Origin of the sequence: Aquimarina gracilis (genome assembly GCF_035285365.1) — a bacterium.
Taxonomy (GTDB): Bacteria; Bacteroidota; Bacteroidia; order Flavobacteriales; family Flavobacteriaceae; genus Aquimarina; species Aquimarina gracilis.
Genome location: NZ_JAYKLX010000001.1, coordinates 1 through 115,343, shown reverse-complemented (window position 1 = coordinate 115,343; position 115,343 = coordinate 1). Strand labels below are relative to the sequence as shown.

87 protein-coding genes (1 of these 87 running past the window's edge) are annotated in these 115,343 nt (G+C 35.0%); 42 read left to right on the top strand and 45 right to left on the bottom strand.

Going from position 1 to position 115,343, the window contains the following annotated elements; all coding sequences use genetic code 11:
* Together U6A24_RS00430 and U6A24_RS00425 are read right to left on the bottom strand one after the other, a co-directional pair.
* A protein-coding gene (locus U6A24_RS00430) for a TonB-dependent receptor (protein WP_324177955.1) crosses the window boundary here: on the bottom strand, positions 1-2,139 show its 5' portion. Its footprint begins 996 nt before the window's first position; 2,139 of the gene's 3,135 nt are visible here — the first part of the coding sequence; its start codon is at positions 2,137-2,139; its stop codon lies off the left edge, out of view.
* A gap of 107 nt (positions 2,140-2,246) precedes the next feature.
* On the bottom strand, positions 2,247-2,936 hold the full coding sequence (locus U6A24_RS00425; protein ID WP_324177954.1) for a TIGR04282 family arsenosugar biosynthesis glycosyltransferase: 690 nt from the start codon (positions 2,934-2,936) through the stop codon (positions 2,247-2,249).
* Positions 2,937-3,146: 210 nt separating this feature from the next.
* Between U6A24_RS00425 and U6A24_RS00420 the strand changes: the two genes are divergently transcribed.
* The 7 genes from U6A24_RS00420 (at position 3,147) to U6A24_RS00390 (ending at position 12,170) form a co-directional block, all read left to right on the top strand.
* The gene (locus U6A24_RS00420) at positions 3,147-3,629 is read left to right on the top strand and encodes a DinB family protein (protein ID WP_324177953.1); all 483 of its coding nucleotides are present in this window, start codon (positions 3,147-3,149) and stop codon (positions 3,627-3,629) included.
* A gap of 137 nt (positions 3,630-3,766) precedes the next feature.
* Positions 3,767-5,272, top strand: coding sequence for a pyridoxal phosphate-dependent decarboxylase family protein (locus U6A24_RS00415; protein ID WP_324177952.1), 1,506 nt, complete (start codon positions 3,767-3,769; stop codon positions 5,270-5,272).
* Complete coding sequence (locus tag U6A24_RS00410; protein ID WP_324177951.1) at positions 5,273-6,622, top strand: lysine N(6)-hydroxylase/L-ornithine N(5)-oxygenase family protein; 1,350 nt, start codon at positions 5,273-5,275, stop codon at positions 6,620-6,622.
* Positions 6,619-7,788: an MFS transporter gene (locus U6A24_RS00405; RefSeq protein WP_324177950.1), complete on the top strand. Its 1,170-nt coding sequence runs from the start codon at positions 6,619-6,621 to the stop codon at positions 7,786-7,788. The genes U6A24_RS00410 and U6A24_RS00405 overlap by 4 nt, the downstream gene beginning before the upstream one ends.
* A 2-nt stretch (positions 7,789-7,790) precedes the next feature.
* Complete coding sequence (locus tag U6A24_RS00400) at positions 7,791-10,226, top strand: GNAT family N-acetyltransferase (RefSeq protein WP_324177949.1); 2,436 nt, start codon at positions 7,791-7,793, stop codon at positions 10,224-10,226.
* Entirely contained in the window at positions 10,223-11,335 is a 1,113-nt protein-coding gene (locus tag U6A24_RS00395; RefSeq protein WP_324177948.1) for a heparan-alpha-glucosaminide N-acetyltransferase domain-containing protein, read from the top strand. Before U6A24_RS00400 ends, U6A24_RS00395 begins: the two co-directional genes overlap by 4 nt.
* A 4-nt stretch (positions 11,336-11,339) precedes the next feature.
* Positions 11,340-12,170 (top strand): crotonase/enoyl-CoA hydratase family protein, encoded by an 831-nt coding sequence (locus tag U6A24_RS00390; RefSeq protein WP_324177947.1) that lies wholly within the window; start codon positions 11,340-11,342, stop codon positions 12,168-12,170.
* A gap of 4 nt (positions 12,171-12,174) precedes the next feature.
* On the opposite strand, the gene U6A24_RS00385 is transcribed toward U6A24_RS00390, so the two are convergent.
* Complete coding sequence (locus U6A24_RS00385; protein WP_324177946.1) at positions 12,175-13,185, bottom strand: helix-turn-helix transcriptional regulator; 1,011 nt, start codon at positions 13,183-13,185, stop codon at positions 12,175-12,177.
* A 189-nt stretch (positions 13,186-13,374) separates the two neighbouring features.
* Between U6A24_RS00385 and U6A24_RS00380 the strand changes: the two genes are divergently transcribed.
* From U6A24_RS00380 to U6A24_RS00370, 3 genes are all read left to right on the top strand, one after another.
* The gene (locus tag U6A24_RS00380) at positions 13,375-15,660 is read left to right on the top strand and encodes a TonB-dependent receptor (protein ID WP_324177945.1); all 2,286 of its coding nucleotides are present in this window, start codon (positions 13,375-13,377) and stop codon (positions 15,658-15,660) included.
* 25 nt (positions 15,661-15,685) lie between these two features.
* The gene (locus U6A24_RS00375) at positions 15,686-17,020 is read left to right on the top strand and encodes a DUF4374 domain-containing protein (protein WP_324177944.1); all 1,335 of its coding nucleotides are present in this window, start codon (positions 15,686-15,688) and stop codon (positions 17,018-17,020) included.
* 81 nt (positions 17,021-17,101) lie between these two features.
* Positions 17,102-18,271 carry a PepSY-associated TM helix domain-containing protein gene (locus U6A24_RS00370; RefSeq protein ID WP_324177943.1) on the top strand — a complete coding sequence of 390 codons (1,170 nt, stop codon included), beginning with the start codon at positions 17,102-17,104 and terminating at the stop codon, positions 18,269-18,271.
* Between the two features lie 70 nt (positions 18,272-18,341).
* Here the strand turns inward: U6A24_RS00370 and U6A24_RS00365 are convergent, their stop codons facing one another.
* Positions 18,342-19,979, bottom strand: a complete 1,638-nt coding sequence (locus tag U6A24_RS00365; RefSeq protein ID WP_324177942.1) for a helix-turn-helix domain-containing protein — start codon at positions 19,977-19,979, stop codon at positions 18,342-18,344.
* Between the two features lie 272 nt (positions 19,980-20,251).
* On the opposite strand from U6A24_RS00365, the gene U6A24_RS00360 reads away from it, so the two are divergent.
* Positions 20,252-21,850: a collagen-like triple helix repeat-containing protein gene (locus U6A24_RS00360; RefSeq protein ID WP_324177941.1), complete on the top strand. Its 1,599-nt coding sequence runs from the start codon at positions 20,252-20,254 to the stop codon at positions 21,848-21,850.
* A 147-nt stretch (positions 21,851-21,997) separates the two neighbouring features.
* Here U6A24_RS00360 and U6A24_RS00355 read toward each other — a convergent pair whose 3' ends face one another.
* The gene (locus U6A24_RS00355; RefSeq protein ID WP_324177940.1) at positions 21,998-22,831 is read right to left on the bottom strand and encodes a hypothetical protein; all 834 of its coding nucleotides are present in this window, start codon (positions 22,829-22,831) and stop codon (positions 21,998-22,000) included.
* A 251-nt stretch (positions 22,832-23,082) separates the two neighbouring features.
* Between U6A24_RS00355 and U6A24_RS00350 the strand changes: the two genes are divergently transcribed.
* Positions 23,083-23,286 carry a hypothetical protein gene (locus U6A24_RS00350; protein WP_324177939.1) on the top strand — a complete coding sequence of 68 codons (204 nt, stop codon included), beginning with the start codon at positions 23,083-23,085 and terminating at the stop codon, positions 23,284-23,286.
* Positions 23,287-23,478: 192 nt separating this feature from the next.
* Here U6A24_RS00350 and U6A24_RS00345 read toward each other — a convergent pair whose 3' ends face one another.
* From U6A24_RS00345 to galK, 4 genes are all read right to left on the bottom strand, one after another.
* Positions 23,479-25,668 carry a TonB-dependent receptor gene (locus U6A24_RS00345; RefSeq protein ID WP_324177938.1) on the bottom strand — a complete coding sequence of 730 codons (2,190 nt, stop codon included), beginning with the start codon at positions 25,666-25,668 and terminating at the stop codon, positions 23,479-23,481.
* A 51-nt stretch (positions 25,669-25,719) separates the two neighbouring features.
* Positions 25,720-26,049, bottom strand: a complete 330-nt coding sequence (locus U6A24_RS23185) for a DUF6660 family protein (RefSeq protein WP_407653983.1) — start codon at positions 26,047-26,049, stop codon at positions 25,720-25,722.
* 116 nt (positions 26,050-26,165) lie between these two features.
* Positions 26,166-27,206 (bottom strand): UDP-glucose--hexose-1-phosphate uridylyltransferase, encoded by a 1,041-nt coding sequence (locus tag U6A24_RS00340; protein ID WP_324177937.1) that lies wholly within the window; start codon positions 27,204-27,206, stop codon positions 26,166-26,168.
* A 2-nt stretch (positions 27,207-27,208) separates the two neighbouring features.
* Positions 27,209-28,354: a galactokinase gene (gene galK, locus U6A24_RS00335; RefSeq protein WP_324177936.1), complete on the bottom strand. Its 1,146-nt coding sequence runs from the start codon at positions 28,352-28,354 to the stop codon at positions 27,209-27,211.
* Positions 28,355-28,492: 138 nt separating this feature from the next.
* Between galK and U6A24_RS00330 the strand changes: the two genes are divergently transcribed.
* From U6A24_RS00330 to U6A24_RS00320, 3 genes are all read left to right on the top strand, one after another.
* Entirely contained in the window at positions 28,493-29,179 is a 687-nt protein-coding gene (locus tag U6A24_RS00330) for an NUDIX hydrolase (protein ID WP_324177935.1), read from the top strand.
* 93 nt (positions 29,180-29,272) lie between these two features.
* On the top strand, positions 29,273-30,649 hold the full coding sequence (locus U6A24_RS00325) for a sulfatase (RefSeq protein WP_324177934.1): 1,377 nt from the start codon (positions 29,273-29,275) through the stop codon (positions 30,647-30,649).
* A 93-nt stretch (positions 30,650-30,742) separates the two neighbouring features.
* Positions 30,743-32,086, top strand: coding sequence for a sulfatase family protein (locus U6A24_RS00320; protein ID WP_324177933.1), 1,344 nt, complete (start codon positions 30,743-30,745; stop codon positions 32,084-32,086).
* 10 nt (positions 32,087-32,096) lie between these two features.
* Here the strand turns inward: U6A24_RS00320 and U6A24_RS00315 are convergent, their stop codons facing one another.
* Positions 32,097-36,203: a hybrid sensor histidine kinase/response regulator transcription factor gene (locus U6A24_RS00315; protein WP_324177932.1), complete on the bottom strand. Its 4,107-nt coding sequence runs from the start codon at positions 36,201-36,203 to the stop codon at positions 32,097-32,099.
* 170 nt (positions 36,204-36,373) lie between these two features.
* On the opposite strand from U6A24_RS00315, the gene U6A24_RS00310 reads away from it, so the two are divergent.
* The 9 genes from U6A24_RS00310 (at position 36,374) to U6A24_RS00270 (ending at position 53,583) form a co-directional block, all read left to right on the top strand.
* A complete protein-coding gene (locus tag U6A24_RS00310) occupies positions 36,374-39,013 on the top strand; it encodes a glycoside hydrolase family 2 TIM barrel-domain containing protein (protein WP_324177931.1) in 2,640 nt (879 codons plus the stop codon).
* A gap of 261 nt (positions 39,014-39,274) precedes the next feature.
* Positions 39,275-42,133 (top strand): TonB-dependent receptor, encoded by a 2,859-nt coding sequence (locus U6A24_RS00305; protein ID WP_324177930.1) that lies wholly within the window; start codon positions 39,275-39,277, stop codon positions 42,131-42,133.
* 24 nt (positions 42,134-42,157) lie between these two features.
* Entirely contained in the window at positions 42,158-43,774 is a 1,617-nt protein-coding gene (locus U6A24_RS00300) for a hypothetical protein (protein WP_324177929.1), read from the top strand.
* 37 nt (positions 43,775-43,811) lie between these two features.
* The gene (locus tag U6A24_RS00295) at positions 43,812-45,419 is read left to right on the top strand and encodes a hypothetical protein (RefSeq protein WP_324177928.1); all 1,608 of its coding nucleotides are present in this window, start codon (positions 43,812-43,814) and stop codon (positions 45,417-45,419) included.
* 161 nt (positions 45,420-45,580) lie between these two features.
* Positions 45,581-46,882 carry a metallophosphoesterase family protein gene (locus tag U6A24_RS00290; protein WP_324177927.1) on the top strand — a complete coding sequence of 434 codons (1,302 nt, stop codon included), beginning with the start codon at positions 45,581-45,583 and terminating at the stop codon, positions 46,880-46,882.
* A gap of 8 nt (positions 46,883-46,890) precedes the next feature.
* Positions 46,891-48,960, top strand: a complete 2,070-nt coding sequence (locus U6A24_RS00285; RefSeq protein ID WP_324177926.1) for an alpha-galactosidase — start codon at positions 46,891-46,893, stop codon at positions 48,958-48,960.
* Between the two features lie 41 nt (positions 48,961-49,001).
* Complete coding sequence (locus U6A24_RS00280; RefSeq protein ID WP_324177925.1) at positions 49,002-51,779, top strand: MGH1-like glycoside hydrolase domain-containing protein; 2,778 nt, start codon at positions 49,002-49,004, stop codon at positions 51,777-51,779.
* A 158-nt stretch (positions 51,780-51,937) separates the two neighbouring features.
* On the top strand, positions 51,938-52,804 hold the full coding sequence (locus tag U6A24_RS00275; protein ID WP_324177924.1) for a zinc-dependent peptidase: 867 nt from the start codon (positions 51,938-51,940) through the stop codon (positions 52,802-52,804).
* Positions 52,805-52,872: 68 nt separating this feature from the next.
* Positions 52,873-53,583 carry a Bax inhibitor-1/YccA family protein gene (locus tag U6A24_RS00270; RefSeq protein ID WP_324177923.1) on the top strand — a complete coding sequence of 237 codons (711 nt, stop codon included), beginning with the start codon at positions 52,873-52,875 and terminating at the stop codon, positions 53,581-53,583.
* Positions 53,584-53,644: 61 nt separating this feature from the next.
* On the opposite strand, the gene U6A24_RS00265 is transcribed toward U6A24_RS00270, so the two are convergent.
* The 8 genes from U6A24_RS00265 to rpsO form a co-directional block, all read right to left on the bottom strand.
* Entirely contained in the window at positions 53,645-54,607 is a 963-nt protein-coding gene (locus tag U6A24_RS00265; protein ID WP_324177922.1) for a YpdA family putative bacillithiol disulfide reductase, read from the bottom strand.
* 149 nt (positions 54,608-54,756) lie between these two features.
* Positions 54,757-56,517, bottom strand: coding sequence for an FG-GAP-like repeat-containing protein (locus U6A24_RS00260; protein ID WP_324177921.1), 1,761 nt, complete (start codon positions 56,515-56,517; stop codon positions 54,757-54,759).
* A gap of 132 nt (positions 56,518-56,649) precedes the next feature.
* Positions 56,650-57,780 (bottom strand): helix-turn-helix domain-containing protein, encoded by a 1,131-nt coding sequence (locus U6A24_RS00255; protein ID WP_324177920.1) that lies wholly within the window; start codon positions 57,778-57,780, stop codon positions 56,650-56,652.
* A gap of 7 nt (positions 57,781-57,787) precedes the next feature.
* Positions 57,788-58,450, bottom strand: coding sequence for a ribulose-phosphate 3-epimerase (rpe, locus tag U6A24_RS00250; protein ID WP_324177919.1), 663 nt, complete (start codon positions 58,448-58,450; stop codon positions 57,788-57,790).
* Between the two features lie 49 nt (positions 58,451-58,499).
* Positions 58,500-58,907 carry a BLUF domain-containing protein gene (locus U6A24_RS00245; protein ID WP_324177918.1) on the bottom strand — a complete coding sequence of 136 codons (408 nt, stop codon included), beginning with the start codon at positions 58,905-58,907 and terminating at the stop codon, positions 58,500-58,502.
* A 176-nt stretch (positions 58,908-59,083) separates the two neighbouring features.
* A complete protein-coding gene (locus U6A24_RS00240) occupies positions 59,084-59,947 on the bottom strand; it encodes a sigma-70 family RNA polymerase sigma factor (RefSeq protein WP_027395748.1) in 864 nt (287 codons plus the stop codon).
* A 243-nt stretch (positions 59,948-60,190) separates the two neighbouring features.
* The gene (locus U6A24_RS00235) at positions 60,191-62,365 is read right to left on the bottom strand and encodes a polyribonucleotide nucleotidyltransferase (RefSeq protein ID WP_324177917.1); all 2,175 of its coding nucleotides are present in this window, start codon (positions 62,363-62,365) and stop codon (positions 60,191-60,193) included.
* A gap of 213 nt (positions 62,366-62,578) precedes the next feature.
* Positions 62,579-62,848 (bottom strand): 30S ribosomal protein S15, encoded by a 270-nt coding sequence (gene rpsO, locus U6A24_RS00230; protein ID WP_324177916.1) that lies wholly within the window; start codon positions 62,846-62,848, stop codon positions 62,579-62,581.
* A gap of 166 nt (positions 62,849-63,014) precedes the next feature.
* Between rpsO and U6A24_RS00225 the strand changes: the two genes are divergently transcribed.
* Entirely contained in the window at positions 63,015-63,839 is an 825-nt protein-coding gene (locus U6A24_RS00225; protein ID WP_324177915.1) for a hypothetical protein, read from the top strand.
* Positions 63,840-63,905: 66 nt separating this feature from the next.
* Here U6A24_RS00225 and accD read toward each other — a convergent pair whose 3' ends face one another.
* The 3 genes from accD to tamL all read right to left on the bottom strand — a co-directional run bounded on the left by accD (position 63,906) and on the right by tamL (position 68,597).
* On the bottom strand, positions 63,906-64,763 hold the full coding sequence (gene accD / locus U6A24_RS00220; RefSeq protein WP_324177914.1) for an acetyl-CoA carboxylase, carboxyltransferase subunit beta: 858 nt from the start codon (positions 64,761-64,763) through the stop codon (positions 63,906-63,908).
* 62 nt (positions 64,764-64,825) lie between these two features.
* Positions 64,826-65,893, bottom strand: a complete 1,068-nt coding sequence (gene fbaA, locus U6A24_RS00215) for a class II fructose-bisphosphate aldolase (RefSeq protein ID WP_324177913.1) — start codon at positions 65,891-65,893, stop codon at positions 64,826-64,828.
* 124 nt (positions 65,894-66,017) lie between these two features.
* Entirely contained in the window at positions 66,018-68,597 is a 2,580-nt protein-coding gene (gene tamL / locus U6A24_RS00210; RefSeq protein ID WP_324177912.1) for a translocation and assembly module lipoprotein TamL, read from the bottom strand.
* A gap of 37 nt (positions 68,598-68,634) precedes the next feature.
* Between tamL and U6A24_RS00205 the strand changes: the two genes are divergently transcribed.
* Positions 68,635-69,366: a TrmH family RNA methyltransferase gene (locus U6A24_RS00205; RefSeq protein WP_324177911.1), complete on the top strand. Its 732-nt coding sequence runs from the start codon at positions 68,635-68,637 to the stop codon at positions 69,364-69,366.
* A 7-nt stretch (positions 69,367-69,373) separates the two neighbouring features.
* On the opposite strand, the gene porT is transcribed toward U6A24_RS00205, so the two are convergent.
* Together porT and ubiE are read right to left on the bottom strand one after the other, a co-directional pair.
* Entirely contained in the window at positions 69,374-70,081 is a 708-nt protein-coding gene (gene porT, locus U6A24_RS00200) for a type IX secretion/gliding motility protein PorT/SprT (protein WP_324177910.1), read from the bottom strand.
* 86 nt (positions 70,082-70,167) lie between these two features.
* A complete protein-coding gene (gene ubiE / locus U6A24_RS00195) occupies positions 70,168-70,896 on the bottom strand; it encodes a bifunctional demethylmenaquinone methyltransferase/2-methoxy-6-polyprenyl-1,4-benzoquinol methylase UbiE (RefSeq protein ID WP_324177909.1) in 729 nt (242 codons plus the stop codon).
* 209 nt (positions 70,897-71,105) lie between these two features.
* Between ubiE and trkA the strand changes: the two genes are divergently transcribed.
* Together trkA and U6A24_RS00185 are read left to right on the top strand one after the other, a co-directional pair.
* A complete protein-coding gene (gene trkA / locus U6A24_RS00190; protein ID WP_324177908.1) occupies positions 71,106-72,455 on the top strand; it encodes a Trk system potassium transporter TrkA in 1,350 nt (449 codons plus the stop codon).
* Positions 72,456-73,955, top strand: a complete 1,500-nt coding sequence (locus tag U6A24_RS00185) for a TrkH family potassium uptake protein (protein WP_324177907.1) — start codon at positions 72,456-72,458, stop codon at positions 73,953-73,955.
* Positions 73,956-73,970: 15 nt separating this feature from the next.
* On the opposite strand, the gene U6A24_RS00180 is transcribed toward U6A24_RS00185, so the two are convergent.
* The 3 genes from U6A24_RS00180 to U6A24_RS00170 form a co-directional block, all read right to left on the bottom strand.
* Positions 73,971-74,237 carry a hypothetical protein gene (locus tag U6A24_RS00180; protein WP_324177906.1) on the bottom strand — a complete coding sequence of 89 codons (267 nt, stop codon included), beginning with the start codon at positions 74,235-74,237 and terminating at the stop codon, positions 73,971-73,973.
* Between the two features lie 201 nt (positions 74,238-74,438).
* Positions 74,439-75,629 carry a pyridoxal phosphate-dependent aminotransferase gene (locus tag U6A24_RS00175; RefSeq protein WP_324178440.1) on the bottom strand — a complete coding sequence of 397 codons (1,191 nt, stop codon included), beginning with the start codon at positions 75,627-75,629 and terminating at the stop codon, positions 74,439-74,441.
* A 44-nt stretch (positions 75,630-75,673) separates the two neighbouring features.
* Complete coding sequence (locus U6A24_RS00170; RefSeq protein ID WP_324178439.1) at positions 75,674-76,774, bottom strand: fatty acid desaturase family protein; 1,101 nt, start codon at positions 76,772-76,774, stop codon at positions 75,674-75,676.
* Positions 76,775-76,944: 170 nt separating this feature from the next.
* On the opposite strand from U6A24_RS00170, the gene rsmG reads away from it, so the two are divergent.
* Positions 76,945-77,574, top strand: a complete 630-nt coding sequence (rsmG, locus tag U6A24_RS00165; protein ID WP_324177905.1) for a 16S rRNA (guanine(527)-N(7))-methyltransferase RsmG — start codon at positions 76,945-76,947, stop codon at positions 77,572-77,574.
* Between the two features lie 829 nt (positions 77,575-78,403).
* Here the strand turns inward: rsmG and U6A24_RS00160 are convergent.
* Together U6A24_RS00160 and pruA are read right to left on the bottom strand one after the other, a co-directional pair.
* Positions 78,404-78,865, bottom strand: a complete 462-nt coding sequence (locus U6A24_RS00160) for a GNAT family N-acetyltransferase (RefSeq protein ID WP_324177904.1) — start codon at positions 78,863-78,865, stop codon at positions 78,404-78,406.
* 62 nt (positions 78,866-78,927) lie between these two features.
* Positions 78,928-80,556: an L-glutamate gamma-semialdehyde dehydrogenase gene (gene pruA, locus U6A24_RS00155; protein ID WP_324177903.1), complete on the bottom strand. Its 1,629-nt coding sequence runs from the start codon at positions 80,554-80,556 to the stop codon at positions 78,928-78,930.
* Between the two features lie 172 nt (positions 80,557-80,728).
* On the opposite strand from pruA, the gene U6A24_RS00150 reads away from it, so the two are divergent.
* Positions 80,729-81,445: an NRDE family protein gene (locus tag U6A24_RS00150; protein WP_324177902.1), complete on the top strand. Its 717-nt coding sequence runs from the start codon at positions 80,729-80,731 to the stop codon at positions 81,443-81,445.
* A gap of 2 nt (positions 81,446-81,447) precedes the next feature.
* Positions 81,448-82,434 (top strand): DUF6695 family protein, encoded by a 987-nt coding sequence (locus U6A24_RS00145; protein ID WP_324177901.1) that lies wholly within the window; start codon positions 81,448-81,450, stop codon positions 82,432-82,434.
* Here U6A24_RS00145 and apaG read toward each other — a convergent pair.
* From apaG to U6A24_RS00130, 3 genes are all read right to left on the bottom strand, one after another.
* Positions 82,427-82,813 (bottom strand): Co2+/Mg2+ efflux protein ApaG, encoded by a 387-nt coding sequence (apaG, locus tag U6A24_RS00140; RefSeq protein ID WP_324177900.1) that lies wholly within the window; start codon positions 82,811-82,813, stop codon positions 82,427-82,429. The two genes, U6A24_RS00145 and apaG, sit on opposite strands and share 8 nt — an antisense overlap.
* Before the next feature lie 4 nt (positions 82,814-82,817).
* The gene (locus U6A24_RS00135; RefSeq protein ID WP_324177899.1) at positions 82,818-83,972 is read right to left on the bottom strand and encodes a DUF3667 domain-containing protein; all 1,155 of its coding nucleotides are present in this window, start codon (positions 83,970-83,972) and stop codon (positions 82,818-82,820) included.
* A gap of 76 nt (positions 83,973-84,048) precedes the next feature.
* Positions 84,049-85,317 carry a type IX secretion system plug protein gene (locus U6A24_RS00130; RefSeq protein ID WP_324177898.1) on the bottom strand — a complete coding sequence of 423 codons (1,269 nt, stop codon included), beginning with the start codon at positions 85,315-85,317 and terminating at the stop codon, positions 84,049-84,051.
* A gap of 190 nt (positions 85,318-85,507) precedes the next feature.
* On the opposite strand from U6A24_RS00130, the gene U6A24_RS00125 reads away from it, so the two are divergent.
* The 6 genes from U6A24_RS00125 to nqrF are packed head-to-tail and all read left to right on the top strand — an operon-like array spanning position 85,508 to position 91,606.
* Positions 85,508-86,863 (top strand): Na(+)-translocating NADH-quinone reductase subunit A, encoded by a 1,356-nt coding sequence (locus U6A24_RS00125; protein ID WP_324177897.1) that lies wholly within the window; start codon positions 85,508-85,510, stop codon positions 86,861-86,863.
* A 4-nt stretch (positions 86,864-86,867) separates the two neighbouring features.
* Complete coding sequence (locus tag U6A24_RS00120) at positions 86,868-88,109, top strand: NADH:ubiquinone reductase (Na(+)-transporting) subunit B (RefSeq protein ID WP_324177896.1); 1,242 nt, start codon at positions 86,868-86,870, stop codon at positions 88,107-88,109.
* 2 nt (positions 88,110-88,111) lie between these two features.
* A complete protein-coding gene (locus U6A24_RS00115) occupies positions 88,112-88,867 on the top strand; it encodes a Na(+)-translocating NADH-quinone reductase subunit C (RefSeq protein ID WP_324177895.1) in 756 nt (251 codons plus the stop codon).
* Positions 88,868-88,873: 6 nt separating this feature from the next.
* Entirely contained in the window at positions 88,874-89,566 is a 693-nt protein-coding gene (locus tag U6A24_RS00110) for an NADH:ubiquinone reductase (Na(+)-transporting) subunit D (protein ID WP_324177894.1), read from the top strand.
* Between the two features lie 11 nt (positions 89,567-89,577).
* Positions 89,578-90,294, top strand: coding sequence for an NADH:ubiquinone reductase (Na(+)-transporting) subunit E (gene nqrE, locus U6A24_RS00105; RefSeq protein WP_324177893.1), 717 nt, complete (start codon positions 89,578-89,580; stop codon positions 90,292-90,294).
* Position 90,295: 1 nt separating this feature from the next.
* Entirely contained in the window at positions 90,296-91,606 is a 1,311-nt protein-coding gene (gene nqrF / locus U6A24_RS00100; protein WP_324177892.1) for an NADH:ubiquinone reductase (Na(+)-transporting) subunit F, read from the top strand.
* Positions 91,607-91,670: 64 nt separating this feature from the next.
* On the opposite strand, the gene U6A24_RS00095 is transcribed toward nqrF, so the two are convergent.
* Positions 91,671-92,321: an outer membrane beta-barrel protein gene (locus tag U6A24_RS00095; protein WP_324177891.1), complete on the bottom strand. Its 651-nt coding sequence runs from the start codon at positions 92,319-92,321 to the stop codon at positions 91,671-91,673.
* Positions 92,322-92,484: 163 nt separating this feature from the next.
* Between U6A24_RS00095 and U6A24_RS00090 the strand changes: the two genes are divergently transcribed.
* The 3 genes from U6A24_RS00090 to U6A24_RS00080 are packed head-to-tail and all read left to right on the top strand — an operon-like array spanning position 92,485 to position 94,779.
* Positions 92,485-93,363 carry a DUF4846 domain-containing protein gene (locus tag U6A24_RS00090; RefSeq protein ID WP_324177890.1) on the top strand — a complete coding sequence of 293 codons (879 nt, stop codon included), beginning with the start codon at positions 92,485-92,487 and terminating at the stop codon, positions 93,361-93,363.
* Positions 93,364-93,402: 39 nt separating this feature from the next.
* Entirely contained in the window at positions 93,403-93,780 is a 378-nt protein-coding gene (locus tag U6A24_RS00085; RefSeq protein WP_324177889.1) for a Na(+)-translocating NADH-quinone reductase subunit F, read from the top strand.
* A gap of 3 nt (positions 93,781-93,783) precedes the next feature.
* Complete coding sequence (locus tag U6A24_RS00080; protein WP_324177888.1) at positions 93,784-94,779, top strand: FAD:protein FMN transferase; 996 nt, start codon at positions 93,784-93,786, stop codon at positions 94,777-94,779.
* Here the strand turns inward: U6A24_RS00080 and U6A24_RS00075 are convergent.
* The 3 genes from U6A24_RS00075 to gpmI all read right to left on the bottom strand — a co-directional run bounded on the left by U6A24_RS00075 (position 94,776) and on the right by gpmI (position 98,036).
* Complete coding sequence (locus tag U6A24_RS00075) at positions 94,776-95,543, bottom strand: methyltransferase domain-containing protein (protein ID WP_324177887.1); 768 nt, start codon at positions 95,541-95,543, stop codon at positions 94,776-94,778. The genes U6A24_RS00080 and U6A24_RS00075 overlap by 4 nt on opposite strands.
* Positions 95,544-95,590: 47 nt before the next feature.
* The gene (gene map / locus U6A24_RS00070) at positions 95,591-96,409 is read right to left on the bottom strand and encodes a type I methionyl aminopeptidase (protein ID WP_324177886.1); all 819 of its coding nucleotides are present in this window, start codon (positions 96,407-96,409) and stop codon (positions 95,591-95,593) included.
* A 109-nt stretch (positions 96,410-96,518) separates the two neighbouring features.
* The gene (gene gpmI / locus U6A24_RS00065; RefSeq protein WP_324177885.1) at positions 96,519-98,036 is read right to left on the bottom strand and encodes a 2,3-bisphosphoglycerate-independent phosphoglycerate mutase; all 1,518 of its coding nucleotides are present in this window, start codon (positions 98,034-98,036) and stop codon (positions 96,519-96,521) included.
* A 309-nt stretch (positions 98,037-98,345) separates the two neighbouring features.
* Between gpmI and U6A24_RS00060 the strand changes: the two genes are divergently transcribed.
* Both U6A24_RS00060 and U6A24_RS00055 read left to right on the top strand, forming a co-directional pair.
* A complete protein-coding gene (locus U6A24_RS00060; RefSeq protein ID WP_324177884.1) occupies positions 98,346-98,729 on the top strand; it encodes an ankyrin repeat domain-containing protein in 384 nt (127 codons plus the stop codon).
* A 503-nt stretch (positions 98,730-99,232) separates the two neighbouring features.
* On the top strand, positions 99,233-99,619 hold the full coding sequence (locus U6A24_RS00055) for an ankyrin repeat domain-containing protein (protein ID WP_324177883.1): 387 nt from the start codon (positions 99,233-99,235) through the stop codon (positions 99,617-99,619).
* A gap of 73 nt (positions 99,620-99,692) precedes the next feature.
* Here U6A24_RS00055 and U6A24_RS00050 read toward each other — a convergent pair whose 3' ends face one another.
* The 10 genes from U6A24_RS00050 to U6A24_RS00005 form a co-directional block, all read right to left on the bottom strand.
* The gene (locus tag U6A24_RS00050; protein ID WP_324177882.1) at positions 99,693-100,460 is read right to left on the bottom strand and encodes a M48 family metalloprotease; all 768 of its coding nucleotides are present in this window, start codon (positions 100,458-100,460) and stop codon (positions 99,693-99,695) included.
* Between the two features lie 162 nt (positions 100,461-100,622).
* Complete coding sequence (locus U6A24_RS00045) at positions 100,623-101,090, bottom strand: CAP domain-containing protein (RefSeq protein ID WP_324177881.1); 468 nt, start codon at positions 101,088-101,090, stop codon at positions 100,623-100,625.
* 51 nt (positions 101,091-101,141) lie between these two features.
* The gene (locus U6A24_RS00040; RefSeq protein WP_324177880.1) at positions 101,142-101,867 is read right to left on the bottom strand and encodes a M15 family metallopeptidase; all 726 of its coding nucleotides are present in this window, start codon (positions 101,865-101,867) and stop codon (positions 101,142-101,144) included.
* 6 nt (positions 101,868-101,873) lie between these two features.
* Complete coding sequence (locus tag U6A24_RS00035; RefSeq protein WP_324177879.1) at positions 101,874-102,422, bottom strand: ClpP family protease; 549 nt, start codon at positions 102,420-102,422, stop codon at positions 101,874-101,876.
* Between the two features lie 156 nt (positions 102,423-102,578).
* A complete protein-coding gene (locus U6A24_RS00030) occupies positions 102,579-103,709 on the bottom strand; it encodes an immunoglobulin domain-containing protein (protein WP_324177878.1) in 1,131 nt (376 codons plus the stop codon).
* A gap of 423 nt (positions 103,710-104,132) precedes the next feature.
* Positions 104,133-107,237 carry a beta strand repeat-containing protein gene (locus U6A24_RS00025; protein WP_324177877.1) on the bottom strand — a complete coding sequence of 1,035 codons (3,105 nt, stop codon included), beginning with the start codon at positions 107,235-107,237 and terminating at the stop codon, positions 104,133-104,135.
* A 441-nt stretch (positions 107,238-107,678) separates the two neighbouring features.
* Positions 107,679-108,842 (bottom strand): gliding motility-associated C-terminal domain-containing protein, encoded by a 1,164-nt coding sequence (locus tag U6A24_RS00020; RefSeq protein ID WP_324177876.1) that lies wholly within the window; start codon positions 108,840-108,842, stop codon positions 107,679-107,681.
* A gap of 1 nt (position 108,843) precedes the next feature.
* Positions 108,844-112,674 (bottom strand): beta strand repeat-containing protein, encoded by a 3,831-nt coding sequence (locus tag U6A24_RS00015; RefSeq protein ID WP_324177875.1) that lies wholly within the window; start codon positions 112,672-112,674, stop codon positions 108,844-108,846.
* A 16-nt stretch (positions 112,675-112,690) separates the two neighbouring features.
* The gene (locus U6A24_RS00010) at positions 112,691-113,395 is read right to left on the bottom strand and encodes a hypothetical protein (RefSeq protein WP_324177874.1); all 705 of its coding nucleotides are present in this window, start codon (positions 113,393-113,395) and stop codon (positions 112,691-112,693) included.
* Positions 113,396-113,428: 33 nt separating this feature from the next.
* Positions 113,429-115,343, bottom strand: a 1,915-nt coding sequence (locus U6A24_RS00005) for a beta strand repeat-containing protein (RefSeq protein ID WP_324177873.1), incomplete at its 5' end; no start/stop codon positions are given.

Sequence of the window (115,343 nt, the reverse complement as noted above, 5' to 3'; positions counted from 1 at the left end):
AATAGTCCACCTATTAGGTAGTTTGGCTTTGATAGCAATATTCGTTTTCCAATCTCTTGGTAAGCTAAAATTGGGATCTAATACATTGATCTCTGTTAGATTGGGTTGTACACTACGAAGATCTTCTAGATTTTCGGTTAATGCAATGGCATTGTCTGGCCTTATATCAATATTAAAATAATCGGTACCCGAAATGTATTCGGCATAGGCAAACCACAAATACGGAATACGACCAGAAAAAAGTCCCGTTCCACCTCGCATGGTGTATTTTCCATTTGTATCTATTTTATAATTAAATCCAATTCTAGGGTTGAGTTGAGGAGCTCTAGATATGGTGTTATCAAATCTAGAAAATTCGGGGGTATTGCGTACGGCTTCGCTTATGGGTAACTTTTGTGTTAAATACTGCCCATCAAGTCGTATTCCAGCAGTTATTTCGAATTTTTCGTTAATGCGAAAGTTATCTTGAAAGAAGGCTGCAGTTTCAAAAACGCCAATAGTAGCTGAAGGACGATTACTTACAAAGCCAAAATCATTATTATTTACATTATAAACCCCTCGTATTCTAGCAGGTCGGTCATTTAAAAAATCATCAACAGATCGGTATTCCCAACGACCATTCCAGGCAGAAAGGAAACCATAATCTACATTATGTAGCTGCCCAAAAATTCCTGCAGTAAAATGATGTTTATCAATATCAAAAGTATAGGTGTCTGCTATCTGTAGCGTAGAGAAATCTGTATTGTACACTGAGGCTTCTCTATAGGTCCCTGCAAATATACGACTGGCAGACGAGGTTGCGATCTGAATATGTGGAAACACTCGTCCATCAAAGTCTCTATCTTCTTTTACAATATTATACCCAATTGAAAGTTTATTAGTGGCTCCATTTTTAAAGTTTGATTTCACTTCTAATGCCAGACTATTGGCTAGACTATTGTGTCGGTATCCTTGATTTCCGAAATTGAAGAAAGTACTGTTCCACTCTAAGTTATCGGCAAAACTATGTACATAATTATTGCGAAGGGTAAGTTTGTGTGTTTCAGAAAGGTTGTAATCTAAACGGGTAAATAATTTGGTACTTGCTGTTTTCAAATCAGCACTTTCAAATGTTCCCGGATCATAGTTATAAACATCAAGTAATCGATTTCGAATAGCCAAAACATCATCAAGAGAAATGTTTGAAGATTCACTTCCTGGTGCATTTAATACCGGAGTATTAGATAATGCTTGTTCAAAATTTACATAATAAAACAATTTGTCTTTTATGATTGCGCCACCAATACCACCACCAAATTGTACATCATAAAAAGGCTGTACATCTTGTTCTGCACCAGAGGCATACTGGCCTATTAAGTTTTGGTTATTACCATAGCCATACACTTCAGCTTTTGTAGTATTTGTACCGTTTTTAGTAACCAAATTGATACTCGCACCATTAAAGTTTCCGATACTAACATCAAAGGGAGATAGTTTAACACTAACTTGTTTTACGGCACCAAGCCCGATAGGTTGACTTCTCGAAAGGCTACCAGGAGTTCCGTTGGCCGATGAGCCCGAGGCACCACTTGCAGGTTCTTGGAATCCTATGATATCATTATTGGCAATTCCGTCTATATTTAGATTATTAAATCGATTACTTGTTCCTGCAAATGAGTTTAGATTATTTTCAGGTAAATTTTTAGTAAGATCCTGGATACTTCTGTTAATTGTGGGCGTAGCTTTGATTGCTTTACGATCGAGTAACGTTTCATTACCATTTTTTTTGGGCGTGGATTCTGCAAGTACCACTACCTCTTGTAATGAGGTACTTTCTTCTAGAAGTATAAAATTCTTTATCGTAGTACTTCCAAGATTGATCACAAGATTGTTTTCTTTTTTTGTAGTAAAGCCTAAAAAAGAGATGGTTACCGTATACTTGTTTCCAGGAGGAATGTTATTGAGTCTGTAAAAACCATTTTCTTGCGAAATTGCCCCATAGGTAAAATTGGTTTCAGTATCTGTTAAAACTACATTGGCAAATGGTATGGGATTATTTTGGTTATCCTTCAAACTTCCTTGAAGACTACCGGTTGTCTCTTGTGCAAAAGTAAATACACTAAAAATTAGGGAGAATGTAATAATTAGAAAGCGGTTCATGCTGTATGTTAAGCTAATGCATGTAAACACTAGAAAAGACTAGAGTTTAGAGCAGATTATTGAAAATTTAATACAAGTAATTTGAGGTTGTACTGAAAAACCTCTTTTTAAAACTGAAAGGAGAATGAAAAAGGGGATCCCTTATTGAAAGTTATCGCTTGTAAAAGCTTGAATGTAGTGAGGTCATTATCTGAATAGTTACCTGAACCTGCTGTTTGAATCGCTTGAATGCTTCTATATAACTCAACGTCATAAATATCTTTAAGAGATAGTTTCTCCAGATCATATAGAAAATCAATATCTCTGAGCTTTTGTAGAACTAAACAATCATCATGATTGGTAGCAATGCTATTGAATACTTCGTTATAAACAGCGTTCGAATTCCAGGAAAAATGCAAGAAAGAATTGTAGTCAAAGTCATCTTTAGAAATACCTAATAAGTAAAAACCGCCATCAAAGGTCGGTCCAATTGCACTATTACCATTTGCCAGTGCTTCTTCGGCTTTTCGAATATGTCTTACGTCAAGTTGTGGACAATCATTACCAATGGTGATTATTTTGTCATATCCACTTTCGAAAACGTTTTGCAATGCGTTAGAAAATCTTTCACCAAAACTACTACCCGATTGTTTTGTCTCGTCAAAATAGATAATAGGTAAACCACTGTGTTTTGCGATTTTTTTGGTTTTGTTACTTAAGGATGTTGCCAAATTGCGTTGTTCAAAAAATGGTTTGTTTTTCACTTCCGCTTCCGTCGAAAGAGAAAAAACAAGTAACGCTATGTTTGAGTTTGGCATGTAGTTGTAAGCAGTAATTTATTTGTCTGAGTACTGATAAGTCGTTGCAGTTAGCAGTTCATTACAAATTTCACTAAAATTATTGAAGATAGTAAAACCTTTGTTGTAAATAGATAAATTACAATACTTTAAGATTTTTGTCAATTATAACTACTTTTATATACCGGAAATAATAGATATATCCTTTGTATAATTATTAGCAGTAATTAAATGAACACCCTAATCAATGACATCATAGAACAACTCATCGAAATTCAGAGTGGAAAAATATGGATTGGAAGTTCGTATGAAAGTAAATTGAAGACTATTGACGATAATTTAGTTTTTGTAAGGCCCATTAAGGATTTACACAGTATTGCCGAAATCATTTCGCATCTTACCCTGTGGAGAAACGAAGCCATCTTAAAAATCAAAACAGGCAAAGGAAGCAAAACAGATGATTGCGAAGAAAATTGGCTAACAAACGAAAAGTTGAAAGTCAAGGGTTGGGCCAAGATAAAAGCAGAATATGATCATACGCTATCAGAAATGATAGCATTGCTAAAGGAAAAAGATGATAAATTTCTGGATCAAGAGTACTATGATACTGATTTTAAAGGAAATTTCAGATATAGTTTTTTAATACGTGGAATGCTTCACCATGATATTTATCACTTAGGACAATTGGGAATAATTATAAAATATTTAAAATAAATCTTGTCCATATATTTTCTAAACATTAAATAACACTAATCTCCATATCTACGTCTTTTTTTATCCATAAAACGTCATGAATATGTTTTTGTGTCGATCTAAATTTGTAAAACTTATTTAGATTAAATAAAAACAATATGCTCCTCGACACACAAACGAATCTAGTTATTGATCGCGAAATAGAACAATTTTTTGATTCACAATCAAAACATGCCTACGAAGAATACATCCAAAAAGCTATGCGCTATGTAACCTCTTTTTTGGATAGGAATCAATTTTATAGTGGAGATTTTATAAGTGATTTTACATCAAAGCAGCATTTAATTACTCCAGATCCGAATATCAATTTAACTATTGATGAGGCTTTAGATGAAATCAAAGAGCTTTATTTGGATCATACCATAGCATTTCATCATCCCGCTTATGTAGCACATCTTAATTGCCCGGTATTATTACCTGCGATCGTAGGTGATTTGGTTGCATCATCAGTAAATACGGCAATAGAAACTTGGGATCAAAGTACTTCAGCGACTCTAATAGAACAAGAAATGATTCGTTGGATCTGTTCCGAGATGAGATTACCTGATACTTCAGACGGTGTATTTACTAGCGGAGGTACTCAATCTAACTTCATGGCCTTACTCTTGGCCAGAGATGATTACGCATTTAAACATTTTGGGCTTAACCTCAAGGAAAATGGTTGGTCAGAGGTGGTTTCTAAATTCCGTTTCTTTTGCTCAGAGAAGGCACATTTCAGTATAAAGAAAAATGCCGCCTTAATGGGGATGGGATATAATGCTGTAATCCCGGTTGCCGTAGATGATAAGATGAAGATGAAGCCCGATGTTTTGGTGCAGGCCATAGAGAAAGAGAAACAATCGGGAAACATTCCTGTTGGTATTATTGCTACAGCAGGAACGACAGATTTTGGTAGCTTCGATCCTTTACAAACCATTGCCAAAATCGCAAGAGAATATGATATATGGTTTCATGTCGATGGAGCTTATGGTGGAAGCTATATATTAACAGAAACACATCAACATCTGCTCAGTGGAATAGAACAGGCAGATTCGGTGACTATTGATTTTCATAAAACGATGTTTCAGCCCGTTTGTTCCAGTGCATTTTTGGTACGGGATACAAAACATTTCAAATATGTGTCTTATTATGCTGATTATCTGAATCCTTTAGAGCACAGAGACGAAGAGTACCCTAATCTTATTGAAAAATCCATTCAGACAACCCGTAGATTTGATGCTCTGAAACTTTGGTTTACCTTAAAAATGACAGGAACCAAAACTTTGGGAGCATTCTTAGAAAAAGTACATTACCTGGCTCTGGATCTTTACTACAACATCAAAGATGATCTGTATTTTGATATTGCTCATAAACCTGAGCTTAGCACTTTGGTTTTTAGGTACATAGGCCTAAATGTAGATTCTGATACGCTGCATGACACCATTAATCTTTATATCAAGAATACTCTTTTTAAATCGGGTCAGGCATCTGTTGCCAGCACAAAACTCGATGGAAAAGTATACCTAAAATTTACCCTGCTTAACCCCAAAAGTACCATAGACGATTTGTTAAATATTATCCAGATGATAAAGGATACTGGAAAGGATTATAAAAACCATAATTAAATGAAACAAAGCCATAATAAAATGATGAAGGAAGATATAATTGATTTTGTAGCTATAGGAGTAGGTCCTATGAATTTGGGGTTGGCCTGCTTGACAGACCCCATTACCGAACTGGATGGAGTATTTCTGGATACAAGAAAAAACTTTGACTGGCATCCCGGGATGATGCTTCAGGATACCACACTTCAGATTCCTTTTATGGCCGATTTGGTCACTTTGGCTGATCCAACCAGTCTTTTTAGTTTTCTCAATTATTTAAAAGAGAAGGGGCGTATCTATTCTTTTTACATCAGAGAAAACTTCTTGGTTTTACGAAACGAATACAATCAATATTGCCAATGGGTAATTCAGAAGTTATCCAATATACATTTCCAAACCGAGGTTACTAATATTGTCTTCAATGAAGAAGAAAAATACTATACTGTTTTTTCTGTTTGTACTAAAACCAACGAACAAAAAGTATATAAAACAAGAAAGCTAGTTTTGGGTACGGGTACACAACCTTTTGTTCCCAAGTGCTGCCAAAGTTTAAAAGGAGAAGCTATTCACTCTTCAACCTACCTTTATCATAAAGACAAACTACAATCTAAAAAATCAATTACTGTACTGGGCAGCGGGCAAAGTGCTGCCGAGATTTTTTATGATCTTTTGCAGGATATTGATACCAAAGGTTATGAATTGAACTGGATCACGCGATCACCAAGGTTCTTCCCACTGGAGTATTCAAAATTAACACTAGAAATGACATCTCCAGAATACGTGGATTATTTCTATGATCTTCCGTCACACAAACGGGATGAATTGATCAAAAATCAAAAGCATTTGTATAAAGGGATTAATCAAGACTTGATTGCCGATATTTTTGATACCATCTATACGAAGCGTTTGATAAATGATGTAAAAATCAACCTGAGAACAAATTCTGAACTTCAAAAAGCAACATATGATGAGGCTCTTGGTAAATTTTACTTAGAATTACATCAATATGAGCAGGATAAATATTACCAGCATCATACTGAAGGACTGGTCTTAGCTACGGGGTATGCTTATCAGCAGCCAAAATTCATAAATAGTATCAAAGAGCAAATCCGTTGGGATGAACAAGGTAGATATGATGTGCATCGTAACTATGCTATAGATCATTTGGCTAAAGATATTTTTGTGCAAAATGTAGAACTACATACTCATGGTTTTGTAACTCCGGATCTGGGCATGGCAGCTTATCGTAATTCGTACATCATCAAAGAACTTGCAGGTACAGATTACTATCCTATTGAAAAACGAATTGCCTTTCAGCAATTTGAAGTTACTGAAGAAGAAGAAATTAAAAAGGAAGCGTCTGTTTTATGAAAAAAATCCTGATCATAATGACTTTAGTAGCCGTAGTAAGTGATTACTTATTACACCCCTTTTATCCACAGTTTTTTGAAGCTCGTTTTGGGGTAACCGATCCAGAATTAGTAGGGTATTATTTTGCTGCCATTTGTTTTATGGTTATGATTTCATTTCCATTTTGGGCATACGTTTCTAAGAAAGTTGCAGAGCTTAATATTCTAATATATACCCAGTGTATAGCCGGAATTCTAGCACTATTTTGTTATTGGACAAATTCGTATGTCAATTTCTGGATTATCTCATTGATGATGATATTATTTAAAGGAAGTTACCTTTTAGTATATCCTTATATCTTAAAAATTACTACTAAAAAAGAACATTCAAAAGTTATAGGAATACTCTCTGTGATAGTGCATTTAGGAGGAGTTTTAGGAGCTGTTATAGGTGGTGTTACGGTTGATGTAATCGATGCTAGTTATATCTTTTTAATTATGGCTCTTGGAGATTTTATTCAGATGGGGATGAGCGCATATCTGTTAAAAAACAAAACCTACGACACATCTAAATCTATTGAAAATAAGAAAAGTATAGCATTCGATGACAAGATAATTCCTAAGGGGTTTGTCCTCAAAATTGGATTAATCACGCTTGTATTGTATGGTAGTGGATTCATTACGCGTCCTTTTTTTTCGTCCTATTGGGAATACATATCTATCTATAATAGTAAACTTGTTTCAGGTACCATATATGCTATACCGGCCTTTGTTGCTTTACTTGTACTTTGGTGGGATATTAAAATAAAAAAGACAACATCCTCGGGAATCATAGTTCCACTTTGTATTGGAATTTTAGGGCTTTGGATACAAGGAATCCCCATTCCAGGGCTGGTAGTCTTAGGTAGGATACTCTATGGCTGGGCGGTTTTCAGGGCTATTGTTCGTTTTGATGTATTGCTTTTTGAATTTAGTAATCCAGAAACTTATGCAATAGATTATAGTAAAGTACACTTTTTTCAAAATCTTGGAGTGCTTATCTCATCATTTATAGTAGGTGTTCTAGTAGATCAATATGGGTTAGAAATTCCTTTTACCGTTGCATGGATCGGCTTTGGTATAACACTCGTGTTATTTGCTGTGTTTTTTAAAATAAAATTCAAAAGTTTCATTCTGAAAGCGACTTAACTATGACGATTATAAACAAAACAGAGATAGTGTTCTCTAAGCATTGTGAAGGTTTAGGAGAACTACAAATACGAAATTTAGATCATAAAAATGACTTGAAAATTATTCATGATTGGGTAACTCAACCTTATGCAAAATATTGGGGGATGCAAAAGTTTACACTTGCACAGGTCGAAAAGGAATACAAAGAAATAGAAGCCCGGCAACATCATCATGTTAGAATTGGAATGTTACACGATTTACCAATTTTTTTAATGGAGTATTATGATCCAAAAAGTGATGTAATTTCAAATCATTACAGGGTTATGCCGGGAGATGTGGGGATGCATATACTCGTTTCCCCAGCCAAAAAGAAAATCCCAAAGTTTACCTGGAAAGTATTTACCACAGTTATGGATTTTTTGTTTTCTAATAGTACTACTAAAAGAATTGTAGTAGAACCTGATATAGCCAATGAAAAAATACATGTTTTGAATTCAAAAGCCGGGTTTACTTATCTAAAAAAGGTACAGCTACCACACAAAATAGCAAAATTAGGCGTGTGTACTCGAAAAGATTATGAACATGCCATCAAAAAATGTACACTAAAAAAAACAGCAATGCATTCAACCTCTAATAGTTCAGTTTTATCCCACCAGATTTCACACCTAACACCCAGAGTTTGGTCTATTGTAAATAGGCGTTTAGTCAAAAAAGCAATTGGCGAATTTGCTCATGAGCTATTACTAGAACTTGAATTACTTGGTAAAGAAGAAAATTGGGACTTGTATAAGTTACATACAGATAGTCCTGAGGTTTTCTATTATTTTAAGGCTAAAAATCAAGCGCTAGATCACTTACATATAGATATTTCTTCTATTCTGAAAATGAAAGAGGATAAGGAAGTAGCTCTGGATGCTCTGGATTTTATTTTAGAATTAAAAACTACGCTAGGCATTCCTAATGATATGTTACCAACATATATGGAAGAAATAACCAGTACACTTTATGGAGCTGCCTATAAATATGAAAATCAAAAGTACAGTTCAGCGGCATTGGTTGATGCTGATTTTCAGGATATAGAGAAAGCAATGACCGAAGGACACCCGTGCTTTGTTGCCAATAACGGTCGTATTGGGTTTAATTCTAAACAATATCAGCATTTCGCCCCAGAAATAACAACAACTTTTTCATTAATCTGGATCGCGGCACATAAAACCAAAGCAGAATTTCATTGCACATCAGCATATGATTACGAAGAGTTTATTAAAAACGAACTCGGCGAAGTAACTTTTGAAGCATTTATAGAAAAATTAAAGGTTAAAGGATTAGCTCCCAAAGATTATATTTTTATGCCAGTACATCCATGGCAATGGGAGAATAAGATCAGTACCATATTTGCTCAAGATATTGCACAACAAGCTATCGTTTTATTAGGTGAAGGAGAAGATCAATATGCTGCACAACAATCCATACGAACTCTCTTTAATACTACAGGTCCAAACAAGTTATATACAAAAACGGCATTATCAATACTCAATATGGGATTTATGCGTGGCCTTTCGCCCTATTATATGGGAAGTACCCCAGTTATTACCGAATGGATTTCAGAACTATTAGACAGCGATTCACTTTTACAGCAAACAGGATTTACTATGCTAGGAGAGATCGCTACCGTTGGATATAGAAATCGATATTATGAGACCTTAGGAAAAACCGAAGCACATAATAAAATGTTATCTGCCTTATGGAGAGAAAGCCCATATGCAAAAATTACAAAGGATCAGAAATTAATGACTATGGCAGCATTATTACATTTGGATAATGATGGCAATTCGTTAATAGTAGAATTAATTAGAAAGTCCAATATCGATGTTGAGGTATGGTTAGAAAGATATCTAAATGCTTATTTGACTCCGTTATTACATTGTTTGTATCGGTATGAACTTGTTTTTATGCCTCATGGTGAAAACCTGATTTTGGTACTTGAAAATAATGTTCCGGTCAAGGTTATAATGAAGGACATTACCGAAGAGATCGCCATTTTTGATAATACAATTTCCTTACCCGAAAAAGCAAAACGGTTGCACGTTGAAGCAGATAATGAAATTAAGGCGCTAGCCATTTTTACCGATGTTTTTGATTGCTTTTTCAGATTCTTGTCTGATATCTTGGTTCATCAAGGCGGATATGACGAAAGTATATTGTGGAAAAAAGTAGCTCAATGCATTCTTCAATATCAAGGAGCGAATACTCACCTGTCTGATAAATTTCAAGAAATAGATCTCTTCGCACCACAGTTTAAAAGATGTTGTCTTAATAGATTACAACTAGCAAATACAAAGCATATGCTCAATTTGGCCGATCCCGTGGATAGTTTACAATTTAAAGGATTTATAAAAAATCCAATTACTCAATACAAAACAACAGAATTACAAGAAATCCAAAGCGCCTTATGAAAACTCAAAATAGAATTTTAGCCATAGACTTAGCAAGAGGGGTAAGTGTACTTATGGTCATCATTGTACATACCTTATGGATTTATGGTGATATTCCCACACAATCCGAAACCTGGTTGGGAACAGCTATCCACTTTATCGGAAAAGGAACCCCTATGTTTTTAATCGCAATGGGAGTATCATTTACCTTATCTCGTAATCGAAGTATTGTGCTATCTATCAAAAGGGCTTTTTACATTTTAGCGGTAGGTTACCTTATGAATTTTCTTAAGTTTGTACTTCCCGTTTTGATAGGGACCGTACCTGATAATTTTATTGAAGCTTATGGCTGGACCGCTCCTGCTACCCTAGAAAACATGGTCTATATGTTTAGCACCGGAGACATCCTGCAACTGGCAGGGGTTTCTCTTTTATTTATGGGAATTATCAACCATTTTTCAAAAAATAAATATGTGCCTTTATTAATTGCATTATTCATTGCTGTATTGACCAAGGAGGTACACGGTTTTCAAATAGAGATTGCAGGTGTGAGTTATTTGTTAGATCTTCTTTGGGGAGCCGGTTGGAATGTATATTTTGCAGTATTTCCTTGGTTTTCTTTTATCCTTATCGGAATGTTTTTCGGGATGTGGTATAAAGAAGGAAATAAGAGTAACAACTATCTCTTTTCTCGTATGCTTATATCGGGGATCATTCTGATGATAGTTGGTGGAGGGTTATGCTATTATAATTTTGAGTATCATTTTGGAGATTATTTTCACCTAGGTCCTGGGGGAACACTCTATTTGGCTGGATTTAACCTTGTGCTCATGTGGCTTGCGTACCAATTAGTAACAAGAGTAAAAGAAAATTCAATCTTTAAGTTCTTCTATTATTGTAGCAAACGTGTGACTACAATCTATGTGATTCAATGGGTGCTGATCTGTTGGGGGATGGGCATATTGGGATATCAACAATTTGGTATTACGGGTGTATTATTATTAATCCCTTTTTACATCCTATTGACACTGGCGGTTCAAAAATTTGGATTGGACAAGTTATTCGCAACACGAAAATCTAAAAAACAACCCCGTATTGCTAAAAAACAAATGGCCATACCGAAAACATGACGATATGAGAAAGTTTGATTGCGTTTCTATAGAATATTTTAGAGAAGAAGAGCTCTTACTCTGGAAAATAAAAGACACCGGAATGCCTAACTTTTGTTTACAGGGCCTTCAGGAGTTTCGAGAATTTTGTGACTGGGTGAAGACCTATTTTTCGCACCCTGATAGGCCTTTAAAGTTTATCGTTTCAGGATCAGAACATCTGGGTATTTACAATATGGGAGGAGATTTATCTTTTTTCCTGGATTGTATTCATAGCGATAATAAGGAAAGATTGCTTACCTATGCACATCTTTGTATTGATGCCATCTATAATATCTATACTTCCTTTGGTTTGTCAGCAATAACTATTGCACTAGTAGAAGGAAATGCATACGGCGGCGGGTTTGAATGTGCCTTGGCACACGATTTTATTATTGCTGAAGAACAGGCACAGTTTTGTTTACCTGAGAATAAATTCAATTTATTTCCGGGTATGGGAGCTCATAGTTTGTTGACAAGAAAGATTGACGTTGTAGAAGCCGATAGATTGATTCGCAGCAGTAGAACCTATAAAACAAGATTCTTACAATCATTAGGGCTAGTAGAAAAAGTAATTGAAAGCGGAAAGCCTATAAAGAGTCTAAACGACTTTGTAGATAAAATCTCAGAACAATTCAACTTTGAATATCATCATATACAATGCAAAAAGATGGTCAACCCTTTATTGAAAAAAGAGCTGTTAGAGATCACCAACCTCTGGGTTAAAGCATGTATGAAAATAGAAGCATTCGATCTGCGAAAAATGGAAATTTTGACTAAAGCACAGTCGCGTAGAGTAAAAGTGACAGCTGTTTAATACGTTATAACAACCTCTTAGCTTGACGATATTTTTTTGGTGTTACACCTTCAATTTTTTTAAAAGCAGCCGTAAAATGTGTAGAATTTTTATATCCTACCAGTTCTGATATTTCATAAATAGGTTTTTGACTATGTTGTAGCAATTGTTTGGCTTTATTCATTCGAAGTTCTGAAGCATATTCAAATATAGTTTTGCCAAATAAAATTTTAAACTCCTTTTTCAATATAAAATCGTTTAGACCTATTTGCCTGGATAATTGTTGGATAGAGTATTGAATCGAAAGGTCTGAAGTGATGAGGTGTTGTGCCTGATAAAGCTTTTTTACCATATTGTCTATTGGTAAAGTTGTAATTTGTTTTGGCTTAGTAGAACTTTCTAGTTTTAGAGCAATCAATTCAAGCGTTTTTGATTCGAGAAACAGGCGTTTTAATAACCCTTTTCGCTTATCTGTTAGAATTTCGGAAAGGATCTCTTGGGTTTTAGGGCACAATGGTCTCAAAATATTGTCTTGTAATTGTAGTAAAGCATATTTTTCCAGGATGTTGTATTCTTCGTCTAGTCGATGTCTTTTTATGAAATCAGGGCTCATTCTAATTTTAACTTCCTTGAACCGTTTGCGTTTATGATAAGATACCGAGCCTCGAATTTTTGATAGATACAAAAGGTAACATTCCTGACTTTCGTAAGCAAGATCTTCATCAATACCATCTATTTTTATAATTTGCTCACCTTCAATAAGAAAAGAAAGTTCCAGAAAATCGGTAGAAAGATATCCTTCAAAAAGAAAATCTTTTTTTAGCATCACATCAAAAACACTTATCCGAAGGCCATCAAATCTATGATTTTCAAAATACCCCATGCCAAATTCTTCAAGAAATTTATACATTTTTGAAGTAATACCACACTGCTCTTGAGTCTTGATTAACTCCAAAATTGAGTAAAAGGTATCGATCTTTTTCCTGTTTTGTGTTACGGCTATAAATGATGTCTTTTTACGTCTTTTTTTATCCATAATGCGTCATTTTTATCCTTCTCTAGATACTAATTTTGCATTTTAAATTTATTTAGACCAAATATAAATAACAATTTTACGGTCGCTAAAATAAACAAAAAATTAGTATAGTCAGTGGTTATTTTAAAAAGAAAAAGTAGCATCTTTTTCCTGTTTTTTGCTGTGCTTTTTTGCCATAGCCAAGAGATAATGCAGGGTGTGGTTTTGGATCAAAATTCGAATCCAATCCCAGAGGCTTCTATACGTGTTGTAGAGCTTAACAATGTTGGAACCAGCAGTAATTTTGATGGAAAGTTTAGCATTAAACTTCCTAAGGGCAAGTACACATTACAAACTAGCTTTATTGGTTTTAAGACTAGACTTACTTCCATTAACACAATTGTTTCTAGCTCGTTCATAACTATTGTTCTTACAGAAAGTGTTGAACAATTAAACGATGTTATTGTAAAAGGGAAGACAGAAGCACAAATGATTAAAGAACAAGCTTTTGAGGTTGAGGTTTTAGAAACCAAAGGGTTAAAAAATATAAGTGTCGATATCAATTCTCTTCTAAATACCGTTCCTGGTGTTGTAGTTAGAGAAAGTGGAGGGCTTGGATCTAATTTTAACTTCTCATTAAATGGATTTTCAGGTAATCAAGTAAAGTTTTTTATAGATGGTATTCCTCAAGATAATTTGGGTACTTCATTAACATTTAACAATTTTCCTGCTACGCTTATTGAACGTGCAGAATTATATAAAGGAGTCGTACCTATATATTTAGGTGCTGATGCACTAGGAGGCGCAGTTAACATTATTACTAATCAAAAAAAACAAACATTTTTGGATATTTCCTATGATGTTGGTTCTTTTAATACTCATAGGGCTGCACTCAATGGTAGTTATTTTAGCAAAAGTGGCTTGGCATTCAAAGTTATTTCTTTCTTTAACTATTCTGATAATGATTATACAATTAATCAAATAGACCCAAAAGAAGAAGGTATTGTCGTGAGAGATCCGTTGCTTGGTAACCCGGTAGATACGCTTTCAAGTGCAAAACGCTTTCATGATGCCTATCAATCACAGATGGTACAGGCTCGTTTGGGCCTAGTAGATAAGATATTTGCCGATGAGTTGTTTCTTGGGGTTACAGCATCTTCTAATAACAATGAAATACAACATGGTATACTTCCTAGAACACCATTTGGAGAGGTCAAAACTGAAGAAAGTGTTGTTAGTGGCTCTTTAATCTTTAAAAAAGATTCTGTAATAAATCTTCCCCTAAAATTAAGAATTTATGGAGAGATTGCTGAGATAAGTTCAAAAGTTATTGATACTTTTTCTAATAATTATAACTGGCAAGGAGAAATCGTAGAACGAAATGATCAAACTAGAGGAGAAAGGGGGGGAGATAAGACACTTTTTACTTTTGATGATCAAAGATATCTTGTTAATACTTCCTTGCAGCATACCCTGGATAGCCACAAAACATTATACTTTAACTACACCAAAAATTATCTTAGAAGAAAAGGAAATGATTCCTTCAGTACATTACGATCTCCTTTTGAAGACCCACATATTATCGATAAAAACATTTTTGGTCTAGCTTTTAAAGTTGAAGCTTTACAAAAAAGATGGGAAACTACTTTATTTTCTAAATTGTTTTTAGCTTCTGTCGCAGGGTTGATTGAAGATGAATTTGATCCTAATGAGGCTACTCGTTTCAGCAATTATAAAAATACATCTCAAGAATGGGGACATGGTATTGCATCCTCGTTTGAAGTATATAGGAATCTAAAAGCAAAGGTTTCTTACGAAAAAACCTTTAGGATACCTGAAGGATACGAGCTCTTCGGAGATGGGCTTTTATTAAAGTCAAATCCCTTTTTAATGCCCGAAGAAAGCCAAAATATAAACGTTGGTTTTTTATGGGGAAGTACACTGGGAAGTTTTCAAATTGATGCTGACGTAAATACGTTTTTGCGCGAGACAAAAAATCTATTCTTTTTATTACCAGAAGGAGTAACGGCACGTTACATAAATCTAGCAGAAACAAGAAATACTGGAATCGAAGGAGAAGTATCGATACAACATGATAATTTTTACTTATCCATAAATAGTACTTATCAGTATATCATAGATGCCATTCAAGATGTACGTGTTGCAAATAGACCTTACTTTTTCGGAAATTTTAGGGCAGGATATACATTCCAGAACTTATTTCCTAAGAAGAGTAGGTTGTCGGTATCCTGGAATTCACTTTTTACAGAGAGATTTCCTTTTCAATCATTTACTGATGGAAATCCAGAAGATCGATTTATCGTCCCACAACAATTATCTCATAATTTACAATTAGGATATTCTATAGAAGACAAATATAATATTTCAATACAGGCCAGAAATATTACAGATGCTAGAGTATTTGACAATATTGCTGTTCAGAAACCTGGACGAGCGTTTTTCGTGAAACTAAGATATTTTTTAAAAAATAAATAAATCTAAAATTTAAAATTAATTGAATATGAAAAATCAAAAATGGACTTTATATCTGATAGCAATTATGATTGCTACGATATCTACTTTTTCTTGCAGCAGCGATGATGATGCAAATAATCCTAACCCTAATCCGGGTACAGATAGTGTTTCTAAGTATGCAGTTGGTTTTCAGACACTACCAGTGGGGCAATCACCTGCTGTGGATTACATGCTTGAATTACCATCGATAGAATCTCTAACTGATGGCGAATTAACAGTAGAAGGACAAGGAATACCTCAAACTGGTTGGAGATTTTTTCATCAATCTGGTAATACCATTTTCACGGCAGGTTATGTAGAAGATAGAACCTGTATATCTTATCAACTTAACGAAAATGGAAACCTAGAAAAAGTAACAGATTTTGTATATCAAACTACGTTAAATAATTATTTAACAGTTGATGATAAAACTCTTCTAGCAGTAGAATTGGCTTTTGGAGTAGATGATCCTTCTGTAACAGAAATTCCAGATCGTAATTTTTACATTATCAATGCAGAAACAGGACTAGTAGAAGATATCATTAGTCATCCTGTAGATAGCAGTATAGGGGATGGTACCCCGCAAAACCCACCTTACATCCCTTGGGTAACAGGTATGGTAGTGAGAGATGGTAAATTATTCTTGTCATATCATAAATATTTTCCCGATGGAAATGGAAATGCAATAGCCGTTGATAAAGCATATGTGGCTGTTTTAAAGTATCCTGAATTTGAATTAGAAAAGTTAATTGAAGACGACAGAACCAGTTCTATTGGGACTAATGGACCAAGTACAGGAATTGAGCAAGCAGAAAATGGAGATATTTATTCATATTCTTCGTCCTCTGTTCCCTGCGGTATTCTTGGGGCTACCAAACCTTCCGGTGTATTGCGTATCAAAAGCGGAGAAACTGACTTTGATGCAAGTTACTTTTTTGATGTTGAAAATGCACCTAATGGAGGTAAAATTTATTGGATGGATTATATAGGTAATGGTAAAGCTTTGGCTCGAATTGTTTTAGATGAGACTCTCCCACAGTGGGCAGCCTTTAGAGAGCAGGGAGAACAACTAAAATTAGTGGTTCTAGATCTGGTAAATCAAACAGTAACAGACGTACAAGGAATACCTGCTCATGCAAATCGTTATAGTTCACCTACATATGTTGAAGATGGAAAAGCCTATGTAAGTGCACGAACAGGAGAACTTTTAAACGATAGCGGCTCAAATGTGGCAGGCGGCGAAACTTATGTTTATGTCGTGGACGTAGATGCTACAACCGCGGTTAAAGGAGCAAAAGTTAATGGTTTCGCTTTAAAAGGAATTTTCAAAGTTACTAACTAACTATTTTACTTGGAAAAAGCACTCTCGGGGATATTACTTCTGAGAGTGCCATTTTTTATGAATAAAAATCATGATAACGTCATGCCGAAGAAGAAAAGTACTCGAAAAACGATTCTGAAAATCCACAAAATATTGGGTCTTACCACAGGTTTAGTAGTTTTTATAGTTTCTATTACAGGTTGTCTTTGGGTATTTAAGGAGGAGATAGAAAGTTTTTATGATGATCATAAATATGTGGCTCCACAAGATCAAGAGTTTCTGGTAGCTTCCAAAATTAAAGAACAGGCAGAAAAAATAATACCCAACAGAACAATTCATGGTGTAGTCTACGGGAAACAGCATGAGGCCATAGAAGTAGTGTTTTATGAAGCAGAACCCCAAATATTTTATCAGAGTGTTTTCTTAAACCCTTATTCAGGTGAATTCATTAAACGAATTGATAACGATTCAGGGTTTTTTGGTTTTGTACTAAAAGGGCACCTTAGATTATGGCTTCCTGATGCTATCGGATCCAGAGTTGTATCCTATTCGGTGCTAATGTTTCTTATCATTTTAGTCAGTGGTTTGGTTCTTTGGTGGCCCAGGAATAATAAAAACTGGAAACAACGGCTCAAGTTTGATTGGAATACCAAAACTCGCTGGAAACGTAAAAACTTTGATTTACATACAGTAGTGGGGTTTTACATTATGTCCTTCGGGTTGATCTTAGCATTTACAGGATGTGTGATGGCTTTTAATTGGTTTTATTTTATTGCATATAAGGCTGCCGGAGGAGATAATGATCCAAGATTTGTTATTCCAGAAAGTGAACAAGTAATAGCTTCAACTACAAAATCAAATTATGAGTATGATCGATTGATTCCGATACTAAAAAATAAATATAAAGATGCTCATAGTTTTGAATTACATTATCCAGAAAATGATACAACATCAATCTTGGTAGAAGTAAGTAATTCTAAAGGCTTGTATTATAATATGGATTACCTTTTCTTTGATCAATATACACTCGAAGAAATTGAAACACCAAGCATTTATGGTAAATACAAAAACGCCAGGTTTGCAGATAAAGTCATCCGGATGAATTATGATATCCATATCGGGGCTATCGGAGGAATAGTTGGTAAAATTATTGCTTTCTTAGTTAGTCTGATTTGTGCATCTTTACCCGTAAGTGGTATTTTGCTTTGGTATGGGAAGCAGTATAAGAATAAAAAGAAACCTAAAGGTAGATTGATAAAAGACTTTTATTGAAGATCTTAAAACTAAATGTAGAAATGTAACTAGCTGTAAATTATTATTTTAATTATTATCTAAAAAAGAATTAGTTGTTTAATACTAAATCCCGATAATCTGAAGGAGTCCTGCCTACGGTGTTTTTAAAGACCCTATGAAATGATGTTTTACTCGAAAAACCTACTTCATAACCAATAGCTATAATCTTACTATTCAAAAACTGAGGGTCTTGTAAACGTCTTTTCGCTTCATTAATTCGGTATAGATTGACAAAACCATTAAAATTTCTTTTAAAACAATCATTCAGGACTTGGGATAGTAAATGTATGCTTATAGATAAATGTTGCGCCATATCAGATTGTTTAAGATCTGGATTAAGATAGGGTTTTTCTTTTTCCATATAATTGAGAATACTTGTAGCGTACATTCTTTTTTCTTCTTGGCTTAAAGAGGAGTTTTGATATTTTTTTCTGGTTTTAATCTTGATTTCTTCATTATCCCCCTTAGAATTGGTCAATGCTAATTCGTTTAGTTTATTCTTCAAAGATGTATTTTCACTTTCAAGTATTTTCTTATTTTCTAAAATTTGTAGATTATCTTCTTCCAACTTCTTTTTCTTCTTAACATACAATATCAAGAAAACTGAAAGTAATAGTATAACCGGAACACCATACAACAATAGTTGATTTATGGAACTTTTTTGTTTCGAAATGACTTCTTCTTTTGCCAACATTTCTTTTTCCACTTCTAACCTTTTGGCTTTCGAAAGTGTAGCCAAGTAATCCTCTTTTGATGTTAAGTATAACTTGTAATAGTTGTTAGAAGATTTGAAATCTTGTTTTAATTCATAAATTTCTGCCTGTAACAGGCGTCCTTCCATTACATATACTTTATAACCTTGTTCTAAGGCAATTTCAATTGACTTTCTTAAAGATTCTTGAGCTGCTTCTATGTCACCTAAATTTTTAAGTGCTTTAGCTTTATGAAGATATCCTACACATAGATATTCAAAAGAGCTAATTTTTTTGGCATATTCAATCGATTTTTGACTAGTCACCAGTGCTTTTTCATATTCTTTCAACTTTAAATATACTTCGGCTCTATTCAAGTTAGCCAAACCAATGATATTATCACTTTTTAGTCGTACACCAATGTCTTCAACTTTTTGATGAAATTCTAACGCCTCCTCAAATTTGTTTTCAGAAATACTAATTTTTGATAAAGAAGTATAGGCTGCCGCGGCAAGTATTTCGGGTAATTGATGTTGCTTTTGTAGTTCAAGAATTTTTGAAGCAACTTCTTTGATTTTTTCGTTATCACCAAGGTTGTTATAAGCATCACAAAGATTTGCTAGTGTTACAGCTTTATCCAATGGTTTAAACTCTATACTATCTTGAATCTTAAGCGCTTTTGTAAAATCGGTTATTGCATTTTCGTATTCTCCTAATTTATTAAAGGCAGTACCTCTTTGTGCTAGCAATCTAGCTTTTAGTTGCTCGAGTTTATTAATTTCAGCAAGTTCATATAAGGTGTCTAGATACTTTTTATAAGTTTTATATTCTGCTTTATCCATTACCTCTCTACTGGCTTTTTTGAGTTCTCTTATTCTATTTTTGTCTTTGGTAGGAATATTTAAAGTATCTATAATTTGAACTTGAGCATGAATAGTATTACTTATTCCTAAAACTATAAAAAGAAAAATCCAATACTGAAATTGAGACCGCATTTGAGAGTGGTTTTTGTTAGTTGAGGTTATAGAATATGATAGGTGCAAATATCCATAAAATGAATGAAAGTGACCACTTAATAAGAGTAAAGTAAGTGATAAAAAAAGAAAGTTGTTAATCGAGCTTGCTAGAGAAACTAAAAGATTTTTCTTAAATCGAGTACCAGATTATAAAATGATACTCTCTTCTTATCAATTGTTTTTAGGTTTACCTCTACAGAATAAAAACAAATCTTTGAAATCTAATTTTAACGATCAAATCATTGAACCAAATGACAACTAAAAATTTTGCATCTCAGCTTTTAATATTACTTACACTTGTTTTTTTAATTTCTTGTGAGGGAGATCAAGGTCCGGCGGGACCTGAAGGGCCAACAGGATCTATGGGGGCCGATGGAGCACCCGGAGCTGATGGTACCGATGGTGCCGATAGAGGTAATGGATACCTCATACTTACAGGAAACATTACCAATGAAGAAGCTAGTGAAATTATTGCTACTGAAACGGGGAGTAACACTCACACAATTTTGGTACGAAATACCACAAATCTTACGTCACTCACTTTTGAAGGTCTCGAAAATGTAGTATATGTGGAAATCAATAATAATGAAAACTTAGAGCAGCTATCTTTTCCTAACCTCAAAAATTCTTATGAAAGTATTTCAATTTCAACAAATGCTAAATTGACCGAAGTAGACCTATCACAATTAGAAGAAGGATTCAGAATTAGTATTAGTGATCATGAATTGTTAAATACATTAGACTTATCGTCATTAAAAAATATGACGAGAGCCATAGAAATCTATAGAAATGATGTTCTTCAAGTAGTATCTATCCCAGAATTGATAAGCTCAAGCGGTATATCCATTTATGATAACGATAATTTAGAATCAATCTCTGCATCAAAACTTGTTACTGCAAATGGAAGATTAAGTGTATTTAACAATATCAACTTATCTACTCTGGAGTTGTCTAGTCTTGAAAACACTAGAGAGTTAAGTGTTTTTGGTGAAAATAAAATGGAAGTGATTGATTTTCCTAAACTCAATAACATTACTGGTAATGTATCTATCAGAAATACCGTTACATTAAAAACCGTAAGACTACCTCTTTATACTGGAAGTGAGAATATTAGACTTGAAATTGAAAATAACACTTTACTTACAGAAGTAAGTACAGGCGCATTAACGAAAATAGACAGGTTAAACATAGATAATAACCCTATTTTGGTTACAATCCCTACGTTAAGTAGTTTGACAGGAGAAATATCTGCCTTTACCATAACCGAAAACCCCTCTATACAACAAATAGACATGTCTAAGATAACTACTATATCAACATGTATTATTAGAGAAAACGAAAGTTTATCTTCTATTTCTTTTTCTGGCCTTGGTACTATAGGAAATAGGTTAGATATTAGATTTAATACAATGCTATCTTCAATTGATCTTTCGAGTCTTGTTTCTTTAGGAGCAGGTGTCAGTAATCCTACATTTAGATTCGCTGATAATGCACTAACTGGCTTATCAATGCCGAATCTTCAATCTTTTAAGGATCTAAATGTTACCGAGGATGCGTTGGCCACTTTTAATCTAGCTGCTGCAACTACTTTTGAAGATATACGTGTAGATTCGGCAGTACAATTAACTACTGTTAACGTATCCTCGGCAACAGATTTTCTCAATATTGATATGGATACTCCAGGCGGAATTGCAACAGCTGCCATAGATAATATAATTTCATCTTTGGTAGCAAAAAATCCTCCTATTACCGGTACTAAAGTTACTCTTAGGGGAGTTGCCTCTACCCAAGCAGAAACAGATGCACAAACCTTAAGAGATAATGGTAATGATATAACTTTTAGGAATTAATCGCATAAAAACAGAAAATTGTAGGGAAAAACAATAGGGAAAAGAGCACTACTCTTTTCCCTATTTTCTTTTCCTATTGAAATCAATATAAAACTAATTTTTAAGGTATTTCTAAATGAAAAATTGCTAATAGTTAGATTAGAAAAGTTAAGAAACATTCATATCCTCACATTCACATTCTTCTGGTATAAAATCGATGTAATCCTCACCTCTTTCAAAACATTTATCAATTAAGCAACAATCAAACTCGCAAAAATTTCTCATAGACTCTAAATGATAATTAAAGACATCCATCTCATAACAAATATCAGGAGGAGTTACACCTTGACGAAAACAATCAGGAGGTATGTCCATAGCTCGATAGCCATATTTCTTTACTAGAAAACTACCCATTTCTAAACGAGCATCCCAACAACTAGGTCTACCGGCATCGTGATCCTCTTCGTCAGCTCTTTTGCATGCTGCTAGAGCCTGAATGTAAAAATTGTAATCTGATTTAGATGAAGATAGATTTTCGCCTAAGGTGTTAACAAATTCTTGTCTGGAAAGATCATTATATACGGTAATCATGATGCTATCTCGTACCAACGAATCAACTTGGCTTAGGACATATTTTTTTTCTAAAAACTCTTTAGCAGTATTTAGTTCTTGCAAATAACTGGTCAATGCTATTCCATTTTCATAACCAAAAGTAGTTGCCAAGTTTTCAAAATTATCTGGGCTCATGTCATTCCATGCATTTTGAGTTTCAAATTGTATAAGAAGCTCTTTTGCTGCTTGTAAATTCGATATTTCTGCTTCTGGGAAATAATATAGTTCCATAAACTTGATAAAATCTGGATCTTCTGCCAGTTCGCTTATAGGGCGAATTTCGGTTTCTTCGCCGGTTTCAGGATTGTTGCTATCATCACTGTTACTACAAGCATAAAATAACATCGCCGTGATAGCTAATAAAACGATGTTTGTTCTTAGTGTTTTCATAAAAAGGTTCTTTGAAGAGTTAATTAGAGATGAATTTTGCAATATTTTTTTGAAGATGAGTTTCAGATTATAAAACGGGACTCGTTTTAACACAAAAGATTTACAAATTTTTATTTGTTTAACCTGTTTTAGTGTCAAGCAAACAGTCTTTTAAACTACTCTTAAGACCTTTTTAAAGTTGTGTTAATAGAAGATACTTTTCACGAACTATGTGGTATTTTTAATACTTACCAATTTAAATAGTGTAAGACATGAAAAAAGCAAAGAGTATTCGATTAGCATTAAACAAGAACATTATTTCAAAATTAGGCCAGAAAAAAATAATGGGAGGGATAACCACTAACCCTACCAATACGCTTAACAATGGTGATTGTGCAAGTATAGCACCAGATCCAACTGTACCAATGCCTCCTACAGCAGAGACGAGTCCAAATGCGGGTTGTGGATGCGGATAAATAGTTTAAGTAATAACCATAAATTGCCTACTATTTTTTTACATAGTAGGCAATTTTATTTTGTTTCTTATTATGAAATTGAATAAAAATAAAGGATTATTTTACTGAGAATTATATGTGTCCTCTTAAAAATTGTAATTCCCTTTTTTATGTGTTGGTTATTTCTGGAATGTCGTCAAAAAAAGATGAATTTTAATCATGATGTTCACTCTCATTTCCAAAAGGCTTCAAAGTAATTCCTAAACTAAAAATAAATCCATCAGTTGGAGCATAGATCTCTGGAAAAATAGGGTCCTCATTAGGAGGTAATACCAAAGGTGAAAACCTACTTTGCCTGCGGTCGGTAAAGTTTTCAAAATTTACAAAAACATTCCCCCATTTAAAATTACGAATTGCCAGTAATCCCATCGTAATATAATCCGTTGTTTCTGTGCCATTAGATAGTAATTGACTTCCAGTATAATAGGCCTCATAGCCAATTCGCCATTTTGAAGACTCATACATAAAAACACTACCTGCATTATGCTTAGCAGTGAGAGGTTTCTGAGGATTTCCCGGTAAATAATTCAATCGGGTATCGATTAAGGCATAATTTAAAAACCACCTAAAATCTTTATAACTAAACTTGATATTGGTCTCTGCTCCTTTAGTTAAAATTTCGCCATCGGCGTTTTCAAATTGAAACTGGTCATTGATAGTACTGTTCAATAATAAACCATCTTTAATGGCTGTAATATAGAAAAGTTGATTGATTGAAAAACCAAAATCACCTGATAACTTAGTCTGATAATTAAAATCAAGATTAAGTCCATAGGAACGTTCAGCTTCTAGGGTATCTTTATCTATCGGAAGAATATCTTCAAAATTGATAAACTCTGCTTCCTCGGTAAATATATCGGGAATCTTATATCCCAAACCTCCACCAATTCTGCTTGAGAAATTACTATGGGCTTTAAACAAAAGTGAAACTCTGGGTAATGCAAAAAATCCCCAGTCATTGGCATAATCGGCTCGGAGACCAGTTTCAATTATAAAACGCTCAGAAATGTCGTAAATGTTATTTATAAACAATCCGTAGGTAATATCCTCTTGATCTCTTTCAAGAGTTTGAGAATCTTCATCAAAAGCAGTTGAGTACAAGTTTGCCCCAAAAACCCAATCGGCTCTTGATCCTTGTCGTTGATAGGTAGCTTCTGTAAAAGTATTCCATTGGTTGCCGGTAAAGGTTAAATCCGGAATTTCAAGAGTTCGATCAAAAAAGGAAATGCTATTCCTCACTTTTATGATCTGTACAGAATCAAGTCGAGTTTCAAAAACTACCTGACTACTTATTCGTTTTGATAGATTTTCTTCAGAATATTGATCAATTCCGTCTAGGTCATCTTCTATTTTTGCAATATCACCTCCTTTTCTGTCATCATAACTTCCGTTAAGTCCAACCCAAAAAGTTGTGTTCTCTGAAGGATAATAGAATAACTTTGGGTTAAAATTAATTGACCAGGTTTGGGGTAAGTTGCTAAAACCGTCATCTTCTGGATCATATGCCTTTTGATAATTACCAGATCCAAAAAAGGCCCAACCCCATTTGGCTGTACGTTGACTATAAAATGCATTTGCAGTACTTCCCAACGCTTGCGTTTGTGTAAGCATGATATCTAGTTCGGGTTCATCCTCAGGTGTTTTAGAAACCAAGTTTACCAAACCAGCGATAGCTCCACCTCCATAAAGCGTTGATGAACTTCCTTTTATGATTTCGACTTGTTTTAGATCAACAGGAGGAATGTGTAAAATACTTAATCCACTTGAAAACCCACTATACAAGGGAAAACCATCTCTTAGCAATTGGGTGTATCGACCATCTAATCCTTGTATTCTGATATTAGAATTTCCACTACTTAATGAAGTTTGCTGCATTTGGATACCGGTACTTTCACGAAGTGTCATTGAGATATTTGTAGCATTCATGGCTACTTTTTCTCCTAATTCCTCGCCACCGATAAACTCTATTCTTGTAGGAATATTTTTTATAGTACGTGTGCTTCGTGTAGATTGAAGCACAATAGTTTCTAAAGCGTCAGCACTTTCATGCAAGTAGAACGTCAATTCACTTTGGTTAGGAACTGTAATTTGAGTTTCTATGGTTTCATAACCTACAAATGAAATTTGTAATGTATACTTTCCATCTGGAACACCTTGTAAAACTGCAATACCGTCAAAATCGGTAGTAGCCCCTTTTTGTATAGTTTCAATGTAAACAGTGGCCCCCAATAAAGAGGTATTATCTTTTTCGGTTAAGACTTTAATTTGTATAGAATTATTTTGTCCATAAACTAAAGAGCATAACAATAGTATAAGCAAGGTGCTTATTAGTTTTAGATTCATTTTAATTTGTATTTATTAACTAAAAATTTAAAGGGGAGAGTATCCCATTTCCTAATTTTGGCTAATAAATTCAGGGGGTTGGAGAGGTTTGAAGGAAGCTCCTTCATGAATTTTTTCAAAGTGCCTAAAAATTGATTTGGAATAAGAAATCTTTACAAGTGCGTAGTTTTGAAGAACGACAGGGCTTGTATGTATTTGACAGCAGTGACAATAACAAAAAGGCGAGCATAGTTCTGAATCACAATGATCGTGATCAGAATGATTATCATTATCCAGTGAAATTTCTGCCGTACTATCTTCTTCATCGCCGTGGGTATCACTACACGGATAAAAATTGAGTGAGAAGAAATAGATAGCCAATAATAGCGTTAAAAATTTCATACCACAAAGATACAAGAATTAAAATGCCTTGTATAACATTTTTGTTCTCTAAATAGAAAAACTATGAGTTGAGCTAACATTACATGATCTAATTAAAGAAAATTTGTGATGTACAATCAGTGTTTTAAGGTGTAATGCACTTCACTTTGTGATTGTATTATTTTTGCGGCCTGTTCGGCTGTAATATCTCGTTGGGGACTGGCAAACATTTCGTATCCAACCATAAATTTTTTTATTGTGGAAGATCTTAATAATGGAGGATAGAATGACATATGCAATTGCCAGAACTCGTATTGTGATCCATCTGTGGGTGCCTGATGTATTCCTGCAGAGTACGGAAATGAAGTTTCAAAAATATTATCATATTTAATCGTTAGCTTTTTAATGATGGAAGCAAAGCTATCTACTTCTTCTGGAGTGAGTTGGTTTATAAATTGAATATTTCTTTTAGGTATAATCATGGTTTCATAGGGCCAGATAGCCCAATATGGAACTAGTGCAACAAAATCCTCATTTTCTATAAGAACTCGTTCCTTCAATGCTAATTCTTGTTCCAAATAAGACGTTAAGAGCGATTTTTTATGATTTTTCCAATATTGTTCCTGTTGGTGGGTCTTTTTTATGATTTCTTGAGGTATAGAGCGTTGTGCCCAAATTTGTCCATGAGGATGTGAATTACTACAACCCATGATGGCACCTTTATTTTCAAAAATTTGGATATAATTAATGTCATTCAAATTTCCTAAAGTGGTGAATTCTTCTTGCCACAATTTTATTACTTGGGCAATTTCTTCAGTTTTCATGAGAGGTAAAGTGAGCGCATGGTTTGGCGAAAAACATACCACTTTACATATTCCGGATTCAGATTCAGCCTTTAACAGTCCATTTTGTTGTTCTTTTTTTGGAATATCAGATAACAAAGCCGAAAAATCATTAACAAAAGAAAAAGGTTTGTTGTAATTGGGGTTTTTTTCTCCATTGGCGCGCGTATTTCCCGGGCATAAATAACAGTTTGAGTCAAATGTTTTCTGGGAAAACTGACCCGGCTCTTCATTTTTGCCTTGCCAAGGTCTCTTGGTTCTATGTGGTGATACCAATACCCATTCGCCTGTTAGTATATTGTATCTTCTATGGGGGTTATTATTAAAATCTTGCATGATTATTTATGAATTGAAGTTCCTTGACTGGGAAGGGTAATAAATGAAGTTAATTCAATATTAAACTGTTCTTTATAGGCTTTTTTAACCTTGATTAAAAAGTTATCTATGGCATCTTTATGGATTAGATTTATAGTACACCCTCCAAAACCACCTCCCATCATTCTGGACCCAATAATTTGGTGATTTTCTTCAGAAAAATCGACAAGGAAATCTAACTCTCTACAACTTACCTCATATTGTTTCTGAAGCCCTCGGTGAGATTGATACATAAGTTTTCCGACTTGTTTCAGATTATTTTTTTCCATAGCCTCTGCAGCTATAAGTACTCTTTCGTTTTCTTCGATGACGTAAGATGCCCTACGCATTAATTTTTCAGATACATCCTTTTTAAACTCATGTAGCATGCTTTTAGAAATATCCCGAAGGGATGTGACGGTTTTATATCTTGATGAAATGATTTTGACCACTTCATCACATTCTGCTCTACGAGTATTGTATTCGCTTGAAACTAGATTATGAGAAACATTGGTATTGAGCAGTAAAATTTTATACGGGTTAAAATTAGCATTGATTAACCGGTGTGTTTCGGTCATGCAATCCAAAAGAATTACTTTGTTTTCTTCACTCATGACCGAAGCAAATTGGTCCATTATTCCACATTGGGTTCCTACAAAATTATGCTCTGCTCTTTGAGCTAGCTTTATCAAAGTAATTTTAGATAATTCGAGATTAAACAGTTTATTTAACCCATAGGCCAACCCACATTCTAAGGCTGCCGATGAACTAATACCTGCTCCAATTGGCAGGTAGCTTTCTATAATGCAATTAAAACCTCTGATTTTATTTGTTAGCTTCAATAATTCATGTACAACTCCAAGAATATAATTTTCCCATTCTATGTTGCTGATGCTTATTTTATTAAGGTCAAATACTAGTGTTTTGTTGTATGAAACGCTATACAAAACGCAGTGCGAGTCGGTTCCATTTTTTTCAAAAGAAAAAATAATTTTTTTGTCTATGGCGGTTGGCAATACAAAACCGTTATTATAGTCGGTATGATCTCCAATAAAATTAATCCTACCAGGAGATGCTATTACCAGTTCTGTTTTAAAATCTTCTATAACTTCTCTATAATTAGTGCTCATGGGGTTATATGAATTACCTCTTTCGTTAAATCAATATGTTGATTTTATGTAATTATGGTGTAAATATAATAAATGTAAAAAATACATTTATTATATTTGTCAATATTGATAACTATTTCAGTACAACTTTAGTAGGGAATGGATATATATGATAAAAAAGACAAATTCTTTGTAGCAGTAGACTGTATTATTTTTGGATTTGACAAAGGGAAAATAAAATTACTCGTCTTCAATCGTAAGATTGATCCTTTTAAAGGGGCGGTATCTTTGGTTGGAAGTTTTGTAAGAATTGGTGAAACCGTTTCTGAAGCTGCTGTTCGAATTTTAAAAGAATTCACCGGATTAGAGAATGTATATATGAAAGAGTTGAGTACATACAGTTCTGTTGATAGAGATCCGGGATATAGATGTATTTCTGTTGCTCAATATGCCTTAATTAGGATCGATAATGATATCAAAACACTTATTGAAGAAAGAGGAGCCAAGTGGTTTGATATAGAAAACATACCAGAATTAGTTTTGGATCATAATGAGATGGTTATGGATGCATTAGAAAGAATTCAGAAAATAGCAAGATATGAACCTATAGGTTTTGAACTTTTGCCAAAGAAATTTACAATTCCTCAATTGCAGACTTTATACGAGGCTATTTATAGAAGAAAATTGGACCCTAGGAATTTCAGAAAAAAGATTCTCTCTTTGGATGTGATTATTAAATTACATGAAAAAGATAAAACAGGATCTAAAAAAGGAGCTTTCCTATATAAATTTGATTATAAGAAATATATCGATTTGCAAAAATCAGGATATAATTTCGAAATATAATCCGTAGAATTAATTGTATTTAATACTGTCGGAATTAATGAAGCTTTTAATATGAAAATACGCAATCGATTGCGCAATTTTAATCATAAACTTATGAATAAACTCTGTTTGTTATCAGTTAGTCTACTTGTTTTGTGTGCATGTACTTCTAAAAAAAAGGATACGATTAAAATAGCTAAGAAACCAAATGTTCTTTTTATTTCTATTGATGATCTAAACGATTGGGTTGAACCATTAGGAGGCCACCCCCAGGCAATAACGCCTAATTTAGAAGAATTTGCCAAAAGAGCAATGACATTTACTAATGCGCATGCATCTGCACCTTTGTGCAATCCCTCGAGAGTAAGTATTATGACGGGTCTGGACCCTCGCAATACCGGAATAGTTTCTAATAATGCCTTTTATCCGTTTAGAAAATATCTTCCAGATGCAGAAACAATGATCCAGCACTTTAAAAAGGAAGGATACTATACTGCGGGTTTTGGAAAGGTATTTCATAAAGAAGATAGTAAAACTGAACCTTGGGATGAGTATGCTTGGTGCAGTGGTAGGCCAAAGCCTACACCTTATCCAGGTCACGGGATAAAATTTATAACTGATAGTGTATATCGCTATTTTGATTGGGGAGCTGTAGCGGATAGTATTTCTAAATGGGGCGAAAATCAAATTACACAGAAAGTAGACGAGTTTTTTAAGAAATCACATGAGTCTCCATTCTTTTTGGCGGCTGGTTTCAGGCTGCCTCATTTGGGATGGTACACTCCTCCCAGGTTTCATAAATTATACGATTCACTGGATATTCAATTACCAGATTTTTCGCATGATGATATAAAAGATGTTCCTGCAATAATTTTAGAATCCGTAAAGAAGGATCGCAGGGCACATGATACAATTATGGGTAGAGGTGTTTGGCAAGACGCGGTAAAATCATACTTAGCTAGTGTTTCTTATATTGATTATGAGTTAGGGCGGATTATGGAAAAATTGAAGTCTTCTTCTTATTATGAAAATACTATTGTTATCGTCTGGAGCGATCATGGGTTTCATTTAGGAGAAAAATCTACCTGGAGAAAAAACACACTTTGGGAAGAATCCACTAGGGTACCACTATTAATACATGCACCCGAAGTAACAAAATTAGGTGCTAAAACCGACCATCCTGTAAGCCTTTTAGATCTATATCCTACATTAGTTAGTTTATGTGGTATCACGCCCAGAGACGATCTGGACGGCCAAAATATTTCAGAATTGTTATCAGATCCCGAAACTAAGCTCGACAAGGATTATGTAACCACAACCAATGTACTGGGTACGGCGATTAGAAATAAAAACTGGAGATATATTCAATACAAAGATGGATCAGAGGAATTATATGATCATCGCACCGATCCGTTAGAGCATATCAATTTGATTGGTAATTCGGATTACCTAGATCAATTGAATAAATTACGATCGTATTTATCAAAATGATATATTTAGGTAATGCTTAAAGTTTATTTGAAATCATATAACCGCCTCATAATATTCTTAAGTATCTCATTTTTAATATTGGGTTGTACCTACATGTCAGAAGATATCTACCAGACTCCCAATATTCTGATCTTAGTTGCCGATGATGCGGGGTGGGAAGATTTTGGTTGTTATGGTAACCCATATATTAAAACGCCAAATGTAGATTATTTAGCTCAAAATGGATTAAAAGCAACAAATGCACATCTTACTATTGCCCAATGTTCTCCCTCAAGAATAAGTATTTTAACAGGAAAGTATCCTCATGCTACGGGTGCTGAAGATTTGCATATGCCTATGCCAGATTCGCTTGACATCTTGCCAAAGTTTCTGAAAAAGAAAGGATATTACTCGGGGATACTAAAAAAAATACATTTAGGGAACCATGGCAAAAACCAATTTGATTGGTATCATAAAGATCTCAATACTTTCAAAGATTTTTTAAATACTTCTGCTACCAAACCCTTCTTTATGTGGGTGGGTTTTACCGATCCTCATAGGCCCTATAAAATGAATGTTATTGAGAAACCACAATCTACAACTCAGGTTATTGTCCCGCCATACCTTGTTGATAATGAAGATACGCGTAAGGACCTAGCCAATTACTATAATTACATTAGACGAATGGATGCACAAATTGGTGTTTATCTAAAGGAACTTAAATCTAGAAAACTCCTGGATAATACATTGATAATCTTTTTATCAGATAATGGTGCTCCTTTTCCTAGAGCCAAGGGTACCGTTTATGATGCTGGCATAAAAACTCCTCTGATTTTATCCTGGCCAGCTAGAATACCTTCGGCAATGCAGACTGATGAATTATTAAGCGTTATTGATCTGGCTCCAACATTACTTGATTTAGTCGGAATACCACAATCTAATAAATTTCAAGGTAAGCCTATTCCTGGTTTATTCTCTGAAGCTCCTATTCGGGGAAGAATACATGTTTTTAGTGAACGAAATTGGCATAATAGTGATGAGCATATACGCAGTGTAAGAACCAAAAAGTATAAGTTAATCAAAAATGCATACATAAACTTACCACTAGGAACGGCATCAGATATCGGAAGGAGCTTATCTTTTAAAAGCCTGCTTGAAGCAAAAGAAAAAGATTCTTTAACACATGCACAATCTCGAATGTTTGAAGTGCCCAGAACTGAATTTGAGTTTTATGATATCAATAATGATCCTTATGAGGTTAATAACCTTATAAATGATCCCAATTTTCAACAGGTTATTGTAGCGCTCAAAGCAGAGTTACAAAAATGGATAGATCAGACTGAGGATTTTTCTCCCAAGACAAGAAGACGACCAGACAATGTAGATCGTTTTACAGGGGAGGTCATTGACAAAATTAGATTGCCTGATTGGATTGAAGGAACTGTGACTAAAAATTAGACCAGGATAATTATATTTCTTCTTCTTCTTTTTCTACATATTTTGCAGGGCTACTACCATATTTGGCCTTAAAGGTTTTGCTAAAGTATTGTACATCTTGATACCCAACAGCATAGGCGATGTCGGCAATTTTAAACGATCCATTTTTTAACATTTCAATAGCCTGTTTCATCCTAAAATTTTTAATATACTCAGCAGGAGTTACACCAGCAAGCGCTTTTAATTTTCTAGTGAGATGTACTCTGCTTAATCCTACTTCACTACTTAAATAATCTACAGTAAAATTGGGTTTGTCAAATTGTTCACCAATTGTTTTAAGTATGTTTTTCATTAACTTTTCGTCGTAACTATTGATTTTAATTTTTTGAAGTTTGGGTAGTATATCATTATCTCTGAATTTTTGCTGAATCAGGTTACGATTACTAATAATATTTTTGATTCTTGTTTTAAGCTCGGTAAAATTAAAAGGTTTACCAATATAGTCATCTGCCCCATGTTCAAGACCTTCTATTTTATGAATTTGTGAATCTTTAGCGGTAAGTAATAGCACAGGGATATGACAAAGCTCTTTGGTCTTTTTGATATGATGACATAATTCTAGACCATCCATTTTGGGCATCATCACATCACTAATTACAATGTCTGGAGCTATTTTTTTTACCTTTTTTAATCCTTGAATACCATTTTTGGCCGTAAAAATGATATAATCGTCTCTAAGTTGTTCCTGTAGATAATTTAGAAGTTCTTCATTATCTTCTACTAGCAAAATGGTTTCCTTTGTTAATTCTTCTTTTGTAGTTTTCTTTCTAACCAATTTTGTGTTTTGATACTCCAGGGGTATTGGTTTTGTGAACTTGTTTTCTTCTTTTTCTAAAGAAACATTAGCAACTTTAAAGGGAATATTTAGTATAAATGAGGTCCCTTTTCCTTCGGTGCTGGTCACATCAATAGTCCCGTTCATAATGTCAATTAAGGATTTGGTAAGAGACAGACCAATACCGGCGCCTAATTGTGTTTTACTTCCCTTGTAAAATCTATCGAATACTCTGGTCAATTTATCTGGTGAAATCCCAATTCCGGTATCTGAAACTCTAAAGAAATATTGAATTTCATCTTCATTCTCATTAGATGTGATTTCCACTTTAATTTTACCACCTTCGGGAGTGAACTTAAAGGCATTTGATAACAAGTTAAAGAAGATTTTCTGAAGTTTATCTTTATCTGCTAACACAGGCTTTTCAGATATACTATGCTGTTTTAACGATAATGCTATTTGATTCTTATCTGCAATACCTTTAAAAGAATCTACAATATCCTGAAGCATTGAATCGATATAGGTGGGTTCTTTTTTTAATTTAGAATGTCCAGTTTCAATTTCTCTAATTTCCAAAATTTGATTAATCAATAACGATAATCTTTTAGCATTGAAGTACATGATTTTTATACGAGATCGCAACCAACCCTCCTGGGACTTAGAACTTATCATTTCTTCTAGCGGTCCTAATATTAGCGTGAGAGGTGTTCTAAACTCATGAGAAACATCAATAAAATACTTCAGCTTAAGGTCATGAATTTCTTTCCATTTTTCTTTTTCCAGTTGCTCAATTCGAAAATCGTTCTTAAGCTGGGTACTCTTTATAGCGTTGTAACGTATCACATAAAAGGCTAATCCAATTAAGGACAAATAAATAATGTACGCCCACCAGGTCCTCCAGGGGGGAGGAAGTATACTTATTTGCAATGAAGTAGGGTTTTCATTCCAGATATTATCGTTATTGGCAGATTTTACTAAAAAAGTGTACGTTCCATCGGGTAAATTGGTATAAGTAGCTTCTCTTCGGTTTTTTTCATAAATCCAATCTTTATCGAAACCCTTTAGCATGTATGCATATTGATTGTTCTCTAGACTTGTATAATTTAAAGACGCAAATTCGATGCTAAATACGGATTGAAAATGGTCTAAGGTTATCTCTGAGGTTTTACTTATATCTTTGGTAAGAATCTTATTCTCATCGTTTGGTTTAACTTGTTTGTTGAATAAGTTTAGAGTTGTAAGAATGGGTTGTGGACTAAACGTATTTAAACTAAGATCCTCTGGACTGAACTTTACATATCCATTACTACCTCCTATCAAAAACATCCCAAAATTAGTTTTTAAAAAAGCACCTTCATTAATTTCTTCTAGAGGAAAACCTGATGTATAGGAGTAACTTTTTAAAATATCCTCTTGGTCAAAACTAACTTCGGCAATCATATCTGTAGTAATGATCCAGGTGTTTTTAGAATTTTCGCCATGAAGTGTTCCCAGAGCAATATTACTACTCAAACCGGATTCGATATGCCAACGTTTACTTTGTTTTGATACGGGGTCATATGTCAGAATCCCTTTTCCGTTTGTAGCTAACCAAAAGATCCCATTACGATCCAATGATATATGATTAAATTCTCTAACCTCAGAAATAATGTCATCTTCTTTAAACCTGGTAATTTGTTCGATAGTGCCTAGTTTTGGGTCAAAGTGTATAATTCCAGAGCCTTTTGTGGCTAGATACAAATGGTCTTCTTTTAATGCGATAGACTTAATAGGATCTCCTTTGATACTGAAATTGAGCTTTTCTCTATTTAAATACTCTTGAAATTTTTTTGTTTTATAATCAAATTTTTGCAACCCTTTCTCATCGGTGCCTATCCACAGGTTTCCATGGTTATCAGGTATTATGCAATTAATAATGGCATTTTTTAAGTCGTTAAACAATGGTGACTGTGTAGTATAAACCGGAACCAATATTTTTTGTTCACTGTCAAAGTAATGTAGCCCTTGTTTAAAAACACTTACCCAAAGTGTATTCTCTTGGTCTCTATAAAGCGATTTAATAATACTTTTAGACAACAGAGAGTCGGCCAATTTGGTATGCTCATTAGTTTTAGGATCGTAAATATTGAGTCCACCTCTTTCTGTTCCTATAAAAATAGTTCCTGCTGTATCTGTTTCAAAGGCACCAACTACATCATAGCTCAAGGAAGTATTATCTCCGCTGATATTATAATAATGTTTAAATCTTTGATTATGAATATCATATATTGAAGCGCCCCCAAAATATGTTCCAACCCAAATGCTTCCTTTTCGGTCCTTAAAAAGTGAGCGTACACTGTTGTGCGGTAATCCTTTGGGGTTGCCTTTCTGGTAATTGATTGTCGTTATCTGTTTTAAATTCTTTAATACATTTAGTCCTTTAAATGTGCCTATCCAAAGATCTTTACCATCAAGTTGTAGTGCTCTAATATGATCATCTGCGATTCTATGATCTGGGTTGGTGGCTTCTGTGTGATAATGCGATATGGTATTGCCGTTTTGATCGAACCTATATAAGCCATTACCATAGGTGCCTGCCCAAACTTCAGTATTTCTTACAACAATAGACTGAATCCTTCTTATGGGCTTTTGAGATACTTTGTAGTTATTAAAAGATCGTAGTGTGTTCCTAGTAAAATCTAACACAAAAACTCCTTTTTTACTGGTTCCTATCAACAAATTTCCATTAGCTTTTTGTTGAATTGAGTTAACAGAATATTTTTTAGAGGGATAATTATCATACTCCCTCATAAGATCAGGGCCGTATTCCCCATTTTCTGGATTAAAAAGAAAAATTCCAAAATTTCCTCCAACCCATATTTTTTGTTCTTTAGAAATGAAGATTACATCGATTATTAGGTTCTTGTTACCCAATGAATTTAAGGGGTAATTATAAAATTGTTCCTGGTCTGCATTATATTTACTAAGCCCTTTTTCATTGGCAACCCAAACGTTACCAAAAGCATCTTCTTTAATATCCCGTATAATATTTCCAGAAATTGAAGTGCTGTCACCTAATTGATTTTTAAATACCTTAAAATTATAACCGTCATAACGATTGAGGCCATCCCTGGTACCTAACCACATAAACCCTAATCTATCTTGGTGAATACTTAATACAGAGCCTTGAGATAACCCATCTTGTACACTAATATGATCAAAATAGTAATTTGTTTCAGAAACTTGCTCTTTCTGGGCTTGAAGAATAAAACCGTTGAAGCCTATTAAAAAGACTATTATAAAAATAGTTTTGAGGAAATTCAAGGATATAAATTTTAGTTCAACTTACTATTTTTTTATTTCAAACTCAAACATTGTCAGGCTTTTATTTTTTTAAAACTTAGTAAGTCAGTATCTTTATCAGGCTTTTAGATACTTTTTACTTCTTTGCCTTTTTGAAGTTCTATTATGTAGAATTTTCAAAATTGGCCTTTATGAATACTATTTCATTAAAACAAATATTTCTTTTAGTAATACTTGTTTGTATATATCATCCAGCTATTAGTCAAATACGATCAAAAACTTCGATTAATTCACTTTGGCGATTTCAAAAACAGCAAGCAATTCCTTCTATATCAAACCCCAATACTTCAGATTGGGAGATCGTTAACCTGCCCCATACATGGAATGATAAGGATGTATTGGATGATGGTAACCGTGGATATTATCGTGGTAAAGGCTTTTATTTTAAGAAACTTCATAAAAGTTTTACTCCCCAGATAAAAAATTACTTTTTACATTTTGAGGGTGCAAACCAATATGCAGAAGTGTATGTCAATGGGCAAAAAGCCGGAGAGCATATAGGGGGGTATAGTGCATTTACAATTGATATAACCTCATACTTAAATAAGGGTAAGCAAAATGAACTGCTGGTTATGGTTGATAATACTCATAATGTGAATATCCCACCATTATCTGCAGATTTTACTTTTTTCGGGGGGATATACAGAGACCTTTTTTTGATTGAAACTTCCAAAATACATTTCAATATATTAGATCATGGTTCTAAAGGGATATTTGTAGATACTCCTCTGGTTAATTCCCAAAAAGCATCTGTAGCTATTAAAGGTAGTATCAGAAATACGTTAAAAAAACAAGGAGAATATACTATTCAATGCAAGATATATAGTCCGGATGGAATATTGGTAACCAAAAACATATCAACATTGGAATGTAAAGGGGGCGATACTATTACTCCTTTTAGAATAAGTGACATTAATATAACAAATCCTTTATTATGGTCACCCGATTCTCCTCATTTGTATAAATTGGAAATTTCAATATCTAACAAAGAAAATATCGTAGACGATGAGTATATTAAGTTTGGGATTAGAACTTTCTCATTCGATGCGGATTCGGGATTTTTTTTAAATGGGAAACCGCTAAAGCTAATGGGTGCCAACCGGCATCAGGATTATCCCAGTATGGGTAATGCATTAAGTGATGATCAACACCGAAGTGACCTTAAATTACTCAAGGATATGGGGGGAAACTTTATTAGGCTGGCCCATTATCCGCAGGATCCTGCAATTCTGGAAGAAGCCGATCGAATTGGACTTTTGGTATGGGAAGAGACACCCTTGGTTAATGAAGTTTCCTTGTCCAAGGATCACAATAAGAATAGCGAGGTAATGCTAAAAGAAATGATTAGACAGCATTATAATCACCCCTCGATAATTATCTGGGGATATATGAATGAAATCTATTGGGCACATCGATTTATTGATGAGAAAATAGTAGATAGACATACTGAAGCAACCTTAGGACTAGCTAGACGCTTAGAAAACATAGCACGAACAGAAGATCCTAAACGATATACGGGGATGGCACTGCATCGATATCCATTGTATGAAGAATCGGGGATCGATAAAATCCCACAAATTGTAGGTTGGAATCTCTATCATGGATGGTACTATGATACCTATGGGGATTTTGGTAAATATTTAGACCAACAGCATGAAAAATACCCCGGGCGTATTCATATGGTAAGTGAATTTGGAGCCGGAAGTGATCCTCGATTTCATAGTATAAAGCCCGAACGCTTTGATTTTACTATCGAAGGGCATAAACGTATGATGGAAAGTTATCTGAAACAGATCTTAGAACGTCCCTATATAGCAGGAGCGTCTGTATGGAACTTGATCGATTTCAGTTCAGAAAGACGTATTGACCCTAATCCTCATATGAATAATAAAGGATTGATGTCTGCCGATCGTACACCAAAAGATGTATTGTTTTTATTTCAAGCAGCATTATCCAAAACCCCATATCTTAAAATTGCCGAAACCAATTGGACGAATAGAGCAGGGTTAAAATCAAATAAATTGCCAGTACAAGTATATAGTAATCTTGATGAAATTGAGTTATTTCAAGATGGTATATCATTAGGAAGAAAAAAAATTAATAATCATTCGGCGATTTGGGAGATTAACTTTAAGGATGAACAAAATCAATTTAAGGCTGAGGGATATAGCGAAGAAAAAATCTTTAGTGATCTACTCAATATCAATTATAAAGGAGTCCCAAAAATATTTAATAATGAAAATCACATAGATATTAGTATCAATGCTGGCAGCAACCATAGCTTTTATGATGATAAAGGTAAAAATACATGGCTAGCAGATAAAAAATATGAAAAAGGCGGCTGGGGTTATCTCGATGGAGAGCCTTTGTATGTTTCCAATAAAATTGGAACCAAAGAAGATATATTAACTATAAACGGTTTTATAGGGCTCTATCAAACCATGCGTAAAAATACTTCAGGGTATCGATTCGATGTTAAAGACGGGTGGTATGAAGTAGAGCTTTTGTTTGTTGAACATTACCCTAAATCCAGAAGGTTTGTAGACGGGGTCGAATCTCCCAAACATAATGGACAAGAACGTATTTTTGATGTGAACATCAATAAGAAGTCCATTTTCAAAAATTGGGATATATTAAAAGACTATGGTTATAACTATCCAATCAAAAAAAAGGTACAGGTGAAAGCTACTAATAATTCTGGAGTTTATGTGCAACTAAAGGCAATTAAAGGTGAAACGCGTATAAGCGGTATTAGAATTAGAAGCTTATAATTAATATTAAATAAAAATGAATATATCGTTATTTTTTTTATTAAATTAATTTAAAATTAACATTATTATTAAAAATGTTACATATACACCATGTTTTTGAAACATATACACCTCATCATTTTAATTCTTTTATAACAACTTTACACTAGAATTTACTTCAAAACAGGGGAAGAAGTTTTAAAGTATATCTAAAAGCCTTAAAAAATATATTAAATGAATTTTCTAAAAGATTCTTTTAGTAAACTAACCTAAATCTAAAAAATGAAAAGAAAAGCTACGATTACCTTTTTTTTCTTATTATTTGCTTCTTTGATCTTTTATGGACAAGAATCTAGAGTTGTAAGAGGAACAGTAATTGATCCTGATGCCAACCTGCCCTTATTTGGAGCTACGGTTGTTTTATTAGATAGTACGGGAAATACAATTACGGGAGTGATTACCAATGAATTTGGTGAATTCGTCATTAGAACCAAAACAACCGGGAAAGCAACCTTGCAGGCAAGTTATATAGGTTTTTCAACTAGATCCTTTGGGGTTGAGCTTGATGAAAGTGAAATTAATGTGGGAAGCATTATTCTGACTACCGATGCCGCAGAATTGGATCAGGTAGTAGTTATTGGTAATGTCGAAGGAAAATCTAAAGCATTAAACTTGCAACGTACTTCAGACAATATCAAAAATGTGGTTTCGGCCGATCTTATTGGTCGTTTTCCAGATTTAAATGTGGCAGAAGCCTTGCAAAGAGTTTCGGGAGTCAATATTTCACGTGATAAAGGGGAGGGATCGACAGTAAGTATTAGAGGTACACCACTAAATTATACCACCATTCAAATAAACGGGGAACAAATCCCCAGTGTACAAGTAGATGGATCGGGAGGATCAAGAACCGAGTCACTTGACCTTATTCCAGCAGATCAGTTAGCTTTTATGGAGGTGACCAAAGTGCCTACACCCGATATGGATGGTGATGCAATCGGTGGTACTGTAAATCTTAAAACAGCAGTAGCACGACGATATGACTTGGGAATCAAAGCAGAATCTGGTTTTGGATACAATGATATATCATCGGGTCTTAATTCTTTAAACAGATTACGAATAGATAAGCGATTTTTCAAAACTGATAAGGTGCCTCAGGGTAAACTAGGGGTTATCTTTGGAGGGAGTATGTTTAGATCCAATAATTCTGAGCATAGAACTGATGCCGTCTGGGATTCTGTAAATGTAGTGCAGGAAAATGCTGATTTCTTTGTGATAGATGAGTATCAATATAGACTTACCGAAAATGAAAGGGAACGTTTTGGCGCTACAGCAACTGTAGACTATAAATTTGATGGCAATAACCGAATTACATTTAATTATGTCTATAGCAGAAGACAGGATACAGATGTGCGTAATCGTTTCAGATGGGAAAGTCAATTTAATAGTGGAGGAAGATATCAAACCCTTGATTCTATAACCAACGGAAGAGTGCGTCGCGATATCAATATTTCCGATGAGCTAAAAGAGAATAACACTTTCAATCTCGAAGGCGAACACCGATTAGGAGATTGGGACATAGATTGGAAAGCATTTTATACTTTTTCCGAGCGAACTCTTAATAGAGAAGTAGGGAATTTTCAAAGAGAAGACCTTATTATTATTGCCGATAATCCTCTAGGTGTATATGGAGAAGAACCTAATTTTCGCGTTTCAACAACCGAAGAAGGGTTAAGTGCATATGATCCTTTCTTCTATGCCGAAACAGGTAGATTTGAAAATGATTTTGAAACAGTAGATGCAAATAATTTGGTTGGGAAATTAGATTTTACAAAACATTTTCAATTTAACCAAAACTCTGGTATTATAAAATTTGGTGGTAAGTACCGTATCCAAACTAATGATAAATTTAGAGAGGATATAACTACAGTAGTCAATGATCCAAATAATGTAATAAATGAAGAAGAATTCTTTCTACGTTCTTTATCTGGTATAGAACCTACAAATTACCTATATGGTGATTATCGCTTTGGGCCGCTTATTGGAACAAATCAATTTAGGAATGTTCTATCAACGAATAGCAGGTTTTTTGAGGAGTCTGATCAAGTGGCGGCAGAAGCACTGCGCACATCTGCCAATAACACTTATGAAACCGAAGAAAATATTTATTCGGGTTATGCGATGGCAAAAATACAATTCGAAAAATTGATGATACTTGCGGGACTACGTTATGAATACAATGAAGTTATATATGATGCTTTTGATGTCACAAGATCTGGAAATTCAGTATTGCTTACACCAATACAAGGGGGAAATGAGTATAACTTTTGGCTTCCCAATGTACATCTAAAATATAGTTTTACAGATTACACATCCTTACGCTTATCGGGAGTAATGAACTATGCTCGTCCAAACTTCAATGATATTGTACCTTTTTCAGACCTTAATGAAGATGATCGCCGTTTAAGACTAGGAAATTCTGACCTGCAGCCTGCAGAGGCCATTAATGTAGATTTGTTGTTTGAACATTATTTTAAAGATGTTGGAGTGATTTCGCTAGGAGGATTTTATAAAAACATTGATCAATTTCAATTTCAGCGAATTACTCCAGTGTTACCACAGGATTTTCCTGGATTTGATGGTACAGCCGGGTACTTTTTTACCCAGCCACAAAACGGGGAGACTGCAACAGTGTTAGGTATTGAATTTAACTTCTTTAGAACACTTGGGTTTTTGCCTGGGTTCTTAAAGAACTTTAACATAGAGGGTAATTATACCTATACCTACTCTGATGCTTTTACTCAAGATCGGGATAATATTAAGCTTCCTGGTCAGGCAGATCATACATTCAATGCTGCTTTAGCTTTTGATTATAAAGCATTTTCAGCTAGGGTATCGGCAAATTATAATGGAAGCTTCTCTACCTCTTTGGGGAGCAATGAACAACAGGACAATTTTCAGGATGATCGTTTACAAATAGACGCCAATGCATCCTTAAAAATCGGGAAAAATTTACGGTTTTATATTGAAGGAGTTAATCTAAGCAATGAACCGACGATACGATATGAAGGCGATAAAAGCCGCCTTACCAGAAGAGCTTATTTTGGATGGTCTACCAGAGCGGGAGTAAGTTATACATTGTAATTTTTGAATATCAATACCTACATTATGAAATTAGTAAAAAATATATCACTCATTCTTATAACACTATTGTTTTCTTGCGAGAGGAATGAAATAACTTTTGAACTTCCTGCCCCCGCAATTGTAGCTCAAGGTGAAATACCCGACCTCGTAGTGCAACAGCCTGGAAATACAATTTTTCAACAATATAACCTACAGGCCGCAAACGGATTGCAAATGCTAGAAGTTTTTCAAGATGACCAACTGTTTGAAACAGTGTCTTTTAATGATGAAGTTTCTTCGACTTACTTTTTTGAATATATTATTCCATTAGGGATACCTAATGGAACAAGATCAGAATTTAGATTTGTATTAACCGATCTCAATGGGCAACAATCTAGTGAAATAATACAACTTTTAGTCAATTTTACATTTATCGAATCACAGGAGATCATCAACGGAACTGAAGTCACAAGAATAAAAGGAAGATTGAATGAAGATTATACGATGGAATCGGCAAGAAAATATCTTGTAGACAGTATCTTCTCGGTAGAAAATAATAGCATATTAACTGTAGAAGCTGGAACTGAGGTATATTTTAAAACCTTTGATACTGATCAAGAAACTTCAAGATTAGTTATTACCCAAGGTTCCAAAATAATGGCAGAGGGTACTGCAGATAGTCCTATTGTTTTTACCAGTGATAAATTACTTAAAAATGAAACTCCTACGATTAATGACTGGGGTGGAGTTGTCTTGTATGGAAATGCACCTTCGAATGCTGGAAGCGTAGTTCTGGATGCGGGATTTAGATATGGGGGTAATGAACCTAATGATAATTCTGGGATTTTACGCTATATCAGAAGTGAATACGCAGGTAAAGCAAATGATAACGATGCACACGCGTTTAAGTTTTTTGGTGTGGGATCTGCAACTCAAATAGATCACATTCAGGTATTTAGAAATCGAAATATAGCATTCAGGCTTAAAGGTGGTCGTGTAGACCTTAAGTACATGTCGGCTATTGGCCACGGAGGGTATGCACTATGGGCAGACGAAGGTTGGCAAGGTAGGGGGCAATTCTGGGTTTTTCAAACAGATGTTGAAGCCAATACAACCCCAACGCCTTTTTGGAATCAGGCACGTTCTATAGAAATGCGTAACGATGGGGATAACTTTTTGCTAGAACCCAGAACCACTTTCACTATAAGTAATGTTACCTGTATTGGTAACGGGAACAGCGTAGGAAATGGAACCCGCCGCGGAGTACGCATAAGACGTGGGGCTATTGGTACTTTACAAAATGCATTGTTTACCGAGTTTCCTGATGATGGAGCTAGAGTAGAAGATCTGGATATAGCCGAGCTTGGCGTAAATATGATTTTTGATAATATAAGATCATACAACAATAATGATAACTACGATCAAGAAGCCCAAACTGTATTTTTTGATGACCCCGGTGATCAGTTCAATGTATCCGAAGATCCTGTTCCAGGAATTTCGTTAACCAATTTTATAGGTTCGACTCCCTCTGCTTTCGATCCTTCAAGTTTAGGAGGTTTCTTTACTAGTGCCCCATATATTGGCGCAATAGAGAATGTAGCCAATGATTGGACAACTGAAGGCGATACGTGGTTCAAAAATTTGGATGGATCATTCAGATAATTTAAATAAATAGACAACACCCAAAACTCATATAATTATGAAGAAATATTTTAAACTTTTTACGAAAAAAACGGTTTTTCCGGTGATACTAATGCTCGGCTTTATTTTGGCCTGTAGTAATGATGATGATGGAGGTGGTGGAGAAACCCCTGCAACACCCACAATTAGTATTAGTGGAGAAACTGCAATAATAGGTAAAGCTGGAGAAATTTTTAGCGTAGATCTTACATTAAATGCACCAGGAGGGAATAAGGAACTTGTAGTATATTTTGGTGGGGGAGTTTTAGAAACTATTCCTCTTGATGTTAATGCCACTACGTTTACCTACAATACACAAACAGTACCTTCAGATGCGAATGAAGGACAGAATTTTGAGTATGAGTTCTTATTAGCAGATAATGCTAATCAGGATTCGCAAAGAGTTACCTTAACGGTAAGTGCAGCGATATACGATACAATCGAGGTAGGGGGAGAAACTTTGTATGATGTTACTATCCCGACAGATGGTATAGTAACTGATGAAATATTGCTCATTACAGGGCGCGATTATCATATTTCGGAATCACTATCCTTTGGAGCAGGTAGTACATTGACTGTAGAAGAAGGAGTAGTTGTATATTTTAAAACACCAGTTGAAGTTACCGATCCTACCGTAGGCTTAACATTTACTAATGGAGCCGGTTTATCAATTACAGGTACTTCTACAAATCCCGTAGTTATGACTCCTACTACCACGCTTACAGGGGATCCACAACCTGGAGATTGGAATAGATTGTATTTAGATGGTAGTGCTGGATCCCTATCAGGGGCGACCATAAGATACCTAAGAACAGAATACGGTAGTGATGGAATTCGATTAGATGGTATGGATGATTCTAATACTGTAGAATATGTTCAAGCGTTCAAAGCTGCTACAGAAGGGATTTATTTCACTAATGGAAATGTAAATGCTAAATATATGGTGGCTACCAATTCTACCGAAAATGGCTTCAGGTTAGGAAGCGGATATGCTGGTAAAATGCAATTTGGTATTGCGGTAATGACAGAAAGACTTTTACTTGATGATGACACCTACGAGGTAGTGATTAGAGATCAATCTACAGCAATCATTGCAAACTTCACGGCAGTAGGCCCTGGAATTGATGTAGAAGAAGTTTATGCATATCGCTTTAGAGGAACTTCAGATGGTAGAATATATAACAGTATTGGTGCAAGCTTTAATAGAAGAGGTGTAAGAGTAGATGGTTCGGTTACCGTAGGAGGTACGCTAGCGGGACCAACTGTATTCGCTTATGGATATATCTTTGACCTAGATTCTCAACACTTTAGAGATGCTCCTTTTGGGGGATCACGTGATGATATGGATGGTACCATTAATAACCCTTTCTTTAATAATGTAACTAGTTATGAAGAGGTCGTGGATCCTGATACCATGGAAGTTTCTTACAACCCAATTTATGATACTATAGATGGGATAGGTACTAATGATTTTATCCCAGATGCCACGGTAACTGCAAAAGAAAACCATGACCCAAGCACCGTAGATGCATTCTTTACTTCGGTAACCTATGTAGGTGCAGTAGAAAATGAAGCTGGCGATTGGACTGTAGGATGGGTTAAAAACCCTGACGGAACGATAAGATAATAGTCAAAATGTAGATTTGTTTTCAATTTCATGCCCCGGAAAGGGATGTCTAAAACAGGGTAAAGTAAGATGTTATTTTGGTTTTGATAATAATTATTTGAGAAGATAATTGTTATGTCTTACAGTTTTTGGGCTTCCCTTTCCTTTTTTAATGATAATTCATGAATATAAAATTTATCAATATCTGTTTGTCCCTTTTTGTACTATTTATAGTAACATTGTGCCCTGCACAGGTTTTAGAAAAAAATCTTGCTCCCAGTACTCTTAATATTGATTATAAAGCATCGCCTCGTCCAGATAGAATATTACTAACACTTACCAAGGACCCATCTCGCGAAATTATGATCACATGGCGTACCAATAATACCATTACCAAAGGAATTTCTGAAATTGCCAAAGTTGAAAAGGAATTTGATTTTTATAAAAATGCTATCAAAAAAAACTCCACAACTACAACGGTTACCTCTCTCGAAAAAGAACAAGTAGTATATCATAAGGTAAAGTTTAGTAATTTGATACCTAACACGCTTTATGCATACCGTGTTGGTGATGGTACGTATTGGAGCGAGTGGATACAGTTCAAAACTTCAGAAGAAGAATTTGAAGAACCATTTCAGATTTTATATCTGGGTGATGCTCAAAATGATATTTTCACCTTATGGTCGAAAGTTATAAGAGGTGCTTTTAAAAAAGCTCCCAATGCTAGATTTTCAATACATGCAGGAGATCTCATTAATCATTCTCAAAATAATTATGAATGGGGCGAATGGTTTGAGGCTAATAGTTTTATACCTAAAATGATGCCTGTTCTGGCAACATTAGGAAATCATGAATATGTAAAAGATAGCACAAATCATAAAGTAGGGATTAGCAATCTTTGGGATCCCCAGTTTAATTTTCCGAATAACGGCCCCAAAGGTTTTGAAGATCGGACTTATTACGTAGATTACCTAAATACCAGGATCATTTGCTTGGATTCTAATGAAGGCATCAAAAAACAAAGTGCATGGTTAGAAAAGGTCTTGCAAAACCATAAACAACAATGGGTTATTGCCTTTTTTCATCATCCCGTAATCTCGGCTGCCAGAGGAAGAGCTAATGAAGATGTTTTAAGACACTGGAAACCACTATTTGACATGTATAAAGTCGATCTTGTACTACAGGGACATGATCATGTCTATGGTAGAGGCAATAAGGTAAATTCGGGATTAGGAAAATGGAACGAAAATTCGGGCACCACCTATGTGGTTTCTGTAAGTGGCAGAAAAATGTATTCGATTAGCGATCATCCCTGGATGGATAAAAAAGGAAAAAACATTCAACTATATCAGGTAATTACAGTAGATAACAATATTTTAAATTTTAAAGCATACACTCTTGATGACGAATTGTTTGATCATTTTGAACTTATGAAAAAAAAGAATCATGTTAATATATTAAAAGAACTACCTTTAAAGGAATAGTATAGCTTATGGTTTTTAAAAAGTATGCCATCCTATGTTTTTCTTACCTCTTTTTGTTTACTTGTTTTAACGTACGAGGACAGCAAGAATCATTGCCAGATATAAAAGTGTTATTACAAAATGATACGCTTTATGTGCAGAATAAACATGTAAGCTTTACGTATTTGTGGAATAAAGGAAATCTTATATTAAAACAAGTAAAAAAGAAGATTGGAAATCAAAAACTTAGTTTTATAGATAATCAAACACCAAGTTTTTATCTTCCCAAGGAAGATACTATCGTTTCTGGGACCAAAATAGTAATATCAAATAAGCGTACATTTTCGAATGAACAATTTCATAAAGAGGTATCCATCTATTTTACATTAGGAAACCTAGAAGTAAATCATGTTATGAAAATATATGCCAATGCAAATGCTATTTCACATACCTATTTTCTAAAGGGCACGGCTAAGGCTTCTGAGTGGATGATCAATCGGTCTGAGGATCGTCAAATGATCGAGAAAAGCTATCAAAATGGCGAAACAAATGTGGAACGAATCGCTAGTTTTCCATTTACCGATGAACATTGGAAAACGACTATTGTTTCCTTCAAAGAGTCGACCGATCATCACGACAATTTGGTTTTTGAAAAAGAATTACTTCCATATCGTAAAAAAGAAAACCTTCAGGGAAACATTTTTTTCGCAATGAATCAACAAAGAGACATAGGTTTATTTTTCGTCAAAGAGGCTCCTATTGATTATAGTCAGCAATATTATGCGGGTTATGATTTTCAGGTTGATCATAAAAGTATCACTGTACATGGAGTTGGGATTTCTCCCCAAGATCTAAGTGAGGAATGGATACAGGGATATGGCTATGCCATTGGATTGGCCAAATCCAACAAAAAAGATGTACAAAAAGAGATCATACAATACCAAAAACAACTTAGAAAATATATTCCAGAACGAGATGAGATGATTCTTGCCAATACTTGGGGAGACCGAAGTAAAGATAGCCGAATGAACGAAACTTTTATTTTAAAAGAAATAGAACAAGCGTCAAAAATTGGGATTACTCACCTACAACTAGATGATGGATGGCAAAGTGGATTATCTAGAAATTCTGTATCAAAAACTGGTCAGAAATGGAATGATTGGAGCAAAGCCGATTGGCAACCAAATCCAGAGCGATTTCCCAATGGGTTTGAAACCATTATTGCTACGGCTAAAAAGAAAAATGTAGAACTATGTTTGTGGTTTAATCCCAGTAAAACAAATAGCTATCAATTTTGGGAGCGAGACGCAGATATCTTGATTGATTATTACAATCGACATAACATTAAAGTGTTTAAAATTGATGGAATTTCTTTAACTAACAAGCAATCTGAAATTAATTTAAGAAAGCTATTTACCAAAGTAATGCACGCAACAGAAGGCAAGGTAACATTTAATATGGATGTAACGGCCGGAAATAGAGTGGGATACCATTATTTTAATGAATTTGGGAATGTTTTTCTTGAAAACCGTTATACCGATTGGGGTAATTATTATCCGCACAGAACCCTGAGAAATTTATGGATGCTTGCCGGATATGTGCCTGCAGAACGGTTACAGATTGAATTTCTAAACAACGCCCGAAATCCAAAGAAATATCCAAAAGACGATATTCTTGCACCACAAAAAAACCCGCTTACCTATACTAGTGCAATTACGCTTGCAGCACAGCCTTTGGCCTGGATGGAACTAAGTAGCCTTTCTAAAATTGATGATCTAAAAGATCAATTGGCTAAGTACAAAGAGGTCTCAACGTCACTTCATTCGTCTATTATTTTACCAATTGCAAAGGAACCTTCAGGCTTTTCTTGGACCGGATTTGTTGCATATCAATTAGACAAACCCAAATATCTATTGATATACCGGGAGTATACAGGAGATAACACTTTAGAATTAAACATAAATGGTTTAAAACCTAACCAAACTTTTAATCGTATTTTAGGAAATACAATATCAATACACCGGGATCAAAAAAAACAGAATAAGATAAAAATTGATACTCAAAAACAATTTAGTTATGGATTGTTTTCGATTGACTAATTGATACATACCATAGGATGTTAAGTTAAACCTTTCAAATAATGAATCCACGTCTAATCTTTATTATTATTACTATAATAGGGTACAATAGCAATTTTTCACAATCGATATATGATTCTGAATATTATAACTCGCTTACATACACGCATGATTTGAATCTACCAAACTGGGGTCCCTACACGAAAAAATACATTGGAGTATCTCATATTCCTGATATAGAAAAAGGTATTCGTTTTGATTTGAGTGTATTTCCAGGGTTTTATCGTAGAAAAGTGGATGTTCCTCATGTTTTTTATGAATCGGGGTTTCATCCATGGGAAGCATCGCCTAACCTAGAATACTTTTCTTTTAGACACGAACTTGAATGGAAAGATCGTGTTTATACCGATATCTCATACTCCAAAATAGATCAAAATTCTCGACTTATACGTATTGAATGTATCAATAATACAGCTATTGCTCAAAATATAGTGATACATATGATGGGATCTATTCATTTTCCGTCTATCAAAGCGTATGATCCTTACACACCTATTCAGTATAGTACAATCAAATTGCCAAGTTATGCTACTTGGATAGACGCTATCGATTACAAAGAAATAAAATTCGCAAAACCTTCGCATAAAGATCAATTAGTATATGATGGCAAATTAAGAGGAGAAATAAGAGATCATGGTTTGGTTAACGGTTCAGGGATTGGTAAACGTTTTGGTAAAAAAGAAGGCGACCAGGTTAGATATGAATTTGAAATTACAACGAATATTAACAATGCATTTCTTTGGGTTCGATATAAAATAAAAGACGATCAAAAAATCGATCTCGAATTAGACGGTATAGTTAATAAGAGGCTTCATTTATCTGGAAATGGAAGTTTTAAGACTGAACAAATCGAGATCGGAAATCTTAAATCGGGAAAATATGGCTTCAGGATCATTTCAAAAGGGAAATCTCCAATTATCATAGATGGATTTACCATAATTGATAAGAAGGATACCAAAAATGTTGAGGTTAAACCCATAATATGGCAACATACCCCCAATATAATTAATGGACCAATACCCAATTCAATTATATTAAAATACAAAAACATCGATACATACTATGGAATCTCTTGGGATTATCCAGATTATGAAGTTAGGGAGTGGAAGTATAAAGATTTAGACGACAGTTTTAAAAGAATGGTCAATGATCATGTCAAAACCAAGTTTGATAATGGTACAAATGGACATTTTACGAATATATTTTTAAAACCCATTCATATCCAGCCTAAATCATCATTTTTTATTAATGGAATAGTTTGCTATGGGAGTAAAGAAGAGGTAACCGCATATTTAAATAAGAAGATTGCCAAAGAAAATATCCAATCTATTTATAACAAAGCAAGATCTAATTTATTTGATTATCCAATTGTGCCCGCAGGAGAAACGTATTTGTTTAGTCAAAAGCGAATGGCCGCAACAACATTTTGTAATGTAGTTTATCCTGTATACACACAGAAGGAATATATCAAACACCATACACCAGGACGTTTTTGGGATAGTTTATATACCTGGGATTCAGGATTTATTGGTTTGGGTATGATGGAACAGGACATTAAGCGAGGGATAGAAAGTTTAAACGCCTATCTTAATGAAGAAGATGAACAATCGGCCTTTATACATCATGGTACTCTACTACCGGTTCAACATTACCTGTTTCTTGAATTATGGAATAAAACGCAATCCGAAGAACTTCTGAAGGTATATTATCCTAAATTAAAACGGTATTATGAGTTTCTTGTCGGAATTAATAAGGGCTCAACGACCAGAATGAAGTCTAATCTGATTCGAACATGGGATTATTTTTATAATTCTGGCGGATGGGATGATTATCCGCCCCAGAAATATATTCATCAGGAAAAAATAAAAAAGAATGTTGTTCCGGTTGTAAATACCGCTCATAGCATTAGAGTGGCAAAAATATTACAAATGGCAGCTTCATATTTAAATTTTAATAGGGACGTCAAAGCGTATGAAAAGGATATCCAAAATATGAGTAAAGCACTTCAAAGCTATTCATGGGATAAGAAATCAGGATATTTTGGTTATGTGGTTCATGATGAAAATCAAAATCCAACAGGGATATTAAAATTCGATGATAATGTTAATTTTAATATGGGATTAGGAGGAGCATATCCATTGGTTTCAGGAGTTTGTACTAAAAATCAGAAAAATCTCTTACTTAAAAAAATGAAAACAAAAAGGAGGCTTTGGTCCGATATTGGACTATCTGCTGTCGACCAATCCGCACCTTATTATTCAGGTAATGGGTACTGGAACGGTACCGTATGGATGCCGCACCAATGGTTTTTCTGGAAAACAATGCTGGATATTGGAGAGGCCGATTTTGCAAAAAAAATTGCAAAAACCGCTTTGGATTTATGGAAAAAAGAAGTTGAAAACACGTATAATTGCTATGAGCATTTTATCATTAAAACCAAACGAGGAGCAGGATGGCACCAATTTAGTGGATTATCTACCCCTGTACTTTCTTGGTTTAATGCGTATTATCAACAAGGAAATTTAACAACTGGATTTAACATCTGGGTAGAAGAAAAAAAGGTTGACAAAACCTATAGTTCTTTAAAAGCAATATTAAAGGTTTTTGATACAGAAAACGAAAAATTCTCTCTTATTGCCTGCCTTAATCCTAATTTTGAATACCAAGTGTTCTGGAATAACGAAATCATACCGCATAAAGAAATCAATGCAGGAACATTAAGTATTTCTATTCCGAATAAATTGAAGAAAGGCGTTCTTACAATAAAAAAGCTAAAATGAAGACGTTTTAACTAGCTTCAATCAGGCTTAATTCGAAATTCGTATTACCTTTCAATGATTGTAAACACGGGTTCAATTAATGTTAAATTACCATTTTTACAAGGTTTTAATTTCTAAAACGTTATTTTTAATAGCCTTAACCTACATTTTTCTTTTTATTGGATAGATTAGTAGTATATATGTTCTTTCTCGAAGAAGAGCCTTCGAATTCTTTACTCCAAACGGTAATAGGAGTTTTTATTACTGTAGGTATTGTTTCTATTTGCGTTTATTATGTCTTACGCTATTTGGAGACAGTTTATGTTAAACATAAAAAGAAACCTTATTTTATTCATTTTTATCCTGTAATCAAAAAACTACCCTCGTACTTAAAACCATTTTTGAAAGAGAATGATTTTTATAGTTCTTTAGATAAAAAACAAAAGAAATATTTTGAGCATAGATCCGCTCGATTTTTAGAGGAAACCCGTTTTGTGGGAAGAGAAGGGCTAGTTGTTGACGGTTTTATGCGTATGCAAATCACGATGATGATGATTCAGTTAACTTTTGGTATGCGTAATTACTTGTTGGATTATTTAAATACAATCATCTTATATCCTTCTTCATTCTATTCGATTTTAAATAAAACTGAAAATATTGGCGAGTTCAACCCCAGATCCAGAGCTTTGGCACTCTCCTGGAAACATTTTCAACGAGGAAACCTTCATCAGGATAAGGGGAAGAGTTTAGGAGTCCATGAGATTACCCATGCGATTCATTACAATTCGATAAAGAATAATGATATTAGTTCTGAAATTTTCTATGATACTTTTCTACAGCTTGAAGAATATCTGGGCTCTCAGGAAATTAGAAATAAGATAGTAGAAACCAAGATACTACGAGATTATGCGTATACAGATAAATTTGAATTCATTGCAGTATTGGTTGAGGTCTTTATGGAGTCACCCAACGAATTAAAAAATAAGTTTCCAGAGATATACTCATATGTCATGCAAATGCTTAATTTTAGATACTTTGAAGAGTAGTAAATAGTGTATTTTAAGTAGAACAATTATATTTATCATTCTAATAAACTTTTTTTAAACAAAAATATATGGAAGAATTTCAGCAAATAATGCCTGTAAGTTCACTTACAGATGAAAAAAGAGTCGCATTTTACAAGAAAACCTATACCCATCTTGCGATGGCTGTTTTACTTTTTGTAATTGTTGAATGGATTTTTTTTCAATCTGAAACAATTGTAAATTTTGCATTTTCTATGACACAAGGGTGGAGATGGTTGATCATGTTGGGAGGTTTTATGTTGGCCACAACCTATGCCGAGAAAATGGCATTTAAAAATCATAATATCAATCAACAATATTTGGGTCTCTTGCTATATGTTGTTGCAGAGGCATTTATTTTTATTCCTCTTATTGGTATTGCTATGATGATTGCAGAAAACGGAGGAGCAAATATCTTGAATCAGGCGGCTATTTTAACATTGGCTTTGTTTACAGGGTTATCTGCTATTGTATTGCTTACCAAAAAAGACTTTTCTTTTCTGAGATCCATCCTTACTATAGGATTTTTTATCGCTCTAGGGTTGATCGCTGCAGGCATATTGTTTGGGTTTAACCTGGGACTTTGGTTTAGCGTGGGGATGGTTGTACTTGCATCTGGATCAATATTATATCAAACTTCCAATATGGTGCATAAGTATTCTGAAGATCAATATGTAGGAGCTTCCCTTGGGTTATTCGCTTCGTTAATGTTACTATTTTGGTATATCCTGAGTATCTTGTCAAGACTAAGTGGAGATTAATAGAACATAGATAAATTATGATTAAAAAAAGCCGAATTTTGTTCGGCTTTTTCTTATTAAATCACTTCTGTGTAATTGAATGTATTATTGCTTTTGCATGGATTCTTGAATTTTCAATAAACCAAACATGTGTATCCATTCCTCCACAAATCACGCCAGCAAGATATAAGTTAGGGACATTAGATTCCATAGTTTCTCCATTGTATTCCGGGTATAACTTTTCATCTTCAGAAAGGTTGATTCCTATTTTTTTCAGGAATCCAAAATTTGGTTTATAGCCGGTCAATGCCAAAACATAATCGTTGTCAATTTCTATATCTTCATTAGGAATGGAGATCTTTATCTTGTCTTTAGATACTTCTTTAACGGTTGCATTATAAAACGCTTTGATACTTCCTTCTTTAATACGATTTTCGATGTCTGGTCGCACCCAATATTTAACCCTTCTACCAATTTCTGGCCCTCGTACAATCATAGTGACTTCTGCACCTTTGCGATAACATTCTAGAGCTGCGTCAACGGCAGAGTTGCTTGCGCCGATTACGGCTAACTTCTGCTTGGCATAAAAATGAGGGTCCTTATAATAGTGAGATACTTTGGGTAGGTCTTCTCCCGGAACATTGATTGTATTTGGGATATCATAAAATCCAGTCGCAACAATTACAAATGAAGCTGTATACGTTTGTTTTTCTGTCTCAATTTTAAAAATATCACTTTCTTTATCAACTTTATTGACCTTTTCAAATAGATTAATGTTTAAGTCATTCGACGTAACAATGCGACGATAATATTCAAGGGCCTCATTACGTTTGGGCTTGGCTTCTTTACTTATAAAAGGAATGTTGTCAATCTCTAGCTTTTCTGAAGATGAAAAGAATTGCATGTTTATTGGATAGTTGAATAAAGAGTTTACTATGGGTCCTTTTTCGATGATAAGATAATCGATGCCTTTTTTCTTGGCTTCTAGCCCACAGGCTATTCCTATGGGACCTCCTCCAATAATGATTAGGTCAATATGCTTCATCTTCATAAAATATTACAAAAAGTAGTCGAATTATACTACACTTACTTACATTAAAAATAATGCATAAAACTACTAATTTTTGAAGTTTAATAATAGAAAAGGCAAGTTTCAATTTGAGAACTTGCCTTTTTGAATAGAAAAAGAACAGATTATCTTATGACCAACTTTTTTACAACTCGTTCTCCATCCAAGCTAATGTCTAAGAAGTAATTTCCTTTGCGTAGGGTAGAGGTGTTTATTTCGATTTTTTGATTGTATTCAAATGTGTTTTCTGATAGAACCACCCCGGATGGGTCTATAATTTTGATTAATACTGGACTAGTAGTTTGTTGTCTTATAATCCTTACTTTTACTATATTTTTTGAAGGGTTAGGGTAAACAATTACTTTTGCTTTAAAATTTTTTATAGGTGGTCCTATTGGTTTTTCTTTACCTTCTTCTATAGTATAGAATTGATTAACTCTTAGGTTTTTATAAGTATCTATATTTCCAGACGGCCAGTAAATTTTAAGATTATCAATCTTTGGAGCTTTTGCCAAGCCAAAGTGAGCTCGCAAACTATTGTGTCCCATAAATGTATTCGATGCAGAAATTTCTCTTCTTAAGGTAACCGTTTTTCCTTTGATTTTGGCAGTTAGTTCTAGACGGGCACCCAATGCAGCTTTGTTCGAAGGGTTACCTATTAGTTTAAAGTTTACAAAATGATTTTTTATATTGAAATCATTTCTAAATAGTGCTTTTACTCCACCACCAACGACAAAAAAATCGAGGTCACCATCGTTATCATAATCTCCTATTGCTGCCCCTGTAGAGTTCCCAGATGTAGCAGTATTGATTAGATTTGTACCGCTTTCAGTAAAGGTTCCGTCTCCATTATTAATATAATACCCACTTCCGGTAGGGTTCGAACCTGTTATTATGACATCCAGATCTCCATCATTATCAAAATCTCCCCATGCATTTGTTAAGTTTTGATTATTTGTAGTTGTAAAAGGAACATCAGTTTCAATATAGATACCATCATCATTTACATAAAATTTATTTTCAATACCAGAATAATTGGTGAGGCAAATGTCTAAATCTCCATCATTATCATAGTCGATAGCATTATAGCATTGCCCATCTTGAGGATCTTCTGCGAATGCCAGTTCGGAGGTGCTAACCATTTCAAAACCTTCGCTACCTGTTTCAACTTGTAAGTTTTTGAATAAAAAATCTTTTTTAATTCCAGCAGGCCCAGCAGCAGGCCCACTCGCTATTAGTAAATCAGTATCACCATCTTCATCATAATCGATCCAATTGGAAACCGTATAGGCTTCTTTTTCTGTAAGAAATTCGTAAGTCTCTGTTACCTCTGTAAATGTTCCATCTGGATTTCCCCGGTACAGCCTATTTGGAAAAGAAGATGCTCCCAAAAATCCATTGGCAAAGGTTAAAATAAAATCTACATAACTATCATTGTTATAGTCACACCATTGAACGCTCCATGTAGCAGAATTGATGGTGTTGAGGATTGTGTTTTCCTCTGTAAATTCCCCGTTGCCGTTGTTGCTATATATCCTTGTTTGCAGGGTGAATGGGGGTTGGATTGATGAATAGATAAGATCTAGATCACCATCATTTTGATAATCGGCCCAACTACAACCAACCAAAGCTCTAGCAAATGGGATCGAAACGCCACCTTCAGCAACCTCGAAATTTCCTTTGCCCAGATTTCTGTAAATAGTTCCGCCATAAAAAAGGTCTATATTACCATCATTATCTATATCTGTCCATGAAGTCCCAAAATATGTTCCTCCTATCGTGGGACCTGAAACAATCGGATTAATAGAATCTTTAATGACAGTGAAGGTTTGGGAAAATGTAGTAAAAGTGTAACCAAAAAAAAGTAAAAAGATTAAAGTTCTCATAAGCCTAAGATTTTAAGATTTATAAGAATAAAATTCTATATTACCTTTTGAGAAGTAGTATAGAATTATAATTTTTTACTTTTTTACTCGATAATCGAGAAGTAAATGCTATGAGGCTTACCCAGAGATAATTTACTTATCTTGAATTGCAAGGTGCTTTTTTTTGTATTCAGAAGGAGTACAGTTATACTTACTTTTAAATGCATTATTAAATGTGGTTTTATTATTAAAACCTACATCAAAATAGACTGTTTTTATGCTAATTGAATCATCTTCAATAAGTAATTTTCGTGCTTCTTCTAAACGGTACTCGTTAATAAATTGATTGAAATTTTTATGAGCCTTTTCATTAATTAACTTAGAAAGAATATGTGTTGAAAAACCTAACTTATCTGCCAGATGCACCAACCTTAAGTTATTGTCTAAATAAGGTTTATTTTCGTTGATATACGAAAGAAGCGAATTGTAAAATTCGTCTTGAGTAACCGACGTTAGCTCACGACCATTAGTTTCTTTATGAAAAAGTTTTGATAGTAGTTCGCCATTAAATATCGAAGGCTCTTTATACACCATATAACCAATAGCGTATATTGAAATGGTCATAGAAAATGATATGGCATAGTCCCAATGAGAATTAAAAAACGGAAACTTGACCAAAACATAATAGCTTATGTATGAAATGCTGAATATTAAAAAAAGATTTAAAAGAAGTCCAATCCATTTCTTTCGAGTCACTTCATATTGGGAATTGTTTTCGCCTTTTTGATTAGAAACAAAGTCTTTGGTTATAAAGAAATAAATAATAAGGGATACAGCAGCAATCCATGGAGACCTTAGCGAACCAAATAATGAAAATATAGCATCTCCTTTATAATTACCAAATTCCTGAAAACCATTAGATTTAACATAATAATATCCGTTTAAGAGAAATGATATAATGGAAGGAGCAAAATGATACCACCGTATTATAAATGCGTTACTGTAAAATTTGGTAACATAAATATACAAAAGCGGACCAAAAGCCAAGTACCAACTGGAATCGAAAAAATATAAATATGGATAAACAGATCCATAGTTGGTCCAATACAATACATACTGCACCAATACAAATGAAAATCCTAGTATAAGAAGTATTATTGGAAGGTTGGTACGTCTATTTCCTTTGTTTACACTTAAAATTGCAGTCAAAAAGAATCCTAATGAACTAACTAGTAGAAAAAAAGATGTCCATGTATCAAAAGAAGGAATCGCGTTTTGCTGCATTTTGAATTTAAGTCTTAATGATTTCTTTCAATTCTTTAATGGTATTGGTAGGGTTTTCGCTTTTAAAAACAAAACTGCCAGCAACTAATACATCTGCGCCAGCATCAACAAGTTTTTTGGCATTTTTACTAGTTACACCTCCATCAATTTCAATTAACGTATCGGCTTTGTTTTCTGTTATGATCTGTTTAAGTCTTTCTACTTTTTTATAAGTATTTTCGATAAACGATTGTCCTCCAAATCCCGGATTAACACTCATGATACATACCAAATCAATGTCGTTAATTACATCTTCAAGAAGATTTACGTTGGTATGAGGATTAATAGCTACACCGGCTTTCATTCCCTCTGCTTTTATAGCTTGTAATGTTCGGTGTAAATGTGTACAAGCTTCATAATGAACGGTAAGAATATTGCTTCCGAGGTTGGCAAAAGTTTTTATATATCGATCGGGATCTACTATCATAAGATGTACATCAATAGTTTTAGTAGCGTGTTTTACAATGTCTCTTAAAACAGGCATTCCAAAAGAGATGTTCGGAACAAAAACACCGTCCATAATGTCAATGTGAAACCAATCTGCCTCACTATTATTAATCATTTCTACATCTCTTTGTAAGTTAGCAAAATCTGCTGCCAGTACTGAAGGAGCAATACGTTTTGAAGCCATAAATTGTGTTGTTTTGCGCAAAAGTAATACTTAAGTTTTAAATAACATGCTACAAGAGCTTCATAAATTTTTGAGTTAAGTACGAGATACTTTTAAAATGCTCGGGGTTATAATTTTCCTCTTTTTTTAGGAATTGTTGTAATTCAGTATGGCTATAATGTCCTGAAATTACAGTAAATGATGAGTGATATTTTGAAAAGGCATTGTCTTTTATTTCTTTATCCAACATTTTTATAATATTGTAATGCCTTGGATCTTTTTTAATTCTTTCAAAGAGAATTTTTACAGTTTCTTTTTCCCCTTCTAATACTTGGAGGAAATTGCCGTCAGAATAAATTAAAATTCCCGTAATGTCTAGAAAATTATTGTGTTGCTTTACATAACTCATAAGATCGGCTATATCAGTTTCTGATAGGTCTGGACTCACAGTGCTCACATAGCTTATAGTGTATCTCATAAAATTGAGATTTTATTAACATGTGTTTAATTTAGTGGGCTTTTTACATTTTTCCTAATTTTTTTGTTAAAATCGTTATGTAATGAAAAAACCTCCGGTAATCAGCCGGAGGTCATTCATCAATCAAAAAACGAACAGTTATGTTATAAAACTGTTTGTAACCGCAATTTAGGAATTTATCCTAAATAAGTCTTTAATATTTTGCTTCTAGATGTATGTTTTAATCTACGAATTGCTTTTTCTTTTATTTGTCGTACACGTTCACGAGTAAGATCAAAGGTTTCACCTATTTCTTCAAGTGTCATAGGATGTTGATCTCCCAATCCAAAATAAAGTCTGATAACATCAGCTTCTCTTGGTGTAAGGGTCTCAAGCGCTCTTTCAATTTCTGTACGCAATGATTCATGCAATAATGATCTATCAGGATTTGGTGATTCCCCTGAGTTTAAAACATCATAAAGGTTAGAATCTTCTCCTTCAACTAAAGGTGCATCCATACTTACGTGACGTCCAGAGTTTTTCATAGACTCTTTAACATCATTGATGGTCATGTCTAATTCTTTTGCAATTTCCTCAGCACTTGGTGGGCGCTCATGAGATTGCTCTAAGAAAGCATAGGTCTTATTAATCTTATTGATCGAACCAATTTTATTAAGGGGAAGACGAACGATACGAGATTGTTCTGCTAATGCTTGTAAAATTGATTGCCGAATCCACCAAACAGCATACGAAATGAACTTAAAACCTCTTGTCTCGTCAAAACGTTTAGCAGCTTTGATTAATCCAAGATTACCTTCATTAATAAGGTCTGGAAGTGTAAGTCCTTGATTTTGATATTGCTTTGCTACAGATACAACGAATCTTAAGTTAGCCTTTGTTAATTTTTCAAGGGCTCTCTCATCACCAGCTTTTATTCGCTGAGCCAATTCTACCTCTTCATCTGCCGTAATAAGATCTACTTTTCCTATTTCCTGCAAATATTTATCCAGCGATGCAGTCTCACGATTCGTTACCTGCTTCGTAATTTTAAGTTGTCTCATCTATGTAGTCCTTGAAATTTAATATGTGAATATTTAGGGCTTCTTTATTTCTTATACGTAATATGTTATCAAAATGTTACAAAAACGCTTATTTTTTTATTGAAATTACTTTCAATACTCTATTAGTCGTAAAGAGGTAGCTATTACTAACACTGGGCTCAAAAGTTTTTTTGAAGTTTTGAAAAAAAAATAAAAAAAACGCCTTCAAAATCTTGAAGGCGTTCGTTATAATGTTAAAGAAAATTAATTTTCTTTCTTATTTGGTCTTGGTTTTCTATCACCTTTTGGCCTGTCTCCTTCAGGTCGAGGAGGTCTTTGCAATAATGCTTTTCTGGAAACCTTTTCTTTTCTTGTTTTGGGATCCACGCCAAAGTATTTTACATCAATAACATCTCCTATATTAACAACATCGGTTACATTATTAGTACGTTCCCAAGCTAATTCAGAAATATGAAGTAATACTTCGTTTCCTGGTGCATCTACATATTCTACCACGGCTCCGAAATCCAAAATTTTGATCACTTTCACTTCATAAACGCTTCCTACTTCTGGTTTAAAAGTAATAGCCTCAATCTTTCTAATTACGGTGTCAATTGCATCCTGATCAACTCCAAGTATTTCTACAATTCCGTAATCTCCATCCTCTTCAATAACAATTGTGGTTCCAGTTTCTTTTTGCATTTCCTGGATCACTTTTCCACTTGGTCCGATAACAGCACCGATATAAGACTCAGGAATGGTAACTTTAACCATTTTTGGTGCATGTGCTTTAACAGACTCATTGGGTTGAGCGATAGTATCTGTTAACTTTTCTAAGATATGCAGACGACCTTCTCTAGCTTGCTTAAGAGCCTTTACAAGGATCTCATAAGACAATCCTTTGATTTTTATATCCATTTGGCAGGCGGTAATACCATCTGCAGTACCCGTTACTTTAAAGTCCATATCACCAAGGTGATCTTCGTCTCCTAAAATATCGGATAATACGGCATATTTTTCACCATCAGAAATTAATCCCATAGCGATACCTGAAACAGGTTTTTTTAGTTTGATCCCCGCATCCATCAAAGCCATGGTTCCCGAACATACCGTTGCCATCGATGAAGAACCATTTGATTCTAATACTTCAGATACTACACGAACGGTATAAGGGCAATCCTCTGGAATCATTCCTTTTAATGCTCGTTGTGCAAGGTTACCGTGTCCTACTTCTCTTCTTGAGGTGCCTCTTAACGGTCTTGCTTCTCCTGTAGAGAAAGGAGGGAAGTTATAATGTAAATAGAATGTTTCTTCACCTTGTTGTGTTGGTAGATCAATTACATTGGCTTCACGCGAAGTTCCTAAGGTTACAGTCGCCAAGGCTTGTGTTTCTCCTCTTGTAAATATAGAAGATCCATGGGTCGATGGTAAGTAGTCAACTTCACACCAGATAGGTCTGATATCGGTAGTTTTTCTTCCATCAAGACGGATTCCTTCGTCTAGAGTAAGATTGCGAACAGCTTCTTTATGTGCTTTACCAAAGTATTTTGAAACTAAATCACCGATTTCTTCAAGTTCTTCTTCAGTGAACATAGCTTTTATTTCTTCTTTCACTTCAGAAAAAGCTAATCCGCGTTCTTTCTTTGAAGATCCCATTTTGGCAATATCGTAGCATTTTTGATACGCAGCATCATGAATCTTTTTTGCTAACTCTTCATCTTCTTTCTCTTCTTCGTATTCACGAGTTTCTTTTTTACCAAAAGCTTCAGCTAATTTTATTTGTGCATCACATTGCACTTTGATAGCTTCATGCGCAAATTTTATGGCTTCGGTCATTTCTTCTTCAGAAACTTCATCCATCTCACCTTCTACCATTGCCACAGAATCTGCAGAAGCTCCCACCATAAGATCGATATCTGCCTCTTCAAGTTGAGTACGGCTAGGGTTGATGATAAATTCACCATTTACTCTAGCGACTCTTACTTCAGAAATTGGAGTTTCAAAAGGAATGTCTGATAATTGTATAGCGGCTGAAGCTGCTAAACCTGCAAGAGCATCAGGCATTACATCATCATCATGAGACATTAATTGAATCATGACTTGTGTTTCTGCATGGTAATCTTTTGGGAAAAGAGGGCGAAGTACTCTGTCGACCAATCTCATCGTAAGAATTTCTTCAGTACTTGGTCTTGCTTCTCTTTTGAAAAAACCTCCAGGATAACGACCTGCAGCGGCAAATTTTTCACGATAATCTACAGTCAAGGGTAAAAAATCTACAGGTGCCGCTTCATATGAAGAAACTACCGTACATAATAACATAGCTTTACCCATTTGCACAACAACAGAACCATGTGCCTGCTTTGCTAATTTTCCGGTCTCGAGGGTGATTTGTCTTCCGTCACCTAAATCGATAACCTCTTTATACACTTGTGGAATCATATTATTTTGATTCTAGTAGTCTATTTTGGGTGTTCTATAAACACACAATAGACCTAATTAAACATTGGTTTCCGTCTTACTCGGACGGACAAGGTTGTGTTGTTGTAGTAATTGTTTGACCAATGAAAAACTAAGGCATACATTTGTATTGTTGAGTACAAATGCTTTTTTAAAATATATAATTAAAAAAAGAGGCACGAAGCCTCTCTTTTATTATTTTCTTAATCCTAATTCTTTTACAATTGCACGATATCTCATGATATCTTTTTTCTTTAGGTAATCAAGTAAATCTCTTCGTTTACCTACCAGTTTTACCAAAGAACGCTCGGTGTTAAAATCCTTACGATTTTTCTTTAAGTGTTCAGTTAAGTGTGTAATTCTGTGAGTGAACAATGCAATCTGACCTTCAGCAGAACCAGTATCATTTTTTCCTTTACCGTGTTTTGCGAAGATTTCTTCTTTCTTTTCTTTTGTTAAATACATTCCAATATTATTTAAATGATTTTTATGTATAGATAACTCCTTGCTATCAGCGTGCAAATATAGTACTTTTTGAATTAGAATTGCATTTTCGAAAAAAAAATCATAATCAAATTAAACTTTTTAGAAAAGTATCTGTCATAATAGGGTAACGTTAAAATTAAATATTATGAGAAAAAGCATTTTTAAGCTTGGTTTGATGACAATTTTTTCAATGATTTTATTTGCTTGTGATCGCGAAGATTCCAATGAAGGTATCATTGAATCTATTAACCAGGAAGAAGCCGTACTAACTGCCAAAGTAGATAATGCAACCGAAGTAATAAGTGATACTTTTGTACAGACATATGAATCTGAAGAAAGTCTGCAAAAAGGGCCAATTCATCCTTTTCTTCCAGAATGCGCGACAGTGACTATTGAACTCACTGACACTTCAAAAGAAGTTACTGTAGATTTTGGTACAGAGGGTTGTGAAGTAAGAGGTCATACTATAAAAGGAAAAGTAAATATGTCTTATGTAGCAGATGTTGATGCCATGACATTGGTTATCAATTATAATTTGGAAGATTTCTTTGTTGATGATATACAATTCGCTGGCTCAAAAACAGTAACAAGACAAAAGACCAATGATAATGGAAATCCACAATATATGATGGACTTGGATTTGGTTGTTACTTTTGCAGATGGTACGCAGGCCTCTAGAACAGGCCAGAAAACAAGAGAGTGGATCGAAGGTTCGTTTAATGGTAACTGGGGGGATAACGTTTTCTTGATTACCGGGGCTTGGGAAACTAATTTTGCTAATGGTAATACCCATAGCACGACCATTACAACAGCATTACGCAGAGAGGCTAGTTGTAGGTTTTTGGTGAGTGGGGTAAGGAATTTAGTACGAACTAATTATAGCGGTACTCTTGATTATGGTGATGGAGCATGTGATAATAAAGCGGTATTTACAAATACCGATGGAGAAGAGCGAGATATTTTATTATAGAATTGTGATTGATTTTGAACTTAAAAAGCCCGATACTAGTATCGGGCTTTTTAAGTTTATAACCTTTTAATTAGATAAAGGTCTATTAAGAATAAGATCTAAATATAAGTTTATCTTTTGTTTTAATTCTTGTCTTGGCGTAATGAAATCAAGGAATCCGTGTTCTAAAAGAAATTCTGATGTTTGAAAACCTTCGGGCAATTCTTGTCCCGTTGTGTCTCTTACAACCCTTGGGCCTGCAAAACCAATTAGAGCACCAGGTTCTGCAATGTTAATATCACCTAACATTGCAAAAGATGCTGTTGTACCACCTGTTGTTGGATCTGTACATAATGAAACATAAGGGATGTTAGCATCTGCCAATTGCGCAAGTTTTGCAGAAGTTTTGGCCAATTGCATTAGCGATAACGCTGCCTCCATCATACGTGCACCTCCTGATTTTGAAATAATCATAAAAGGGATATTATGTTTTAAAGAATAATCGGCTGCTCTAGCTATTTTTTCTCCTACAACACTACCCATAGAGCCGCCTATAAATGAAAAATCCATACAGGCAATGACCAGATCATTTCCGTTAGATTTTCCTACCGCAGTTCTTACAGCGTCTTTAAGGTTTGTTTTTTCTTGAGCTTCTTTAAGACGATCAACATATTTTTTTTTGTCTTCGAATTTAAGAGGGTCTTTTGAAGTTAAGCTTTTGTCTAGCTCTTTGTATTTGCCATCATCAAACAAGATTTCAAAATATTCTTTACTGCCTATTCTTACATGATACCCATCTTCAGGACTTACATAAAAATTCTTTTCCAGCTGTTCTGCATCTACAATTTTTCCTGTTGGAGATTTGTACCAAAGTCCTTTAGGGACATCTTTTTTATCTTCAGTAGCGGTTTGTATACCTTTTTGTGTTCTCTTAAACCAAGCCATAAATTAATTTATTAAAAAAGCTGAAACTTCCTTTTGGGATAAGTTTCAGCTTGGTTTTTGTCTTATAATGTATTTACATTATTTAAATCCTCGAATGCTTTTTTAAGACGGTTTTTAAAAGTGACTTCACCTTCTCTAAGCCATTTTCTTGGATCATAATATTTCTTATTTGGTTCTTCGGCTCCTTCTGGATTACCGATCTGTGTCTTTAAATATTCGATTTTACCTGTCATATAATCACGAATTCCTTCATTAAATGCAAATTGAAGGTCGGTATCGATATTCATTTTAATAACACCATATCCAATAGCTTCTCTGATTTCTTCAAGAGTAGAACCGCTTCCTCCATGAAATACAAAGTCGATGTGGTTATTTTCAACTCCATATTTTTTAGAAATAAATTCCTGAGAATTTTTAAGAATTTTTGGTGTAAGCTTTACATTCCCAGGTTTGTATACTCCATGAACGTTTCCAAACGCAGCAGCTACGGTGAATTTGTCGCTTACTTTACTTAATTCTTCGTATGCATAGGCAACTTCTTCTGGTTGTGTATATAATTTAGAATCATCTACATCGGTATTGTCAACCCCATCTTCTTCTCCACCAGTGATACCTAATTCGATTTCTAAGGTCATACCCATTTTACTCATGCGAGCTAGGTATTCTTTACAGATTTCAATGTTTTCTTCAATAGGTTCTTCGGATAAATCGATCATATGCGAGCTATATAGAGGCTTCCCATTTTCTTTGTAGAATTGCTCTCCGGCATCCAATAATCCATCTATCCAAGGAAGTAATTTTTTGGCACAGTGATCGGTGTGTAAAATTACCGGTACACCATAAGCTTCTGCCATTAAATGTACGTGCTTTGCGCCGGCAACAGCACCCGCGATAGCCGATTTTTGACCTTCGTTAGAAAGTCCTTTCCCGGCATTAAATTGTGCTCCCCCGTTCGAGAATTGTATAATTACAGGCGAATTGATTTCTGCAGCTGTTTCTAATACTGCATTAATCGAATTAGAACCAATGACATTAACTGCTGGTAAGGCAAATGCATTTTCTTTTGCGTATTTGAAAATTGCTTGTACTTCGTCTCCTGTAGCAACTCCCGGTTTGATGTTGTGACTCATAATTTAGTTTTGGTTTATAAGCTTACAAAAATAGTAAAATTATAACGAAAGAATTTTATAATTATAAATGAAAATAATCGTGATTTGGGAATAGTTTTTTGTTTTCTAAATTGGGTGCAAAGTATTAAAAAGGATAATTAATCCCAAAATTATATACAGCTTCTGAAAATCTATAACCTTTAAACCATCTTTGGTCTTCATCGTTGGCTGGATTAAAGGTTTTAAACCCTATGTCAAGACGAAGCACAAAGAAGTCAAAATCATATCGAAATCCAAAGCCACTACCTACTGCAATTTCTTGTATGTCATCTAGTTTTGAAAATACGGCTTCTTCTTCTTCAACATTATCCAGAACATTCCAGATATTACCTGCATCAATAAACAAGGCGCCATTAAGCGAGCCCAAGATGTTGTATCTGTACTCTGCATTCAAGGCAAGTTTGAAATTCGCTTCATTAAATTCATTTCGACTTAAAGTGCTTCCTGGCCCTAGGTCATATGCTAGCCAAGCTCTGTTATCATTAGGGCCACCTCCAAAGAAACTACGAACAAAAGGAATGCTGTTTGCATTTCCATAGGGGATTGCTAATCCGCCAAAAGCCCTTATGGCAATAACATTTTTTCTTCCGAGATCCCAATGTTTAATATAATCTAATTCGGTTTTGGCATATTGAGAAAATTCTACTCCAAATACTTCAAACCGCTCTCTTGAATTCTTCTTTAGCTCTGCGACATTGGAAACAGCGTTTAACACATTACCTGCAAATTCTATTTTTGCACGAAATCGAGAATAATTTTCGTCATAGAGATTTTCTTTATTGTTTTTTGTAAACGTATAGCTGGAAGCAAAAATCAAATTATCCTCGGTGAGTCTGTCCTTTCTTTCATTTATATTGCGAATTTCCTGTAATTGATTAGGAGTTAGATCACCGTTTGGGGTTAAACCAAGAGATTCTGTAATGAAACCATCTGCGCCATTAGGAATTCTAAGCTCTGCATCATCTATGTTCGGAGTTCCTGTTTCTGGCTGTACAAAAAATGAAGAAGAAGGATCCAAAACTTGCCTTGCGATGTCATTTAATTGATCGTACGAAGTTCTGTAGATATTAAAATAGTTTTGTGTGTTTAAATTTCTTACGTACTGAACGTTAACAATATCGATTTGATTGGTTAAGGTTTTGTTGGGTTTCCATTGATAATTGAATACTCCAGTTGCATTTTGACGGTCCAGACCAATATTTTGCTGAACATTAATCCCAAAAACTAAATTGGTTGTTGGCGACATACGTTTTGGAATAATCTTATTCGTCTTTAATGGGAAAACTATTTTAGGAAATGAGAGTCGTACATCGGTTCCAACCTCAGAAATATTGAAGAATCGTTCACCCCCATCTACAGCATCACTAGATGACCCTATACTTCCTCTGGCTGATATTTCTAAAATTTCGGCACCACCAAAAACATTTCGTATTAAAAGTGAGCCTCCAAAACCAATTCCAAATGCTTGGATTTGAGAAGTTGAAACATCAAACTGTACATTAGTACTGTACTTTTTTCGTGGTGTAAGACGAATATTGGCAATCAAACTTGTTCCAGTAGGATCATTTTTGTCAATATCATATGTGATATTTGGATATTTAAAAGTCCGTAAGTTGTTGATTTGGTTATTGGTAAGTGTACGGTCACTTTCCTTAAAAATTTTACCGGGGGTAATTAATATAGAATTGGTAATCGCTTTACGTGTAAACTTGATCTCATCATATCCATAAATATTGTATCCCTTGTAAAAAGTGCTATCTAATGGTTTTTTATTTCTATTTTGATAAGAATAATCTGTGAACACATTAACCTTACTTATCTTATGTACTTTGAAAGGTACTCTTTCAACCGAGTCTCCATAACTTACCGGGCGATTATTAATAAGTAGGTTTAGATTTACTTTATGGTTCGTATTTACTGTGTCGGCATCGAATTTTATAAACTCTTTCTCAAAGTGGAAAAGTCCAGAGTTCCGAAACAAAGAGGTAACACGCTCGCGTTCTGCTTCTAGATCTAAAGTTTTATATTGTTTTCCAGGAATAATAATGGAATTTGTGGAATTGGAATGATAAATAGAATCGGCCACAAAAGAAGCTATTTTGGTGTTTAATGAGTCTATGAAATAAGGTTGGCTTGGTCGTATAAGATAATCTACAGAGGCTCTTTTTTTGTCATCTTTATTAATTTTATAATCTGCTTTAACATTAAACCAGCCATTATTCCAGTAGTATGCCTGAAGTCTTTTTGCAGAGCGTTTTACCTTGGATTCATCCACAATAGAAGGAGGTTCTCCGGTTTTTTTAACCCATTCGTTAATGCCGTCTAACCCAACACCTAATCTGTCAATTTGTTTTTTAGAAAAGAAATTGATCATTCTTTTTTCACGATTTGGTTTTCTTTGTAACCAATCCTGATATAATGAATCTTGATTTATGCTGGCAAGATTATACAGGTGAAGTCTTATTGGGGCTCCTAGTAGTTTTGTGTTTGGTTTTTGATATAATTGATTGTATAGTTTAGCATCATTAGATTTTACACTATCCACAAAAACTTGATTTTTTTCTAATAGGTATTCACCTTCAGGAACTCTTTTTACTGCGCTACACGAAATTAAAAAGATTGTGGTTAGGGTAATTAATAATATTTTTGCCAGAAAGTGTTTCAATCCCGATTTATTATTGATTCAAAAATACATTATTTGTATGGTTAGCAAAAACCAAAAGAAACTAATAAAAAGTTTATATCAAAAAAAATACCGAAAACAACATAGATTGTTTGTCGCCGAAGGTAAAAAGGTAATAAAAGAATTGTTAGAAGCGAATCTCAATCTGCATTCCCTCTATACAACTGATGATGTTTTTTTTGAAATAGACAAAAAAAGCCTTTCTCATATTTCTTTGGATGAATTAAAACAGATAAGCTTTTTAACAACTCCGCAAACAGCTTTGGCTGTGTTTCATATTCCCGAAGAAAAACGGATGAATAGTACTGGTTTAATTATGGCTCTGGATAATGTAAGAGATCCTGGAAATTTGGGAACTATCATTCGGTTATGCGATTGGTTTGGGGTCAAGGACTTAGTTTGTTCCAAAGAAACGGTCGATTGTTTTAATCCAAAAGTAATACAAGCGACAATGGGTTCTATTACAAGGGTAAATATTAATTATTTGGACCTTAAAGAGTTTTTGGAGTCGAGGAAGGAAGGAAATACTATTTTTGGAACTTTTATGAATGGGGATAATATATATGATACGTCCTTGCCAGAAAACGGGATTATTGTAATGGGTAATGAGGCCAATGGGATTTCAAAACCTATTGAAGAAATTATTGATCAAAAAATAACCATTCCTCAATTTGGAGATGCACAAAAAACTGAAAGTTTAAATGTAGCAACAGCAAGTGCTATAGTACTAAGCGAATTTAAAAGATCTTAGATGTTTGTTACTGAAAAGTAAAGTTGATAAAAATTCCTCGGGTAGACATTTTATCTATAGTCGCAGTATAAGGACTATTAGGGTCATTATCTCTTACCAATTCATCAGACATAGCAAATACTCCTCGTATTGATGGTGTGAATTTGAAGTAATATAAATAAAAATCGATTCCGAAACCTACTTCAAAATAATTAGTGCTTGTTTTCATTCTAAATTCTCCAATGCTATTGTCATCGGGATTATCTTGATTACTGGATAAATTAATAGATGTAGATATTCCACCAACGATAAAAGGTTTGAAGTTATTAAGTCTTTTGGCTGAAATTTTTAGTAAGAGCGGCACATGTACATAGGTTGATTTTACTTCTCTGAAAGATTCAAATTCTGAGGTAAACAAGGGGTTGTTAAAAGTTAGATCCCTTCTGGTAAATATAACAACAGGTTCTAATCGTAGATCCAAATAGTCGTTTATTCTCATATTTCCTAAAAGCCCTACGGTAAAACCTACAGTTTGGTCTACAATAACGTCTTCATCTTCAAAATCGCTGGTATAGTCAAAATTAAAGTCATAACTATTAAAACCAAGAATATATCCCCAGCTAAACCTTGGCTTATCAAAATTTTGTAGATTCTGCACCTTTTCTTTAGAAAATAATTGTGCACTCATATCTTGAGTACAAACTAAAATAGCTATTGCGATTAAAAGTCTTTTCATTTATTTATAAATTTACCTTTCAAGCCAATTTCAAACATCAAACATTGATAGGTATTGGTCATTTTGGCTTTTTCCGGCCTTTATTATTATTTTTTGGCTGTATAAATTGTTGCGACACCAAAGGTTTGGGGATTATCTACAACATCTATAAACCCAATTTTTTTCAAAATATTGTTGAACGCCTCGCCATAAGGAAAAGCAGCTGCACTTTCACTTAGATATGAATAAGCAGATCTGTCTTTAGAAAAAATCCTCCCAATAAGTGGTAAAATCTTTGTTGAATAAAATTTATGCCCCTGCTTATAGGGCGTCTTTGTTGGTAGAGAGGTTTCTAAAACAACAAATAAACCACCTGGTTTTAATACTCTAAAAATTTCGGAAAGCCCTTTTTCGAGGTTTTCAAAGTTTCTTACACCAAATGCTACCGTAATAGCATCAAAATAATTATCAGTATAGGGTAAATTTTCGCTGTCAGCCTTTACCATACTTATAACATCATCTAATTTTTGTGCTTTAACTTTGTTTTTTCCAACTTCAAGCATTCCTGCAGAAATATCAAGTCCAATTATTTCAGTTGCTCCTGTTTTTGCAAGATTAATTGCCAAATCTCCTGTTCCTGTAGCTACATCTAGAACTTTTTCCGGGTTTGTTTTGTGAACAAGCTTTACAACTTTCTTGCGCCACTTAACATCGATTCCAAAAGAGATTACACGATTTAGACCATCATAGTTGCCAGAAATAGTATCAAACATTTCTGCAACCTGCTCTTTTTTGGATCTAGAGGTGTCTTTATAAGGAGTTATTTTTTTCGACATTAAAAAAAATTTAGGCAAATATACATTTTTGATATTGATAGTTAGAATAGATTTGTGTTAAGTTGGTAATAATCAAATTTTACCAGTTGGTCAATTTGCATTATCTTTGTACGCTTTTATATTCTAAGACAATTTTTTTCGTTATAATGTATTTATAATATAGTCTTAGTTTGATTTTATCTTTAGATGGAAAACAATAAACATAACCAATGAAAATCATTATTGCCGGAGCAGGTGAGGTCGGATTTCATTTGGCAAAATTACTCTCATTTGAGTCTCAGGACATTACGCTTATAGATACCGATAAAGAATGTCTTAATTATGCAGATACTCACTTAGATATTAGAGTCATTAAAGGAGATGCTACTTCTATAACTATTTTAAAAGAAGCCAGGGTCGAAAATGTAGATATGGTAATTGGGGTTACCTCGAGCGAGACTACCAATATTACAGTATGTGTTTTGGCAAAACAACTTGGTGCCAAGCGTACGATTGCCAGGATTTCTAATACAGAATTTATAGAAAATAAGGAAGAAGTTGGGTTTACCAAATTCGGTATTGACGAGTTGATATCTCCCGAAGCACTTGCTGCCAGTGAGATAGAACTATTGCTTAATCAATCTGCTTTTCATGATAGCTACGAGTTTGAGGATGGTGCATTAACCATGGTAGGTACTACATTATCGGCAGAAGCCTTATTTGTGGGTAAAAGTGTAAGGGAGGCAGCAGAGGTGTTTCCAGAGTTGCATTTTATGCCTATAGCAATTCAACGATCGGGAACGCAATACACATTGATCCCAAGAGGAGATACTACTTTTAAAGAGGGAGACCAAGTATATTTTGTTACTTCTCAAGGTGGAGTAGAAGAGTTGTATAAATTAACAGGTAAAGAAAAAGAGGAAATCAAGAATGTAATGATTCTTGGAGGAAGTAAGATAGGTTATAAAACTTCATGCGATCTGTGCGATCATAAGTTTAGGGTAAAACTTATTGAAAAGGATAAAGACAAATCTTTTGATTTGGCAGATGATCTTCCTAGTGCTCTTATTATTAATGGAGATGGGCGTAATGTAGAGCTGTTACAAGAAGAAGGAATTGGAGATATGGATGCTTTTATTGCCGTAACTGGTAACTCTGAAACCAATATAATGTCTTGTTTGGTCGCCAAATCAAAAGGAGTACGAAAAACCATAGCCTTGGTCGAGAATATGGATTATTTTCAGTTATCACATTCTATAGGTATCGATACACTAATCAATAAAAAACTACTGGCTGCAAATAACATATTTAGATTTATTAGAAAAGGGGAGGTGGTTGCAATGACCAAACTTAACAATATGAATGCAGAGTTGTTAGAGTTTGTGGTTAAACCTACTTCAGAAGTGAGTGATAATCTTATAAAGGATCTTGATTTTCCTCGGTCTGCAATTATTGCTGGAGTTATTAGAGATGGTAAAGGAATGATTGCGTTAGGGGATTTTTATATTCAAGCCGGAGATAGAGTAGTAGTTTGCTGCTTGCCAAAATCTATTAAAAAAATAGAAAAGCTGTTCCTCTAAATGTATAATAGATTAAATTATAAAATCATTTCTCATATCATGGGGCTTTTATTGCTCTGTAATGGGTGTTTTATGCTTCTTGCTGCAATTATAAGTTTCATTTATAAAGATGGTGTTACCATTGAAATTATGATGGCTGCTTTGGCCACCATGTTTGTAGGAGTAGCTTTGATGTTCTTGACTAGGGAGCATCAAAAAGAAATCAATAAAAGAGAAGGGTATATCGTAGTTACGTTTGGATGGATATTTATGTCCTTAAGTGGAACCTTACCCTATATATTTTCTGGGGCGATCCCTTCATTTACCAATGCCTTTTTCGAAACTATGTCTGGGTATACTACCACCGGAGCTTCAATTCTGAATGAAATTGAAATCATTCCAAAAGGTATATTATTTTGGAGAAGTTTGACGCATTGGATTGGAGGAATGGGAATTATAGTGTTGGCGATTGCTATCCTGCCATTATTAGGTATAGGAGGAATGCAGTTATTCGCAGCAGAAGCTCCCGGACCTAACGCAGATAAATTACACCCCAGGATAACCGATACAGCAAAGCGACTTTGGTTAATCTATTTTGGCTATACGGCGGCAGAAACAATTCTTTTGAAACTAGCCGGAATGAATTTCTTTGATGCAATAAATCATGCGTTAAGCACTTTGTCTACCGGGGGATTTTCTACCAAAAACGCAAGCGTGGCTTATTGGAACGACGAGCCAATTATTCAATATATAATCATCTTGTTCATGTTTTTGGCAGGAATGAATTTTGTTCTTAGTTATTTCGGGTTTAAAGGAAAAGTTCAAAAAATTATTAAAGATGAGGAGTTTAAATTGTATACTCTCTTCATAGTGACCTTTAGTATCATTGCGACCATAATAATTTATTATAAAGCAGATGTATCTATTTCTACCATAGATCATCCTATGGTATGGGGTGAGGCCGAAAGTGCTTTTCGCCATGCATTGTTTCAAGTGTTAGCAGTGGTAACTACCACTGGTTTTGTGAGCGCAGATTTTACCATGTGGACACCGTTTTTGACTGTATTTTTCTTCGGAATTATGTTTCTTGGCGGTTCTGCTGGATCTACAGCTGGAGGTATGAAAGTGGTAAGGCATCTCATTACTATTCGTAATGGGATTTTAGAATTTAAACGTACACTTCATCCAAGAGCGGTTCTACCTGTTAGATATAATACAAGGGCCGTATCAAAGGAAATTGTTTTTAATATATTGGCATTTTTTATTTTGTATATGCTTGCCTTTATCATTGGTTCAGTAGTATTAGGGTCATTGGGGCTTGACTTCGAAACGGCCGTTGGTGGAGCAGCTTCTTCATTGGGTAATGTAGGGCCAGCTTTCGGGAAACTAAGCCCTGTAAATAACTTTGATGTGCTACCTGCTTTTGGAAAATGGTGGTGTTGCTTCCTGATGCTTATAGGGAGACTTGAGCTTTTTACCGTTTTAATACTTCTTACACCATTTTTCTGGCGAAATAGATAAATCAATTTTTTATTTTTATGGAAGAGAATAATGTAACGTTATGGTCCATAACTCTGCAACCCTTTTGACAGTATCTTTTACTTTACCCGTAATGCTTTCAAGATGTTCGGGTTCCAGAAGAAATATATCTAGTATAGATTCATAATAACTGGTGCTGATATCAAATTCATTTTCTGGCTTAATGTCCAGGATCTCGTCATCAGTCTTTGTTACATTGAAGTTTTCTTTAAAAATTTGGAGTACGTTTTTTTGAACAATACGTTCTTTTTCCAAAATATCCATGGGGGAAATGGTTTTAAGTTGGTTGAAAAAAATAATTTTACTAAAAAAAAAATTATGTCGAGAGACTATAACTGTGGTTTTACTTTTTTAGTATCTAAAAAAGATTAAATAAATATTAATTAAAGTTAAAAGGTTGTAAATCAAAAAAAACCGATTAATTCTTTTTAAGAATAATCGGCTTGTGATTAGATTTTATTGGTCTTATTGGCTTACTGCCTCTTTGATTCTTCTTATGGCTTCAATGATTTGTTCTGTACTGGCTGCATAAGAAATTCTAATACAATTACCATTTCCAAAAGCAATACCAGTTACCGTAGCAACATTGGCTTTTTCTAATAGGAACATGGAAAAGTCTGTGGCGTCATTGATAGTATGTCCTTGTAATGTTTTACCAAAATAATACGAGATATCGGGAAAAACATAAAACGCACCTTCTGGTTCGTTGCATTCAAAACCGGGGATTTCAGACAATAGATTTAAAATTAACTTTCTTCGCTCTTTAAATTCGTCAACCATGTACTGAATTTTGCTAACTGGCACCTCTAAGGCGGTAATTACTGCTCTTTGCGCAATACAATTAGCTCCACTAGTAACTTGTCCTTGCATTTTGTTGCAGGCCCTTGCGATAGCTCTAGGTGCTCCAATATACCCGATTCTCCATCCTGTCATGGCAAAAGCTTTGGCTACTCCATTCACTGTAACGGTACGGTCATACATGTCTTCAAATTGAGCCATAGATGCGTGGTCCCCAACATAATTGATATGTTCATAAATCTCATCACTAACAACAACAATTTCTGGGTATTTTTGAAGAACATCTGCCAAAGCTCTTAGTTCTTCTTTACTATATATTGATCCACTTGGGTTGCAAGGAGAGCTATACCACAACATTTTTGTTTTTGGCGTAATTGCAGCTTCAAGTTGCTCTGCGGTCATCTTAAAATCTGTGTCAATAGAAGTTTTTACTTCTACTGGAACACCTCCAGATAATTTCACGATATCACTATAGCTTACCCAGTAAGGGCAAGGCAAAATTACCTCGTCACCCGGATTTAAATATACCTGAGCTACATTATATAGAGATTGCTTTGCTCCTGTGGATACTACTATTTGGGAACGGTCATAAGAAAGATTATTGTCTCGTTTAAATTTTGTGATGATAGCATCTTTCAACTCTACATAACCGTCTACAGGGGTATATGAATTATAATTATCATTGATTGCCTGGATAGCCGCTTCCTTAATAAACTCTGGAGTGTTAAAATCTGGTTCGCCAAGGCTTAAACCAATAATGTCTTTTCCTTCTGCTCTTAATTCACGGGCTTTTGCCGCCATGGCTAATGTGGCCGATGCTTTAAGAGCATTAATTCTGTCAGATAGTTGCGTGCTCATTTCTGAAACTGGTGTACTCATTTTTAATTGGTAAATAAAAGTTATTATGGTTGTAAAGCTGGTTTCATTCCCATTTCCTTAAGGTGTTTGAAATGAGCAATAATTGCTTTACGTGTGGTTTTATATTCGTTATAAGGCAGATTAAATTCTAGTGCCGTTTGTTTTACAATTTTCGAGATTTGCGTGTAGTGAATATGACTGATATTAGGGAAAATATGATGTTCTACCTGGTGATTTAAACCACCGGTAAACCAGTTAACTAATCTATTTTTCGTAGAAAAATTAACCGTAGTAAACAATTGGTGTATGGCCCAAGTGTTTTTCATGGTTCCGGTTTTGTCGGGAACAGGCATTTCGGCTCCCTCTACCATATGTGCTAGTTGAAATATAACACTCAGTATTAATCCTGCTACATAGTGCATCACAAAAAAGCCAATCAAGATTTTCCACCAGGCAATCGACATAATAAGCATTGGTATTACAATCCAAATCATAAGATAGATAATCTTTGTGATTACCACGGTACTCCATTGTTTTAAAGGGCTTGGTAATTTTCCGTAAGATAATTTACGTGCCAAGTAGTTTTTGGTCTGCTTAAAATCTGTGGTTAGCGCCCAGTTAAACGTCAGTAGTCCGTATAAAAATATAGAGTAATAATGCTGAAACCTATGAAAACGTCGCCATTTTGCATGTTTGGTAAAGCGAATAACTCTTCCTGCATCCATATCCTCATCATGTCCATGTATATTGGTATACGTATGATGTAGAACATTGTGTTGTACCTGCCAGTTGTATACATTACCGGCAAGAATATAAATGCTATTTCCCATTAATTTATTAATCCATTTTTTTGAAGAATACGAACCATGATTTCCATCATGCATAACGTTCATACCTACTCCTGCCATTCCTACCCCCATTACGACTGTAAGTAATAGCATCCACCATTGAGAAATATCAAGTGTAAGGATCAAAAAATAAGGAGTCAAAAAAATTGAAAACATAATAATTGTTTTCAAATGCAATTTCCAATTGCCAGTTCTTTTAATATTATTTTCCTTGAAATATTGATTAACACGCTTATTAAGCGTTCTGAAAAACTTAGCAGAGTCGGCTCTGTTAAAGCGAATATTGGGTGTAGTCATACTGTTGAGGTTTATGACCAAACGTAATAGGTCATAGTAATATTGGGTAAAGTTAGACATTTAAATTTTTTTAAGTTCCTAAAAAGAAGTAAAATATATTAGTTTAACATGTATTTTTGCGCTTCAACTCGTATTGATTTTTATTATTATAATCGCAAAACAATAAAAGTGTGACAATTTTAGATAAGTATTTTCAAAATTTAACCGAAGAGCAGCAAGAGCAATTTTCGAAGTTGGGAGATTTGTATACAGAATGGAATGCCAAAATTAATGTGATTTCCCGTAAAGACATTGAGTCTTTGTATGAAAGACATGTGTTACATTCTCTTGGTATTGCTAAAATTCTTGAATTTAAAGCTGGTTCTCATGTTTTGGATGTAGGAACAGGTGGTGGTTTTCCTGGAGTCCCATTAGCGATTATGTTTCCCGAGACACAGTTTTATCTTGTTGATGTGATTGCCAAAAAGATACGAGTGGTTAATGAAGTTGTGAAAGCTTTGGGGTTGACCAATATTAGAGCAGAGCAGCGTAGAGCAGGTACCTTTGATGATCGATTTGATTTTGTTGTGAGCAGGGCTGTAACCAATATGCCCGATTTCGTTAAATGGGTTAGAAAAAATATTGCCAAAAAAAGTAATCACGAACTTCAAAATGGTATATTGTATTTAAAAGGAGGTGACTTGACAGAAGAATTGGCTCTTTTTCCTAAAGCTGTGGAGCATAATCTTTCAGATTATTTTGAAGAAGAGTTTTTTGAAACCAAAAAGGTGGTGTACTTACCATTAAAATATAAGATTTAAATAGTGATTTCTATAATATCTTACTTTTTGGGTGTACGACAAATTTCTGTTGCTAGTATCCTTTTCCCCATAAGGAAGGGAGTTGCAAAATAATTTACTCGATAATCGAGATTTAAATGCTCCGAAGCTTGCCGCGAAATAAAAATTAGTTCCCAACTGATGCCTCATGGGCTTGCCCTGAGGCAGTTTGCCCGAAAACGGAAATTTGTCGTATACCTGTTGGTTTCTCAACTTGTATAATCAATATATTTATGGTATAATGGACTGCTCACTTGGTATAATCAATGATTCACTGCGTATAATTGATGTTTTTACGGTATAATTGACTTCTCATGTAGTATAATGCATTCCTCACCAGGTATAATTGATGTATCTACAGTATATTGAACTCTTCACTATGTTTTTTATACTCCTCGACAGTATATTTAGGTATTCCATGATTTTTTAAACCTCAAACCACAGACCTCATCTCTATCTTTAATGGCGAAGGTATAGCTAAATCAATATCAAGTAACACTAATATTCATGTTGAAAATCTGAATTTTTGCGTTAAAATCCTCGACTTAGTTAAGCCTATGTCCTTTGTCCACGCTCTGTCTTGCACATAACTTTCGCTATGTCGTGCCTTAATCTTCAAATTTTTTTTATGATAAATTTTATGTGCTATTTAATCAATATAATTCCCTAGACTCTGTCTCGAGTGTAACTTACAGATTCCAGACTTTTAGAACCAAGATCCAGAACAAAAAGTCTTGTTTCAGATACCCCGACGACTCTGCGTTGGGGTAGTTCATTAATACTTTAGCTATATGTAAAGAGGATATTAAGTTTAATTATTCAGACTAATTCTCATTTCAATGAGATGCTTTTCAAAACCTACTTTTTCATAAGCTTTTATGGCTCTTGGGTTTTTTTCATAAACGGTTAGGCGCACTTCTTCAAGGTTTTTGGTTTTGAACCAATCGTACAAATACTTTATTACAGTTTGGCTAATACCTTTGCCACGATGTTCTTCTGTTACATACATAAAGCCAATGTAGCCATACTGTTTTTGAATAAAGAAATCCTTACGATCTCTGATTTGACCATAGCCGCTTCCAGCAATTTCATTATTAACTTCTGCTACGACAACTTCTGTATGATCCGATTTTATATAATCTTCAATACTATAATAGCTTATTTTTTCTTTTTGTTTTAATGTAGGATCCATAGGGCGCTCGGCTTCGATAAGTTTTTGCTCGAAATCCAGTAGGATGGGTAGATCTTCGAGTGTAGCTGTTCTAATGATCATAATGTGAGGTTTTTGGCAAAAAAAAGCGCCAGAATAGGCGCTTTTTAAATGTTTAATATTATTTATTCTCCTAAGAAAGGATATCTGTAATCTGATGGTGAAACAAAAGTTTCTTTGATAGTACGTGGTGATACCCAGCGTAATAAATTAAGATAGGAACCTGCTTTATCGTTTGTTCCAGAAGCTCTTGCACCGCCAAATGGTTGTTGCCCTACAACAGCTCCAGTTGGTTTGTCATTGATATAAAAATTTCCGGCACAATTTTCTAAAGCCTTAGTGGCTTCGGCAGCAGCATAACGGTCTGTAGAGAATATAGCTCCGGTAAGTGCATATTCACTGGTTCCATCTACCAACTCAAGAGTTTCGGCCCACTTGTTGTCATCGTAAACATAAATTGTGATTACAGGACCGAAAAGCTCTGTACACATTGTGGTATATTTTGGATCTTTAGCTAGAATAACCGTAGGTTCGATAAAATATCCTTTAGATTTATCGTAATTACCACCAGCTATAATTTCTGCATCAGCATCATTTTTAGCTTGATCGATATATTTTGCAAGTTTATCAAAAGAGCCTTCATGTATAACAGCGGTGATAAAATTACTCATATCTTCTGGTGATCCCATCTTGAAAGATTTGATATCTTCCTTCACAAATTTTTCTACATCAGCCCATAAGCTTTTTGGAATATAAGCTCTGGATGCTGCACTACATTTTTGCCCCTGAAATTCAAAAGCTCCTCTAGAGATACCTGTAGCAACTTGTTTAGCATTCGCGCTTGGATGTGCCACAATAAAATCTTTACCTCCTGTTTCTCCAACAATTCTTGGATACGTCTTGTAATTATGAATGTTAGTTCCGATTTTAGCCCAAATATCTTTAAATACATGGGTGCTTCCTGTAAAATGAATTCCAGCAAAGTCAGGACTTGCTAGTATGGTATCAGTAATCATTACTGGATCTCCGTAAACCACATTAATTACTCCATCAGGAACACCAGCTTCTTTAAAAATATCTACAATCACTTTTGCAGAATATATTTGGCTGTCACTTGGTTTCCAAACTACAGTATTTCCCATCAAGGCTGCACTAGCAGGAAGGTTTCCAGAGATTGCTGTAAAGTTGAAAGGAGTGATCGCATACACAAATCCTTCTAATGGGCGGTATTCTAATCGGTTCCAAGCACCCGAAGTCGAGTCTGGTTGGTCTTCATAGATTTGAGTCATGTATTCTACGTTAAAACGTAGAAAATCTATAAATTCACAAGCGGCATCAATTTCTGCCTGAAAAATATTTTTGGATTGCGCTAACATGGTAGCAGCATTTATTTTGGCTCTGTAAGGGCCAGCTATCAACTCTGCAGCTCTAAGAAAAACAGCAGCACGTTGCTCCCATGCAAGGTTTGCCCATTTTTTTCGAGCTTCAATAGCAGTATCTATAGCTTTTTGAACGTGTTGCTTTTCGGCTTTGTGATAGGTTCCTAAAACATGTTGATGATCATGAGGAGGGGACATAGTTCCTGTATCTCCTGTTCTTATTTCTTCACCATCTATATATAAAGGTACATCTATCTTAGTATTGTACATTTCTTTATAGGTTGAAAGCACTTCTTCTCTTTCAGGTGTTCCTGGAGCATACGATTTTACAGGTTCATTTATTGCTGTAGGAACTTGAAAAAAACCTTTTCCCATAATGTAGTGTGTTATTTTAAATTAGTAAGATGTGTTTGTCTAATGAGTTAGTCATTTAGGATAGCAAAGATAGAAAATTAAATAGCCTAATATGCATTTTAACCTTTTATAAACATTGTGGGGTATGTATTTTTTTTTGTAAGTTGTCGCTTATTTAGCCGACCCAAATTTTATGTGTACAGTAACATTGATCCCAATTCGAGAAAATGATTTTATTCTTACCTCTAATCGTGACGAGGTTATAAATCGAAAAACATTACCGCCAGAATTCTATCGGGTAAATAAAACACGAATGTTGTTTCCTAAAGACGCTTTGGCAGGAGGTACATGGATAGGAGTAAGTGATAAGAATACAATGATATGTTTACTTAACGGCGGTTTTGAAATTCATGAAAGACAAGTCTCTTATAGACAGAGTAGAGGGGTGGTGGTAAAGGAGTTGTTGGAAGCTGATCATTTGGAAAATGCTATAGAGTCTTATGATTGTAAAGGCATTGAGCCATTTACAATTGTAGCAGTGAATTGGAAATCCAACCTTAGGTTGTTTGAATTTGTTTGGGATGGATTTCAAAAGCATTTTAAGGTATTAGATAAAAAAACACATATTTGGTCGTCGTCCACACTGTACACCAAAGAAATGAAAAGCTTACGTAAAAATTGGTTTGATACCTTTGAGAGCAAGAATGTAATTACCTCCGATTCGTTATTGGGTTTTCATAAAAATGCTGGAATAGGGGATAAGGATGTAGATCTGCAAATTGATAGAGGTTTTCTTAAAACGATAAGTATTACTCAAATTGTGAAAAATGAGGAAGAGCTATCGATGCGGTACGAGAATCTTCAAAATGAAGAAGTCAATAAAGTTGTTTTTGAAGCAATCACTGTGTAAAAGTGAAATATACAGGTAAAATAATTTCATTAGCCTTTCCTGATACTTTTGTGAAATATTCTGATGAATCTGTTTTGCAACTGCTACCATTATTTGGTTTGGGAAAAAATAGATTTATTAAAGCAGGTCATGCTGCCTTCGTATTAATAGAAAATAAAACCGGGAAGGCAGAATATTATGATTTTGGAAGATATATAACTCCTCAAGGATTTGGAAGAGTTCGCAGTGCAATTACCGATGTTGAACTCGAAATCCCTTTTAAAGCGAAAATTTCCTCAGAAAAAAGACTCATAAATACCGAAGAGTTCTTATTGTGGTTAGAGGCACATCCGCATAAAACTCATGGTAGTGGTCGTCTAGTAGCTTCAGTGTGTGACTATATTTATTATGATAGAGCCAGAGATTTTGTATTGTCTGTGCAAAATAAAGGTAGTATCCCGTATAAGGCATTTGGTAAAAACGGAAGTAATTGTTCTCGGATTGTAACAGATACCATTCTTGCAGGAACCGATCATGATAGAATTAGAAAACCTTTATTACGAAATAAGCTTTTTACACCTAGCACCGTAGGTAATGTAGAAAAATCTTCTTTGGATAATCCAATTTATGAGGTTAGCGGTGGTCGTATAAAAGTATATCAGGGTTCTGCTTTTAAAGAAAATATGACCAATTACTTTGATAAAAATGTACCTGCTTTAACTGATGAAGCGTCATCATCTTTAAAATTAAAGAATGCTCATTATTTATCAGGTATAGGTAGTAGTGCGTATTTTACATTAGAAAAATCTTCGAGTGATACTAGTTTTCAGATTACTCGTTATACCGAATATGGAGAACAGGATTTTAAAGGGCTTTTCGAAGTGAAAGAAGCACATTTTGATATTTCTCAAGAGTATCGATTTGTATATGATTCAAATTGTAAATATTGTCACGTTGAGCAAGACGGGAAAAAAGTACGATTCGAACTAGTAAAAAGGATTGTTAGTTAAGAGCAAAAGGTGTGCTTAATTTGAATCCCGGAATCATTACTTTGAACTTTCTGGTAGAAGTGAAATTAACCATATTGTAATGACCCTTCATAGATCCAAAAGGAGAACTTAATAGACAACCACTATTGTAGGTGTGTGATTCACCAGGTTTAAGAACGGGTTTCTTTCCAATTACCCCTTCACCTTCTACTGTCTCGGTGTTGTTTAAGGCATCTTTTATTTCCCAGAAACGGGAAGTAAGTTGTACAGAGTCTTTGCTTTGGTTTTCGATGGTAATACGGTAACCAAAGGCAAAATGAATCTTGTAGTTCTTGTAGAACGTGCCTTCGAAGGTGGTATCCACCGAAATTTTTATACCTCTAGTTATCTGTTGCACCATCTGACTAAAAAATGAAAACGGATCCGGCTATGGTAAACGCCGAACCTATACCCGCTAAGATAAAAAATAATACGTTGACTAGCATAAATTTAACAATTGTTTTTAGTCTTCCCTGATTATAAAATTTACGCATGGCTTTATATAGGTAAAACAGAAAAATGAGAATTGCTATACCTGTTACCGTAGTTGTTCCTGCGATTTGATTTACCAATATTGCCAGACCTATTAATATAAAAAACATGGTTTGGGTGTGGAAGGTGAAAACCATATGCTCCATATACGTAAATGTTCTCCTTATGTACAGAAACCATATTGCCAGGGCAAAAAACGGTAAAAAGAAAAAGATAATAAAAGGTAATTTGTTAAAAATGAACTCAAGCAATTCGCGGCCATAATTGTCGTTTAAGTCATTAGTTTTTTTAACCCGTTTGTAGACGTATTTATTTATCCTTGTTTCATCATGTTTTAAATCGGCAAGGGCTTTGAATGTTAAGGTTTCCTTTGTTTTTTCATAATAATCGTCATACATCTTCCAAAGCTTGAAAGGTCTGCTGAAAAAACTTATACTGTCTATTTGAGCCTGTGTATAATATATTACCTCTTTAGGTTCTTTTTTGCCGAATGCCGAAAAGGGAATACTGTCTGTTGCCAAAATGGCATTTTTTATTATTTCTTTATCAGACTCTGAGATGCCATTTGTTTCTGATATTTGCGAAGATATTTTTTCTTTAATAGAATCATTCGCAACAAAGCTTTTTTCTATCTCATTTAGAGCTTCTTTACCTACTTTAGCATCCTTTCCGATATTCGAAGTGAATTTGTCAAAGTCAATAAATAAACCATTTATTATAAAAAAGATGATTGAAACACTGAGGTAAAATCGAAAAGGATTTGCATACTTTACTCTTTTCCCCTCTACAAAATCCTTAGAAATTTTTCCTGGATTAAATAATAGGGCAATCATCGTATGCCTTAAGCGTGAATCATAAGAAAAAATACTTGCAAAAAACTCATCAAAAAAATCTCTGAATGAAAGTTTTTTTGTTGTATTTAGTTGACCACAATTATGACAATAGCGATCAATAATGTCCAACGGAACTCCACAGTTGAGACATTCGTTTCCTCTATATTTTTTAAGAAATCTCCCCTTTTCTTTCATTGATGATGGTTTGGTCTTGTGCTGGGTCTAAAATAAAAGGAGTTTCTTACAATCCCAAAAAGAAAGTGGGATTATTCTAGTTGGTAATGTTTGTTGAGTTTCCAATCCCTTTTCCTATAGCCCGATCATAGCGCTCAGTAGGAGCACGATAATAGGGGATTACAGTGTATTCATTTTCGGTTTCATCAAAATTACCGCTTATAAACCCAGGGTCAATGGTGCCATCTGGCCTTAAAAGAACATATTTGTAATTGTAAAAACCTTGTTTAAAAAGCTTTTTGGTGTAAAATAAACCGCTTTCCTCGTCATAGTCTAGCTTTGTGGATTCGTCAAGAGCATAGTTGTTAAAGTTTCCATATAGATGGATTTCCCCTCCTTCTAGGGGTTCATAACACTCTAATGCAAAGTGTACCCAAGAGTAATCGGATTCCACATCACTATTATCTGCATCGATATTACGAACAACGAAATTTCCATTTATATCAGGGTTATAGGTGTATTTCCTGTTTGCTCTTACTACATTGCGATGTAAGTAATTGTGGTAAATATCTTGTAGCTCTATTCGGCCAATACCAGCGTTGGAGGCTCTTATGTCTTTGCTGTCAAAAAACAAAAATTCATTTCCTCCCCAGAAAGCTGATTCCTGATCATATTTGTAAACCAATTTGTTGGCGATGGTAAACTGCGGAGTTAAGTTGGTAATGCTGTTTTTAATATCATTATTTTGCATTACCAGAGTTTTTACAGTACGGTTAGGGTTTCTTAAAATCTCATTAGGAGAGTCTATTTCAAATTGCACCGATTGTTTGGTATTTATAAAATTAAAATCTCTGGATCTTTTGATATATACTTTTACAGTAGAACGATTTTCGTAAACAATAAATTTTCTTGAAAAGACAACTTCATCATCATCATCATAAATCTCAATCTTATAATTTCCACTTACTTTTAATCTTCTGGTATCTTCATTGGGAATATTTAAGGTATAATGACTGTATAGTTGAAGGGTATTAAAAGAGTTTTCATAATTTACAATTCTAATCTCGTCAAAACCATCTAAAAACTCATTTTTATACAAGACAGATGGCGTCCAATCGAAGTTGTGGTGTGTGATTCTATAATAATAATCGGCTTCGTCTCCATTAATATCATCAAATGTTATTTTGAAAGGGGTTCCTAATTTAATAATAGGTATTCCTGCAAATTCTGAGTCCCCGTATAATTGTATAGTTCTTATGTGATTTGCATCCGCACTGTTTTCAGAAAATGATTGTGAAAAAAAAGAAGACACGGTCCCGAACAGAAATGCTAAAAATAATAAGAGTTGTTTAAGTCTGAGTGGCATTATATCAAAGATTATATGTGTAAATATAAACAAAATGTATGCCTAACGAAGTTTGTAGCTTTTTTGATTTGATAATATCCTTATTTAGAATGATTATTAATAATATTTTATGACAAAACCCGCTTTCACTTACGTGTTTTAATTAGTAAATTTGCACGATTTTTTTAGTTAATTAACATAGACTACAAATATGTCAAAAGACATTCGTATCAGAAAGGGCTTAGACATTAAGCTTGTTGGCGAGGCAGAAAAAACTACTGTAGAAGCTACAAGAAGTAATGTTTTTGCAATTAAGCCTGACGATTTTCACGGTATTATCCCCAAAGTTATTGCTAAACAAGGGACAGAAGTTAAAGCCGGCGAACCACTTTTTCACTCAAAATCAAATGAAAAAATGCTATTTCCTTCACCAGTAAGTGGAGAAATAGTAGAAATTGTGCGTGGTGCCAAAAGAAAGATCTTAGCTTTTAAAATTCTTGCTGACAAAGAACAGCAATATGTTGACTTTGGAGCAAAAGATGTAAACGCAATGAGTGGTGAGGAAATAAAAGCCCATTTGTTATCTTCTGGGTGCTGGCCATTTGTAAAACAACGACCTTATGATGTAATTGCAAATCCAGATGTGGCTCCAAAGGCTATTTTTATTTCTGGTTATGCTACTGCGCCACTTTCTACAGATAAAGATTATGTGTTGGCAGGTAAGGAAAATGAGCTTCAGGCTGCAGTAACTGCGCTAAGTAAGTTAACCGAAGGACAAGTTCATATTTCAGTCGGGAAAAATTCTAATTCTCCATTAACGGGCTTAAACAATAGTACACTTCATAAAGTTTCGGGACCACACCCTGCTGGAAATGCAAGTGTACAAATAGCCAAAATAGATCCTATTAATAAAGGAGAGGTTGTTTGGGTTGTAAGTCCACAAGACCTAGTGGTTATTGGAGAGTTATTTCTTACCGGTAAATTCAATGCCGAAAGAACTATAGCACTTGCTGGAGCTTCAGTGAAAAATGCAAGATACTATAAAACAAAGATTGGTGCCGAGGTATCGTCTGTAGTCTATCATTCTGGAGTACATGATGAAGCTAATATTAGAGTAATAAGCGGAGATGTGCTTACTGGAGAAAATGTAAGGCCAGATGGTCATTTGGGATATTATCACGATAGTATTACGGTAATTCCAGAAGGAGATGATTATGAATTCTTTGGATGGAACAAGCCAATTTTTAATAAGATTTCGCCTTCAAGAGCCCTGACGTTCTCTTGGTTGTTTCCAAATAAAAAATATAACCTTAACACAAATACTAATGGTGAACACCGTGCATTTGTGGTAACAGGAAGTTATGAAAACGTGTTTCCTCTAGATATTTATCCCTTACAACTTCTTAAAGCATGTATGGTAAATGATCTAGATGCTATGGAGCAACTTGGAATGTATGAAGTAGCTCCAGAGGATTTTGCTCTTACAGAATTTGTTTGTGTGTCGAAACAACCACATCAACAAATTATAAGAGAAGGATTGGATCTAATGTTAAAAGAAATAGGATAGTGCTATGGGATTAAAAGATAAATTACATAAACTAAAACTTAAATATAAAGGCAAAAAAATGGCTCCTGCATTTAATGCGATCCATACATTTTTGTATTTGCCTAACGAGACTACACATTCTGGATCACATGTTCGTGCTGCAGATGATCTGAAACGTACAATGAATACGGTTATTATGTCTTTAGTACCGTGTTTGATATTTGGAATGTTCAATGCAGGATACCAACATCATTTGGCTTTAGGTGAAATAGACGCTGTATCTAGTGGTTTTTTAAGCCCAGAATTTTGGTCCTTTGACAACCTTACAGTAGGTCTTTGGAAAATCTTACCATTAGTAGTTATTTCTTATGGAGTTGGTTTGGCTGTAGAATTTGTTTTTGCAGTGATTAAAGGACATGAAGTAGAAGAAGGATACTTGGTGACTGGAATGTTGGTGCCACTAATTGTTCCTGTGGATACACCATTATGGATGCTTGCCGTTGCCGTTGTATTTGGTGTTGTAATTGGTAAAGAAGTATTTGGAGGAACAGGGATGAATATCCTTAATCCGGCATTAACCATTAGGGCATTTTTATTCTTTGCATATCCTACCTGGATGTCTGGAGATAAAGTATGGGTTCATGGAGCTGTAGAAAGAGCTGGTACTCCAGATGCTATTTCTGGAGAAACGATTCTTGGTGGTTTGGCACAAGGAAAAGAAATTATAGCCGAAACCGCATCTCGTGGTAGTGAAGTAGCGTACTCTGTAGCAGATGCCTTTTATGGATTTGTTCCTGGTTCTGTGGGAGAAACTTCAGCATTATTAATCTTATTAGGAGGGTTGTTCTTGATTTTTTCTAAAATAGGGAGCTGGAGAATTATGGTAAGCGCTGTATTAGGAGCGTTAGCCATGGGATTGATTTTTAATGGAATTGTTGATGCAGGATGGATTGATAATGGAAGTAAATTCTACGGTTTAATGAGTACTGAGTTTTGGCATCATTTAATAATCGGGGGATTTGCATTTGGAGTCGTGTTTATGGCTACAGACCCCGTTACTGCTTCGCAAACTAATAAAGGAAAGTGGATCTACGGATTCTTGATTGGATTTATATCCATTCTTATTCGAGTATTCAACCCTGCTTACCCAGAAGGAGTTATGTTGGCAATTTTATTGATGAATGTATTTGCTCCTACAATTGATCACTATGTGGTTCAAGGTAATGTGAAGAAAAGAATGAAACGTTTAAAATTAAAAACCGCTTAATCATGGCGATTAATAGAGATAAAAATTCATATACAATCATATTCGCTATAGCAATGGTGGCAGTGGTTGGTTCCCTTCTTGCATTTACAGCTTCTTCTTTGAAAGGGAAAATAGATGCAAATAAAAGAACAGAAAAACAACAAAACATTTTGTTTGCTATGGGAATAGCAGATGCTGAAGATCCTAATGAGTTTGTTCCTGCAGAACAAGCTGAGGAATTGTTCAATAAATATGTTGGTGATGAAGGACAGTATATTGTTACAGGTAGTGTGGCCAAACAAACTACAGATGCCTTTGCGATAGAAGTGAAAAAGGAAAATGACAAGGTGAAGCAAGATCCTAACTATGAGCGCAAAATGCCTTTATTCATAGGGAAAAAAGATGGAGAAGAATTTTATATTGTTCCTATGAGAGGAAATGGTCTTTGGGATGCCATCTGGGGATATGTTTCTTTGGATAAAGAATTTAAAAAGGTAAAAGGAGCATTTTTTGATCATAAAGGTGAAACACCCGGACTTGGAGCTAATATTAAAGAAGCTTATTTCAGAGATGATTTTATCGGGGAAAGTATTCTTGATGCTAGTGGTAACTATGCCGGAATCACCGTTAAAAAAGGAAATGGTGATCCAAAAAACGAAAGAAAAGATGATAATGCTGTTGATGCATTGGCAGGAGCAACGATTACAGGTGATGGTGTAACTGCTATGGTGAAGAAAGGAATCAAAATGTACAAGCCCTATTTCGAAACTTTAAAATAATAACAAATGGCTGAAGTAACAGAAGAAAAAGTTAAAGTAAAGGAGCCTAAAGAGCCTTTGTTTTCGAAGAAAAACAAAAAATTACTAACAGATCCGCTTGCCGATAATAACCCAATTACTATCCAGGTACTAGGAATTTGTTCGGCATTGGCTATTACAGCGCAGTTGAAACCATCGATTGTAATGGCAATATCAGTAATTTTTGTTATGGGAGTAGGAAACGTAGTAATCTCTTTAATGAGAAATCTTATTCCCTCAAAAATTAGAATTATTGTTCAGTTAGTTGTTGTAGCTGCACTTGTGATTATTGTAGACCAAGTTCTCAAGGCATATGCATATACATTAAGTAAAGAGCTTTCGGTTTTTATAGGTTTGATAATTACAAATTGTATTATTATGGGACGTTTTGAAGCGTTTGCCCTAGGTAACGGTCCTTGGAAATCATTCTTAGATGGAATCGGAAATGCGGCTGGTTATGGTTTGTTATTAGTTGTAGTGGCATTCTTTAGAGAGCTACTAGGTTCGGGAACGTTGTTTGGAGCGAAAGTTTTAGGTGACCCAATCGAAAAGACAGGATTATATGCTATTGGATATGAAAATAACGGTTTTATGGTATTAGCGCCTATGGCTTTAATTACCGTTGGAATCATTATTTGGGTTCAAAGAAGTAGAAATAAAGCATTAATCGAAGATCATTAAAATAAAGAAACATGGAATATTTAGAATTATTTTTAAAATCGATCTTTATAGATAATATGGTATTTGCATTCTTCTTAGGAATGTGTTCATACCTTGCAGTATCCAAAAAAGTTTCTACCGCTGTAGGACTTGGAGCAGCAGTAATATTTGTATTGGCAATTACAGTACCGCTAAACTTTTTATTAGATAAGTATCTTTTGCAAGAAGGTGCTTTGGTTTGGTTGGGCCCAGAATATGCAGATTATGACTTAAGTTTCTTAACTTTTATTTTATTTATTGCTACAATCGCAACAATGGTACAATTGGTAGAGATTGTGGTAGAGAAATTTTCACCTGCGTTGTACAATTCTCTAGGGATTTTCTTACCATTAATTGCTGTAAACTGTGCAATACTTGGAGGGTCTTTATTTATGCAGCAAAAAGAATTTGCAACCATTTCTCATGCAGCAGTTTATGGAATCGGTTCTGGTATAGGATGGTTCTTGGCAATTCTGGCTATTGCAGCAATTAGAGAAAAGATAAGATATTCAAATGTACCTGCGCCCTTAAGAGGACTTGGGATAACCTTTATCCTTACAGGATTAATGGCGATAGGGTTTATGAGTTTTGGTGGAATGTTAACAGGAGGTGATGAAGAGGCTAGCAAAGAGACTAAAGCTGTACAGGTGGAAAAAGAAGAGACTACAAAAGAAGTAGCCGAAAATACTAATGTTACAATACTTAAATAATATGATATTATTAGCATCTACCGGTGGAACAATAGCTATTACTATTATTTCATTTTTGGTTCTTATCCTGGTTTTGGTAGGAATTTTAATATTCGCAAAAGATAAATTATTACCATCAGGACCGGTTAAAATCACTATTAATGGTGAAAAAGAGATTGAAGTTGCTTCAGGAGGGACCTTATTATCTACATTGGGTAGTGAAAAAATATTCTTGCCATCTGCTTGTGGAGGTGGAGGTACCTGTATTCAATGTGAATGTCACGTGCTTGCGGGTGGAGGAGAAGCTCTTCCAACAGAAACACCGCACTTTTCACGTAAGGAATTACAACATGGAGCACGTTTGGCTTGTCAGGTAAAAGTAAAACAAGACATGAATATTCAAATTCCGGAAGAAGTATTCGGAATTAAAAAATGGGAAGCTGAAGTAGTACGTAACTACAACGTTGCATCGTTTATTAAAGAATTTGTGGTGCGTATCCCAGAGGATATGGGTTATAAAGCAGGAGGATATATTCAGATTGAAATACCTCCTTGCGAGATCAAATATTCTGATATAGATATTACGGCACATCCAGAAGAACATGAAACCCCGGATAAATTTCAGGTAGAGTGGGACAAGTTTGGCTTATGGCCGTTGGTAATGAAAAACACAGAGACTGTGGAGCGTGCCTATTCGATGGCTTCTTATCCTGCTGAAGGAAGGGATATCATGCTGAATGTGCGTATTGCTACCCCACCATGGGATAGAGCAAAGAATGGATGGATGGATGTGAATCCAGGTGTGGCATCTTCTTATATATTTGCACAAAAACCAGGTGATAAGGTTACGATTTCTGGACCTTATGGTGAATTCTTTATCAATGAATCTGATGCAGAGATGTTATATGTAGGAGGAGGAGCAGGTATGGCACCAATGCGTTCGCATTTATACCATCTTTTCAAAACATTAGAAACCGGTCGAAAAGTAACATACTGGTATGGAGGTCGTTCTAAAAGAGAATTATTCTATTTGGATCACTTCTATGATTTAGAAAAGAAATTCCCAAATTTCAAATTCTATTTGGCACTTTCTGAGCCATTAGAAGAGGATAATTGGAAAGTGAAGAAAGATATCAATGATACCGAAGGTGACGGATTTGTCGGATTTGTTCACAATTGCGTAATTGATAATTATCTGAATCATCATGAAGCGCCCGAAGATATTGAATTATACTTCTGTGGGCCGCCATTAATGAACAAAGCCGTTCAGAAAATGGGTGAAGATTTTGGTATTCCAGATGAGAATATCAGATTTGATGACTTTGGAGGATAGAATATATATTGATATAAGAAAAAAGGGCTGCTTTGTTAAGGCAGCTCTTTTTAGTTTCAATCGTTTATATTCGGTATAAAATTCCTAAGAAAATATTGTCTAGACCTAGATTAATAGAAAAGTTATCAGATTCTCTTGTAAATCTTTCTCCATCAGGATTAATGGTTTCACCTTCAGAAATTGAAAATTCTATGCTTCCGATACTCGAAGTTAATGCAAACTTTTCTGAAACGAAAAACTGAATTCCAGGAGATATTGCTACTGCATAGCTATCATTTTCTATTTCTGTAATCTCAATTTGATCATTGAATATAAATTCTTGTTCAGATTTTCCTCTAAAATATGATGCAGAAGCATCTGCGTAAATACTAAATCGTTTTTGTGGCGTAAAATAATATCTGCCAAAAATACCAATACCTACATCGGATCCATCCGAACTAAAATCCTGTGAATTATCTGATTTGAATTTGGAGTAACTCAATCTTGTCCCTATGGCAAAATTTGAATTAATAAAATACCCAATCCTAGGTTGAATAACCCATCTGCTTCTATCTTCATCAAAATCATTATTATTTTCAAAGTTTGTTTTGTTATAACTTAGGCTACCTGATATAAAAACATCACCCTTTTTAAAACCAAAATCTGGTTCTTCTTGAGCAAATGATTTAGAAAAAAATAGGAGTGAAGCAATGCAAAAAAATAATGTGGTTTTCATATTATTTGTTTTTAATTAATGAATTTTGTGAATCACTTTTAAAGACACTCAAGAAAATATCTTTGTTTATTAATCTTTTGTTAATTGAAATTTTTTAACTTTTATGGGGTCTTTGTATATGACAAAAAAGGTTCTGGATTGGAAAAGGATTAAATTGCAGTAAATGAAGAAATACATATTCTCTTTGGTAATAGCGTTAATTTTAATATTTATATTAAGAAGTTTTACCAATACAAGAATGATTGCCAATCAAGCAAAAGGAGCAATTACAAATGTTATTATTGAACCGAATTATATTAATGTTGTTGGGGATTCTATTTCTACCAGAGTAAATGTACCCGAAGGTTACAAAAGGGTAGAATATCCTCAAAGTTCTTTTCAGGAGTATCTGCGACACTATCAATTAAAACCGTATGGAACAAAAATTATCAACTATGATAATAGCGAATATTTTGCTCAACATTGGCACGAGGCTATATTAGAGGTGCCTGTCCCAAAAAATGGATTACAACAATGTGCCGATGCCTTAATGCGTATTCGATCTGAATATTTATGGAATAACAAACGAAAAAATGAAATTGGTTTTAAATTTACCTCAGGACATTATTGCTCCTGGAAGAAATATGCTGAAGGTTACCGACCAAAAATTAAAGGAAACAAAGTTACTTTTCATAAAACCGCATCTCCAAATAATACGAAAGCAAATTTTTATAAGTATCTCAATCTAATTTATATGTATGCCGGGACATTATCTATGTATCATGAGCTTGAAAAAGTGCCGGTTTCAGAAATAAAAATAGGGGATATGTTGATTAAACCAGGTTCACCTGGGCATATCGAAATTATTGTTGATGAGATTGTAAATGAAGAAGGTGATAAAATGTATTTATTAGCTCAAGGAAATACTCCCGCTCAAAGTGTTTGTTTGCTTAAAAACTTTGAAGACACTTCCATTTCTCCATGGTATCGGTTTCAAGAAGAAGAACCAGTATATACTCCTAGCTATTATTTTGATAAAGCCCGATTTATTCGATTTAAATAATTGATCGATATGTCATTTTGATTGTATCTTTGCCCCGCTATGACCAGAATTTTAACCAAACAAGAACTGCATAATCTTGCGATGAATATCGTAGGTGAAGACTTAGAGAAAAAAGGTTTCGAATTTATTGCCATTAACAGCAAATTAGGAAAACATCCACAATTTGTATGTGTTGATCAATCTAATCAACGTTACTTTGTGGTGGTAAAAGCAATTTCTTATCCAGACAACCCTCATAATTATGACATGATTTGGATGGAATCTTTCAAGAAACATGCCCGAGAGCAACAGGCAAAAGTGTTTTATGCAGGAGTTGGTTTGCAAAATGCTCAAAATCCAAATAAGCCAGTATTGTTAAATGAGGAGTATGTTTTAGAATATGCGGGCTTACAAACTATAGAAACTCATCTTAATTAGAACATGAAATACTTAATAGTAGTCACAGCTGTATTTATAACCTTAATTTCATGCAATAACGAACCAAAATTAGTGCTTAATTATACTCAGGGAAAAGCCTTCGGCACTTCATTTTCGGTTCAGTTTATTGAAGAGAAAGAGGTCGATTTTTCTAAATCTTATGATAGCTTGGTTGAAGTTATTAATGCTTCAATGTCAACATATATAGATACTTCAGATATATCAAGGATCAATAAGGGAGATGCAACCGTTGTTATTGACGATCATTTCAAGAAAGTATTTGCCGTTTCAAAACGGATATATGCCGAAACCAAAGGCGCTTTTGATCCAACTATTGGTGTTTTGGTAAACGCCTGGGATTTTGGACCCGGAGGAAAAGTAATGTCTTTAGATAGCCTTAAAATTGATAGTCTGCTTGTTTCGGTTGGTTTGGATAAAGTCGCGTTACAGAAAGACAAAATAGTAAAGTCACATGAAAACACCTTTATAGACTTTAATGCACTTGCCAAAGGATATGCAGTTGATGTATTTGCAGAGTTTCTTGAAAACAAAGGATATCAAAATTATTTGGTTGAAATTGGAGGAGAAATTCGGGGGAAAGGTAAAAATGTAATTAAGCAAAAACCATGGAGAATAGGGGTAGAAGATCCAAATTTTGATGACACACAATCGTATAGTAAGGTGATTTCCTTACGAGATCAGTCTATGGCGACTTCGGGTAGTTATCGTAAGTTTAAACTGGATGAAAATGGTAATCGCTATGCCCATATCATAGATACCAAAACCGGGTATCCCCATAAATCTAATTTGTTAAGTGTTTCGATACTAGCAGATACTTGTGTAGAGGCAGATGCGTATGCAACAGCATTCATGTCTATGGGATTAGAACGTTCAAAGCAATTCTTAGAAAAACATCCTGAGTTAAAAGTTTTTTTTATTTATGAAAATGAAAGCAAGGAACTGCAAACATTAGCTTTAAATGATTTTCCGGCGGATTAAGGTTTATAACAAACCGGAAGTATTTCACCCTTTGCCAGGCAGTATTTTGTTACCTCTTCTGGAGTCAAAATATTTGTATAGTCTACCTCGTCAACTTTGAAACCAATAGACCTTAATTTTTCAAAGTAATCTCTTCCATACACTCTCACATGATCATATTGTCCAAATATTTTTGCGCGTTCTTTTGGGTCTGTAATGCTATCATCCTCAAAAGTTTTTTCACGATTTAAGTCCTGCGGAATTTGTAAAATTGCCATACCCCCAGGTTTCAAAACCCGAAAAAGCTCCTGCATGGCTTTGGTGTCATCTGGGATATGTTCTAGCACATGATTGCAGAAGATAATGTCATATTGATCCTTGTCAAAAGGCAGATTGCAAATATCTGCTTTTACATTTGCAAGGGGAGAGTTTAAATCGGTTGTGGTGTAATCCAGGTTTTTTAATTTTCTGAATCTTTGATAAAAAGCCTGTTCTGGTGCAAAATGCAGAACTTTGGCTTTGGTCGTAAAAAAATCAGTTTCATTTTTAAGGTATAACCACAGTAGTCGATGTCGTTCTAGAGATAATGTCGATGGTGAAAGAACGTTGTCTCTCTGATTTTCATATCCATATGGCAAAAACTTAGAAAAGCTTTTCCCGTCTATAGGATCTGTATAAGTTTTTCCTCTTAAAGCTAAAGAAATGATAGGGCGTGCCAGATAACTTAACCGTATTAACAATGGCCTCGGAATCGTATTTAATATTAGTTTAAAGAGTTTTTTCATCTCATGAATTACACGAAAGAAAGTTGTGAATAAAAAGTAAGGAGTTTTTAAACGGTCAACATTTCCTGGCGAAAAGCATCTTCTTCATCAGATTCAATGCCCAGCGCTTGGTAAATGTATTTAAAGGTTGAAAGAATTTCAGGTTTTCCGTCAATCAAAGCTACATCGTGCTCAAAATGTGCACTAGGTTTTCCATCTGCCGTTACAATAGTCCATCCATCCTCTAGTTGTTTGATCCTATGAGTACCCATATTGATCATGGGCTCTATGGCAACTACCATTCCTTCAATGAACTTTTTACCACGACCGCGTCTACCATAGTTTGGCATTTCGGGGTCTTCGTGAAGTTTCTTTCCAAGGCCATGACCAACCAGTTCTCTCACAACACCATATCCTGCAGCTTCAGTGTACTTTTGTATTGCATAACCCACATCACCAACACGATTTCCTAATTTGAATTCTGCAATACCTTTATATAATGACTCCTTAGTGATTTTCAGCAATTGTTCAACTTCAGGATCAACTTCACCAATGGTAAACGTATAGGCATGGTCACCATAAAATTCGTTTTTAATAGCACCGCAATCAATAGCAACAATATCACCTTCTTCAAGAGGTTTGTCGGTTGGTAGTCCATGTACAACAGCTTCGTTAACACTAGTTAGCAGTGTAGAAGGACAACCATACAACCCCAAAAAACCTGGAACGGCCCCTTGATCTCTTATAAATTCTTCGGCAATTTTGTCTAATTGTTTTGTGGTAACTCCCGGTTTGAGTTCAGAAGCTAACATTCCCAATGTTCTTGAAACAACCAATGCACTCTCTCGCATTAATTCTATTTCTTCACGTGTTTTGGTAATAATCATAGGCCTATAGTTCCTTTTTTAGGAAGGCAAATTTACAAAGAATATTAAGATATGTAATTAATCCCAGGCCGAATGTTTATGCAATGCCCTTAACATATTAATTGTTATTTTACTTCATCAAAGACTTTTGTGTCATCGCTTCAGGTTTTTTAACACCCATTAAGTTTAGAATTGTAGGGGCTATATCACCCAAAACACCGTCTTTTACTTTGATCTGGTCTTTGTCAATCAAAATAAAAGGTACTGGGTTAGTCGTATGCGCTGTATGCGGTGAGCCATCTGGGTTAATCATTGTTTCACAATTTCCATGATCGGCAATTAGTATGGTAGTGTAATCGTTTTCCAATCCTGTTGATATTACATCTTTAACACAAATATCGACGGCCTCACATGCTTTGATAGCGGCATCCATAACCCCCGTATGACCTACCATATCACCATTGGCAAAATTGAGGCAAACAAAATCAACTTCTCCTTTTTGTAATTCTGGAACCAAGGCATCTCTAAGTTCGTAAGCGCTCATTTCTGGTTTAAGATCATAGGTAGCTACTTTTGGAGAGTTTCTTAATATTCTTTTTTCTCCCTCAAATGGTTCCTCTCTTCCTCCAGAGAAAAAGAAGGTAACGTGTGGATATTTTTCAGTTTCCGCTATACGGATCTGCGTTTTTCCCGCTTTTGATAGTACTTCTCCAAGGGTTTCGGTAATGTTTTCCTTGTCGTAAATTACTTTGATACCTGTAAAAGTATCGTCATAATTTGTCATAGTAACATAGTGCAGCGGCATTTTATGCGTATTGTACTCGTGCATATCTTTTTGTGACAGCATTTCAGTTAACTCTCGACCCCGATCTGTTCTGAAATTAAAGAAGATAACAACATCATCATCTTTTATTGTGGCAGTAGGATTTCCGTTTTCGGTAAGTATTATAGGCTTAATAAATTCATCGGTGATATCATTATCATAACTTGTTTGAATAGTGTCCAAAATATTTTCGGTTCCTTCTCCTATGCCATTTACGATAAGATCATAAGCTAGTTTAACACGCTCCCAACGTTTATCTCTATCCATGGCATAATATCTTCCTATTACCGATGCTAGTTTCCCGGTGGTTTTGGACATATGGTCCTGAATATCCTTAATGTGGTTTTTTCCAGACTTTGGATCCACATCACGGCCATCGGTAAATGCGTGTAGAAATACATTTTCCAAGCCAAAAGAATTTGCAGCATTTAGCAATCCTTTAATATGGTTAATGTGCGAATGTACTCCACCATCACTTACTAGTCCCAACAGGTGAATATTTTTACTATTCTTTTTTGCATAATGAAAAGCATCAACAAGAGCGGTTTCGTCTTTTAGTGTGTCTTTTTCAACTGCGATATTAATCTTGGCCAAATCTTGATATACTATTCTACCGGCTCCAAGATTCATATGGCCAACTTCGCTGTTCCCCATTTGTCCATCTGGTAATCCAACGTGAAGGCCATCGGTGCGCAGAGCGGCGTATGGATATTCTCTATACAAATTGTCTATAAATGGCGTTTTTGCATGGTCTATTGCCGATACTTTAGGATCGGGAGATGTCCCCCATCCATCTAAAATCATCAAGATTACTTTCTTGTTCATAGTGTGCTCTTAATTAATGTTTTTGGTTGGTTGTTGTTTGTATTCCTTACTTTTTTAAAAGGTACAAGCTACAAAGTTACAACTTCGAACATAAGGTTACAAAAACTTAAGATTATTCCAAGATAATTTAATGGTGTACTTTGGGTTAAGAAAGCGTTGCTTTTTGTGAAACTATTAACGGATTTGTATAGAGAAGGTTAATAATGAGTTATTCTTAAAAACAAGGTCTTTTTTGTATGGATTTTATAATTCATTTGTGGTAATAAATTTTAACAATCACAAATCAACAGTGAACTAATAAATGAAATAATGAAAAAACTAGTAATCTTAATGTTTTGTATGGTTTTTGGAACTGTATTGGGAAATAATCCTGAAAAAGGAACAGTAAGCCATAAAGTAGAAAGAGTTAGGATACCAAACGTTTCGCCTTTTTGCTTATCAATAGCAAAAGGTGATTATGAAATGGTAAAAAAAATGATTGAACTGGGTACAGAAGTGAATAAAGTTTCTGGCGGAATGACACCATTAATGTATGCAGCTAGATATAATAGAGTTGAAATCATCAAACTTTTAATAGCTAATGGAGCAAAAGTAAAAACTAGAGATAATCAAGGATTTACTGCTTTAAAATATGCTGAGTTATCTGGGGCAAATGAGGCCATGAAACTTCTTGCAGACTTAAAGAAAAAGTAATTGTTTGGATAACATATTGATACTTAATAGAATCCAGTGTTTGATTATTTAGACATTGGATTTGGTTAATAGTCACACTATTATTATCAAAATGTTTTGTTGAATAAAAGTTAAAAACTTGTTATTTAATAAGTTATAAATCTTATCTAATAATAATAGTTGTATATTTGTTAGTAATAGTATTAATTATTAATAGTAAAGCTATCAATTCATTTGTAAAAACCACTAAAAACTATATTTGCAAATGCTAAAAAGTAATTATTAGTATAAAAATGTAGATAGATTTTGTTTGATTGATTTGTTCGTTCTCCCTTTTAAATTCGATTACTGTAGAAACAGTAATCGAATTTATTTTTATAGATACCTTTTTTTAAGTGTTAGCCATAATATTTTGTTGTGATTAGGTTAAAGTTATGTTATTTAGGTTTTAATGTGTAACGAATTCATGGGTTTGGTAGTCTTGTTTATATACGTCAATCAAATAACTTAAAATTTTAATCATTATGAAGAATTCAATTTTGGCCATTTTTATGGTTGCGAGCATCGTCTCAACAGTTAGTGCATCAGCGATGGATATGGCTACAGTTAGTCATGATTATGAACAAACTACCTTTAAATCCAAAGTAAATCCATTTTGTATGGCCATTGTAAAAGGTGATTTAGAAGCCGTTAAAAAAATGATCGAACTAGGAAGTGATGTTAATGAAAGATCTGAAGGTATGACACCACTTATGTATGCTGCTCGCTATAATAGAGTAGATATCATTAAAGTTCTTGTAGAAAAAGGTGCTAATATTAAAGCTAGAGATAGCAAAGGATATAAAGCAATTTATTTTGCAAAATTATCCAATGCGAAAGAAGCTATAGCTTTATTAGAGGAACTATCTTAAAAAACTTTATTAACGAATTAATTATTTAATCAAACTATTTGGGAGTTGGTTTTTACAATTCTCAAATAGTTTTTTAATTTTTACTAAACTCTTTTATAGCTTCTCTTATTTTTTCAATACGATTATCAGGATCTGGATGTGTACTTTGAAATTCGGGCTGACGATTAGGGCCCGCCGCAACTTTTAAAACCTTCATTACTGAAATCATTTCCTCGGGGTTGTATCCAGAATTAATCATAAACAATACGCCAAGTTTGTCACTTTCCAATTCGTCATCACGACCATTTCCTAATAATATATTTTGCCCAATTCCATTTACCAATCCACCCATATCAGCTCCTACTGATGCTCCCGTAGATATTGTCTTCCAGAACTCGTGCTCTGCAATTCTTTCTGCAGAATGCCTCCCTAATACATGACCGATTTCATGCCCCAGTACTCCAGCAACCTGATCTTCATTTTCTAATTTGGAAAGTAAGGCGTAGGTAATAAAAATTTGTCCGCCTGGTAACGCAAATGCATTAATGGTATTAGAGTCTGCAAGGAGATGAAATTCATATTTATATGGCGTTTGTTGCGCCATACTTGAATTTACAAGTTTGTTACCTACCATATCAATATAGCTTTGCAACTTTTGATCGGGATATAAACCACCATGTTGTTGCGCCATTTGTGGAGCACTTTGTAAACCAATGGCAATCTCTTGATCACTGGTCATATTAATATTTTGCACTCTATTGGTATATGGGTTTAAGGTCTTGTTGTTACACTTTTTTATAAAAGCAAATGCAACAATGGCAAGACCTATAAGTATTCGAATTTTCAAGCCACCACGTCTCATCAGAATTTGATTATGATTAATAATCTAAAGTTAATAAATAAAAAAATTGCTTACTAATAAAATGTATAAAACACCCTTTTAGTAAGCAATTACTAGAGGTACTATTCTATTAGTTATATAGAATAGAATTAGTGCTCGCTAGCATGGTTGAGTTTGCATAGTTTAGCGATAAAAAATTTGTGTATAATAGTAGCGGCCGTTTTCATCGGTAACAGCGCCAATGCCTATATGAGTATAATTTCCTTCAATGTTTGCACGATGGCCACTACTGTTAAGCCACGCTGTCATTACAGATTGAGCCGAACTTTGACCAAAAGCCACATTTTCTCCAAAACCCCGAGCATTTTCTTTATCTTTCAGCTCATCGAATTTTGCATCTCGATTGTCATGACTAATTTCACCTTGTGCAATCATATACCTAGAATGCTCTATGGCAAGTTGATCGGCAGTGCTGCTTTTCTCTAATACAGGTAGGCCTTGACCTTGCCTATGTTCATTAACCAATCTTAGGATTTCATCTGCTACAGATGTTTCATTAGGAGTTTCTAAAGGGGCTTCATCTTCAGAACAAGAAAATGTTCCAAATAAAACCATAAAAGCCAGGCAATAGTTTACTAAAGTAGTTTTCATTATTTGGGGTTTTTATTATATAACTAAAATAGAACAAATTTAGTACATAGGTTATAATAATTGGGGATTAATATCCAATATGTTTTCTTTTATGTATTGATTAATAAAATCTTGAGATAAGTATTCGCTACCTAATAGCTTGGCCTTTTGTAATTCTTGAGATACATCCAATTCTCTGTATGCTTTTAGCATTGGGATAGAAAGGGGAGCATAAGAATAATGCCAAGGCTCATATTTAAACCCTTTTCTGTTTTGATTATCGGTATATACCAGGTAGAAACCAAAAGAGTTTGCATGTTTGTCCAACCATTCCTTAAACTTACAAAAAGGACCATCTCCTTCAAAATTTTCTTCTAGAAGTAATCCTTTTGGTTGAGGTGCAGCACCATCAACGATATCTATATCGGTTCCCCAGTGATGTCTAGAGGTTCCGGGAATTGTCGAATACTCTACGATTTTATTAATTGCCAGAGAAGGAGATAGCCCTCCAGCAATAAATCTTTTGTATTTACGCTCCCAAATACGGTTTTGATGCGCATAATTCCTATAACTTGATACTACCTTAATCTTGAAACCACTTTTAAGTGCTTCGGTTTTCATTTTTAAAAACGCTTCATGGGCTTCTTTTCTTAATTTATATCCATCTCCAAATAAAGTGGGGTTACTTTTTCCCATTAGATCATCCTTTGAAAGGTCTGATGAAATTATAAAAAAGGAAGATAATGATGCACCCAGCATTCCAAGAGCATTAATTTTTATAAAGTTTCTACGTATCATAGAAATTTATTCCAAAATACCATCTACAATGCCATAATCCAAAGATTCCTGCGCATCCATCCAGTAATCGCGATTAAAGTCTTTTAAAACTTTTTCCATATCCTGTCCACAATTGTCTGCCAGAATTTGTGCACTTAGTTCTTTAGTTTTTAAAATTTCTGTTGCTTGAATTTCGATATTCGAGGCTTGACCCTGAGCTCCTCCACTAGGTTGATGAATCATAACTTTGGCATGCGGTTGAATAAATCGGCGACCCTTCTCACCCACACTAAGTAAAATTGATCCCATAGATGCTGCTAGACCCGTACAGATTGTAGATACAGGGCTTTTCAAACTTTTTATGGTGTCGTACATAGCAAAACCTGAAGTAACATATCCCCCAGGGCTGTTAATGTATAGTTTTATTTCCTGATCACTTATCATATCCAGATACATAAGCCTATCGATGACGTGTTTTGCCGATTTATCATCTACTTGCCCCCAAAGAAATACACTTCGTTCTTCTAAAAATTTTTTATCAATAAGGTCCTGTATTTTTCCAGCTTTTTCTTTCATTATAGTGGTTTTAATTTTTTAATCTCTGTTGAAGATAAATGTATGCTAATTTTTGTAAAAAAACACATATGTAATAGAGCATTTCAGGAAATTTTACAAAACTCCTTAAAACAATAATAGAAGAAACTTTATACTGTAGAAAATTCGAACATAAAATCAATTTCGGCGAACTCTAAAACTTATCCTTCTATTGGTAACAACTTTACAGGAACTAATATTAAGAACAACTTCTGTTCTTGTGGTACTAGTACAACCCGCAGATGTATTACGTGCTTCAGCAAAGTAACTGCCTGCAACCACTGGTGTATAGCTCGTATTGTCACTTAATATAAGATTACCTCCGGATGCGGTATCATACCAATCTACTGTTTCCCCAGCGCCTACAGTTACCGTTAAGGCAGGAATAGTTCCTCCTATACAAATCCTTTGGTTTCCATTACTTACAGGAGCGTTGGGAGATGCTGTAATTATTATATCTACAGTATTTGTATTGGTATTAGAGTTAGGGTCGGTAATAGTTACCATAAAGGCATAGGTTCCTGCATTAAGTAAGGTCGTATTTATTATTGGATCTTGCACTGATGAATTAAATGTATATCCACCTGGACCAGTTCCTGACCACGAAAATGTAGTCATTGTCTCGTTACTACCTGCTCCGGCAGGATTTGCGAGAAGGTTCAAAGTTTCTCCGATGCACAGAGGGCTATTAGAGGTGGGGGATACAGTGAGTGTACCACCACCCGTATTGATATCACCAAAGTCATAATCTACACCGGGTCCTCCGCCATTACAGGTAGCATATATAACTCCGCCAATTGATAATCTTTTAGTGGCATTACATGGATTGGCTTCTACCAGATTTCCACCGGCAATTATTACAGAGGCATTGGCTGGTAAAGATAAAGTAGTGTTGTTTGAAGTCCATTCTGCCGAACCGCCGCTAATTAATGTTATTAAAGGTGTGTCTAAGGAGGAATTAGAACTTACCAAAAGTTCACCAGGGCCTATCGTTAAAGAGTTAAAGTTATTAGGAATGTTTGATGAAATTGTAACCGAGAAACCACCTTCAATAAAAACATTATTAGTGCCAGCAACTTGTCCGGGATAATTGGCGGCCACAACCCAAGCCGTACCGTTATAAGTTTCCCAAATAGAGACGTTGGTCCAATTTCCGTTACCCACAGAACGATAATCATTAATAGATTGAGAAAATGATAAAAATGGAACTAGATACAGTAGGATTACTGTAAAAACTTTACGGGCAGGTTTATTATTTGAAAATAGCATGTAGTTTAAATTCTTTATACCATTTTTTTAATACTGGTATATCAATTCTTAATAAAAAGGGGTATTTATTAAGTAATAACTTATTGTGACTGCTATTTTGACGACTTTGTGTTGATTAATGGTTCAAATATATAAATAATATTACAAGAGATATTGAGGAAAACCGTAGGTTATACATATTCGATATTCGAATTAATTTTTTTTCACCTTATAAGTAGTTCTTCTGTTGGTAATTACAGTTGCCGATCCAACAAGATAAGCACTGCCAAACTCTGAAGTTGAATTACTAACCGTTGCCGTTGCCGTTATCATACTTCCTACAGGTATTGATGAGCTTAACGTGATGGTAAAATCAAACCTATTGGTAGTATCTGTATTACCATCGATATCATTGTATAAAGAAATAGTGGCATTGCTATCATCTCAACTTCCTTCTATTGCCGATCCTATAAATACTTGCCCTTCCCCATAATCTCTTGATACACCACCAATTTGATTGCTTCCAGCACTTGCACTTCCTTGGTCGATATCGGTTAAGAAAAGCTCTACAATGGCTCCAGCGCCAACCCATCCTACAACTCGAAGTCTAGTTCCAGAAACGGCTACCGACTCTAAAATTGGAAAGTTAATACTTCCATTAGGTCCAGAAGGGGGAATGCTACTGTCATCATTAAGTGTTACACCATCATTGTTGATGTCAATTCCAAGCGAAGGATTTGTAGCCGAACCATTATTAAAGATAGAATTTTGCGAGATCGTATTTCCCGAAGTTGTACCGCCTGTCAATAGTACTCCAGCTCCGTTATTAGCGTTTATGATATTATTAGAAATTGAAGAGTTGTTGTTTTCCAACCCAATACCCGCATTATCTGTACAACCTGTAGTATCTTGGCCTGATGTTGTAATAGTATTTCCGGTTATAGAAATGCTACCGATAGTATCATTAATACCAAATGCACTTGCGCTATCAATTAAGTTATTTTCTACGGTATTATTTGTTCCTCCTCTTACAAGAATATTACTGTTACAACCATTTTGTCCATTGGCTGTTAGGTGATTGAGAGTTATTGAGGTTGTTGGATTACTCGTGTTATTTAGCCTAATTCCATTTACACGTGTTTGAGAAATGTAGTTTTCGGTAATCGTAGAGGTTCCTCCATTAACTCTTACGCCATGCCGAGTATTTCCTTCAAGAACACCTACTGCATTAAGACCAATTACATTGGCTTGCACTATGACCCCGGACCCCGAGGTTACTCTTACCCCATCGGCACTATTATTATTTCCAAAAATTGCCATGTTCCTAACGGTAACATCATTGGATTGAATATTGAATACATAACCGTTTCCACTTCCTTTCTGAACTTGTATTTCTGGTAAATCATAAGTAGGTAGAGTGACTGCCAAAGTTCCTACTGTGCTTCCGCCCGCACCGATGCTTCCGGTATTTGTATTCCCAGAATAGGCTGTTTGGGTTCTTCCGTCTATTTTGGTATTGGCGCTATTGGTTCCTGTTATTGCAGATAGATTACTATTTGTAAGAATATCAAAATATCCGTCGATAGCATTATATCCTGGATCTGTAGTTCTTCCCAAGGGGTCGGCATTGGTAGGAATCATAAATATCGAAGTATCATCCCCTGCAGCCGGATCAAGTGTAGCATCATTTGGATGTGCTTCGATATCCAATCCTGTTTCATCAAGATTATTCGAATTAATGATAAATTGTTCTAATGATCCTTGGCCGTCTTCATTGGTATTGACGATAGTATTAAAATTAAACCCAAAGTCTAAGTCTACTGCACCTTCGCCACTTATAGAAACCGTTGATACTGTTTGTGCTCCTGCGGGTATTGGATTCCCTATGGTAGTAACGGCTCCGGGATCTTCAGCGGCTGGGTTTGCTCCACCAATTTCATCGGGAATATCACTTAATGTACTTGCGGTGTAATTTCTACGAAAGGTTTGAATGGGTATACATGTTGTGCAAGTGGTTCCGCCTCCTCTTGTTGATCTGACGCTGTTGTTTACTACCCGAACGCTATAATCTCCATCAGCCATTCCGGCAAAAACATATTCACCTGAACTATCTGTTGTTGCGATTAGCTCTAGATTTCCAGAACTATCATACAATTCAACAACTGCATTTTCAATAGGAACTCCGGAAGCTACAGTTTGATCTCGTCCAGATCCACCAGAATAATTAACATCTTCGTAAACGGTTCCAACAATCAAATTACTGGTCACTTTTAAGGCTACTGCATTAAGAATAACAATATCTCCACCAACAGTCACATTTGTAGTTACACTGGTATCACCTGGATCTATAGCACCTGTTATATTATGAGTGTCTAAATCTAAACCATATGAATTAGTGGTATTAACAACTGTTCCTGTTGAGTTATCAAAAATTGTAGAATTAAAAGGATTCTCGGTAGGAGCAATGTTATCGCCATCTCCCTTTAAAGGAACTGGAGTTGGGTCTGAGCTGGTGGTAATTGCTAATTCTTCTCCTCCCGAAAGTCCTTGATCTCCTTCCCAGCTAAGAACTGTAGTTTTGGCACCTACACTACTAATAGCAAAAAGATTATCTACTACATAACTAGAATTAGAATTTTGTTGTCCATTGAATCCATTGTACAAATTAATTCTGCTAGGAGGTAGGGAAGGTTCTGTATAAAAAATCATTAAACTCCATCCACCCAAGGTTGTCGAACCACAATAAAAACCTGTGTTGTTTGTGTTGTCAATATTAAGATCGCTAAAATTATACGTTTCTGTAGAGGGATCAGAAATGCCTTGTATTATGGTAGTAACATCACTTACCATTCCAAAAAATGAGATTTGACTAATAGCGTATTGATTAATTACATCTGCAGTAACATTTTGACCTTCAAAGGTTACATTGGTATCTACTGTATAGTTAGAGTGCGCCCAAAATAGATATGCTTTTTCAATGGTGGCCCCTGCTGGAATAGGTGTAGTTAAAGTACCCGAAGAATTGGTCGTAATGGCACATGGATCTGCATCACTTGTTCTTAAAGTTCCTCCAGCAACAGTATAGTCATAATATCCATTAAATTGATCAAAAAGGGTTAAAGGTGGGTTTTGAGTTATTGAAGAGTCAAAAACTGAAAAACCAAAGAACTCAGATTCATTACCATCATCTGCTTTTGTAACATTCAATACTTCTACACCATCTACTAAAATTCTTACACTGGCGGCTCCATTCCATCCGTCGCCAAAACGATCAGAAATCAGAAGGCCATATCCTCCGTAGTTTAAATCAATCGTACGCGTATTGGTGTAATTTTGAATTCTGGCATTGTTAGCCACATAACAATCACCAGGAACGCATTCTTCAAGTTGAAGAGTACCATCAATACTGAATATTCGTACTCTATTTTCTTCTGCATAATCTGGCCAATCAACCTCTACTGTTACAGTACCTTGTTGTGAAATTACCTTCAAAAAAGGAAATAACAAAAGAATTAAGAATACAAATATCTTACTCGACGTGTGTTTCATAACTTTTTAAAACATTCCAGATGGACTATATTTATTCTTAGTTGTCAAAAATTTTCATCAGGTATTTACAGGGATAATTATTTATAAATGCATCTTAGAGTACATAAATGATTTTTTTGACAAAAAAGAAAGAACGATACTGTCCAAAAGTTTTACCTAAGAGTTATCAAATAACTAACAGGCATACTAATACCATACCTTAGTTTTTAAACACAGGTATGTGTTTGATCAAATAATATAAAGGGGTAATTATTAAGTAAGAATTTCGGTTGACTACAATTTGACGACTTGGTGCCAACTAGATACAAAGGTAAGAATTATATCATGATACATTTTGAGGGAAACCTTAAAAAAGGTGGATTTTATGAGAGATTTCACATAAAATTAAGGTATGGATTTGTTGTTCAATGCGTTAACAAGTGTAGTTTAAATGGGAAAAGATTACCTATTAATATATAGGTATCCCGCCTGGTCCTTTTGTCCATCAATTTTTAGGACATAGTAATACGTTCCTACCGGAAGCTCTTCACCTTTGGCTATAGTAGCTCTTCCTTCAGAAATCCCGCCCCAAGAATTGTCATACCCTTTTTTGTTGTATACCAATACTCCCCAACGGTTGAAAATTGAAAGCTCATTATTAGGAAATTGAGCGATACCTTGTATAATAAAGGTATCATTAAGACCATCACCATTAGGTGAAACTGCCGTAAATATCTCTAAGTCTCCATCCAAAATACGGTCTGAGCTGCCAAAAGTAAGTACTACATAATTATTTGGGATAAATGGATCCGAAGTGATTTCACCATTACTTAAATTTCCTGTAGTTCCGGCATTTCCTAAGTTATCCCACTCGCCAGTAGTCTCGTTCCATCCTACTACTCTAAGACCGTCCAGGTCTTCAACCAGTGTTGGGATATTACTATTGTCATCCCAAGTAAGCGTTACACGAGTTTCGGTATCTCCATCAAGATCCCAAAATTCGAATATACTTACAGCAAATAAAGTAGGAGCACGACTTTCGGTATCAAAACGATCTGAGAAAAAGTTTGGAAAATTAGGATCTTCGAAAAAATATGCTCCTCTGGAAGTATTGGCAGAAGCGCCATCTTGAATTCTCATTGGGCGCAATCTAAAATCATCTCCTATCGGAAATGTAAAATCTAAATCACCAGTTAATGAAGCATACCCATCAACGAAATGTTCGTCATCTTCGCCTGCATAGGGCGCATCGTTTAAATAATCTAAAGAGGTAGTAATGCTTCCTCGATTTCTAGGTGTTTGCACTCTTCCAGTTGTAAATTGTTGAAAATTACGAACACCGGTAGCTACTTCTAAAAAAAGGTCATCAAAGACATCAATTTCCATATTATAGAATACAGGGCGATTGGTTCCAGAAATGGTAAGTCGATCATCGGGACTATAAAAACCTGCAAAACCTTCATTTTGATTAAAGGTTCCGTCATTGATAAGATCCATATGAAAACCAACTTCGCCATCGGTATGTATTTGCAAATTGCCGAAATTGTGAAAGGCTTCTTGACTATAGCTTTTGAATAGCAAAAGTGTTGCAACTACAAATGCTCCTATGTAATGTCCTCTTTTCATCTTAATTCTGTTTTGCTCTATAGGTTATAGTTCTGTTAGTTATAACGGTAGCAGCTCCTGCCGTATAGGCTCCTCCAAATTCTGATGTGGAATTGGTAACTGGGTCTGTTGCAGTAGCTGTTAGTATACTTCCTACGGGAATAGCTGTTCCCAAAGTAATGGTAAAATTAAATCTTTCGGTAGTATCAGTATTTCCATCTACATCATTATAGAGAGAATTGGCTGTATCATTATCGTTTACACTACCTTCGATAACTGTGGTTAGATAGGTTTCTCCTTCACCATAATCTTGAGTAACAGCACCTGAAGGTCCCGTAATTTGATTGTCTCCTACGCTAGCAGAACCCGTACTAAGATCTGACAAAAATACTTCTATTATTGCTCCTGGTCTTGCCCAGCCAACAATTGTGAGTTGATTACCTGATATAGATGCCGATTCAAAAACTGGAAAATTCACATATTCGTTTGGCCCAGTATCACCATCTCCATTATCGTTTAGAGTGACTCCATCACCTGCATTATTTGGGCTTAGGTCAATACCAAGTTGGCCATTCGCATATATAGAATTTTGTGAGATTAAGTTGCCAGACGAAGCATTTTCTTCTATTACTATTCCGTCTTGTACATTATTGTGAATGATATTATTAATGATTTGAAAATTACTACCTCTTACTCGTATTCCTATATCATTGCAAGAGTTGGTGCTAATTCCATTGTTTGAAACTGTGTTTTCAGAAATTATCACCCCATCACTACCTGTTTCACTATCGATACCTACAGAAGCCGCATTTTGAATTAGGTTTCGACGGATTTGTATACCAGATCCAGCGGTAATTCGAATGTTATCATCGCAGTTTGCACTTCCTCCGCTACTAATTCCATTATCTATGATATGATTATTTTGTATCACTGTAGTTGTTCCGCCACTGATTCTAACTCCAGTTCTTTCATTGGCAGAAATGTAATTTGCTTCAACGGTCGCGGTACCTCCTGTAATAAGTACGCCGTCTAGAATATTTTGACCAGCCACAGCATTACCGGTGGCATCAACTCCGATTAAATTTTCAGTTATTGTAGCCGAACCAGATTCTATAGAAATTCCTGCTAGAGCATCTGTATATACTGCAATATTTCTTATCACGATATTATTTGCTTGTACAACCAATGCATTTCCATCATCTTGATGGACTTGAATTTCGGGTAAATTGTAATTAGGTAGTGCATTGGCAGATGTACCTACTGTTGTTCCTCCTGATCCTACGGTTCCTGGATTGGTATCTGTAGTAAATGCGGTTTGTGTTCGACCATCGATAATCGTATTGTTTGCCGTGATTGCCGAAAGTGCATTTCCGGTACCTATAGCTATATCAAAGTAAGAACCAGCTGTAAAACCAGAATCCGATGTTGGGATCATAAATATTGAAGTATCTTCTCCGGCTGCAGGATTCAAAGTACCATCATTTGGATGAACGGCAATATCTAATCCAGTTTCATCTAAATTATTAGAATTTACAATGAATTGTTCTAAAGAACCTTGGCCAGTTTGATTGGTATTTACAATCGTATTGAAGTTAAAGCCAAAATCAAGATCTACTGCTCCTTCACTAGTAATAGTAACATTAGATATGGTTTGAGCCCCAGTTAATGTGCCGGCACCAACTTCTTGTCCTGCCGGATTTGCTCCTCCTATTTCATTAGTAATTTCGGTAATACTGCTCCCCACATAATTTGATCTAAAAGTTTGTACAGGAATACACGTTGTGCAAGTAGAACCACCACCTCGTGTTGATCTTACTGTGGTGTTAATTACGCGAACACTATAATCTCCATTAACCATTCCTCCAAAAACATATTCACCAGAAGCATTTGTTGTGGTGGTTTCAACAAGATTGTTCGAATTGTCGTAGAGCTCAACTGTTACATTTGGAATCGGGATGCCAGAGGAGGTAGTAAGATTACGACCTGTTCCACCTGGGTAATTTATGTCTTCAAACACTGTACCTACTATCAGGTTTCCTGGTACTTTAAGTAATACTGTATTTAATATGGCGAGATCTTGTCCAACTCCTACATTGGTGGTGATTGAATTATCTCCAGGGCTCACAAAAGAAGCCACATTATAAGTGTCGAGATCCAGACCATAGGCTGTTGCATTATTTACAATTGGTGCAACGGTATTGTCAAATATTGTAGAATTAAATGGATTGGCACTTGGAGGACCTGTTGTATTATCTCCATCCCCAAGTAAATTAAAAGTACCGGTTCCAGTGGTTACTGTTAATGATTCATTATTGGCTAATCCTTGGTCACCTTCCCACGAGAGGATGGTAGTTTTGGATCCCGTAGAACCAATGGCAAAAAAACCATCCAATGTATAACTTGTGGTATTGTCTGATTGAGGATCAAAACCATTATACATAGATATACTAGCCGCAGGTAAAGAAGGGTCTGAATAGAAAATCATTAAACTCCATGCACCTAAGACGGTAGTGGTCGTACAATAACTATTATTTGTATCAGTATTGTCTATTACAAGATCGGTTAAGTCATATGTATTGTTAGAAGGATCTGAAATGCCTTGTATTATTGATGTTACATCACTAACCATTCCAAAGAAATTGAGACCTCCACTGGCAGCAACAAAACCTTGTGTTAATTCAGTTGCGGTAACATTTTGACCTTCAAAAGTTACATTTGTATCTTGTGTAAGCGAAGAATGTGCCCATAATAAATATGCTTTCTCTATAGTAGCTGTAGCGGGTATAGGTGATGTAAGTGTACCCGAAGAAGTAGTACTAATATTACAAGGACTGGTATCACTAGTTCTAAAAGTACCCCCTGCAACAGCATAGTCAACATACCCATTAAATTGATCAAAAAGTTCTAAGGGTTGGTTTAAAGGAATAATATCTGTAATGGTGCCTTCTCCTTGAGAATCGACTATAACTACAGATGGATCATTGGAACTTGGGAGATTTACAAAAAAAGATTCTGTTGGTTCTGAAATGATATCATCAAGTATGGGAATTGTAATGGTTCGCGTATCACCACTGGTTCCTGAAAATGTAAGAATTCCGCTTTGACTGGTATAATCTGTCCCACTGGTAGCAGTTCCGTTTACGGTTGTATAGCTTACTGTAAAGTCAGAACTTGCATCCTGTCCAGAATGAGTTACAGTGAAAGTCATAGTTCCAGCATCTTCGTTCACCGTAACATCATCTATAGTTATAACTGGGGCGTTAGCTGTAATAGAAATGTCATCAATACCTGCCTCCACGATATCCCCAGTACTGGGGCCATCTGCTGCTTGCATTCGTATTTGGAGATTGGATCCCGCAGGAATTGTAACACCTGGGCTTTGAGTCCATGCAGGATTGGAAGTGACATCTCCTATGGAAACAATAGAAGTAAAGTTGGTTCCACCGTCAACAGAATATTCTAATAAAAAGAAATCTCCGGTATCATCTCCAGCATCACGTTGTCCAAAGAAATACCACATAGATAAAGTAGATTCTACAGCAACACTATACACTGGGGATAGTAATATAGCTGTTCCACCATCGACATCATCGGTTCCATCGGCTCCTGTTGGATTGGCACCAGTAAACACCGCATTAACTCCGGTTGGAGTATGATCGTCTTCTAATTGCCAATTGGTACCTACAGGATTTCCAATTACATAATTACCAGCAGTTTGATTACCTGCTGTTGTCCAACCAGCGGCACCGGCTTCAAAATCTTCGAAAATATCTTGTGATCTTAATCCTGCACCTGTTAGAAGCAAAGCAAAGCCAAGTATTACATAAAATCGTATGTTATAATGAATTTTCATCAATACTTGTATCTTTTTACTTCACTACGAATACTACATTAATTATAGTATTGTCGTCGGTTGGTTGCCCTATAATATCATAGGTCATTACACCTAATTCAGTAATAGAGATATTTCTAAAAATAGTATCGTCTGCATAGGTTACATAATAATAGAGCTCATCGGCATCATAAACCGGTATTCTTGGCGGGGCTCCATTACTTACTGCAGATAATATTGTTCCCGGTGGGTTAAGTGAATATTGATCTAAATAAGCTTGATATAAATCTATTGTTTCTCCATTCACATTAACAGATGCGTCAATCTCAATAGATGGTGGGAAGAACACACGTCCGGCTTTTGATGTAATAGGGGCTATCGCTTGTATTACTTCCTGAACATCGGTTTCAGGTGCTGGGGTAATAAAAATAGGTGTTGTACCCGTACCGGCGGCAGAGTCATAATTTACATCAATTGTGGGGTCTCTAAGTTCTACTTCATCATCAAATTGATCGTCGGTTGCTATTTGCCATCCATTGGTAGTCCCAGTATATCTATAAATCTCTTCATCATCTAAATTAAATACTACTGAACCTATTTGGGGATTAAGAATATTATTTATTTCTGTCAAATCTGTAGCCTGAGGTAAACCCATTAAAGCGCCTGCATCATTGGGACCAATTTGTCCATGAATGTTTAAAGACAGAATGAAAATTGATATTATGAGGGGTAACTTTTTCATCTTAAATAACGTGTTTAAAGTACTATTTATTTATTACGGAAGTCTGATTACGGTAAACATAAACTCTAGATCGATATCATCTTTTTGAGTAGTTCCGTTATCACTATCTCCAATATTGACAAAGAATCCACCCGCCGTTTGAGAGTAATAGGTTATTCCTGGATCGTCATAATCTTGACCAGTATTTCCTGGACAATCTCCTGCACAGTCTGCAATGGTTAATTGAATAATATAATTAGAATTTGTCAAAGCAGGTAAATCTGTACCAAAGGTTATTTGATAATCTCCTTCGGTTCCACCACCAGAACCGCCATTATTTGTAGTAACCTTTGTGACAGTAGCATTGAATATAGCACCAGTATTAACAGTCCCATCTGCATTTACTTTTCCGGCCGCATAAATAGTTGGTACCGCTTGTAAATAGGCACCTCCGTTGGCACCAACTGTAATTTGGTTATCTGCTTCTGCAGCTACTACTTGAGCGGTGCTATCATTTCCATTTTCATCGGTATAGGTAATTTCTCCTGTTGTACTCGTATCATCTTGTGATAGAGAAGTTACAGTTTCATTTATGGTAACATCTGTTCCTGCTTCGTTTGTATACGTAGCGATAGTTCTTGCCGTTGTAGCTGTAACTTCAGTATCGGTATTATCAGTAGCTTGAGTTATACTTGTATTTTCATTAATATCAGCCAATGCAATCGCTACGGTGCTACCATCCGAATCGGTTAAGATTAAGTTGGTACCATCTTCAGTAAGACTAGCATTGGTAGTATTAGTATCAATATCAGCCAGAGCAATGGAAACCGTACTACCATCGGAATCAGTGATGATAAGGTTAGTTCCGTCTTCAGTTACACTTGCATTGGTAGTATTGGTGTCAATATCAGCAAGAGCAATAGAAACCGTACTACCATCAGAGTCAGTGATGATAAGGTTAGTTCCATCTTCAGTAAGACTAGCATTGGTAGTGTTGGTATCAATATCAGCCAGAGCAATAGAAACCGTACTACCATCGGAATCAGTGATGATAAGGTTAGTTCCATCTTCAGTTACACTTGCATTGGTAGTATTAGTATCAATATCAGCCAGAGCAATAGAAACTGTACTACCATCGGAATCAGTGATGATAAGGTTAGTTCCGTCTTCAGTAAGACTTGCATTGGTTGTATTGGTGTCAATATCAGCTAACGCAATCGCTACGGTGCTACCATCCGAATCGGTTAAGATCAAGTTGGTACCATCTTCAGTAAGACTTGCGTTCGTAGTGTTGGTATCAATATCAGCTAACGCAATCGCTACGGTGCTACCATCCGAATCGGTTAAGATCAAGTTGGTACCATCTTCAGTAAGACTTGCGTTCGTAGTGTTGGTATCAATATCAGCTAACGCAATCGCTACGGTGCTACCATCCGAATCGGTTAAGATTAAGTTGGTACCATCTTCAGTAAGACTTGCGTTCGTAGTGTTGGTGTCAATATCAGCCAGAGCAATGGAAACCGTACTACCATCAGAATCAGTGATGATAAGGTTAGTTCCATCTTCAGTTACACTTGCATTGGTAGTATTAGTATCAATATCAGCCAGAGCAATAGAAACTGTACTACCATCGGAATCAGTGATGATAAGGTTAGTTCCGTCTTCAGTAAGACTTGCATTGGTTGTATTGGTGTCAATATCAGCTAACGCAATCGCTACGGTGCTACCATCCGAATCGGTTAAGATCAAGTTGGTACCATCTTCAGTAAGACTTGCGTTCGTAGTGTTGGTATCAATATCAGCTAATGCAATCGCTACGGTGCTACCATCCGAATCGGTTAAGATTAAGTTGGTACCATCTTCAGTAAGACTTGCGTTCGTAGTGTTGGTATCAATATCAGCAAGAGCAATAGAAACCGTACTACCATCGGAATCAGTGATGATAAGGTTAGTTCCGTCTTCAGTAAGA

Coding starts and splice junctions, on each gene's coding strand:
- U6A24_RS00425 (WP_324177954.1), bottom strand. CDS start 2,936: ATGCCAAACTCAAACATAGCGTTACTTGTTTTTTCTCTTTCGACGGAA.
- U6A24_RS00420 (WP_324177953.1), top strand. CDS start 3,147: ATGAACACCCTAATCAATGACATCATAGAACAACTCATCGAAATTCAG.
- U6A24_RS00415 (WP_324177952.1), top strand. CDS start 3,767: ATGCTCCTCGACACACAAACGAATCTAGTTATTGATCGCGAAATAGAA.
- U6A24_RS00410 (WP_324177951.1), top strand. CDS start 5,273: ATGAAACAAAGCCATAATAAAATGATGAAGGAAGATATAATTGATTTT.
- U6A24_RS00405 (WP_324177950.1), top strand. CDS start 6,619: ATGAAAAAAATCCTGATCATAATGACTTTAGTAGCCGTAGTAAGTGAT.
- U6A24_RS00400 (WP_324177949.1), top strand. CDS start 7,791: ATGACGATTATAAACAAAACAGAGATAGTGTTCTCTAAGCATTGTGAA.
- U6A24_RS00395 (WP_324177948.1), top strand. CDS start 10,223: ATGAAAACTCAAAATAGAATTTTAGCCATAGACTTAGCAAGAGGGGTA.
- U6A24_RS00390 (WP_324177947.1), top strand. CDS start 11,340: ATGAGAAAGTTTGATTGCGTTTCTATAGAATATTTTAGAGAAGAAGAG.
- U6A24_RS00385 (WP_324177946.1), bottom strand. CDS start 13,185: ATGGATAAAAAAAGACGTAAAAAGACATCATTTATAGCCGTAACACAA.
- U6A24_RS00380 (WP_324177945.1), top strand. CDS start 13,375: ATGCAGGGTGTGGTTTTGGATCAAAATTCGAATCCAATCCCAGAGGCT.
- U6A24_RS00375 (WP_324177944.1), top strand. CDS start 15,686: ATGAAAAATCAAAAATGGACTTTATATCTGATAGCAATTATGATTGCT.
- U6A24_RS00370 (WP_324177943.1), top strand. CDS start 17,102: ATGCCGAAGAAGAAAAGTACTCGAAAAACGATTCTGAAAATCCACAAA.
- U6A24_RS00365 (WP_324177942.1), bottom strand. CDS start 19,979: ATGCGGTCTCAATTTCAGTATTGGATTTTTCTTTTTATAGTTTTAGGA.
- U6A24_RS00360 (WP_324177941.1), top strand. CDS start 20,252: ATGACAACTAAAAATTTTGCATCTCAGCTTTTAATATTACTTACACTT.
- U6A24_RS00355 (WP_324177940.1), bottom strand. CDS start 22,831: ATGAAAACACTAAGAACAAACATCGTTTTATTAGCTATCACGGCGATG.
- U6A24_RS00350 (WP_324177939.1), top strand. CDS start 23,083: ATGAAAAAAGCAAAGAGTATTCGATTAGCATTAAACAAGAACATTATT.
- U6A24_RS00345 (WP_324177938.1), bottom strand. CDS start 25,668: ATGAATCTAAAACTAATAAGCACCTTGCTTATACTATTGTTATGCTCT.
- U6A24_RS23185 (WP_407653983.1), bottom strand. CDS start 26,049: ATGAAATTTTTAACGCTATTATTGGCTATCTATTTCTTCTCACTCAAT.
- U6A24_RS00340 (WP_324177937.1), bottom strand. CDS start 27,206: ATGCAAGATTTTAATAATAACCCCCATAGAAGATACAATATACTAACA.
- galK (WP_324177936.1), bottom strand. CDS start 28,354: ATGAGCACTAATTATAGAGAAGTTATAGAAGATTTTAAAACAGAACTG.
- U6A24_RS00330 (WP_324177935.1), top strand. CDS start 28,493: ATGGATATATATGATAAAAAAGACAAATTCTTTGTAGCAGTAGACTGT.
- U6A24_RS00325 (WP_324177934.1), top strand. CDS start 29,273: ATGAATAAACTCTGTTTGTTATCAGTTAGTCTACTTGTTTTGTGTGCA.
- U6A24_RS00320 (WP_324177933.1), top strand. CDS start 30,743: ATGTCAGAAGATATCTACCAGACTCCCAATATTCTGATCTTAGTTGCC.
- U6A24_RS00310 (WP_324177931.1), top strand. CDS start 36,374: ATGAATACTATTTCATTAAAACAAATATTTCTTTTAGTAATACTTGTT.
- U6A24_RS00305 (WP_324177930.1), top strand. CDS start 39,275: ATGAAAAGAAAAGCTACGATTACCTTTTTTTTCTTATTATTTGCTTCT.
- U6A24_RS00300 (WP_324177929.1), top strand. CDS start 42,158: ATGAAATTAGTAAAAAATATATCACTCATTCTTATAACACTATTGTTT.
- U6A24_RS00295 (WP_324177928.1), top strand. CDS start 43,812: ATGAAGAAATATTTTAAACTTTTTACGAAAAAAACGGTTTTTCCGGTG.
- U6A24_RS00290 (WP_324177927.1), top strand. CDS start 45,581: ATGAATATAAAATTTATCAATATCTGTTTGTCCCTTTTTGTACTATTT.
- U6A24_RS00285 (WP_324177926.1), top strand. CDS start 46,891: ATGGTTTTTAAAAAGTATGCCATCCTATGTTTTTCTTACCTCTTTTTG.
- U6A24_RS00280 (WP_324177925.1), top strand. CDS start 49,002: ATGAATCCACGTCTAATCTTTATTATTATTACTATAATAGGGTACAAT.
- U6A24_RS00270 (WP_324177923.1), top strand. CDS start 52,873: ATGGAAGAATTTCAGCAAATAATGCCTGTAAGTTCACTTACAGATGAA.
- U6A24_RS00265 (WP_324177922.1), bottom strand. CDS start 54,607: ATGAAGCATATTGACCTAATCATTATTGGAGGAGGTCCCATAGGAATA.
- U6A24_RS00260 (WP_324177921.1), bottom strand. CDS start 56,517: ATGAGAACTTTAATCTTTTTACTTTTTTTTGGTTACACTTTTACTACA.
- U6A24_RS00255 (WP_324177920.1), bottom strand. CDS start 57,780: ATGCAGCAAAACGCGATTCCTTCTTTTGATACATGGACATCTTTTTTT.
- rpe (WP_324177919.1), bottom strand. CDS start 58,450: ATGGCTTCAAAACGTATTGCTCCTTCAGTACTGGCAGCAGATTTTGCT.
- U6A24_RS00245 (WP_324177918.1), bottom strand. CDS start 58,907: ATGAGATACACTATAAGCTATGTGAGCACTGTGAGTCCAGACCTATCA.
- U6A24_RS00240 (WP_027395748.1), bottom strand. CDS start 59,947: ATGAGACAACTTAAAATTACGAAGCAGGTAACGAATCGTGAGACTGCA.
- U6A24_RS00235 (WP_324177917.1), bottom strand. CDS start 62,365: ATGATTCCACAAGTGTATAAAGAGGTTATCGATTTAGGTGACGGAAGA.
- rpsO (WP_324177916.1), bottom strand. CDS start 62,848: ATGTATTTAACAAAAGAAAAGAAAGAAGAAATCTTCGCAAAACACGGT.
- U6A24_RS00225 (WP_324177915.1), top strand. CDS start 63,015: ATGAGAAAAAGCATTTTTAAGCTTGGTTTGATGACAATTTTTTCAATG.
- accD (WP_324177914.1), bottom strand. CDS start 64,763: ATGGCTTGGTTTAAGAGAACACAAAAAGGTATACAAACCGCTACTGAA.
- fbaA (WP_324177913.1), bottom strand. CDS start 65,893: ATGAGTCACAACATCAAACCGGGAGTTGCTACAGGAGACGAAGTACAA.
- U6A24_RS00205 (WP_324177911.1), top strand. CDS start 68,635: ATGGTTAGCAAAAACCAAAAGAAACTAATAAAAAGTTTATATCAAAAA.
- porT (WP_324177910.1), bottom strand. CDS start 70,081: ATGAAAAGACTTTTAATCGCAATAGCTATTTTAGTTTGTACTCAAGAT.
- ubiE (WP_324177909.1), bottom strand. CDS start 70,896: ATGTCGAAAAAAATAACTCCTTATAAAGACACCTCTAGATCCAAAAAA.
- trkA (WP_324177908.1), top strand. CDS start 71,106: ATGAAAATCATTATTGCCGGAGCAGGTGAGGTCGGATTTCATTTGGCA.
- U6A24_RS00185 (WP_324177907.1), top strand. CDS start 72,456: ATGTATAATAGATTAAATTATAAAATCATTTCTCATATCATGGGGCTT.
- U6A24_RS00180 (WP_324177906.1), bottom strand. CDS start 74,237: ATGGATATTTTGGAAAAAGAACGTATTGTTCAAAAAAACGTACTCCAA.
- U6A24_RS00175 (WP_324178440.1), bottom strand. CDS start 75,629: ATGAGCACGCAACTATCTGACAGAATTAATGCTCTTAAAGCATCGGCC.
- U6A24_RS00170 (WP_324178439.1), bottom strand. CDS start 76,774: ATGACTACACCCAATATTCGCTTTAACAGAGCCGACTCTGCTAAGTTT.
- U6A24_RS00160 (WP_324177904.1), bottom strand. CDS start 78,865: ATGATCATTAGAACAGCTACACTCGAAGATCTACCCATCCTACTGGAT.
- pruA (WP_324177903.1), bottom strand. CDS start 80,556: ATGGGAAAAGGTTTTTTTCAAGTTCCTACAGCAATAAATGAACCTGTA.
- U6A24_RS00150 (WP_324177902.1), top strand. CDS start 80,729: ATGTGTACAGTAACATTGATCCCAATTCGAGAAAATGATTTTATTCTT.
- apaG (WP_324177900.1), bottom strand. CDS start 82,813: ATGGTGCAACAGATAACTAGAGGTATAAAAATTTCGGTGGATACCACC.
- U6A24_RS00135 (WP_324177899.1), bottom strand. CDS start 83,972: ATGAAAGAAAAGGGGAGATTTCTTAAAAAATATAGAGGAAACGAATGT.
- U6A24_RS00130 (WP_324177898.1), bottom strand. CDS start 85,317: ATGCCACTCAGACTTAAACAACTCTTATTATTTTTAGCATTTCTGTTC.
- U6A24_RS00125 (WP_324177897.1), top strand. CDS start 85,508: ATGTCAAAAGACATTCGTATCAGAAAGGGCTTAGACATTAAGCTTGTT.
- U6A24_RS00120 (WP_324177896.1), top strand. CDS start 86,868: ATGGGATTAAAAGATAAATTACATAAACTAAAACTTAAATATAAAGGC.
- U6A24_RS00115 (WP_324177895.1), top strand. CDS start 88,112: ATGGCGATTAATAGAGATAAAAATTCATATACAATCATATTCGCTATA.
- U6A24_RS00110 (WP_324177894.1), top strand. CDS start 88,874: ATGGCTGAAGTAACAGAAGAAAAAGTTAAAGTAAAGGAGCCTAAAGAG.
- nqrE (WP_324177893.1), top strand. CDS start 89,578: ATGGAATATTTAGAATTATTTTTAAAATCGATCTTTATAGATAATATG.
- nqrF (WP_324177892.1), top strand. CDS start 90,296: ATGATATTATTAGCATCTACCGGTGGAACAATAGCTATTACTATTATT.
- U6A24_RS00095 (WP_324177891.1), bottom strand. CDS start 92,321: ATGAAAACCACATTATTTTTTTGCATTGCTTCACTCCTATTTTTTTCT.
- U6A24_RS00090 (WP_324177890.1), top strand. CDS start 92,485: ATGAAGAAATACATATTCTCTTTGGTAATAGCGTTAATTTTAATATTT.
- U6A24_RS00085 (WP_324177889.1), top strand. CDS start 93,403: ATGACCAGAATTTTAACCAAACAAGAACTGCATAATCTTGCGATGAAT.
- U6A24_RS00080 (WP_324177888.1), top strand. CDS start 93,784: ATGAAATACTTAATAGTAGTCACAGCTGTATTTATAACCTTAATTTCA.
- U6A24_RS00075 (WP_324177887.1), bottom strand. CDS start 95,543: ATGAAAAAACTCTTTAAACTAATATTAAATACGATTCCGAGGCCATTG.
- map (WP_324177886.1), bottom strand. CDS start 96,409: ATGATTATTACCAAAACACGTGAAGAAATAGAATTAATGCGAGAGAGT.
- gpmI (WP_324177885.1), bottom strand. CDS start 98,036: ATGAACAAGAAAGTAATCTTGATGATTTTAGATGGATGGGGGACATCT.
- U6A24_RS00060 (WP_324177884.1), top strand. CDS start 98,346: ATGAAAAAACTAGTAATCTTAATGTTTTGTATGGTTTTTGGAACTGTA.
- U6A24_RS00055 (WP_324177883.1), top strand. CDS start 99,233: ATGAAGAATTCAATTTTGGCCATTTTTATGGTTGCGAGCATCGTCTCA.
- U6A24_RS00050 (WP_324177882.1), bottom strand. CDS start 100,460: ATGAGACGTGGTGGCTTGAAAATTCGAATACTTATAGGTCTTGCCATT.
- U6A24_RS00045 (WP_324177881.1), bottom strand. CDS start 101,090: ATGAAAACTACTTTAGTAAACTATTGCCTGGCTTTTATGGTTTTATTT.
- U6A24_RS00040 (WP_324177880.1), bottom strand. CDS start 101,867: ATGATACGTAGAAACTTTATAAAAATTAATGCTCTTGGAATGCTGGGT.
- U6A24_RS00035 (WP_324177879.1), bottom strand. CDS start 102,422: ATGAAAGAAAAAGCTGGAAAAATACAGGACCTTATTGATAAAAAATTT.
- U6A24_RS00030 (WP_324177878.1), bottom strand. CDS start 103,709: ATGCTATTTTCAAATAATAAACCTGCCCGTAAAGTTTTTACAGTAATC.
- U6A24_RS00025 (WP_324177877.1), bottom strand. CDS start 107,237: ATGAAACACACGTCGAGTAAGATATTTGTATTCTTAATTCTTTTGTTA.
- U6A24_RS00020 (WP_324177876.1), bottom strand. CDS start 108,842: ATGAAAAGAGGACATTACATAGGAGCATTTGTAGTTGCAACACTTTTG.
- U6A24_RS00015 (WP_324177875.1), bottom strand. CDS start 112,674: ATGAAAATTCATTATAACATACGATTTTATGTAATACTTGGCTTTGCT.
- U6A24_RS00010 (WP_324177874.1), bottom strand. CDS start 113,395: ATGAAAAAGTTACCCCTCATAATATCAATTTTCATTCTGTCTTTAAAC.